The following is a 115,343-nucleotide window of genomic DNA, read 5'->3' on the forward strand; positions in this document are numbered from 1 at the left end:
GAGATCGAGGAAGAGGGCGAGATGAGCAATGGGGTGCTCGTCCTTGAGCACTTCCTCGGCTGCACCACTCAACAGGCCGCCGATGCCGTGAACGACCTGCTCACCTCCCGGCTCCAGCAGTTCGAGAACACCACCCTGCTCGAACTCGCGCCGCTGTTCGTCGAAAAGGGCCTGGACCCGCAGGCGTGCGCCGACGTCATGACGTACGTGAAGGGCTTGCAGGACTGGCAGTCCGGTGGGCACGAATGGCATATGCGCTCCAGCCGCTACATGAACGGCGGTGGCTCCGGCGCGGCCCCCCACAACCCGTTCACGCTCACCGGCCTCGGCACCGGGTCGGCGAACATCACCTCGCTGATCGCCGCTACGGGCCAGCGCGTCCGCTCCTCCTCCCACGTGCCCCACCAGAAGGTCGGCCCGTCCCAGGTGCCCGACTTCGACCTGCCGTTCCCGCTCCAACTCAGCCCACACCTGGACGCATCGCGACGCCACGTCATCGACTGGGCGCATCGCATGGGCATTTTGGAGGCGCAGCCGGGGGTGCCGCGCTCTGGTGTGTGGGACGAGCGCATGCTCGCCGGTTTCGACCTCGCGCTGTGCTCGGCCGGGCTCGATCCGGACGCCACGCCCGAGGAGTTGGACCTGAGCGCGTGCTGGCTGACGTGGGGAACGTACGGGGATGACTACTACCCCGTGGTGTTCGGCCACCCCCGCGACCTGGTCGGCGCCAAGGCGAGCACCGAGCGCCTGGGCGCATTCATGCCGCTGGACGACTCGCCCCCGCCACCCGCGGTGAACGCGATGGAACGCGGCCTGGCCGACCTGTGGGCCCGGACCGCGGGCCCGATGACTCCCGAGGCGCGCCGCACGTTCCGTGCGGCGATCGAGGACATGACGGCGAGTTGGCTGTGGGAGCTGGACAACCAGGCGCTGAACCGCATTCCTGACCCGGTCGATTACGTCGAGATGCGCCGTAAGACCTTCGGTTCGGACCTGACGATGAGCCTGTGCCGGTTGCGACACGGCCAGCAGGTCCCGCCCGCGGTGTACGGCAGTGGCCCGATGCGCTCCTTGGAGAACGCCGCGTCCGATTACGCGACGCTGCTCAACGACGTGTTCTCGTACCAAAAGGAGATCGAGTACGAGGGGGAAGTCCACAACGGCGTCCTGGTCGTACAGAACTTCTTCGACTGCGACTACCCGACCGCCCTTGGCATCATCCACGACCTGATGAACTCCCGGCTCCAGCAGTTCCAACACGTCGCCGCCCATGAACTCCCGGTCCTCTACGACGATTACGAGCTCTCCGACGAGGCTCGCCGGGAGCTGGACAGTTATGTGCGCGAGCTCCAGGACTGGCTGGCCGGAATCCTGAACTGGCATCGCCAGTGCATCCGGTACAAGGAGTCCGACCTGCGCCAGAACTTCGCCCCTAGGGGCGGCCCGCTTCCGCTCGGACCCACGGGCCTGGGCACGTCGGCGGCGCGCGTGCGGTTGCCTGCGGCGTCCTGAGCTGACGCTCGCGGCGTGCTGAACCGGTCTTACGGTGTTGGCTGAGTCCCCGCGGGGTGCTGACCTGGTGTCGGCGCGCCGCGGGGGGCGTCCGCCCGGCTCGGCAGAGGCTTCTCCGGACCCGCGGGGGTGCCCGCCCGGGCTAGCGGGCGAGGAGGTCGCGGAGGGCCTTGGCGATGTCGGCGGGGGCCTCCTCGGCCATGAAGTGGCCGTAGGTGACGGAGATGTGTCGGAGGTCGGGGGCCCAGGCGCGCCACAGGGCCGCGGCGTCGAAGCCGAGCGCGGAGCCCCAGTCCTGTTGGAGCACGGCGACCGGCATCCCAAGTTGCTGACCGGCGTCCCGGTCGGCCTGGTCGTGCTTGACGTCGATGCCGGCGGAGGCGCGGTAGTCGGCCACGATCGAGGGCACGGCGGCCCGGCAGGCGTCCAGGTAGGCGGCGCGTACGTCGCTGGGAATGGCCCGCGGGTCGCTCGTCCAGGCATCGAGGAAGTGGCCGAAGAAGGCGTCCGCGCTCGCGCTGATGAGCTGTTCGGGCAGGCCAGGGGGCTGGGCCATGAGGTACAGATGAAAGCCAACGGCCGCGGAGGTGCCTTGCATCACCTCCCACATGTCCAGGGTCGGCAGCACATCGAGGCAGGCCAGGTGGGTGACGGCCGAGGGGTGGTCGAGGGCGGCGCGAAAGGCGACGAGCGCGCCCCGGTCGTGCCCGGCCAGCGCGAACCGGTCATGCCCGAGCGCCCGGGCCAGGGTCACGATATCGGCGGCCATGGTGCGCTTGGAGTATGCGGTGCCATCGCCTTCGGCGGGCTTGTCACTGGCGCCGTAGCCGCGTAGGTCGGGGCAGATCACGGTGTGGTCGGTGGCGAGGTCGGCCGCCACATGCCGCCACATGAGATGGGTCTGCGGAAAGCCGTGCAACAGCACGACCGGGCTCCCCGTACCCGCGACGGCCGCGTGCAGCGACACGCCATCGGCGACGGGGACGCGCTGATAGTCGAAGTGAGCCAGGGTGGGCGCCATGACGGTGCCCCTTTCCGTAGAAGAGCGGGTACGTCACCAAGCCTGCTGGCCGCGAATGAGCATCGGATGAGCGCGCTATACCGTGGCTGGTGACTGTGCCCGGTAGGGCCGGGCCGGTGTGCCGGTGCCGGTGCCGGTGTCGGGGTTGGGGAAAGGGCGGATGCGGGTGCGGGTGGTGTTCGGTGTGCTGGGGCCGGTAGTGGCCTGGGACGACACCGGGGACCCGATTGCCTTGAGGGGGCCGCGACACCGCGCGGTGCTGGCCCGACTGATCATCGCCCGCCGCCGCGTCGTTCCGGTCATCCGCCTGGTCGAAGACCTATGGGTGGAGCCGCCGCAGGGAGCGGTGAGTGCCGTACGCACCTTCGTGGCCGCCCTGCGGCGTGCGCTGGAGCCAGCGCGCCCCCCGCGTGCGCCGGCCCGGCTGCTGGTCACCGAGGGGCCGGGGTACGCCCTGCGCGCGGAACCGGACACGGTGGACGCCTGGCGCTTCGAACGAGTGGTGGCCGCCGCCGCGGCGCTGCCACCCCAGGATGCGCTCGTACGGCTGGAAGAGGCGCTGGGCTGGTGGCGCGGGCCCGGCTACGCGGACTTCGCCGATGCGGACTGGGCCACGGCTGAGCGTGCAAAGTTGGCCGAATTGCGGCTGCACGCCGTCGAGCGGCAGGCGGAGGCCCGGCTCGCCCTAGGGCTCGCCGCCGCCGCGGTGCCGGACCTGGACGCGCATGTGGCCGAGCACCCCTGGCGCGAGGACGCCTGGCGGCTGCTGGCACTCGCCTTGTACCGAGCCGGTCGCCAGGGCGACGCGCTCGCGGTACTGCGCCGGGCACGCACCTTGCTGGTCGAGCAACTCGGCGTGGACCCGGGCCCGGCGCTGCGTCGCCTGGAGGCGGACATCCTCCACCAGGCGGAACACCTCGATCCGGTGCCGGCCACAGCCCCCGGCAGGGCGAAGCCCGCTCCCACAGCGGGCCCCGAATCGCCCGGCTCCGACGTGCCCAGCCTCGACTGGTCAGGCCCTGAATCGGCCGGTGCCGCGGCCCAGGTGTGGGTGCGGGCCGCAGCCGCGTACGACCGGACCGTGGCCTCCGGCGCCCGGGCCCGGCTGGAATCGACGGTGGGCCTGTTGCGCAGCCTCGCGGTGACCGGGGGCGATGGCCTGCGGCAGGCCCGCGAGCACCGCATGGCGACGGTGACGGCGGCCGAGGAGACCGGCGACCCGGAGCTGACGGCACGCGTGATCGGCGCGTACGACGTACCAGCGATCTGGACCCGCTCGGACGACCCCGAGCAGGCGGCGCAGCTCGTAGCCGCGGCCGAACGCACGCTGTCCGCGCTCCCGCCCGGCGGCCACGAGGCCGCGCGGGCCCGGCTGCTGGCCACCATCGCGCTGGAAGCCCGCGGCACGCTCCCGCGGTCCCTGCCGGTGGGCGCCGCGGACGATGACGCACCGGAACTGAAGGATGGTGCTCGGGGGCCGGAGGCTTGGCACATACGCACGGCACCCGTGGCGCGCGGGCTTCAGGCTGCCCGGCAGGCGGTCGTCATCGCTCGCAGCCTGGACGATCCCGCGCTGCTGGCGTTCGCGCTCAACGGCCTGTTCATGCAGGCGTTCCACCGCGCGGGCCTGGCCCCGCGCCGGGATGAGATCGGCGCCGAGCTCATTGCCCTCTCCGCCCGGCACGGCCTGGTCACCTACGAGGTGCTCGGGCACCTCATCCGCATCCAGGCCCGCAGCGCACTCGCCGACTTCGCAACGGCCGACCAGCACGCGGAAGCCGCCGACCGACTGGCCGAACGCCATGAACTGCCGCTGGTGGGCGTGTTCACGCAGTGGTACCGCGCGCTGCGGCTCGCCGCGACGGGCAAAGGGCCGTACGCCGAAGCTGAGTTGGCTTACCGAAAGGCCGCTGCGCGCCTCGAAGGTGCCGGCATGGCTGGCCTGGAGCACGGGCTGCTGCCGCTCGCGCTGCTATGCCTGCGCCTGTCGCGCAGCTGGCCCGCCCCGACCGACGTAATGACCGAGGTACGCGCTGATGTACGCACCGAGGTACGCACCGACGTACGCGCTGACGTAACCACCGATGTGCGCACCGACTGGGGCCCGTACGAGCCGTGGGCCCGCCCGTTGGTCCTGCTGGCCGAGGGCCGCAGGGACGAGGCGGCGGCGGCGCTGCGCGAGGCCCCGGTGCCACCCCGTGACCTGCTGTTCGAGGCCCTGTGGTGCCTCGTGGGGCGGGCGGCCATCGGTGTCGGTGACCGGGAGCTGATGGAGCGCGCCCGCGCCGAACTGGCCCCCGCGGCGTCGGAACTGGCGGGTGCGGGCAGCGGCCTGCTGACCATCGGCCCGGTCGCCCGGCACCTGGATGAGCTGGACGCGGCGCTGCGGGACGGCCGTTGAGCCTTCCCGGGAGTGGCCGGGCTGCTGGGGTGGCGTGGTGCGCGAGGGGGGCCGCCGTTCGCGCCGTCGTCCACAGGCCCTAGGTCGGGCCTTCACTGCTTACTCACAGGAAGTGCACGACGTGACGTTGTCGTGCAGGGCGCCCCGGGAAGACTTCTGCATCTCACCCTGCCGTTGAAGTTGTGACGTGCATCATATCGACATGTCTACATCGATTATCTACTTGCCACTCTTTGTGCGTATTTGCTGTAGTAGACCGACTGCGCTGCGTATCCCTACGGTCACCGCACTACCGCGATGTTGGTCATCGCGTTCGGCGGGGGAGGGGTGGTCGCGTGCGCATGCGCGCTGTTCGGGGTGTCGTGATCGGCACACTTGGTATCGCGTTATCCGTTGGGCTATTGCCCTCCACGGTGTCGGAGGCGACGGCCCGGCCGGCGGCTGCGCAGGCCGTGGAGGGGGACGCCGAAACTGGTTCCGAAGCGTCATCCACAACTGAGGGCAAGGGCGCGGGCAGCACACAGAGGAAACGTTTCTCCGCCTTATCCAAGAAGGCCGCACCCAAGAGCGCCACATCCAAGTCCGCCGCTTCCGAAACCGCCAGCTCCGAAAGCGCCGCGCTCGACCAGGCGCGGCGTACCGGCGCGAAGGTGGAGGTGACCTCGCTGCGGACCGAGACCAGCGAGGTGTTCGCCACTCCCGAGGGCGACGTGGAAGCGCGGGAGCACGTTCGCCCGGTGCGGGTGCGCTCGGGCGGAGGCTGGCGGCCGGTGGACACCAGGTTGCGCCGATCCCCTGAAGGGGCGGTGGTGCCCGGTGGTACGACGCTGGGTCTTGAGTTCTCCGGCGGCGGCGACGCCCCGTTGGCCCGGTTGCGCCGGGCGGGCCGCGAGTTGGCCCTGAGCTGGCCGAAGCCGCTTCCCGAGCCGCGGCTTGAGGGCGACGCCGCGGTGTACCCGGAGGTGCTGCCGGACGTTGATCTGCGGGTGACGGCAGAGGTGGACGGCTTCGCCCAGTTGCTAGTGGTCAAGTCGGCCGAGGCGGCGGACAACGAGGAGTTGGCCGAACTGCGGATGCGGGTCGCGGCCGATGGCGTGACGGTGAAGGAGACGTCCGAGGGGACCCTCGCGGCAGTGGATCGCGGGTCGGGCAACGCGGTGTTCGAGGCTCCGCAGCCGGTGATGTGGGACTCCAGCGGCACCTCCGCGCCACCGAACCGTGCGCCGAACGGCACGCAGAGCACCCGCGGCACGTATTCCCGTACGGCCCCCAAGACGAGCGCCAGCGCTGAGCAAGCCCAGCCGTCGCCAGGCAGCGCCGGGGGCGGCCGGCCAGCGCCGGTTGGCGTGGAGGTCGCCGCGGGCGGCTCTGAGCTGGTGTTGACGCCGGACGCGGAGTTGCTGACCGGCGAGGACACGGTGTACCCGGTGTACATCGACCCGCAGTGGTACACCCCGCGGGCATCGTCGTGGACGGTGGCCTCGCGGTACTGGGCGGGGACTCCGCAGTGGAAGTTCAACGGTGATGCGGACGCCGGGCTCGGCTACTGCGGTTGGGCGTACTGCAAGCCGGAGGACACCAAGCGGCTCTTCTACCAGATCCCGACCTCGCGGTTCACCGGCCGCAGCATCCTGTCGGCCGAGTTCGTGGTGCGCGAGACGCACGCGGCCTCCTGCGAGGCGCGGGAGGTGCAGTTGTGGCGTACGAAGCCGATCTCCTCGTCCACGACCTGGAACTCCCAGAACGTCGATGGCTTTTGGGCCGACCACCTGCGGAACAAGAGCTTCGCGTACGGCTTTGATGGGTGCGCGGCGGCGGACGCGGAGTTCGAGGTGGCCGGTGTGGTGCGGCAGGCCGCCGAGAAGGGTTGGCCTTCGCTCACCTTCGGCATGCGGGCCTCCAGTGAGAGCGACCGGTATGGCTGGAAGCGGTTCGCCGACGACGCGTACCTGCGGGTCAAGTACAACCGCCGGCCGACCCAGTTGCGTACCGCGCAGCTGACGATCGATCCGGGTGGCACCTGCCGCCCGGCCGATCAGGCGGTGCGCGTACGGTCGCTGCCCACGATGCGGGTGAACGACGTGAGCGACCCGGACGGCGACGCGGTGAAGGTGCAGTTCCAGGCCACCTGGGATGCCGGGGACGGGCAGGGGTGGAAGCCGCGCTGGGCCTCGACCACTACCGCCAAGCGCTCGGGTTCCGACTTCTCGACGAAGTTGCCGTCGAGTCTGCCGAAGAACAAGCGGATCGACTGGCACGCCCGGGTGTGGGATGGCGCCCAGTGGTCGCCGTGGAGCTATGACGGCTCTGCCCCCGGTTGCAATTTCCTACTGGACACCAGTGTGCCGGCCGGCCCGGCGATCTCATCGGGGCAGTACCCCCGCTCGGACGCGGAGGACCCGGAAGACCCATGGCGGGACGGGGTGGGCCGGTATGGAACCTTCACCATCGACGCGCCGGCGTCCGACGTCACGCGCTACTGGTTCGGCGTCAACGAGCAGCCCAGCAGCAAGCACACCCTGAACACCTCGGGCGGCGGTGCGAAGACGATGCGCTTCATGCCAACCCGTCCCGGCGTCAACTTCGTCACCGCCCAAGCCTTTGACGCCGCGGGCAACGGCAGCGAGCCGCGTACCTACTACTTCCGGGTACGCGCCGGGCAGCCGGACCGTATGACCTGGGACCTCGACGAGGACGCGGGCGCCACCGAGGTCAGCGGCTCAGGCGGGGGCTGGCCCGCGGAGCTGGCCGGCGGGGCGCGGGCCGGCGGAGAGGGCGCGGTCGCCGGCGGGCTGCACCTGGACGGCACCGACGACTACGCGGCCACACCATCGCCAGCCCTGCACACCGGCAAGAGCTTCAGCGTGTCGGCGTGGGCCAAGCTGCCAGCCGAGGGCGTGGACGGCGCGCCGGTCGTGGTCGCTCAGGCCGGCTCCCATGCCAGCGGCTACGAGATCTACTACTCCAACGCGTCGGGCGGCTGGGTCTTCCTGCGGCACACCAGCGACAACGCCGAGGGCAACGGCGTGGCCCGCGCGGTCCAACCCTCATGCCCGGCCGGCGACAGCGGTTGCGCCGCGGGCCGCCTGGGCACCTGGACGCATCTGACCGGCGTGTTCGACCACCCGGCCGGGCTGCTGCGGCTGTACGTGAACGGCAAGCAGGTCGGTACGGCGGCCTACCGTGAGCCGTGGGATGCCCGCGGCCCCACCTATCTCGGTGTGGCCTCCCACTACGGACAGCGCGAGGGCCACTTTCCGGGTGCCCTGGATGACGTACAGCTCTTCGACTACCAACTCACCGATACCCAGGTCGGGTCGCTCGCCGACAAGAAGCCGGTGACCACCGGCGGCCGACCGGCCAAGGTCGGCTGGAACCTGGACGAGGACGCATCGGCCACCGCTGTCACCGGCCGTGGCCAGCGGGTCGCGGGAGCCATACGCGGCGGGGCGAAGACCGGCACGCCCGGCGTGGCCGGTACCGCCCTCACCCTGGACGGCGCCGACGACCACGTACGCACCAGCCAACCGATCCTCGACACCCACCAGAGCTTCGCCGTGTCGCTGTGGGCCCGGCTGCCGAAGGACGCGGACAACCGTGCCATGGTCGCCGTCACTCAGGGCGGCGACAAGCTGCGCGGCTACGAGCTGTACCACTCGGCGACGCTCGGGTGGGTCTTCCTGCGCGCAGGGGCCGACGACCCGGCCGCGCCCGTGGTGCGCGCCGCGCAGGGCGCCTGCCCGGCCACTGCCCCCAACTGCCCGGCGGCGGGGCTCGGCGAGTGGGCGCATGTGGTCGCCGTCTACGACTACGACATCGGACAAATGAAGCTGTACGTCAACGGCGTGCTCAAGGCCACCGAGGCGTTCACCACGCCGTGGCTCGCGAATGGTCCGGTCACCATGGGGGCCGCCGATTACCCGGATGGCACCGGCGGGTTCTTCCAGGGGGACGTGGACGAGGTCCGCATGTACGACCGGGTGATCTCGGACGACGAGGTGCGCCAACTCTTCCGGCAGCGCCCGCTGGTCAAGGGCCGCTGGAAGCTGGAGACGGCGACCGGTACCCCGGCCACCTCACCGGACGACTCCACCGCCCGCCGGCCGCTCACGCTGTCGAGCGGCGCCCGGATCGGGACGGGCTGGGTGGACGACAAGGCCCTGCTGCTGGACGGGGTGGACGACCACGCGGCGACCACCGGCTCACCGATCGACTCCGGCGCCAGCTTCACGCTGGCCGGCTGGGCGCAGGCCGCGGCCGTCCCGGACGGTCCGGCCACGGTGCTCAGCACGGAGGGCAGTCGGCGCAGCGCGGTCGCGGTGCGCTGGGTGCCGGGACCGGGGGCGGGTTCGCCAGGGCGCTGGCAGGTGACGCTGCCAGCGAGCGACACCGATGGGGCGGCGGTGACCACGGTGGAGAGCCGGTCGTTCGCGGACGCACGCGACTGGAACCACCTGGCGGTCGTCCACGACGGCTTCGCCGATCAGGTGCAGCTTTACGTCAACGGGCGACTGGAGACGCTGGTCTGCCCGGACAGTGATGGCGACGGCACCGCCGACGAAGCGACCTGCGCCGGCAACGTCTCCTGGTCTGACAACGCCCTCTCGTTCACGGGCAGCAAGGCGCTCCAGATCGGCCGGACCAAGACCGCCGGGTCCTTCGGCGAGCACTGGCCGGGCGCGGTGGACGACGTGTGGGCGTTTCAGGGGGCGCTGAGCGAGGGCCAGGTTGCCGCACTGGCCGAGGGGAAGCGCGGCACTCCGACGGAGATTCCGCGGGACTGAGCGCGCGGGCCGCCGCCGGATGACGGCGCGGCGGCGGCCCGCGGCCCCGTAACGCCGCATAGCGCCCCATGACGCCCCGTAACGCCCCGTAACGCCTCAGAAAAAGGGCTGGCCTCCGCACGCCCTCCTTCAACCACCCCATGACCGAGCCTGCCCGGCGCGCGTGCCGCGGCGGGCCGCACCAACGCGGCACGGCGCGGCCGTGACCGTACCGAAGGAAGCGGGAGAGAGATGAACGACAGATTCTTAGCGACCCGACACAGACGGGCGGCGCGCCGAAAAATCGGCGTGCTCCTTTCGGTGGCGTTACTCGTCGGCCTGGTGCAGGCCACCGGGGAGACCGGGGCCAGTGCGGCCGATGACGGCAGTGGCCGGCCGGACCTGCCGCGCTCGGAGAAGTCCGTGCCCGGCGCCGACTTCGGCAAGGTGAAGCCCCGCCCGGCCAACGCCGGGCCGCGCACGCCCAGCCGCGCACCCCGGGCGGTCTGGCCGAAGGCCGGCAGCGCCACGGTGCGCCTGCCCGCGGCCAACGGGCGGCGCTCGGCGGCCAAGGCCACCCCGCCCGCCCCGACGCGGGCCGGTACTCTGCCGGTCTTTCTCATGCCAACGCCGCGGGCTGCCGAGCCGACGCGCGAGAAGCACGGGCAGCGCAGCACGACGGGCACACCCGGCACCGACGTCACCGTCCGCGTCGAGCCGCAGGCGAAGGCCGAACGGGCCGGTGTCTCCGGTGTGTTGCTGTCCCTGACCGCTCCCCAGGCGGGCGCGTCCGGCATCGAGGTGGACTACGCCGCCTTCGCCGAGGCGTACGGCGGCGGCTACCTCTCTCGCCTCACCCTCGTCCAACTGCCGGCCTGCGCGCTGACCTCGCCCGACGACGCGAAGTGCCGCACCGCGACGCCTGTGGCGTCGGTCAATGACACCGAGAACCGGCGTTTGAAGGCCGCGTCGGTACCGTTGCGTGCCGGTGTGCCGACCGTGCTGGCCGCCATGGCCGGTGATGAGGGTAAGACCGGCGACTACAAGGCGAGCACGCTCTCGCCCTCCGCGTCCTGGCAGACCGACCTCAACACCGGCGACTTCGGTTGGTCTTATCCGATGGAGGCGCCGGACGTCCCGGGCGATCTGGCCCCTGACCTGGGCTTGTCGTACTCCTCGGGTGCGCTGGACGGCCGGACGAGTTCCACCAACAACCAGGCGTCCTGGGTCGGTGACGGCTTCGACCTGTCGCCCGGGTTCATCGAGCGCCGCTACAAGCCCTGCTACGACGACGGGGTCAAGAACGCGGACGGCCGGGAGCCCGGCGACCTGTGCTGGGGGTACGACAACGCGTATCTCACCCTTAACGGCAAGGGCGGCGAACTCGTCCCCACCGGCAAGGACGAATGGAAGCTCCGCAAGGACGACGGGACCCGGATCACCCGCCTCACCAGCGGCGATAGGGCCAACGGGGACAACGACAACGAGTTCTGGCGGCTGACCGACACCGATGGCACCCAGTATTTCTTCGGCTACCACCGACTGCCCGGCTGGGCCAGCGGCAAGGAGACCACCGACTCCACCTGGACGGTCCCGGTCTACGGCGACGACGCGAACGAGCCCTGCCACAAGGCCGCCTTCGCCGACTCGTGGTGCCAACAGGGGTGGCGCTGGAACCTCGACTACGTCGTGGACGTGCACGGCAACGCCATGGCGTACTACTACGACAAGGAGACCAACTCCTACGGTCGCAACCTCAAGGACACCGACGACACCCCGTACACCCGCGGCGGCTACCTGGACCGCATCGAGTACGGGCTGAAGTCCTCCGACCTGTACAAGGACAAGGCCCTGGCCAGGGTGGACTTCGCCCAAGCCGAGCGGTGCCTGCCGCAAACCGGGGTGACCTGCGCGCCGGACACCATCGACGACAAGAAGTTCTACTGGTACGACACCCCCTGGGACCTCAACTGCAAGGCCGGCACCACCTGCGACAAGGGCCGCCTGTCGCCCAGCTTCTTCACCCGTAAACGGCTGGTCGAGGTCAGTGCCGAGATCCTCAAGGGCACCGCGTACGCCAAGGTGGACTCCTGGGCGCTGAACCACCGTTGGGGCGAGGCCGACGTGGACCGGCAGCTCCTGCTCGACAGCGTCCAGCACACCGGGCACGCCGCGGCGACGGCGATCACGCTGCCGAAGACGACGTTCGCGTACACCCAGTTGGAGAACCGGCTCGACAAGACCGGTGACGGCTACGCCCCGTACATCAAGGCCCGCCTGTCCAGCGTCGCCGACGAGTACGGCGGGCAGGTGGACATCGCGTACTCCGCGCCCGACTGCTCCTTCTCCCGCCTGCCGACTCCACAGTCCAACACCGGCCGCTGCTTCCCGCAGTTCATGGGCGGCTCCAACAGCGACGACCCCGAACGGCACTACTTCAACAAGTACGTGGTGACCTCCACCACCGGCACCGACCGCACCGGCGGCGCCCCCGACCAGGTCACCCGGTACGCCTACCTGGGCGACGCGGCCTGGCACTTCGATGACGACGACGGCATGACCAAGGAGAAGTTCCGCACCTGGTCGCAGTGGCGCGGCTACGGGCACGTGCGGGTGAACACGGGCGGCCAGGGCGAGAACGGCATGAAGACGCAGGAGGAGCACTACTTCCTGCGCGGCATGGACGGCGACCGCGAGGCCCCATCCGGCGGCACCAAGGACGTCAACATCACCCTCGGCGCCGGCGAGGGCGCCGCCATCCCCGACCACGCATCGACGGCGGGCTTCGAGTACAAGACCGTCACCTTCTCCGGGCCCGGCGGCAAGGTGCTGGAGAAGGCCGTGGAGCGGCCCTGGCACCACCAGACCGCGCAGCGCGTCCGCGACTGGGGCACGGTCACCTCCGACCTGACCGGCACGGGCCACAGCAAGCAGTGGACCTCGCTGGACGACGGTGCGGGGCAGAAGTGGCGCACCACCGAGGCGACCACCAGCTACGACACGGTCGCTGGCCGGATCACCCGGGTGGACGACGCCGGGGACACCGGCACCAGCAGCGACGACCGCTGTACCCGCACCACCTACGCCGACAACACCGCCGCCAACCTGCTCACCCTGCCCGCTCGCGAGGAGGCCGTGGCCGCCGCGTGCGATGCCACCCCCGACCGCGCCAAGGACGTCATCTCCGACGTACGCACCGCCTACGACGGCGGCGCCTATGGGGCCGCGCCGACCAAGGGCAACACGACCGCGACCGCCACCCTCAAGTCCCACGACGGCACCAAGGCCACCTACCTGGAGAGCGGCCACAGCGTTGACGGCTACGGGCGCGTGCTCACCGAGACCGACCTGACCGCGACCGTCACCGCCACCGGCGACGCGGCCCCGGTGCGCCAGGCGCGCAGCGACGGGCGCACCACTACCACCGCGTACGCCCCCACAACCGGCCACCCCACCAAGATCACCGAGACGACGCCGCCCGCGACACCCGGCGACGCGGCCACCGCCCAGACCACCACCACCGACCTCGACATCGCCACCGGACAGCCCACCGCGATCACCGACACCAACGGCAACGCCACCGAGTACGTCTACGACGCGTTGGGCCGCACCACCAAGGTCTGGCTCGCGGACCGCTCCACAACCAATGCCACCCCGCCCAACTACGAGTTCACCTACACCGTCACCGAGGGCAAGGCCGTCGCCATCGGCACCAAGACGCTGGAGAACGGCGGCCGGCAGCGCACCACGTACCAGATCCTGGACGGTCTGCTGCGCGAGCGGCAGACCCAGGAGCCCGGCCCCGGCGGCGGGCGGGTGCTCGCGGACGTCTTCTACGACGACCGCGGCCTGCCCGCGAAGAAGTTCGCCCCGTACTACGCCGAGGGCAACCCGCGTACCGCCCTGTTCGCCATGAACGACGCCCTGTCGGTGGAGACCCAGACCTGGCACACCCACGACGGGCTCGGCCGGGAGACCGAGGTCCGCCAGATCGCCGGCAACGGCGACGGCGGCAAGGTGCTCAGCGCCACCCGCACCCTGTACGGCGGCGACCGCTCCACCGTCATCCCGCCCGAGGGCGCCAGCGCGGTCACCACCGTGACCGACGCCCGCGACCAGACGATGGAACTGCGCCAGCACCACGCGCGCTCCGCCGACGCGGCGTTCGACACCACCCGCTACACGTACACGCCCGCCGGCAAGCTCGCGAAGGTCACCGACCCGGCCGGAAACGCCTGGGGCTACGGCTACGACCAACTCGGCCAGCAGATCCGCGCCGACGACCCGGACAAGGGCACCACCCACAGTCGCTACGACGACCGCGGCCAGCTCACCTCCACCACCGATGCCCGCGGCACCACCCTGGTCAACGTCCACGACGGCCTGGGCCGCAAGACCGAACTGCGCGAGTCAACGACCACCGGCACGCTGCGTGCGAAGTGGGTGTACGACACCGTCAGCCGCGGCAAGGGCCAACTCGCCGAGTCCACCCGCTACGTGAACGGCCACCCCTACACCTCGAAGGTCACCTTCTACGACCGGCTCTACCGCGCGCTCAAGAGCGAGGTCGTCATCCCGGAGACCGAGGGGGCCCTGGCGGGTACCTACCACACGCAGCAGGCATTCGACATGTCGGGCCTGCCGCGCAGCCTGAGCTTCGGCCCCGCCGGCTCGCAGCCCGGCGTGGGCACCACCTTCTCCTACGAGGACGGGACGCTGCGACCGATCCGGGTCAACGGCGACGGTGCGCGGGCCGACGTCTCGTACACCCTGACGGGCAAGCCGCAGCAGTACGCCTTCGGCCTGACCGATGGCCAGCGCAAGACGTGGACCACGCACAGCTATGAGTGGGGCACCCAGCGGCTGGCCAGCAGCCGCGTGGACCGCGAGGACGTCCCCGGCGTGGACCGCAACACCAGCTACCACTACGACCAGGCCGGCAACGTCACCTCGCTCGCCGACGTCTCCCGCGACGGCACGGACAACCAGTGCTTCGCCTACGACCACCTGCGCCGCCTCACGCAGGCGTGGACCCAGCCCACCGCCACCTGCGCGCAGGCCCCATCGGGCGGCGCGATCGGCGGGCCCGCCCCGTACTGGCAGTCCTACAGCTACGACAAGGTCGGCAACCGCCTCACCGAGACCGAACACGACCTGACCGGCGCCGCCGCCAAGGACACCACCCGCACCTACGCCTACCCGGCCCCCGGCCAGCCCCGCCCGCACACGCTGACCTCGGTCGCCACCAAGGGTCCCACCGGCACCGCGCAGGACACCTACGACTACGACGAGGTCGGCAACACCCGCGCCCGCACCCTCGCCGGCGACACCCAGAACCTCACCTGGGACGCCGAGGGCCACCTGGCCGAGGTCACCGAACCGGTCGGCGACAAGGGCAAGAGCACCACGTCGTACGTCTACGACGCCGACGGCAACCGACTCATCGGCCGCACCGACACCGAAACCACGCTCTACCTCGGGCCAACCGAGGTCACCCTGGCCAAGGGCGCCGACAAGGCCAAGGCCACCCGGTACCTGGACCTCGGCGGCGGCCACCAGGCGGTTGTCCACGACGACCGCAGCGTCACCTACACCCTCGCCGACCACCACGGCACCGGCGAACTGGCCATCACCGCCACCGACCTGGCCCTCACCCAACGCCGAAACCTCCCCTTCGGCGCCCCCCGCGGCACGGACCCGACCACCTGGCCCGGCAGCAAGGGCTTCGTCGGCGGCACCAAGGACACCACCACCGGCCTCACCCACCTGGGCGCCCGCGAGTACGACCCGAAGCTCGGCCGCTTCATCAGCGTCGATCCGGTCATGGACCTGACCGACGCCCAGCAGATGCACGGCTACACGTACGGCAACAACAACCCGCTGCTGCACAGCGACCCGAGCGGCATGTGGTTCGGCGGCTCCTTCAAGAGCGCCTTCAAGTGGGCGATGCAGGCTTACAACTCTGCCAAGCGCTACGTACGCAGTAGTTACGGCTCTGGCGCGGCGGGCGGCCGGGTGAGCGGGCAAGGCAGCTACAGCGGCTTCGCGGGGCGACCGGTGACCAGGTACCGGCCGGCGAGGTACCGGTCCGCCGGCTACCGGAGCAGCCGGGTGGGGGTTCGGACGGGCATCGAGAACGCGTTCGATCTCCCTTGGAGTGACTGGGATGACAAAGCGATAGAAAAGGGCACGGACGTCGTTGAGTTCGGCAAGCAATTGGTCATGGAGGATTTCGAGCAGTTGAAGGACTGCTCGGGCAACATCCTGCAACCGGAATGCCTGGTGCTCGGAATGGGCGCGCTGCCGGTGGGCAAGCTCGGCAGCATAGCGCTCAAAGGTGTGAGCAAGGCAAAGCGCGCCCGCCAGACCAAGAAGGTCCGCGAGGCGAAGGACTGCCACAGCTTCCTGCCCTCCACCATGGTCCTGCTGGCGGACGGCTCCACCCGTCCCATCAAGGACGTGAAGACCGGCGACAAGGTCCTGGTCACCAACCGCGACACGGGTGAAACCGCGCCCCGCGAGGTGGTCGGCACGATCGTCACCGATGACGACAAGGAATTCGTCGATCTGAAGGTGGCGGGGGCCGAGAAGGATTCCCTGATCGCCACGGCCACGCACCCGTTCTGGGTGGAGAACACCGACTCCTGGGTCGATGCGGGTGACATCACCGCGGGCATGCGTTTGCGCACACCGGACGGCAGCACGGTGCAGGTGGCTTCGACCCGCCACTTCAGCCAGCTCCAGCGTACGCATGACCTGACGGTCGCTGGGGTGCATACGTATTATGTGGTGGCTGGTGGGGCGCCGGTGCTCGTTCACAACAGCGACTGTGATGACGCTGGCCGAGGGCTTTGGCGGCTAACCAAGGAAGGCTCGACGAAACTTCTAAAGGGAGGTCCGTTCAAGACCACCTTCCATAAGAGTGCCTCGGACGGTACCTGGTGGACTCCGGATGTGACCGGCCACGGTGAATCGGCGTTCAAGGTCTATCGGGAGACCAGTAAGGGTCTCGAATGGATCTCGGATGCCGATAAATACGGCGACTACATGCCGGACAAGTGGAAGGGCGATACGGGGAAATTCATACCGAACAGCAATTTGCGAGGCGTCAAGAGATGATCAATACTGCCGACGAGTTTGTGCGGCTGCGCAACAGCTCAGATCCACAGGAACGTCGCAGGGCGGCAGTTGAGGGGGCGTCCGCGCAGGTATGGATGGAGGTCGTCGATCGATATCCGGAAGAACGGGTGGCAGTTGTCCAGAACAAGACGGTGCCGTTGGCTGTTCTGGAAATACTGATCGACGACCCTGATACTCGCGTCCGTTTCATGGTGGCCATGAAGCGGAAACTGTCAGCGGACCTCCTCGAGCGCCTCGCTCACGATGTGGACGAATCGATCAGAATGAGGGTCGCGCAGCATAGGAATACGTCGAGGGAGACATTGGAATCCCTTCGGCGCGACCCCTGGAGCGAAGTTCGCGCGGCTGTGGACGACCGACTAGGCGGCACCAGCAGCGATCTCCGTTGAGGTGAGTCGATCGGACCGTAGAGCCCCACGGAAATTTTATTTCGGTGGGGCTCTACAGCCTTTTGACGGCAACGGTAGCGGACGACGGCTGCGGTGGGCGAGACGTCGGGGCGTTGCCGAGGGTGTCGATGGCCTGGCGTTGGAGGCGGAGTCGGACGTGGGTGTAGACGGTGGCGGTGACGCTGATGTGGGCGTGGCAGAGGAGTTCTTTGCTGACGACGAGGTCGCGCCCTGTTCCAGGAGGAGGGTGGCGGTTGAGTGTCGGAGGTCGTGGAACGGATGGTCCGGAGGTCCGCGCCGTGGAGGAGGTGGCGGAAGCTTCGGGGCCACCTCTGTGCGAAGGACGGCGAGCGGGGATGAGGTCATCAGCAGCCCCCCTCAGCCGCGAACTGCCGTTCCAGCTCCTTGTGATGCCAGACGTCGGCCGCGAGGAAGACCGCGCCGGGGCTGTAGCCCGGGCCGAGGTAGTTCCCAGTGGCCGACGACGAGCGTGGTCGTCGGGTCGGACAAGGGCAGGTCGGCGTGGGCGCGGGCCTGTTCGGTGTGCCAGGCGCGGCGGGCGTCGCGCAGCGCGCCCCGGGTGGTGGAGTAGCGGCGGGACTTGGTGGAGAAGTAGCCCCGAAAGCCGAGCATGTGCGCACACTTTCAGAGCTTGAGATCGGCGAACTCCGGCAGGCGGCCCAGCTCCCAGCAGGTGCGGATCATCTGCCGCACGTAACGGGCGACGGCGAGCCGGGGCAGGGGCCGGGCAATGGCCGGTGCCGTCGCAGGCGGTGCGGGGGAGCGGGGTTCCGCGGGGGCAAGAGGGTGGTGCCGCGTCCCTGGCAGGGGCGGCAGAACAGGGCGCGGTCGAGGGTGCCGGAGGCGTCGGCGGATTCGGTGGCGTACTTGGCCACATAGGTGGCCGCGGCCATGAGGATCTGCCGTGCTCGGCGCCACCGTAATGCAGTAGTCAGCTGATCACCGAGGCCGGCGCACGCGGACACCGGGTGCGCGCCCTGTCCCGAACGCCGATAGGGCCGATAGCTGAGCATCCGAACGTGACGCCGATCGCGGTCGATGCGAACGACCCGTACGCCGTACGCGAGGCGCTCGCTAGCTCCGCCGCGCATGGCGCCGCAAACAGTGCTCTAAACAGCACCGCGGAGGGCGCCGCAAACAGCGCCGCAAACGGCACCGCGGACGCCGTCGTGCTGGCCGTGCGGACCACCCCGGTTGATCAGCCGTTTCTGGTCGGCGCCACCCGCACCGTGCTGGACATCGCCGCTCAGCTTGGCCTTCGGGTCCTCGTGGTCGGCGGTGCCGGCGCCTTACCTAGCCCCGATGACGGCGAACTGCTGGTCGCCGACAACCCTGCTTATGTGCCCGGCGATTTGAAGACCGCCGCCGCCGGGATCGCTCAGTTGCGGACCTGCCAGGCGCATGGCGGCGCCGATGGGTCTATCTGAGCCCGCCGGCCCTGCTTGAGCCCGGCGTACGAACCGGCCACTATCGGCGCGGCACGGACACCTTGCTCACCAGCGCCGATGGTCGGTCGTGGATCAGCGCTGAGGATGTGGCCGTCGCCGTGGTCGATGAACTGGAGGCACCCGGCCCCGAGCGCCTCATCACCGTCGTCCACCGCGCCGAACTCCCCGCCGGCATGAGCCGGTGAACGAGCGCCCGCTCTCAGCGAACCCTCAGCTCACGGCCACACCAAGCAATACGCCTGATGCCCCGCCTCATGCAGTCGATGGCTGAAATCTTGCCATTCGTGGAGCAGTTGGTAGACCGTGAACGCGTCGCGAGGGCCGCCGCGGTCGGGGACGGTGGACCAGATGAACGCCGCGGCGCCCACGGATTCCTCGCCTACGCCGCGCAGCGGATCGACGACCGTCATGGGGAGCTTGACCACGGCGTAATCGGGATGGAGGACGACGAGCTCCAGCGGGGGCACCTTGTGTAGGGGTATGCCCTCGATGCCGGTGAGGACCATGGCCGCCATCGTCTCTGGCTTGATCTTGGTGAACATGCCGTGGCCGAGTTCATCGCCGCCGAGCTCCTCGGGGCGCATCGAAATGGGGACGCGGGCCGCTGTCGCGCCGTTCGGCGCGCCGAAGTATTTGTACGTCACCCCCATGCGGCCGCCTCTGTTGTCCCCGTTGGCCTCACTCCGCCGGTGGCGGCCAAGCCGCTGACCCTCCCGGCTCTCCCGGCCCCCGCGGCCTTTTCGGCCCGCAGCATGGGGAACACCAGGGCGCTCGGGACCCCGGTCACCGGTCCCCTCGCCCAGTTCGCCACCGCGATGCATATCTCCACCCGACCACTCGCGGCTACGGCCGCGCAACCCGATCATCGTGACAGAGACCTCCCCCAGGAGGGCGCCGCGAAACGCCCCGCCGCAGGACCCCATGAGCCTCTGACACCATGGCTTGTGTGAGCTATCCGTTCGAAGCCCCAGTTTCGCAGACGCGCGGGGGCTGACGCCCGGTCGAAAGCGAGGAGATTCCCCGCGCTGTCGCCCGCCGGTGGGTCGCGCCGAAACGTCGTGGCCCTTCCCTACGTCTTTGCAGGTCAGGACCCAAGTGCCTTTTCCGTATGAAGCCCCAGTCTCGCAGACGCTCTTCGATCGTGCGGGCGTCGTCACACCCGGTGGCGTGAACTCTCCGGTGCGGGCGTTCCGCGCTGTGGGTGGTACGCCCCGCTTTATGGTGTCCGGTGCCGGTCCGTACCTGACGGATGCGGACGGACGCGAGTATGTCGATCTTGTGTGCTCATGGGGACCGATGATCCTCGGCCACTCTCACCCAGAGGTCATCGCTGCCGTGCAAGCCGCCGTCGCTCGCGGCACCTCCTTCGGTACGCCGGGAGAGGGAGAGGTCGCGCTCGCGGAAGAGATTGTGGCCCGTATCGAACCCGTTGAGCAGGTTCGGCTGGTTTCGTCCGGCACCGAGGCGACGATGTCGGCGATCCGGTTGGCGCGCGGCTTCACCGGGCGCGCCAAGGTGATCAAGTTCGCGGGCTGCTACCACGGGCATGTGGACGCCCTGTTGGCCGCGGCGGGCTCCGGTGTGGCCACCTTCGGACTGCCGGACACCCCTGGCGTGACCGGTGCGCAGGCCAGCGAGACGGTCGTGTTGCCGTACAACGACCTGGAGGCCGTGCGTGCCGCCTTCGCCGCGCACCCGGACGAGATCGCCTGTGTGATCACCGAGGCGTCTCCCGGGAACATGGGCGTGGTTCCGCCGCTGGCCGGGTTCAACGCCGGGCTGAAGGAACTGTGCGCGAGCAACGGTGCGCTGTTCATCTCCGACGAGGTGATGACCGGGTTCCGTGTGTCTAAGGCCGGTTGGTACGGGATCGACGGTGTGCGTCCGGACCTGATGACGTTCGGCAAGGTGATGGGTGGTGGCTTCCCGGCCGCGGCCTTCGGCGGGCGGGCCGATGTGATGGCCCACCTCGCGCCGGCAGGACCCGTCTACCAGGCCGGGACGTTGTCGGGTAACCCGGTCGCCACCGCCGCGGGGCTGGCCCAGCTCAGGCTGCTGGATGACGCCGCGTACGGGACGGTGGACGCGGTATCGCAGGAGGTGCGCGGCCTGGTGGGCCATGCGCTCGACGCGGCGGGCCTTGCCCATCGGATTCAGGTGGCGGGCAACATGTTCTCCGTGTTCTTCACGGACGCCGATGAGGTCGTGGACTACGCGGGTGCCAAGGCGCAGCAGGCGTATCGCTTCACCGCCTTCTTCCACTCGATGCTCGCCCAGGGCGTCTATTTGCCGCCCTCGGCCTTTGAGTCGTGGTTCGTGTCCACGGCGCACGACGAGCGGGCGGTGGAGAAGATCGCCGCTGCGTTGCCGGGGGCGGCGCGGGCCGCCGCGGAAGCCACTGAATGATGGACGGTATGACGAACAGCGACAGAGACCGCGTGGTGGCCGGCGACGGCAGCGGCAGTGCTAGTGGCAGTGGCAGCGAGACCACTGTGGTGCATCTGATGCGGCACGGCGAGGTGCACAACCCCGATGGCGTGCTGTACGGGCGGCTGCCCGGCTATCACCTCTCCGACCTCGGCCGGCAGATGGCCGACCGGGTGGCGGAGCACCTTGCCGGGCGGGACATCACCCACGTCGTGGCCTCCCCGCTGGATCGTGCGCAGGAGACCGCGACGCCGATCGCCAAGGCGCACGGTCTGGAGCTGGCCGCCGACGAGCGGCTGATCGAGGCGGACAACGTCTTCCAGGGCAAGACCTTCGGGGTGGGCGACGGCGCGCTGCGCAAGCCCGCGAACTGGCGGCACCTGACCAACCCGTTTCGGCCCTCGTGGGGCGAGCCGTACATCGAGCAGGTGGTACGGATGATGGCCGCGCTCGGTGCTGCGCGGGACGCGGCTCGCGGGCACGAAGCGGTTTGCGTCAGCCACCAGCTTCCGATCTGGGTGGTGCGCAGCTTCGTGGAGCGGCGGCGGCTATGGCATGACCCGCGCCGGCGCCAATGCACGTTGGCGAGCCTGACCACTTTCACCTACCGCGGCGACAAGATTGTGTCGGTCGGCTATTCCGAGCCGGCCCTCGATCTCGTCCCCGTGCATCTGCGTGTGGGTGCCAAGCCGGTGAAGGGCGGCGCCAAGGGGTTTGGCGCGTAGGCCAGTTCGGCCCTTGTGTCGTGTTTCTCGCTCTCTTGGTATGAAGGTTTTGTGCGGTTGTGGTGTGCGTTTCGGCTGTCTTTTCGTAAGCGTCACCGCGTGTCGTAACGCGTGTCATTTCGTGTTATCCGCCGAGTGATTATCGGTGCCGTTTCCGCCGCTGGCCTGGGCGTCCGCGCGGCTGGGTGAGGTGTGGCGGTACGCGGCGGCCTCGCGGGCCGCGCTGCTGCGGTATCCCGACGGCGTTCCGACGACAACGCGACCCGGTGGTCCTGCCGGGTCGCGTTCGTCATTTTCGCCGCGGTGATGGCTCTGCGTAAGGCCGCGTACGCACAGGGCTGAGAAGTTCGCAAAGCCAACCCCAAAAGTTGATTACATCCTTGAAATCGGAACCTCTCTGGCTTTCGTGCCCTCTCCTCTGTCGTCCCCCTTGTGGGGAATAGCGGCGGGATGCAGAGCAATACGAGATGGGGATGTAATGCGCGACTTCAGTCGGCGGGGAGTGCTCGGCCTCGGTGCGGGCGCTGGAGCGGCGGCGGCGTTGACCGTCGCGGGCTGCTCGTCGGACTCCGGCGATGGCGGCGGCTCCAAGGCACCGAACGGCCAGCAGACCACTCAGGCCAAGGCGCGGCCGATAGGCGACGGCTCGACCGCGGACACCGGCCCACAGCCGGGCCAGCCGGGCAAGCCCGAGCGCCTGGAGCCGGGGCAGCGACCGCCGCAGTTCGTGATCTTCTCGTGGGACGGTGCGGGCGAGGTGGGCAACGGCCTCTTCCCGCGCTTTCGGAAGCTCGCCAAGGATCACGGCGTGTCCATGACCTTCTTCCTGTCCGGCCTGTACTGCCTGCCCGAGTCGAAGAAGAACCTCTACCGGCCGCCGAACAACCCCGTGGGCGCCTCCGACATCGGCTACCTCACCGATGAGCACATAAAGGAGACGCTGAAGAACGTGCGCGAGGCGTGGCTTGAGGGCCACGAGATAGGCACCCACTTCAACGGGCACTTCTGCGCCGGCTCCGGCTCGGTGGGCCAGTGGACGCCGGCCCAGTGGCAGTCCGAGATCGACCAGGCCATGTCGTTCGTCACCAAGTGGCGCACCTACACCGGCTTCACCGACCTGGAGCCGCTGCCCTTCGACTACAGCAAGGAACTCATCGGCGGCCGTACGCCCTGTCTCCTTGGGCAGGACAACCTGCTGCCCACCGCCAAGAAGCTCGGCTGGCGCTACGACGCGAGCTCGCCCGGCGGCCTCCAGGTCTGGCCCACGAAGAAGCAGGGCATCTGGGACTTCCCGCTTCAGCAGGTGCCCTTCCCCGGCCACTCCTTCGAGGTGCTCTCGATGGACTACAACATGCTCGCCAACCAGTCGAAGAACGCCACCCAGGGGCCGAAGGCGAACTACCCGATGTGGCGGCGGGAGGCGACCGGCGCGTACATCAAGGGTTTCCAGCGGGCGTACGAGACCAACCGTGCGCCGCTGTTCATCGGCAACCACTTCGAGAAGTGGAACGGTGGCATCTACATGGACGCCGTCGAAGAAGCGCTCAAGCACATTGCCGACGACAAGCGCAAGGACGTGCGGCTGGTGTCCTTCCGGCAGTTCACGGACTGGATGGACGCGCAGGACCCGCAGGTGCTCGCGAGCCTGCGCAGCCTTGGCGTGGGGCAGAAGTTCGGGCAGTAGGCACGAAGTCCGCTGCCGCGGCCCGCGCCACAAAGCTGCCGCGGCGGGCTGCGGAGGCGGGCGGGTAACGCGCGGCGGGCTGCGGGAAACGCGCGGGAGGGGGGCGGGGAAGATCGGCCAGGGCGCCATGCGAAACTTTTCACATGAGTGCCTGCCGTGACCCTCGACGTCGTGCCGTCCGCCGTCGTGCCTCTGCGCTGGCCGCCGGGGCCGCGGTCGCCGCGCTTGGCCTGACCGCCTGCGGTACGGGCGGCACGTCCGGAGGCTCGGCCGATACGAAGTTCGTGCAGGGTACCGGCGGTGTGAGCACCGTGGCCAAGCAGGGCAGAAAGAGCGCGCCAAGTCTGTCCGGCGAGACGCTGGATGGCAAGCAGCTCTCTGTCGATGACTATCGGGGCAAGATCGTCGTCCTCAATATCTGGGGCTCGTGGTGCTCGCCTTGCCGAGCCGAGACGCCGAACCTCGTTAAGGTCGCGAACAGGACCAAGGAGCAGGGCGTCGAGTTCGTCGGCATCAACACCCGGGACTCCAACGCGCACAACGCGGTGAAGTTCGAGAAGGAATTCGGCGTCCCGTATCCCAGCCTGTACGACCCGATCGGCAAGCTCATGCTGCGATTCCCCAAGGGCAGCCTGAACCCGCAGGCGATCCCCACCACCATCATCCTCGACCGCGACGGCAAGATCGCGGTGCGGGCGCTCACCCCGCTCAGCGAGGAGGCGCTCGACAAGGCGCTCAAACCGTTGCTCGCGGAGAAGTGATCCCAGCGACATGAGCGTTCTCGCCGCTGCCACCGACCCGAACCAGACCATCCTCACCGGCGCCCTGCTGGTGGCGCTGCCGGTTGCCGTCCTCGGTGGTCTGGTCTCCTTCTTCTCGCCGTGCGTGCTGCCCCTGGTGCCCGGCTACATGTCGTACGTGACCGGCGTCACCGGCACCGATCTCGGCGAGGCACGGCGGGGCCGGATGCTCGCCGGCGCCTCGCTCTTCGTACTCGGTTTCACCGCAGTCTTCGTCTCCGGCGGGGCACTGTTCGGCAACTTCGGCTGGGAGCTCCAGCAGCACAAGGAGACCATCTCTCGGGTGCTCGGGATCGTCACCATCGTGCTCGGACTGTCCTTCATGGGCGTACTGAAGGGCTTCGGGCAGCGCGAGTTCCGCTTCCACCAAAAGCCCGCGGTGGGCCTGGCGGGCGCGCCGGTGCTCGGAGTGCTGTTCGGCATCGGCTGGACGCCGTGCCTGGGCCCCACCCTCACGGCCGTCAACGCGTTGGCGTTCAATGAGGCGAGCGCGGGGCGCGGGGCGCTGCTCACCGCCGCGTACTGCCTCGGCCTCGGCATGCCGTTCATAGCGGTGGCCGTCGCCTACCGGCGCGCACTGGGCGCGTTCGGCTGGGTCAAGAGGCACTACGTATGGGTGATGCGGATCGGTGGTGGGATGCTCATCGCGCTCGGCCTGCTGCTCGTCACGGGAGTCTGGGATCGCATGATGGACGACATGCGGGTCTGGACCTCCAGCTTCAACGTTGGGATCTGATCCATGGCCACCACCGACACCGATGCCGACGCCGACGCCGAGAACAAGACGGCTGATACGGCGTCCGATGACCAGCCGAGCGGTACGGGCCAGGCGAGCGCTGAGGACCAGCCGAGCGACACGGACCAGCCGAGCGCTGAGGCCCAGCCCGGCAGCGTCAAGGACCAGCGCAAAGCCAAGGTGGACGCTGAAGCGGCCGAGTTGGGGGCCGCCGGGACGCAGTTGTCCACGGCTCCCGTCGAGGGGCAGGCCGTCCCCGGCTCGTTCGGCGGCATGCGCGCCCCCGGCGTACTGGGCGCGCTGGCCTGGACCGGTCGGGAAGTCTTCGGCTGGCTGCGCTGGTGCTGGCGACAGCTCACGTCGATGCGGGTCGCCCTGCTGCTCCTGCTGCTGCTCTCGCTCGGTGCCATCCCCGGCTCGCTCATTCCGCAAAGCGGCGTTGACCCGGTCAAGGTGGAGGCGTTCAAGGCCCAGCACGAGAGGCTGACCCCGCTCTACGAGAAGCTGGGGATGTTCCACGTCTACAGCTCGGTGTGGTTCTCGGCGATCTACATCCTGCTGTTCGTCTCCCTCATCGGCTGCATCGTGCCCAGGACCTGGCAGTTCGTGGGCCAGCTCCGCAGCCGTCCGCCGGCCGCGCCGCGCCGGTTGACCAGGCTTCCCGCGTACACGACCTGGCGCACCGAGGCGGAGCCCGAGCAGGTGCTCGCGGCGGCCCGGAAGGTGCTGCGGGGGCGCCGGTTCCGTACCCATGTGGCGGGTGATGCGGTCGCCGCCGAGAAGGGTTATCTGCGCGAGGTCGGCAACCTCCTCTTCCACATCGCGCTGATCGTGGTGCTGGTGGCCTTCGCCGTGGGCCAGTTGTGGAAGTCCGAGGGCGGCAAGCTGATCACCGAGGGCGACCAGGACGGGTTCACCAACAGCCTCACCCAGTACGACGACTTCAAGTCCGGCGCCTTCTTCGACAAGGACAACCTGGAGCCCTTCGGCTTCTCGCTGGACAGCTTCGACGCACGCTACGAGCGCTCCGGATCGCAGCGCGGCACCGCCCGCGAGTTCCGTGCCCATGTGAAGTACTGGCAGGGCGCGGACGGCAAGGAGAAGAAGACCTCGATCGAGGTCAACGAGCCGCTGGAGATCGCGGGCAACAAGGTCTACCTGCTCTCCACCGGGTACGCGCCGGTCGTCACGGTCAGGGACGGCAAGGGCGACATCGCGTACAAGGGCGCCGTGCCCTTCCTCCAACAGGACCCCAACCTCACCTCATCGGGCGTGATCAAGGTCCCCGACTACCGTGACAAGAACGGTAAGAAGGAGCAGCTCGGTTTCCAGGGCTTCTTCGTGCCGACCTGGGGTGGAGCCGACGCACACACGATGTTCTCGCAGTTCCCCGCGCCCGATAACCCGGTGCTCTTCCTCACCGCGTACCACGGCAGGCTCGGTATCGACGGCGGTCTTGCGCAGAACGTGTACCAGCTCAAGACCGACAACATGAAGCAGTTCAAGAACCCGGACGGCAAGGCGTTCGCGCAAAAGCTGCTGCCCGGCGAGACGATGACGCTGCCGAACGGTGCCGGTTCGCTGGAGTTCGATGGCATCAAGACCTGGGCCAGTTTCCAGATCTCCCACCAGCCGGGGAACGAACTGGCGTTGAGCGGCGCGGTCGCCGCGCTGATCGGGCTGGCCGGGTCCTTGTTCATTCAGCGCCGCCGGGTGTGGGTACGTGCCGTGCCCGGCAAGGACGGCCAAACGGTCGTCGAGATGGCCGGGCTCGGCCGCAGTGAGTCCGCCAAGCTCCCCGAGGAGCTGGCCGACCTGGCGGTGGCCTTGCAGGCGGACGCACCCGCCGAACCAGAACCGGAACCGGAATCTGAGTCAACAGATCCTGCCGAAGGAGCGCGCGCGTGAATCTCGCTGCCGCAGCCAACGAGAATTTGGCCAATACCAGCAATGTGCTGATCTATTCGGCCATGGCGGTTTACACCCTGGCCTTCATTGCCTACATCGCGGAGTGGGTGTTCGGCAGCCGCAGCAAGGTCAGCCGTACCTCCGCGGCGCTGGCCGGGTCCACGACGGGGGCCCAGCGGGCGTCCACGGTGACCGTGCGGGTCGCGGAAAAGGGCGGCGGCACCGCCGTCCTGGAGCGCCCCAAGGTCGTCACCCGCTCGGTCGCCGGTACCCGTGACGTACCGGACGGTCCCGGGGCTTCGGGCGGCACCGAGAAGGGCGACCTGTACGGGCGGATCGCCGTCTCGCTGACGGTGCTCGCCGCGCTGCTGCACGTCGGCGGCGTGCTCAGCCGCGCGCTGTCGGTCGAGCGGGCCCCCTGGGGCAACATGTACGAGTTCTCCATCACCCTTTCGATGGTGGCGGTCGTCGCGTACGTGGTGCTCCTGGCGTGTGGCAAGAACGTGCGCTGGATCGGCCTGCCGCTGGTCACCACCGCGCTGCTCGACCTGGGGCTCGCGGTCTCGGTCCTTTACACCAGCAGTGATCAGCTCGTGCCCGCGCTCGACTCGTACTGGCTGTGGATTCACGTCAGTTGCGCGATCATCTCCGGCGCCGTGCTCTACCTGGGTGCCGTCGCGACGGCGTTGTTCCTCTTCCGCGACCGCTACGAGACCAAGTTGGAGAACCCGGAGGGCAAGCAGCCGAGTTCGTTCGCCGCCTCGGTCATGGAGCGGCTGCCCTCGGCGGCGACGCTCGACAAGTTCGCGTACCGCATCAACGCGACCGTCTTCCCGCTGTGGACCTTCACCCTCATCGCCGGCGCGATCTGGGCCGAGAAGGCGTGGGGCCGCTACTGGGGCTGGGACCCCAAGGAGGTCTGGACGTTCATCACCTGGGTCGCGTACGCCTGTTACCTGCACGCCCGGGCCACGGCGGGCTGGAAGGGCCGCAAGGCCGCCTACCTGGCGCTCATCGCCTTCGCCTGCTTCCTGTTCAACTACTACGGCGTCAACATCTTCGTGACCGGCAAGCACTCGTACGCGGGGGTCTGAGCCGCCCTGCGGTGACCCTTGGCGGTGTGTGTCCGGCGGCGGCCGGTTCCTGTGGCTCAGGTCACGGGAACCGGCCGCTGTCGCGCGGACAGTCCTTGATGTGGAGACAACACTGCGGACGCGGATACGCCAGGGGGACCCCGCTGCCTTCGCGGGCCTCTTCGACGCCTATGCGCGCTCCGTCTACAACCACGCCTACCGGCTGACCGGCAACTGGTCCACAGCCGAGGACGTGGTGTCGCTGACCTTCTTAGAGGCGTGGCGGTTGCGGGGCACGGTGGATGCCGAGGGCAGCAGCCTGCGGCCGTGGCTGTTGGGCGTCGCGACCAACACGGTGCGCAATACGCGCCGGGCCGCTCGCCGGCACACCGCGGCGATGTCCCGGCTGCCACCTCAGGCCGCTGAGCGTGACTTCGCCGACGAGGTCGCCAGCCGGATCGACGACTCGGAGTTGCTGGCGGACGTCGAGACCGCGCTGGAGGCCCTGCGCCGGCCCGAACGGGAGGTCCTCGCCCTGTGCGTGTGGGCAGGGCTTGATTACGCGTCGGCTGCCGAGGCGCTGGGAGTGCCGGTGGGCACCGTACGGTCCCGGCTGTCCCGGGCGCGTAAGAAGCTGGCCGCCGCGGTGGACTCCGGGCGGGGCGAGCGGCGAGCCAGGCGCGACGGCGGGGCGCGGGGCAGCGCGGTGGGCGCGCAGGGCGCGCAGGGCGCGCAGGGCGCCGGGGGCGCCAGGGGGACTGCTGGCTCGGCGGGGGCCGAGGGTGTCCAGGGTGCCGCGCCCGAGGCGGCGCCGGGCGCGGAGCAGAACATCGCAAAGCGGTGGGAACCCGGCGCCGGCCGCGGACAGATGAGAGGTGGCCGCATTACCGCGGCCAGGCCCATCCAGGAGGGAAACCGATGAATGACCTTCCGTCCGTCCCCGAGAGGGACCTCCCGCGGGGCCGCCACCACCTCCTCAAGGAGCACCTGATGAGCGAAATCCGGCAGCCCACGCAGGAGCGGCCCGTACGCGATGCGTACGCCCCCGACGCGTCCACACCCGGCGCGTCCGCACCAGGGAAGCCCGCCCCCCGCCGCCCCTGGTTGCGCCCGGCGTTCGCGGGCCCGGCCATCGCCGGCGCGCTCGCCGTTGCCGCGCTGGTCACTCTCACCCTGACCGGCGGCGACGAGGACGGCGCCAGGATCGGCCGCGACGGCACGGCCACCTACGCCTTCGCGCCCAACGTGGGAGCCGATGAGCAGGACGGCGCCCCGCAACTCCTGGACCGCATCGCAACCGTCGCCGAGAAGTCGAAGGGCTCGGAGCTCAACGGGCCCATCCGCGATGACCAGTTCGTCTACGTCAACAGCAAGGTGGCCTGGTCCACGGCGGAGGAGGGCAAGCCCCTCACCATCGACAAGCTGCACCGGCGCGAGGCATGGCTCTCGGTGGACGGCACGGGCAAGGGGCTGGCCCGTGAGGAGGGCCGCGAGCCCTACAGCTTCGAGCCCGAAGCGCAACCGGGCGAACTCGGCTATGACCAGAGCGACAGCTACCGGCATCTACAGACCCTGCCCACTGACCCGGACCGGATGTACGAGTGGCTGCGGAAAACGGCGATCGAGGGCGATGCCGAGGACACGGAGCAGGGCATGTTCGTCCTCGTGGGTGACCTCATCAACGAGTCGCTGGTGCCATCGGACGTGAGCGCGGCACTGTTCCGGGCCGCGGGCCGCATTCCCGGGGTGGTCGTGGTGGACGAGGCGGTGGACGCCGCGGGACGTACCGGCGTTGCGGTCGCGCGGGTGGACGACAACAACGACATCCGCGACGAGTGGATCTTCGACCGGACCACGCAGCAGTACCTCGGCGCACGCAGTGTGCTGCTCAAGGGCATGGACGGAGCCGAGGCCGGAACGGTCACCGGCACCTCGGCGATCCTCGATCGCGCGGTGGTGAACAAGGTGGGGCAGCGTCCGTAACAACCTTGCGTGCCCTAGCAGCGTCTCCCTTGTAGGGGTCGAGCGGCGCGCCGCCGCGTCACGACACATGACGGCGGACCGGGGACGGTCGCGGACGGGGGAGGGCTGGCCGCGCTGCCAGGCCATGCCCGCTGAGGGGGGAACTGATGAGCGCGAGGTGTCGTATCGCGCGGGCGCGCTACCGCAGACCCGTGCGAGCGCGGGCGTACGGACAGGCGTACGCGCGGGCGTACGGGGGAGCGTGCGTGCGGGGTCACCGTGACCTGCCAGGGCGCTGCCCTGGTACGGGTGTTCCCTGGTGGGGCCTGCGGTGACAGAAATCCATCAGGGCCAGGGAACTGCACGAGAGGACGACGCGGCCGAACTGACCGGCGCGGCTGAGCCGACCGGCGCGGCGGGGCGCCCGGCCGACCCCGAGCGGGCCGAACCGGCAGCGGAACCGGCCCCCGAACCGGCAACAGAGCCAGCCACCGCGCCATCGGGCACGCCCCCAGCGGGCCAGCCGCCGTCATTGGCGCAGTCGCTGGGGGCGCGGCTGCTGAGCCCGGAGTGGACAGGGCCCGCGGTGGCCATCGCGATGGTCATCACGGTCATCATCGTGATCGTGCGTTCGACGACCGACAGCTCGGGCAGCCAGCGGCCCGCTCGTCTCCAGCACATCGAAGGCCCCGCCGCGAGCAGTACGTTCGCACCGGGGGCGCACGGTGGCGGCGACGAGAAGGGCGGTGCGCCCGAGTTGCTGGCGCACATCGCCACGGCTGCCGAGAAGAAGCCCGACATACGGCCGCGCGACGGGGAGTTCACCTACGTACGCTCCAAGAGAGCGGCGCTGCCGGACTCCACCGACGAGGCCCTGTGCACCGGCATCGAGCCGTTGCGGCAGCGGCAGATCTGGCGCTCGGTGGACGGCTCCCAGGCCGGGCTGCTGCGCAGCGAGCAGTTCCCCGGGGAGCGGATCAGGTTGAACCCGGATGCGCCGAACCCCACTTCCACCGCCTACCGTCACCTCCAGCACCTGCCGAACGACCCGGCCACGCTGCTGCGCACCTTGTACGCGGTGACGTTGGCGGGGCGGCCGAATGACCAGCAGGTTTTCCGGTCGGTTGGCGGCATGTTGACGGAGTCGGTGCTGCCGCCCGCGACGGAGGCGGCGCTGTACCGGGCGGCGGCGCGCATCCCCGGGGTGGTCGTCATCAAGGACGCGGTGGATGCGGTGGGCCGCCATGGGACGGCGGTGGCCAGGTTCGATGACACTTCCGGCGAGCGCGAGGAGTGGATATTCGACCGAAAGACCCGCCATCTTCTGGGCGTACGGGTCGTCACGGTGGACCCGGAGAAGGCGCCCGGCACGGCCCGCGAAAACTGCGCCGGACTGCGGGCGGGCGTCGTGACGAGCACGACGGCGGTGGTGGAGCGCGGCATCGCGGCGCGGGCGGGAGATCGACCGCGCGGGAGCTAGTTCCCCGAGCCTGGGGCCGAGCTCTCGGCTGCCAGGCAAGCGGCATCGAGGCTCAACGGGCGCGTGCGCCGGCGCGCAAGGGCGCGGCGCGCACGTCGCCAGCTGCGACCGCCCGGCCTACCCGCGCTGCGGGCCTTCCGGGCCGTCGTCGTCTCGGCGGTCCGCATCGGGCTTACGGTCACTAGCGCCGGTGCCGGTGCCAGAGCCAGTGCCAGGGGTGCCCGACCCAGGGCCGGAGGTGCCGGAGGGACCGGAGGTGCCGGACCCGGGGCCACTGCCGGTTCCGGGAGAGCCGGGGGTGCCGGGAGTGCCCGAGGTGCCGGTGCCAGGGCTGGAGTCAGGGTCGGACTTGTTGCCCGGGGCCTTCTCGTCCCGCAGCGACTTGAGGAACTCCGGGTTGTCGTCCGGGGCGACCCAGCCGCCGCCGCGGCGCGAACCGAACGTCTTGCCGAAGCCGGCGCCCGGCGCGCCGCCCCGAGCCGTCTTGCGCGGCCGGCCGACCGTGAGCCAGGCGATGGGCCCGATCAGCACCTCGCCGAAGAGCAGCACGATGATGACCCATGCCACCTTCGGCAGCTTGCGTACCTCTTCCTCCGGGGTGTTCAGGCAGTCGATGAACGTATAGATCCACAGCGCCAGAACCAGCAGGAACGGCAAATACCTGAGCATGCTGGGCGGCTCCCTGATTGATGTCGCAGTGCTGTCGCCGCAATGGTGCGGTGATGTCGGTGTGCGCGGGGCGCGCTGGGAGCGGTGCCCCAGTGACGTGTCCAGGGTAGTCCGTGTCGGATACTTGGCCGCATGGCTTATGACGATCTTCGCTCGCTGCTGCGGGCGCTGGAGCGCGATGGTGACCTTCAGCGCATCAAGGCCGAAGTAGACCCGTATCTGGAAGTGGGGGAGATCGTCGATCGGGTGCAGAAGGCCGGCGGCCCGGCCCTGCTCTTCGAGAACGTCAAGGGTTCGGCGATGCCGCTGGCCATGAACGTCTTCGGGACCGACCGCAGGTTGCTCAAGGCGCTCGGGCTCTCCTCGTACGAGGAGATCAGCGAGAAGATCGGCGGGTTGCTCAAGCCGGAGTTGCCGCAGGGCTTCACCGGGGTGCGCGAGGCGTTCGGCAAGCTCGCCGGGATGACCCATGTGCCGCCGAAGAAGGTCAAGGACGCGCCGGTTCACGAGGTCGTGCTGACCGGTGATCAGGTGAACCTCGACCGGCTTCCGGCGCTGTTCACCTGGCCGAAGGACGGCGGTTCGTTCTTCAACCTGGGCCTGACCCACACCAAGGACCCCGAGACCGGCGTGCGCAATCTGGGCCTGTACCGGCTCCAGCGGCACGACCAGCGCACCATCGGAATGCACTGGCAGATCCACAAGGACAGCCACAACCACTACCAGGTCGCCGCCCGCAGGGGCGAGCGGCTGCCGGTGGCGATCGCCTTCGGCACCCCGCCGGCCGTGACGTACGCCTCAACCGCCCCGCTGCCCGCCGACATCGACGAGTATCTGTTCGCCGGGTTTCTGCGGGGCAAGCGGGTCGAGATGGTGGACTGCAAGACGGTTCCGCTCCAGGTGCCGGCGCAGTCCGAGGTGGTTTTGGAGGGCTGGCTCGAACCGGGAACCATGCTTCCGGAGGGCCCGTTCGGCGACCACACCGGCTTCTATACGCCGCAGGAAGACTTCCCCGCACTGACCATCGACTGCATCACGATGCGCAAGCGCCCGCTGCTCCAGTCGATCGTGGTCGGCCCCCCGCCGACCGAGGACGGGCCGCTCGGGCGGGCCACCGAGCGCTTCTTCCTGCCGCTGCTCAAGATCATCATTCCGGATATCGTGGATTACCACCTGCCGGAGTCGGGCGGCTTCCACAACTGCGCGATCGTCTCGATCGACAAGCGCTACCCCAAGCACGCGCAGAAGGTGATGCACGCCGTGTGGGGCGCGCACATGATGTCGCTCACCAAACTCATCATCGTGGTGGACGCGGACTGCGACGTCCACGATCTACACGATGTCTCCTGGCGTGCCCTTGGCAACACCGACTACTCCCGCGACCTGACCGTTGTCGAGGGGCCAGTCGATCACCTCGACCACTCCTCGTACCAGCAGTTCTGGGGCGGTAAGGCGGGCATCGACGCGACGCGGAAGATGCCCGAAGAGGGGTACACGCGAGACGGCGGCTGGCCGGAGATGGTCACATCCGACCCGGAGACCGCCGCGAAGGTGACCCGCCGTTGGAAGGAGTACGGCCTCTGAGGCCGCCGCCATGAGCGCTGATTCGGCAACTTCGGAAATCCTTGGGCCCGAGCCCGCCCAGCCCGGCAGGGTCAAAGCGTTCCTACGGCTTGTGATGATCGAGCACTCGGTCTTCGCGCTGCCGTTCGCGTACATCGCCGCGCTGACCGCGATGTACGAACGCGACGAGAACATCCACTGGAGGCTGCTGCTCCTGGTGACGCTGGCGATGGTGGGGCTGCGGACGTTCGCGATGGCCGCCAACCGCATCATCGACCGCGAGATCGATGCGCGTAACCCGCGCACGGCAGGGCGCGAACTGGTCACCGGGGCGATGTCGGTGCGCTCGGCGTGGACCGGCGCACTGGTGGCACTCGTGGTCTTCCTGGGCGCCGCGGCCCTGCTCAACCCGCTGTGCCTGGTGCTGGCGCCGGTCGCGGTGGTGCCGATGGTGGTCTATCCGTACGGGAAACGATTCACCCACTTCCCGCACGCGATACTGGGCCTCGCGCAGGCGATGGGACCGGTCGGCGCGTGGATCGCGGTGAGCGGCGAGTGGTCATCGGATGCGGTGCTCCTCGGGCTCGCGGTCGGCGTGTGGATCGGCGGCTTCGACCTCATCTTCGGCTGCCAGGACGTGGCGGCCGACCGGGCGCACGGCGTGAAGTCGGTCCCGGCCCGGTTCGGCATCCCAGCGGCGCTGTACGGGGCGCGGGGCTGCCATGTGGTGACGATGGGTTTGCTGGTCTGGTACGCGCTGGCGACCGAAGCGGGCCTGCTGTTCTGGCTGGGCCTTGTGGTCGTGGTGGCGGCGTTCGCTTACGAGCACACGATCGTGCGCCCGCACGATCTGTCCCGGCTCAACCGGGCGTTCTTCACGGTCAACGGCGTGATCGGAATCGTGCTGTTCGTCTGCACGCTGGCGGACCTGTTCACGCGCGGCCTGACGCTGTAACAGTTCGCTGCCCAAGTGGGCGCGGGCGCGGGCTCGCGATGGTGTGCTGGCGCCCCGGCGGGCGCACGGGTTGCCCGGTGCCCGGCTGCTCGGGTAGCGCGCATGATCCGAGTGCGCCGGGCCCTGACGCACGCCCGCCGTGTCCCGCTCCCGCCATGGGGGTGCGGAACGCCCGGTGGCCGGACGGGCACGACGGGGTGCCGGATAGGCTCGGGCCGTGGAAAAACTCCAACCCGCATCCCAGCGCCGCCCCTGGCTCGTAGGGGTCTCCGGCGCCTCCGGCACTCCGTACGCGGCCTCCGTGATCCGTGCGCTGTTGCGCGCGGGCGAGGCCGTTGACCTGGTGATCAGCCGGGCCGCCCGGTTGACGCTGCTCGATGAGACCGGCATCTCCTTCCGCGACGCGCACTGGCGCGCGGACCTTGGGCGGTGGCTGGCGCGCGGTGCGGACGGCAGCGCGGACGCGTTCGACGGCACCGTCCCCGGCGGCGGCTTTGGCGGCTCTAGCGGCTTCAGCAGCGGTGACGCGGCGGTGGCCGACGTGCGTTACTGGGCAGCTGGTGATCTGGCGGCGGGCCCATCGTCCGGCTCGTATCCGACACAGGGCATGATCATCGTCCCGGCGAGCACGGCGTGTGTGGCCGGGGTTGCGCTCGGGCTGTCAAAAGACTTGTTGCAGCGCTCGGCGAGCGTGACGCTCAAGGAGCGCAGGCCGCTGGTGGTCGCGCTGCGGGAGACGCCGCTGACCGGGCCGACGCTCAAGCACCTGGTCACGCTCGATGAGGCGGGCGCAGTGGTGCTGCCCGCCTCACCGGCGTTTTACGCAGGGGCGACGCACATCCAAGAACTGGTGGACTTCGTCGCCGGGCGGGCGCTCGACGCGGCGGGAGTGCCGCACAAGCTGTACCGCCGTTGGGAGGGAGAGCTCGGTGGCGCCAGTGGCTCTCGCCGTGCGGGGTAGTGCCGCGCTGGTCCACCGGGAGTTTCAGGGTGCCGCGGCGGTCGCTGGCCAGGGAGCGGGTCAGCGAGCGGGTGGGGCTGCGCGTCATGCAGCGCTGAGCCGTCACCCCGCCGCGGCGGCGCGTCCTATTGAGGGAGCGGGTCCGGCGGAACGCGAAGACGCCGGTACGCGGTGGCCCACCGCCGTGCGGCGGGCCGAATCAGGCGGATGCGGTGCGGTGGAGGCGCTTAGCGCTTCTTCGCACGACCGCTGCGCGGCTTGGCCGCGGCCTGGTGTTGGCGGGCGGTCTGCTGAGCACGCGAGCGGTTGGCCAGCTCCTGCAGCTCGCGCATGCGGGCGTATGCCATCTCGATCGTGTACAAGGGGTAGCTCACTCCTGAAGAATCGTCGTCGATTGAGGTAATTCAGCTAGCAATTCGCAGGACTTATCGCCCTGCATGCCTTAGATTCTACACCCAAATCGGCTAGATCGCAGAACTTTGAAAGGTGCGTGCCGTCACATGGACGCGGTGGACAGGCAACTCATCCAGGCCCTGCGGGAGAACGGTCGGGCTTCCTACGCGGAGCTGGGCCGGCTCGTAGGTCTCTCCGGCCCCAGCGTTACGGACCGGATCAACCGTCTGGAGACGGCCGGGGTGATCACTGGTTACCGCGCGACCGTGGATTCCGCCTCGCTCGGCCTTGGCGTGACGGCCCTGATCGGCATCCAGCTCTCCGATGCGGTGGACCACGAGGACGTGGCGCAGCGGCTGCGCGATCTGGCAGAGATCGAAGACTGCTGGTTCATCGCGGGCGACGACTCGTACATGCTCAAGGTCCGCGCCGGCGACGTGGACGACCTGGAACGCACCATCCGCCGGCTGTCCGGCACCAAGGGCGTCTCCCGTACGCGGACGACGATCGTGCTCTCCACCAAGTGGGAGAACCGGGTAGGGGAGCTCCCCGAGGACGTTTGAGCGACCGTGCGGCTGGCACGGTCGGGCTTGCGAAGTGGGGACGGCCGAGGCATACGGGGGCTGGGTGGCTGGGGGCAGTAGGGGGCGGTTGGGGTCGGGCGGCCGGGGCGCGCGGGGTGGGGAGTACGCTCGGTGAGGCTTGGTGGACAGAGGTAATGGAGGCGCCGGATGGCTGGGTCGATGGCCTTGTCAGCGAATGACGCGGGGCTCAAGCGGGAGCTGGAACAAAAGATCCGCGCCGGGGAGCGGCTGTCGCGGGAGGACGGGATCGCCCTTTACGCGTCCGACGACCTGGCCTGGCTCGGTGGCCTCGCGCATGAGGTGCGCACGCGCAAGAACGGCGACGTCGTCCACTTCAACGTCAACCGCCACCTCAACATGACCAATGTGTGCACGGCCTCGTGCGCGTACTGCTCCTTCCAGCGCAAGCCGGGGGAGAAGGACGCGTACACCATGCGCATCGAGGAGGCCGTCCGGCTCGCCAAGGCGATGGAGGGTGACAACCTCACCGAGCTGCACATCGTCAACGGCCTGCACCCGACGCTGCCCTGGCGCTACTACCCCCGTTCGCTGCGCGCCCTGAAGGAGGCCCTGCCGCAGGTCTCCCTCAAGTGCTTCACGGCCACCGAGCTCCACCACTTCGAGAAGATCTCCGGTCTTTCCGCGTCCGAGATCCTTGACGAGCTCATCGACGCCGGCCTTGAGTCGCTGACCGGTGGTGGCGCCGAGATCTTCGACTGGGAGGTCCGGCAGCACATCGTGGACCACGACACCCACTGGGAAGACTGGTCGCGCATCCACCGCCTCGCGCACGAGAAGGGCCTCAAGACCCCGTGCACGATGCTGTACGGGCACGTCGAGGAGCCGCGCCACCGGGTGGACCACGTGCTGCGGCTGCGTGAACTCCAAGACGAAACCGGCGGTTTCCAGGTCTTCATCCCGCTGCGCTACCAGCACGACTTCGTGGACATGAAGGACGGCAAGGTCCGCAACCGCCTCCAGGCCCGTACGACGATGGCGACCGGGGCCGAGGCGCTGAAGACCTTCGCGGTCTCCCGGCTGCTGTTCGACAACGTGCCGCACGTCAAGGTCTTCTGGGTGATGCACGGGGTGCACACCGCGCAACTCGCGCTCCAGCACGGCGCTGACGACATGGACGGCTCGGTCGTCGAGTACAAGATCACGCATGACGCGGACAACTTCGGCACCCCCGACAAGCTGACCCGCGAGGACATCCTCGACCTGATCAGGGACGCGGGCTTCCGGCCCGTCGAGCGCAACACGCGCTACGAGATCATCCGCGAGTACGAGGGCCCCAACCCGGACCGCCGCGAGACGCCCCAGGCCATGCGGCTTTAAGACTCGGCTGTACTGCCTGCCTGCCTGCCGTCTGCTGCGGCTCCGCCCGCGGCACCGCCCTTGCGCGGTGCCGCGGGCGGACGCGTCTGAGGCGGGCGCGCTGGGGTACCCGGCACGGGTGACCAGCCGTAGCAGCAGGACACAAGACGAGCAGGCGGCGACGGAGCCTGGCCGCACGAGCGCGGGCAAGGGCGCGGGCAAGCCTGGGAACGGCGGCGCTGAGGGTGACGGCGCCGGGGCGCGGAAAGCGGCTGAGCCGGAGCAGGCGTATGACGCGGGGCCCTTCGTGCCGGCGCGCGCCAAGTTGCCAGGGTTGCGTAAGGCGGCGGCCGACTGCCGGGGTTGCCCGCTGCACGCCCCCGCCACCCAGACCGTCTTCGGCGCCGGGGATGCCGACGCCCGAGTGGTGCTCATCGGTGAGCAGCCGGGCGATCAGGAGGACCGCAAGGGGCACCCGTTCGTCGGGCCTGCCGGGCATGTGCTGACCCGGGCGCTGGACGAGGCCGGGATCGATCCGGATAAGACGTATGTGACCAATGCGGTCAAGCACTTCAAGTTCGAGCACGTTCCCGAGCGCGGCAAGCGCCGTATCCACAAGCCACCGAGCCTGCGCGAGATGGGCGCCTGCAAGCCCTGGCTCGCGGCCGAGCTGGCGTTGATCGAGCCCGAGGTGCTGGTGGCGCTCGGCGCGACGGCGGGCAAGGCGCTGCTCGGCTCCTCGTTCCGGGTCACCAAACAGCGCGGCCTGCTGCTGCCCTGCCCGGCCATCGGCGCGTACGAGACCGCGGGCGACTGTCTGGTCGCCACGATCCACCCCTCGGCGGTGCTGCGTGCGGACGACCGCGAGGCGGCCTTCGCCGGCCTGGTCTCGGATCTACGGGTGGCTGCCGAAGCGCTGAGCTGAACGCGGCGGCGTCCCCTGGGGCCTGGCCTCCCGCTCTTGCGGATGCCTGGCCTCCGATGCGTTGGCTCCCGGCCCGCTGGCCGGGATGCCTCCTGGCCTCCCACCCCCGGCCCTGCCCTCCACTTGCGGCACCGGCCCTGCGCACCGCTCGTTGCCGCGTGGATCACAGTCGTGGAGGGGTGCGCTCCGGATGCGTAATGGTTAGTGTCCCTTCATGACCCTTACTTTTGTGCGTGATCCGCAGCTCACCCCCGCGCTCCAAGAAGAGTTGGTGCGGCTATGGGTCGAGGTGACCAACGCCGGCGGTGCGGTGGGCTTTGTGCCGTCCGTCGAGGACAGCGACGTTCGGCCGCTGGCATGCGAACAGCTCGACGCCGTGCGTGGGGGCGGGGCGCGGCTGCTAGCGGCGTACGCGGACGGTCGGCTGGTCGGCACCGTCTTCATCGCGGCCAACCGGCATCGGCTGATGCTGCACTGGGCCACGCTGGTCACGGTCATGATCGAACCTGCGCTTCAGGGCGGCGGTCGGGGTAAAGCGATGCTGCGTGAAGCCATCGATATGGCGCGCGACCTGGGCTTTCAGTCGCTGCGCCTCGGGGTGCGTGGCGGGACAGGGGTGGACGGCTTCTATGCCACGCTCGGCTTCAAGGAGGTCGGCCGCGTACCCGAGTCGATCAAGGTGGCCGATGACGACTATCGGGACGACATCGCCATGTGGCTGCGGTTGGGCTGATGCCGGTACGCCGGGGCGCCGGTAGGCCGGTACGCCGGGGCGTGGGAACGGGGGACACGCGGGCGTCGGAGGCGCCTTTCGTGGCGTTTTTCCGGCGTGATTCACTAGCAGGGTAGGCGAGCACCATCCGGTAGAAACCGCAGTACCCCCGGGAGAAAGAAGACCAGCCGTGTCTCTCACGCCGAGCGCCACGCTCCGTTACACCGCTATGCGTCTGGGCATCTTCGTCGGTTGCTTCCTGGTCCTGTGGGGCCTGGTCCACTTCGGCGTTGTGCCCTCGGGCCTGGGCGACTCCAATTTGTTGTGGGTATTGCTGCTGTCGATCGTGGTGTCGGCGCCCCTGAGCTTCGTGCTGCTGCGCAAGCAGCGCGACGAGATGTCTGAGCAGCTCGTCGTCAAGGTGGACCGCGCGAAGGACCGGCTGGTCGCGAACCAGACTCAGGAAGACGGGGTGTAAGGCTCCTCACACCCCCGGTCGAAGCCGCGGCCCCGGCCCGTAACGACCCGAATGACTCTTTCCGTACGCCCTCTCCGCGCATTGCCGTCCGCGGAGGGGGCGTTGGCGTTTCCGAAGGGCGTGTCACGGGGATGCAGGGCGTGCGGAGGGGGCGTGATGTGCAGCGCGCGCACCCTCTCGATGAGATGGAGAAGGCGATCCATCTCAAAGAAACGCTTTGAGTTCCCCAAAGTTAAAGTGTTAACGTCATTGGCATGAAGATGGCAGCCGCGCACCGATTCCCCATGAGCGTCCCGCTCGTGGCGCGCCTGCACATCGATCTCTGCCGCTGTCTGTCCGCGGCCTGTCGCCGCCTCTGAACGTGCGCGCAGCGGCCGGAGATCCCGCGTCAGCGGAAAACTCCAGGCGCCGCCCCCGCTCCATCCCCCCTGACCTGGCATCCGTCTGTCCTCGGAGAGTGTCCGTTGTCGTCCCCACGCCTGTCCGTTCCGCGCGTCCTGCGGGTTCCCTTCTGGGCGCAGATCCTCCTCGGCCTCGTCGCTGGTGCGCTGCTGGGTTGGGCCGCCCGTAGCGGTGACGTCCAGTGGCTCATCACCGCCCTGGACAAGATCGGCTCGATCTTCATCCAGTTGCTCAAGCTCGCCGTCGCCCCCCTGGTCTTCTTCGCGATCCTGGTGTCGATCACCAATCTCCGGAAGGTCAACAACGCGGCCCGGCTCGCCACCCGCACCCTGCTGTGGTTCATGGCCACCTCGCTGATAGCCGTGGCCATCGGCCTGGTCATCGGCCTGGTCACCAACCCCGGCTCCGGCACCGGACTCACCTCCGCGGATGGCGCCAAGCCCGAGTACAAGGGCTCTTGGCTCGACTTCCTGACCGGCATCGTGCCGGAGAACGTGATCACGCCGTTCACCGAGCTGAACGTCCTACAAATCGTCTTCATGGCGGCCGTCGCCGGCGTCGCCGCCCTGAAACTCGGCGAGAAGGCCGAGCCGATCCTCACCCTCAGCCAAGCCATCTTGGAACTGCTGCAAAAGGCCCTGTGGTGGGTCATCAAGCTGGCGCCGCTTGGCACCCTTGGCCTGATCGGCACCGCCATCGTGGAGTACGGCTGGGACCTGATCGGCAAGTACGCGACCTTCACCGCCGACATCTACGTCGGCTGCGCCCTGGTCCTGTTCGGCGTCTACCCGCTGCTGCTCGCTACGGTCGCCAAGCTCAACCCGGTGCACTTCTTCCGCGGTGCCTGGCCCGCGATCCAGCTCGCCTTCGTCTCCCGCTCGTCGGTGGGCACCATGCCGCTGACGCAGAAGGTCACCGAGCGGCTTGGGGTGCCCAAGGAGTACGCGTCCTTCGCGGTGCCGTTCGGCTCCACGACCAAGATGGACGGCTGCGCCTCGATCTACCCGGCCATCGCGGCGATCTTCATCGCCGAGATCTTCAACGTCCAACTCGACATCGGCGACTACCTGCTGATCGCGTTCGTATCGGTGATCGGCTCGGCCGCGACGGCGGGCCTGACCGGTGCGACCGTCATGCTCACGCTGACGCTGTCCACGCTGGGCCTGCCGCTTGAGGGCGTCGGCCTGCTGATGGCCATTGACCCGATCGTGGACATGATGCGCACCGCCACCAACGTGGCGGGCCAGGCGTTGGTCCCGGTCTTGGTCTCGGCCCGCGAGAAGATCCTCGACCACCGGATGTACGAGACGGCCTCCTCCTCGCCGTTGGACGAGGACGCGCAGAGCTCGAAGAACCTCGAAAAGTCCGAAAGCGCGCTGCCAACGCCGGCGTAGCGCGCACGAAGGCCCCGTGCTCGCCCGAAGGCTCCGTCCGCGGGCGCATGGATGTAGCTCGACACGCACCGCACGGTGCGGGTGCCCCGGTCGCCGGCTGCGACCGGGGCACCGCCATGCGTGCCCGGCTGTGCTGGGAGCGGCCCAGCACAGCCGGGCAGGGCGGTTCGCGGGGCAGGGCGCCCTGGCGGGACGGCAGGGGAGGGTGGTGCGCGGGGCGATGGCACTCCGGCGGGTCCGCCTGCGCTGCCGATCACTTCTCGCCAGCGATGATGAACAGGGATGATGCCCACATGGGGAACGTAGCCTTACTTGTCAGTAAGTTTTGTTTTCGGAGGGGCGTTACGCATGGGTGGCGGTAAAAGCAAGCGGATGCCGCGTGCGGTGCGGGAGCAGCAGATGCTCGACGCCGCCGTGCAGACGTTCGCGCGACGGGGTTACCGAGCCGCCTCCATGGACGACATAGCCGAACTGGCCGGGGTGTCCAAGCCGCTGGTCTATCTGTATCTGAACTCCAAGGAAGAGCTGTTCACCGCCTGCATTCGGCGTGAGGCGCAGGCGCTGGTGGCGGCGGTGCGGGCAGCCGTTGAACGGGACGTGCCGGCCGACCGGCAACTGTGGAGCGGGCTGCGCGGCCTCTTCGCGTACACGGCCGCGAACCCGGACGGTTGGGCGGTGCTGCATAGCCAGGCGCGTACGCAGGGCGAACCCTTCGTGCGTGAGGTGGCGGTCATGCGGGCGGAGTTGGTCAGCTTCGTTGAACAGCTCATTGGCGCGGCGGCCAAAGAGGCCGACTGCGACCCGGAGTTCGCCGACCGCGAGGTAGCGGGCCTCGCCTACGCGCTGGTGGGCGCCGCCGAATCGATGGCCGACTGGGCAGGCTCGCCGGGCGGCCCCTCGGCGAAGGAGGCGGCGGCGACGCTGATGAACTTCGCATGGGCGGGCCTGGGCAACCTCATGCGCGATCAGAGATGGACGCCGAGCACCTGACGGCGGGCCGCCCGGCCGCATGCTCCTACGGGTGCTGGACCTCTCCCTCCAGGTGCAGGCGGGCCGTATCCTGCCCGTCGCGCAGGTCAAAGCGGGTGTCGTCGCAGCCGAACCGCACCGAACCCGGCAGCAGCACCGGTTGCCGAAAGGTCGCCCGTACGCACACCTGCGGCCGGGTCGGATCGACCACCTCCGCCAGGCAGCGGGCGAACGTCCACATGCCGTGAGCGATGGCGCGCGGAAAGCCGAGTGGTCTGGCGGTAAGGCGGGTCAGGTGGATGGGGTTGTAGTCGCCGGATACGGCGGCGTGCCGTCGGCCCAGGTCGGCAGGGAGCTGCCACTCGGCCCGCACCGGCAGCGCGCCGTCACCCGCCCCCGTGGCGGCCACGCCAGGGAGGAACGCCCCGGCGACGTTCATGCCGGAAAGGGGCGCCCCGGTGACCATGCTGTGCAGGGGTGCGTCGGCGCCCATGCCGGCGAGCGACGCGGCGCGCGCATCGCGAACATCTTGCGCAGTGCGCACAGGGTGCGCGGGGTAAGCGGACTGTGCGCTGCCCAGTGCGCCGGACCGCCCAGGGGCGCCGGGCGCCGCCCAATCCCTGCCGGCGGGCGCTTCGCGGGGCGTGCGATGCCGGGCCAGATACGTACTGCGGTCCCGCCACAGCGTCGTCCCGTGCCGCCTGAACTCCGTGACGATGGTGACCTCCGTACCTCTGCGGTGCGGAACGAGGCCCTCCGCGTACACCCGCACCTCATGGTTGTCGGCCAGCCGCGGCGGCTCGTACTGGGTGATCTCGATCGCGGTGTGCACCAGCCCGAGCAGCGGCAACGGAAAGGCGCGCGCGCTCATGAGCTGGGCCGCGAGCGGAAAGCCGAGGATGTGTGGGTACGTCAACGGCAGGGCGCTCGCCGCGCGTTCAAGATCGGCCGCCGGGCGTTCGGGATCGGCCGCCGCGCGCTTGGGATCGGGCCGCGTGAAGCCACACAGGTGCGCGTACGACGCCACTCGACCCGGGTCGGCCCGTAGCGACGGCAGGACCAGCGTGGTTCCGGGCAGCCGGGAGCGGTTGCCCGGACGCTTGCCGAGACCCGCCAGAGCCCCCTTGGCCAAGAGGGGCATCAGGCGCGGCGGATGGGGCAGCCGCTTGGTGCTCATCACGCCCCCAACAGGCTGAGACGCAGCGGCATGGGTCGAAGCGGCATGGGCCGAAGCAACCCCAGCCGGTAGGTGAGGAAACGGCCGGGCACCGAGCCAGTGGAATGAAGGCAGCGATCGGGCATTGGCCAACTCCTCTATCTCGCGTACTTTACTTGCAAGTAAGGTTACTGCCGGGTCAGGATCTGGTCGAGGATGAACGCCCGACAGCCTGAGCGAATCGCCCTGCACCCGGCGGCCCACCCCTCGCCGGACGCACGGTGAACCCGAACGTCCGCCAGCACACCGGCCACCACGCCCCGGCCGTTGGTCACACCTCCGACCAGTCACCACATTCCGGCCGGTCGATACGCCGTAACCCAGTGCTCCATTGCGCCGCCTCAGCTCTCACCGCACCCCATCCACCTCGCTCATGCACCGCACCACCTCCCAGGAGTCATTCAGAACGACCAGGAGCCGTACGTGTCCCAGCAGCAACCCGCGCGGTCCGGGCGATCCGCACGCTCGGCGCTCCCCAGCCCGCGTAGCAACCCACCCAGCACGCCCAGCACATCCGACCCCGACGCCTACCCCACCTCCGACGCCCGCCCCACCCCCAACTCCCGCCCCAGCCCCAGCCCCAGCCCCAGCCCTCATACCCGCCCCGGCCCTTCCCCGTCCGCGGGGTCGCCCGTGCTGGTCGAGCCGGTGAAGACCGTCGTGGCCGGGGTGGTGCGGGAAGCGGCCGTGCCGGCATTCGTACCCGAGGTCACCCACGGCTCGCTCGGGGACATCCCGTTCGACAACGCGGCCCAGGCGCCGACCGAGACCGTGCTCAGCCGCAAGCAGCCGGACGGGAGTTGGCGGGATGTGACCACGACCGAGTTCGCGTCCGCTGTCCTCGCCACCGCCAAGGGGCTCATCGCGCACGGCCTGCGCCCCGGCGACCGGTTGGCCATCATGTCGCGTACGACCTACGAGTGGACGCTGCTCGACTTCGCCGCCTGGGCCGCAGGGCTGGTCACCGTTCCCCTGTACCCGACCTCGTCCGCGCTGCAAGCCCGCTGGATTCTGCATGACTCGGGCGCCACCGCGTGTGCCGTGGAAGGCGTCGAGCAGGCGCGGTTGATCAGCGGGGAGCGCTCCCAACTCCCGGGTCTGGCCCATCTGTGGCAGCTTGACGCGGGTGCCATCGGCCAGCTCAGCGCCAGCGGGAGGGACGTACCCGATGAGGCGGTGGCCAGACGCAGAAGCGAGCGCGGGCCCACCGACATCGCCACCCTCATCTACACCTCGGGCACCACCGGCCGCCCCAAGGGCTGCGTCCTCACCCATGCGAACTTCTTCGCCGAGGTGGACAACGGCATCGAACTGCTGCACCCGGTCTTCCGCGCGGCCAGCACGGAACCCGCCGCAACGCTGCTGTTCCTGCCGCTGGCCCATGTCTTCGGGCGGATGATCGCGGTCGGCTGTATGCGCGCCCGGGTACGCCTCGGCCATGCGCCAAGCATCCAGACCGAGGACCTGCTCGCCGACCTCGCAAGCTTTCAACCGACGTTCCTGCTGGCCATCCCCTACGTCATGGAGAAGGTCTACAACACCGGGCGGGCCACGGCCGAGACGATGGGCCGTGCCACATCCTTCGACCGCGCGGCGCGCATCGCGCAGCGGTACGGGGAGGCCGTCGAGGCAGCCGAACACGGCACGGGGCCAGGGCCTGGCCTCGGGCTCAAGGCCGCCCGTGCGCTGTATGACGTGCTGGTCTACCGCCGCATCCGGGCCGCGCTCGGCGGCAAGGTGCGCTACGTCATCTGCGGCGGCTCCCCGCTCGGGCACCGGCTCGCCGCGTTCTACGCCGGCGCGGGCGTGGCGGTCTTCGAGGGGTACGGCCTGACCGAGACCACCGCCGCCGCCACCGTCACGCCCCCGCTGGGGCCCCGGCTCGGCACGGTGGGTTGGCCGTTGCCGGGTGGTGCGGTCCGGATAGCCGATGACGGGGAGGTGCTGCTGCGCGGCGGTCAGGTCTTCGCCGGCTACTGGGACGGCGAGCGCGGCACGATCACCCCCGCCCGGACGGCCGACGCCTGGTTTGCGACCGGCGATATCGGCGCCTTGGACGCGGCTGGCTACCTCACCATCACCGGCCGCAAGAAGGAGTTGATCGTCACTTCCGGTGGCAAGAACGTCGCCCCGGCCCCGTTGGAGGACCGGTTGCGGGCCCACCCGTTGGTCGGCCAGTGCATGGTCATCGGCGACAACCGCTCGTACATCACCGCCCTGATCACCCTGGAACCGGACGGCCTCGCCCACTGGCGCCGGATGCACAAGAAGCAGGATGTGCCGCGGCAGGAGCTCTGCCGGGACGCCGCGCTGCTTGCGGAGCTCGGACGCGCCGTGGAGGACACCAACAAGTTGGTGTCCAGGCCCGAGTCCATTCGCCGCTTCAGGGTGCTGCCGGTGGACTTCACGGAGGAGTCCGGGCACCTGACGCCATCGCTGAAATTGCGCCGGGCCGCGGTCGCCAAGGACTTCGCGGCGGACATCGAGGAGTTGTACACGAAGGAATGAAACCCGGGCCGCCTGAAGCCCGCCCCACAGCACCCCGGGGCAAGGATGCGCGGGAACTCGGTAAGCGTCCGGTGAACCCATCCCGCGCAGCACACGAGGGCATCCGGGGCCGTCGGAGAGAAAGCCGACATAAACCTGACAACAAGCCGCAGCAAGCCGCGATAAGCCACCCGGAAGCGGCAGACCCAGGGGCAGGACAGAGCAACGTGACGGAAGTCCGTCAAGGGTTTGGCGCAGGAAAGGCAGGAGCCCCGCTTCCCCGCCGAAACGGGGAGCAGGGCTCCTTGGGTACTACATCAGGAACGAATAGGTGCTGACCGCGATGGCCGAACCCCGCGTAGATCCGCGCGGATCAGACAGGGGTGACGTTCTCCGCCTGCGGGCCCTTCGGACCCTGCGTGACGTCGAAGTTCACCTGCTGGTTCTCCTCCAGGGAGCGAAAACCAGAGGCGTTAATCGCGGAGTAGTGGACGAAGACATCCGGGCCGCCGCCGTCCTGGGCGATGAAGCCGAAGCCCTTTTCAGCGTTGAACCACTTCACGGTTCCGGTAGCCATAAGCCCTCCTTGGGCCAAAGGGTTGCCCTGCTCCAGAACCTGCAAGAAGTCTGAAAACTACAAAAGCCCGCGGCGTCACATGCTCCGCAGGCTCTGTACTGCAAGGGAAACCAAACTGCAACTTGCGGCGAGCCTAGCACGGCAGATGCCGAGGGGAAAGAGCGAAAGATCACGGGGACGGGCGGTTTCCGATCACGGCGGAAGGGAAAAGCGCGCACGTCAGATGGGGTCGGGCGGCCGAGGTAAGCAAAGGCGCCGCGCTGCTACGCCCCCCGGCTCAGCCGCCGCGTTACCCCGGGGCTAGCCTCCGGATGTGGACAATTCAACCCCTGTCGCCGCTACCGCCACCGGTCACGGCCGGAGCCGGCCGCGGGTCGGCCACATCCAGTTCCTCAACTGCGTGCCCCTCTATTGGGGGCTCGCCCGCACCGGTAGCCTCCTCGATCTTGAGCTCACCAAGGACACCCCCGAAAAGCTCAGTGAGCAGTTGATCCGCGGGGAACTGGACATCGCTCCGGTCACCCTGGTGGAGTTCCTGCGCAACGCGGACGACCTGGTGGCCTTCCCCGACCTCGCGGTCGGCTGCGACGGCCCGGTCATGTCCTGTGTGATCGTCTCGCAAGTGCCCCTTGATCAGCTGCACGGCGCACGCGTCGCCCTCGGCTCCACGTCGCGTACCTCCGTACGGCTGGCGCAGTTGCTGCTCTCCGAACGCTTCGGCGTGCAGCCCGACTACTACACCTGCCCGCCCGACCTGGGCGGGATGATGCAGGACGCACAGGCGGCGGTGCTGATCGGCGACGCCGCGCTGCGGGCCAATTTGCATTACGCGCCCAAGCTCGGCCTCACGGTGTACGACCTGGGCCAGATGTGGAAGGACTGGACGGGACTGCCGTTCGTCTTCGCGGTCTGGGCCGCGCGGCGCGATTACCTGGCGCGCGAGCCGGAGTTGGTGCGCCAGGCGCACCAGGCGTTCTTGGCCTCGCGGGACGTCTCCCTGGAGGAGGTCGCCAAGGTCGCCGAGCAGGCGGCACGTTGGGAGGTGTTCGACGCGGCCATGCTGGAACGCTACTTCACCACCCTGGACTTCCGCCTCGGCCCCGACCAGCTCGCCGGAATCGCCGAGTTCGCCCGCCGCACGGGCCCGACGACGGGCTATCCCGCCGACGTACGGGTGGACCTGCTGCACAGCACCGCGGGATAGCCCCAGCCTCCGCCGCCCGGGGCTGTGCTTACCGTTTCGCCGTTCCGCCCATCCGCCGTGTTGCCGTGTCGGCCCCCTAGTTGACGTACGTCCGCGGGGTCGTCGGTACCCTGCCCGCGCTGCGTGCCGCGCACCTAAGCTGGGTGGCGCAGTGGAGGGGGAGGCAACACGATGTACCCGCTGGAACCGGACGATCCCCGTGGCATCGGCGCGTACCGGCTGCTGCGGCGCCTTGGCGCGGGCGGGATGGGCCGGGTGTACCTGGGCCGCAGCGTGGGCGGACGTACCGTCGCCGTGAAGGTCGTCCATCCGCACTTCGCGATGGATGCCCAGTTCCGGGCCCGCTTTCGGCGCGAGGTGGAGGCGGCCAGACGGGTGGGCGGTGCCTGGACGGCGCCCGTACTCGACGCCGACCCGGACGCGTCCGTGCCCTGGGTGGCCACCGGCTATGTCGCGGGCCCCTCGCTGACCCAGGCCGTCGAAGAGATGGGCGCGCTGCCCGAGGAATGCGTACGCACGCTCGGCGCGAGCCTGGCCGAGGCGTTGGTTGCCGTGCACGGGCTCGGCCTGGTGCACCGCGACGTCAAGCCGTCGAACGTACTCCTCGCCCTGGACGGCCCCCGCCTGATCGACTTCGGCATCACCCGCGCCATCGACGGCACGGCCTCCCTCACCTCCACCGGCGTCTCCATCGGCTCGCCCGGCTATATGTCGCCCGAGCAGATCCTTGGCAAGGGCGCCACCGAGGCCGCCGATATCTTCTCGCTGGGCGCGGTCCTGGCGTACGCGGCCACCGGGCGCAGCCCCTTCCCCGGCGACTCCTCCGCCGCGCTGCTGTATCGCGTGGTTCACGAGGAGCCGGAGTTCGGGGCGCAACTCGTCGGCGAGCTGCGGGAGGTGGTCGCCTCCTGTCTGGTCAAGGACCCCGCCGGTCGCCCCACTCCGGCCGAGCTCGCCCGCCGGCTGGCCCCGGATGGTGGCGCGGCCGGGCTGGTGCGCACCGGGTGGTTGCCCGCCCCACTGCTGGAGGGTGCCAGCCGCCGCGCCATGGAACTGCTCGATCTGGAGGGGGAGCCGCCGGTTCCGTACGGCCCTGGGTCGGCGGGATCGGGGCCGGCGAGTCCCGAGGCAGCCTGGCCGGTCGCGGGAGGCGGAGCCGATGTAGGCGGCGTCTCAGCGGCGGTCGGCACGGAGGCCGCGGGCCCCCAGACGGTGGGCGTGGACACGGGCGTACCGGTGGGGGCGTCCGGCGCGGACGGCACTCGCAGCGGCGGCGGGGCCAGTACGGCAGGCGAGGCTAGCGGGACCGGTGGGGCTGGCGGGACCGGTGGGGCTGGCAGTGCTGGCAGTGCTGGTGGCACCAGCGGGGCCGAGGCCGCGGGGGGCTCGGCCGGCCAGGCGTACGGGGCGTTTGGGCCGCCCGACCCCTCGTACGGTGGTGCCGCGCACGGCGGAAACACGCACGGCGGGGACGCGCACGACGGTGCCGCGCACGGTACGGCCGGGCGCCCGGGCGGCGCGAGCATGGTCGCCCCGCCTTCACCGCGCCAGTCCCCGGACGGCGCGAGCCAGAGCCTCGCCATGGGATCGGGTACGGACACGGCAGCCGATGGGGCTCGGCCCCGCCCGGCTGTGGGGCAGGCCGCGATGGCGAGCGTGAGCACGGCCACCGGGTTGCGCTCGGCAGGGGACGGGCAGCGCGAGCAGCGCCGGATGGCGCTCACGGCCGCGTTCGGACGGCGGAATCGGCCGAAGTGGGTGAGTTGCTCGTTGGTGCTCTCGGTCGCGGGCGCGCTCGCGGCGGCGACGACGGTGGCGTTCGTCTTCCAACTGCTGCCGGGCAGCGGTGGCGGGGACGACACCAACGCGGGTGACAGCAAGCCGAGCCAAGCACCCTCGCCCGGCTCCTCTTCTTCATCGGATGAGACCAGCAGCCCGAAGGAAACCGACAGCCCGGCAGCCGCCAGGGACAACGTGCCGAAGGAGTTGATCGGCACCTGGACGGGCCCCATCTACGCCAAGGGGAAGTACAACGGCGAGCACACCGCCACCGTCAGGCAGGGCCGCAAGGGCTCCATCGTCGTCAAGGCCGTGAACGACGTCTTCGGCCAGAAGTGCTTCGCCGAGGGCAGGCTGATCTCGGTGACGGAAGGGAACACCCGGCTGACGATCACCGAGCTCACCGACGAGTCGCAGGGCAGCGCCTCGTTCCTGTGCACGGGGGTCACCGCCGAGGCCACGTACACGCTGGACGAGGGCAAGCTCGTCTACAAGTCCAAGGACGAGGCGGGTGGCCGGCCCACGGCTCGGATGAACAAGAAGCCCTAGCCGGTAGGCACCCAACCCCGTAGCCGGTACGCACCCCGCCCCGCCCCGCACCCCGGCACGGCCCCGCTTTCACGCCGCCTTGCCGGCCGCAGACGGACGCGTCGGACCCCTGGCGTACGCTGGATCAGTCCGTACGTAACCCTCCGGAAGGGACGCCCCGGTGGCGGAGAACGCCGATTTGCAGCCCGTCCTCGACCGCGCCGCAGGTGGCGGTCGGATCACCCCGGAGGAGGCGCTCGACCTCTACCGGTCCGCGCCTCTGCACGCGCTCGGCGCAGCCGCCGACGCCGCGCGCCGCCGGCGCTACGCGGGAACCGAGCACATCGCGACGTACATCATCGAGCGGAACATCAACTACACCAACCTCTGTGTGACGGCCTGCAAGTTCTGCGCGTTCTACGCGGCGCCCAAGGACACTGAAAAGGGCTGGACCCGCGACCTGGACGACATTTTGCGGCGCTGTGCCGAGACGGTCGCACTCGGCGGCACGCAGATCATGTTCCAGGGCGGCCACCACCCGGACTTCGGCGTCGAGTATTACGAGGAGAACTTCGCGGCGATCAAGAAGGCGTACCCGCAGCTGGTGATCCACTCGCTGGGCGCTTCGGAGATCGACCACATGGCCCGGATCTCCGGTGTCTCCGCCGATGAGGCCATTCGCCGCATCCACGCCGCGGGGCTCGACTCGTTCGCCGGCGCGGGCGCCGAGCTGCTGCCGGCCAGGCCGCGCAAGGCCATCGCGCCGCTCAAGGAGTCGGGCGAACGCTGGCTGGAGATCATGGAGATCGCCCACAACCTCGGTGTCGAGTCCACCTCCACCATGCTGATGGGCACCGGCGAGACCAACGCCGAGCGGATCGAGCACCTGCGTATGATCCGTGACGTCCAGGACCGCACCGGCGGCTTCCGCGCCTTCATCCCGTACACGTACCAGCCCGAGAACAACCACCTGAAGGGCCAGACGCAGGCCACGCTCTTCGAGTACCTGCGGATGATCGCCATCGCGCGGCTCTTCCTCGACAACGTGGCGCACATCCAGGGCTCGTGGCTGACCACAGGCAAGGAGGTCGGCCAGCTCTCGCTGCACTACGGGGCGGACGACCTGGGCTCGATCATGCTGGAGGAGAACGTGGTCTCCTCGGCCGGGGCCAAGCACCGCTCCAACCGGATGGAGATCATTGATCTGATCCGCAAGGCGGACCGGGTGCCGGCCCAGCGCGCCACCACCTACGAGCACTTGGTGGTGCACGACGACCCGGCCAATGACCCGGTGGACGACAAGGTCTTCTCACACCTGTCCTCGACCGCGATCGAGGGCGGCACGGCACATCCCGAGCTCAAACTCATCGAAGCCCGCTGATCCGGGGCCGGGTGGGGCCGGGGCGGCTGGAGGCCGAAGCGTGCTGACGATTCATGGGGCCGAGCTGCTGCTGACGGGCCCGGGGGCGGAGCCCGTTGTGGACGGGGCGGTCGTGGTGGACGGCGCGCGCATAGCGTCGGTCGGCCCGTACGAGGAGATGGCGGCCGAGCACCCGGGGGCGCGCGTACGGCGCTGGCCCGGGTTGCTCACGCCGGGGTTGCTCAACGCGCACGCGCCGGCGCTCTTGGAGGCCGCGTACCACCCCGACCCGCGCGAGGAGGAGCAACTCGGCAGCGAGCCGCTCGCCGACCCGGCGGCGCTGGCCGGTCTTGAGCTGGCCGACGCACGGTGGGGCGAGTCCGCGCGCCGGGGCACCCAGCGGATGCTGCGGCACGGGACGACGGCGGTGGCGGGCCCGTTCGAGCGGCCTTCGGTCCGTACGGCGGTGGCCCGGGCGGGCCTCGTGGTGATCGCGGGGCCTCGCGCGACGGTTCCTGCCCCCGCCGAACGGGTCTCGCTCGATCCGATCGCCGCGCTGCCGGCAGGCACCTCGCCCGAGACGGCCTTCACCGGCCCGCTGGCGCCCGGAGCCCGGGCGGACTTCGCGGTGTTCGCGGTCCCGCTGATGGCGGACTTGGCGAAACAGGGCGCGGTGAGCTGCGTTGCCACGGTGCTGGACGGACGGCTGGTCTTCCGCCGCCGCTGAGGCATGTGCCTCCGTGGGGCCCCGCCTCCCTAGGGTCTTTGCCCCCGGCGAGGTGTGGGCCCTTCGCCGGGGGCTTGCGCCTCGGTTACGGCTCGCGCCGCCCGGGTGACCCGCGGAGGAGGCCCGGGGCGGCCGGGTGAACAATGGGAAGCGTGACCCGAGCATCCCTGGACAAGCAGCCGCACGAAGTCGCCGCGATGTTCGACGACGTGGCGGCCAACTACGACCTGACGAACGACGTGCTGTCGCTCGGGCAGTCCCGACTGTGGCGCAGGGCGGTCGCGCGCGCCGTGGACGCGCGCCCGGGGGAGCGGGTGCTCGACCTGGCCGCGGGTACGGGAACGTCATCGCTGCCGTTCACGGCCGCCGGTGCGTACGTGGTGCCCTGTGACTTCTCGCTGGGCATGCTGCGGGCGGGCAAGAAGCGGAACCCGTTCCTCCCGCTGACGGCAGGCGACGCCACGCGGCTGCCGTTCGCGGACGACGTCTTCGACACGGTGACGATCTCCTTCGGGCTGCGCAACATCCAGGACACCGAGGGCGCGCTGCGCGAGATGCTCCGAGTGACCAAGCCCGGGGGGAAGGTCGTCATCTGCGAGTTCAGCCAGCCGACGTGGGCGCCGTTCCGCACCGTTTACACGGAGTACCTGATGCGCGCCCTGCCGCCGGTCGCCACGGCGGTGAGCAGCAGCCCGGACGCGTACGTCTATCTCGCCGAGTCCATCCGCGCCTGGCCCGACCAACCCGGCCTCGCCGCCGCCCTTCAGCGCGCGGGCTGGACTCGGGTCGCCTGGCGCAACCTCACCGGCGGCGTGGTGGCCCTGCACCGGGGCACAAAGCCGCGCAACGTGGAGTAAGTGGGGCCGGTAGGGGCGGCAGCCACGGAGCGGCGGCGGCGGGGTGGCGCGGGGTTACCTCGCCGGAGGGCGCGAAGGGGCGCACAGGAGTGCGGAGGGGCGCGTCGGGCGCAGGCGGGGCTGGTCATGGGGGGTCGGCCTTGCCTCGATGGGGGACGCGAAGCCCGCTCGCCGCTAGAGTGTGCGGCCACCCCCCGCCGTACCTCGCCTCGCCGAACCCACGGAGTCTCCCGTGCCGTCGAAGTCCTGTTCTACCTGCGGTGTCTCGGCACCCACCGACGCGCGTTTCTGCATGGGGTGTGGGTGCGACCTCCATATGGCGATCCCAGCGCCGGACATACCCGCCGACGAGGCAGGGGGGTACGCATCCGCGGAGGCGCCAACGCAGCCTGTACCCGCCGACGCGGCAACGAAGCAACTAGCCGACGCGGCAACGAAGCAGCTAACGGCCGACGCGGTCGCGAAACACATACCCGCCGACGAGGCAGGTGACGACGCGTCCGCCGAGGACTCAGCGGACGGAACCCCGCCCGAACCTGACGGACCATCAGTTCTCCTGCCGCACACGGCACCTGACGTCGTATCCGATGCCGTGCCATCGGAGGCGCGGACGGATGCCCATACGACCCGGATCGACGCGCGGCCCGCCGACTCGAACGCGACGGTCACCTCTCCAGTCACCCGCTCCACGACACCCCCGCCTTCCTCCCCCTCCTCTCGCATGCGGGGCCCGGTGCCGCCGCCCCCTCCGCCCGGCACACCGCTGCGCAGCGCATACGGCAGACCGCCCGCGGCCCCAGCCGCCTCTGCCTTACCCGACTCCACCCCCGCCGCGTACGCCCCGCAGCCGCAGCCCGCGCCGCACTCCGCCGCGTACGCCGCGTCGCCCCAGCCAGGGCCGCAGACCGTGCCGCAGCCAGGGCAGCAGGCAGGACCGTACGCCGACCCCTACCCCGCGGCAGGAGGCCCCGAGGTGTCTGGAATGTCCGGTGAGCCCAGGGAGCCCGGGACGCCGCGCAACCGGCGGCGGGTGCTGGTCTGGATGGCGGTCGGGCTGGCGGCATACGTGATCGGTGGTAGCGCCACGGCCGGGGTGCTGGCGCTGCGGGACGACGACGAGGGCGCCGACCGCAAGACCGTCGCGGCGCAGAGCGAGTCCCCGAGCGGTGACGACCGCGACGCGACGCCGGAACGTGGCTCGACATCCACCGCGTCATCGCCACCCCCCTCCCGATCGCCATCAGCTTCGCCGGATGGGGATGAAGGTGGCAGCTCGACGTCCCCCACAGCTCCCGCCCTTCCCTCGGGGTACCCCACCGAGCCCCCCGACCTGAATCCCGGCCCGACCAGCGCCCCACTCGATGACCCGGATGCCGGCAACCCGCCGGACGGCTACCGCACGGCGCAGGACCCGCAAGGCTTTTCGCTCGCCGTGCCCGAGGGCTGGGAACGGGAAGTGGAAGGCGGGCAGATCGACTACCGCGGGCCGGACGCCGCAGGCGACAGCGCGTATCTGCGCATCGGCATCGTGCCCGGCACCACTCAGTCGGCGATCGATCACTTCCGCGAGCTTGAGGAGATCACGTCCTCGCGTACGCAGGACTACGCGCAGGTGGAGCTCGCGGCCAACACCTTCCAGGGACGGGCCGGCGCCCGCTGGGAGTTCACCTGGGTGGAGAAGAAGTCAGGCCGTGCGATGCACGCCATCGACCAGGCATATGTCACGGACGACGGCACGGAGTACGCGCTGTACTACCAGGGCCCAGCCGAGTCGTTCGCGACGGACCGGGCGGCGTTCGATACGGCACTGGAGACCTGGTCGCAGGGCGGTTGAGCGGGCCGACCGCGAACCGTGAATTGTGCACCCGCACAGCGCACACCCACGTACCGCGAGCCACACACCGCGAACGGCTGCCCGCGCGGCCAAGCTGGAGGTCACAGGCCAGAGATCAAAGGTCACAGGCCAGAGGCCAGAGATCACAGGCCACAGCCCACAGGCCAGAGATCAGAGATCAGAGATCAGAGATCAGAGATCAGAGATCAAAGGTCGAGTCGGAAGCACGCCGCACGCGTCTTGGAGACTGGCGAGACGAACGTCTCGCTCTCCTTCATGCCCACCCGCCGGGTGACCGCTATGGAGCGCTCATTGCGCTCGGCCACCATCGCCACGACGTGCCGGATGCCCACTGCCCGGACCCGCTCCAGTGTGGTTTCGGCGGCGAGCGTCGCGTACCCCTGGCCCCAGAACGCGCGGCCGAGCCGCCAGCCGATCTCGATCTCACCCCTTGGACCCCACTCGTGCGGCCAGGGCTGCGCGCCGGTGAAGCCGATGACCTCGCCGGTGCCGTTCAGCAGGGTGTAGAGGCAGATGCCGAGGTGCTCGTGGTGGGCCCGTTGGCGGGCCGTGAACTCTTCGTAATGGGCGAGGTCATGTGAGGTGCCGCCGTGAAACTCCATGACGTCTGGGTCGTCGAAGAGCCGGTGCCAGGCAACGGCGTCCTCGGCTGTCGGCACGCGCAACTGGACAGTAGAGCCGGTAATCGGCATCAGGGGCGCCCCTCTCACGGGTTCGAGTACGACACATAGACTGCACTTGTCCAGTGCCCGGCGCGACCGGCACGCAGATACCGAGTCTTCGGGAGAACCTCCGTGAGCGAGAACGCCCCCGCCGAGACCGTCCCTTCTCAGACCGGCGCCACCGAGACCGACGGCCCAGGGAACGACGAGCCAGGGACCGGAGCCGCTGAGGCCACCGTGACCAGCGCAATCGGATCGGGCGCCACCGAGACCACCACCGGAACTGACGCCGCTGGCTCTGATGCCGCCACCGGGTCTGACGCCGAGACCGAGGCGGTCATCGGGGCCGACGCCTCCGCGGTCGCCGGCACCCCCGCGGTCGCCGGCACCTTCGCCGACTCGGCCTCGCCGTCCGCCGTCGCCGTGGGACGCGGTGCTGACGCGCTCTCCGAGCGGACCGCCGATGTGATCGTGGTCGGGGCCGGTCCGGCCGGTTCGACCACCGCGTACTACCTCGCCAAGGCCGGGCTCGACGTCCTGCTCCTGGAGAAGACGGCGTTCCCGCGCGAGAAGGTGTGCGGCGACGGCCTCACCCCGCGCGCCACCAAGCAACTCGTCGCCATGGGCATCGATATCAGCGAGGAAGCCGGCTGGTTGCGTAACCAGGGCCTGCGCATCATCAGCGGCGGCACCCGACTCCAGCTCGACTGGCCCGAGTTGGCCTCGTACCCCGATTACGGACTGGTCCGCAAGCGGGACGACTTCGACGAGCAGTTGGCGGTGCAGGCGCAGAAGGCGGGGGCGCGACTGTACGAGCGCTGCAACGTCGGTGCGCCGATCATCGACCCGCGGACGAACCGCATCACGGGCGTGAACGCCAAGTTGGGCGAGGACAAGACCCCGGTCACCTTCCACGCCCCGCTCGTCGTCGCGGCGGACGGGAACTCCTCGCGGCTGTCCCTGGCCATGGGCCTGCACCGCGCCGAGAACCGCCCGATGGGCGTGGCCGTACGCACCTACTTCGACAGCCCCCGCACCCAGGACGACTACCTGGAGTCGTGGCTGGAACTGTGGGACCGGCGCGGCGACAAGCCCAACCTGCTGCCGGGTTACGGCTGGGTCTTCGGCATGGGCGACGGCACCTGCAACGTCGGCCTAGGCGTACTCAACACCTCCAAGACTTACAAGGACATGGACTGGCGCGAGGTCCTCAAGGCGTGGTGCGCCTCGATGCCCGAGGAGTGGCAGTTCACCCCCGAGCACATGACGGGCCCCATCCGCGGCGCCGCGCTGCCGATGGCCTTCAACCGGCAGCCGCACTACACGCGCGGGCTGCTGCTCGTCGGTGACTCCGGCGGCATGGTCAACCCGTTCAACGGTGAGGGCATCGCGTACGCCATGGAGTCGGCGCAGATCGCGTCCGATGTCATCGTCCAGGCGAAGGCCCGCCCGACCTTCGCCCAGCGCGAGGCCGCGCTTGAGCGCTACCCGCGCGTCCTGAAGGACACCTACGGCGGCTACTACACGCTCGGCCGCGCCTTCGTGAAGCTCATCGGCAATCCGAAGATCATGAAGATCGCCACCGAGCGCGGCCTGACGCACCCGCTGCTGATGCGCTTCGTACTGAAGATGCTGGCCAACCTCACCGACCCCACGGGCGGCGACGCCATGGACCGCATCATCAACGGCCTGACCAAGGTGACACCGCGGGCGTAGCCCCTGGCGGCACCGGTAGGGGTGCGGTGTCCCTGGCTGTTCGGTTAGGGGTGCGGCGCCGTCCTTTGCGGGGCGGCGCCGCGCCTTTGCGGTTACGGGCGGGCGGCCCGGCGTACGGCGGTCGCACTCTCACACGTTGACGATCTTCACCTTCGGTGAGCCGGGCAGCTCCTCGGCCGCCTTGCACAACGCCGGGATGTGCGACGTGTCGGAGGTGACGAGCAGCACCGGGGGCGTGCAGAGCGCGGCGGTGGCCACCACGAGTGCGTCCACGAGGCACTCGTGCCCATCAAGGCCGGAGACGTTCAACAGCTTCGCAGCGGCGTCTATCACGGCGTCGCTGACAGGTTTCACGTCGAACCGAGACAGCAGGAACTGGAGCCGTTTTTCGGCGTCCCCGCTTCGGCGTACTTCCAGGGGTGTCAAGGCGGAGAGCGCCACTCGTCGGCCGTTCTGCTGAGCGACCTCGATGCGCGCCCGCATCCCCTCGTCACCATCGACGTGCAGCGAGAGCCCTTGGGCGTCCAGGACGAGCGTGCCCTCGCTCTTGGCCTTGGTCTTGAGGCGCTTGCTCACCATTCCTGTTCCGCCTGTCGCCGCGCTTCGGCGGAGACAGGTCCGAACGCCTTGCGGTCAGTGGCCACGACCTCACGGAGCTTCTGCGCGGCGAGCCATTCCTCCAGGGCCTCAGCCACAACGGAGGAGAAGCCGTTCTTGCCGGTGCGCTCCTCGACTTCCTTGATCAGCGACTGAGCCAGTGACACGGATCTCTTACCGGCACGCTCGGCGGCTGGGTTGGCTGCGTGGCTGCTCATTCCTAAAACGTAACACCGCTGGTAGGAAAAATCTCGTACGGAGCATGGTGGGCTCGGTGGAACCAAGGTGCCGCCGCGGGCGTAACCCCCTGGCAGCACCGGTAGGGGTGCGGTGTCCCTGGCTGTTCGGTTAGGGGTGCGGCGCCGTCCTTTGCGGGGCGGCGCCGCGCCTTTGCGGTTACGGGCGGGCGGCCCGTGTCCGTCGCGGCAGCACGGCCGCGGGCTCGGTCTCGGGCGTGGCCTCGGTCTCTGTCTTGGGCGCGGCCTCGGACACGGTCACGGACGCCGTCTCGGTCACGGACGCCGTCTCGTGAGGCGCGCTGTAGAACTGCCGGGCCCAGCGTCGGTAATTCGTGATCGGCCCGTCTCCCTTCGCGAGCCGGGGGCGCTCCACATAGGTCTTGTGCGACCAGATGGGGAAGTCCTTGCAGAAGTCGTACGAGCCCACCCAGGCCAGCGGCCGGGCGACCAGCGCGGCGAACGTCGTCGCGGCCCGACCCTGGCCGAGCCGGTCGAACCGCATGGAGCCGGACACGTAAATCTCCACGTGCGTGGGGTCAACGGGGGTGACGGTGAGCACCGAGCGGATGTGGCAGCCGATCTTCGGCACCGAGATGTCCGCGTAGGCGATGCCAAGGCCCTGCACGCGCACGGTCAGCTCCGGTGCAGCGGCGGACACCCACGCCGCCTGGTTGCCGGCAGGCCGAATCCGGAACCCGCTGTGCATGGCGGCCCCCTCGAACCAGGGCTCGATCAGCACCTCGCCGACCGTCCCGTGAATCGGTGTGAAGTGGCCGTAGTCGATGATGTTCTCGATGACGTCCTGCGGGTGTTCGCGCATCGAGTGCCACATGCCGTACGGGACCGGGTACCCCTCTTCCTCGGGCCACGGCTCGATCTCCCAGGTGGGCGGCTTCCCCTCGGCGTGCTGCCACACATAGAGCAGGTCGTCCACCTCCCGGCAGTGCAGCGCACCAAGGCGCGCCTTGGGCGGCGGGGTGTCGTAGCCGGTCTTGACGCAGGCGCCCTCCGGGTTGAATTGGAAGTGGTGGAAGGGGCAGACGATGTTCTCGCCGCGTACCGTCCCGCCGTGGCCGAGATGGGCCCCCAGATGCGGGCAGTACGGGCGTACGGCACGGAGCTTCCCGCTGGCGGTGCGGTACAGCACCACGTCCTCACCCATCAGCCGCCGGGTCACCACCGCGCCGGGCCGCAACTCCTGACTGGTCGCCAGAGCGAACCAGCCGTCCGGATACGGCAACCGAGGCGCCTGCTCCGTCTGCGTCGGCCCCAGCCTCTTCTGCCGCCGATCAGCGAGGCGCGTGCTCCAAACCTGCATGGTGTGGCCTTCCCGTAGACACCGGCGCCCTGGCCCCCGGCCGGTAGCGAACCTTTGTGCCTGCGAGCGTTCCGGAGCGCGGCGCGATGAAGCGGGCTTTCGCCGGAAAATCACTGGAAGTCGTGAAAGAGACGAGGCCAGATGTCACCGCTGCAACGCCTACTGATTGCGGAGTCCGGCGAGTCAGTTCCTTCTGCGGCGCTTTCGCGCCCGACGGTTCAGGCTATGAGTAAGCGGAGGCCGAGTTCTGCCGCATCGAGGGCGACGAGGTCGCGGTTGCGCTCGGCCCATCGGCCCGAGGACAGGTCGTCGCGGAGTCCGTTGACGGCCCGTTGTTCGGCCTGCGGTCCGACTCTGGTCCATACCGATACCGCGCGGCGCACATCTTCCTCCAGGTACGCCTCGGGCCGGCGCCAGTGTGCTTCGAAGAAGCCGTCAGCGCAGTCCCACGGGATGAGCACCGGCTCCGCGTGGCCCCCGATCGCGCGCGTCAGATCGGCCAGTGAAGGCCAGTCGGTGAGAAGGCCAGCGAATTCGGGCAGGTAGTCGCGCGTGAGCCAAAACCGCTGAAGCCACCCGGTCGTACTGGCGTCGTAGGTGAACACCACCACACGGCGGGCCACGCGCCGCATCTCGCGTAGGCCCGCGATCGGGTCCTGCCAGTGATGCACGGTGCTGAAGGCCATCGCGGCGTCAAAGGACTGATCCTCGAACGGCAGGCTCTCCGCGCTGGCGGCCACGCACGGCGCCGCGCCCACGGGACGCTGCGCCCGCATCACCGCCGATGGTTCCACCGCGGTCACGTCGCGATCCGGGGGCTCGTAGGAGCCGGTGCCGGCCCCGACGTTCAGTACCGTCCGTGCATCCCCGAGCGCAGCCCAGACCCTTGCGGCGATCCGCGGCTCGGTGCGCCGCGTCGCTGGGTAAGCGGACCCAATGGCGTCGTACAACTGCGCGCCAAGCACTCTTAGTCGCTCCTCTGACGTCGTCTCGATCCCCATTGCCCGTGCCTTCAATTCCGTGTCGATGGCCGTCACCATGGCGGCAGCGCGGTCGCGTTGTTCCAGCAGTAGGCCGCGCAGCCGGTGCAGGTGCGCGACCGCGTCGGTGGCCGGGTCGTCCACCAGATCCGCGATGTCGCGCAATGCGAAGCCCAGCCGCCGGTAGGCGAGCACCTCCCGCAGTCGCTCCACGTCGCTCGCCGAGTAGGCCCTGTAACCGGCCGCGGTGCGCGCGGACGGCTGCACGAGGCCGATCTCGTCGTAATGGTGCAGCGTGCGAACGCTCACGCCTGCCAGCTCGGCCACGCGCCCCACGGTCAGGTGTTCTTCCACACCACTGACCATGCGGCATGACGCGGCGTGAGGGTCAAGTGCTGCGCTCCAGGTACCGTCCGCGCCGGCAGCCCATTCGACCCGTCGCCCACCGGGCCCTCACTGGGGCAGTGGCGGGACCAGTGTTTCCCAGCGCGGGCGACAGCCCCTATCGCCGCTCCAGATGATCTGTTCCGTTGCGGTGACCGTCATGCCGAAGTTGTACAGGCCCGGGGCACCGCGCGCGGACCACTGCCTCCACGCGGCGCCCACCTCATCGGCCAGGCGCCGGGGCCCACCCTGGTAGCCGAGCACAGGGCCGGCGTCCGGCGTCACGAGCGTGGCCCACGAAGAGTGGCCATCGTGCAGCCACGCGGTGACACGCGCGTCGGCCTCCGTGGCGATCCGTACGTCCGGCAGCAGGACGCACAGGGCGAAGAGCAGGCTCGTGTGGGTGTGCAGGGCCCGTACATCGATCTCGACCGGCCCCTGCACCCGCAGCGGATGAGCGTCGCGAATGTCATCCCGGGTTCGTTCTGGCCCGGTGCCCCGACTGGGCATGAACGTGGCCAACCCCTGCATCCAGCCGCTGGCGGAAGCGCCGTCGTCCGCAACGGTGAGCGCGACGTGTCCCAGCCGCCCCCACGGCGTGACGATCCGCCCGCCAGGGCGGGTCTGCGCCACCCAGGCCCACGGAACGCGGTCCACCGCATAGGTCGCGATGGCCCGGTCGTACGGCGCGTCAGCGGGCCAGCCCAACGCGCCATCTCCGCAGTGGATATGGGCCTCGACACCCGCCGCCCGTACCTGTCGGCGGGCCCGATCCACCAGGTGGGCGTCCACCTCGACACTCGTCACCCTGCCGGGACCAACGCGCGCGGCGAGCAACGCCGCATTCCACCCGGCCCCCGTACCGAGCTCCAGCACCCGATGCCCCGGCTCGACCATCAGACAGTCGAGCATGTCGGCCACGACCGAGACACAGGAGAGGGACGAGGTCGGCAGGCCATCAGTGACCTGCGTAATGGTGGAGGCGTAGGGCCCGGCGTACACCAACCGCGCCCAGCGATCCGCGTCCGCAGACCGGTCCACTGGTACGTAGCCGTCGCCGTCCCAGTGCCACAACCGGTCCGGCGCGAACCGGTGCCGCGCCAAGGACCCCCACATGGCCCGCCGCACCCAGGGCGCATTGGCGGGCCAACCGCACCGGGCGTCCATCGCCTGCGTCAGGTCCCGCAACCGCTCGTCAAGTACGGTCATCGGCTACGTCCGTCACGTGCTACGTGCCACTGCGTGGCGCCTGGTCGGGGGGCTTGCCGCGAGGTGGTCCAACGTCCCTGTGGCGACGGTGCGGAGCAGCGCGGCGAGGCTGTCGCGGGTCGGGGCGAGGATGGTCGCGGGGTCGTCACTCTCGCGGAGGGCAATGCGGGGGCCTTGGGGGGAGAGTTCTACGCACTCCTGGCCACCATCGCCTCCGGAGAAGGACGACTTGTGCCAGGGGGTGCCGTGGGGTGCGGTGGGGGCGTTTTCCCGGTGGGCGTGCTCGACGGCGAGTGTGCTTCCGCCGATGGTGGCTAGTTCGATGCAGTCCTGGTTGTTGTCTGGCCCGGAAAAGGACGACTTCCGCCAGTGGTTGACGTGAGGCACCGTGACGATGCCGTTAGGGTCCGCGGCGAGTTCGATGCAAGCCTGGTTGTTATCCGGGCCCGAGAACGACGACTTACGCCAGCAGAGTTGTGCATCGGTCATGGGGGATTCCTTCCCTCGCGATGGTGGTGTGCTCGCACCGGCGAATGTACGCCGCAGCCACCTCCCGGGCGCGGGTCCGTGCACGCGAAATCCGTGCTGCAATTGGGAAGTTGGCCTGTTTTACGGTGCAGGAGCGGCAGGAACCATACGGGCCGTGCCGACCACTCGATCCGCAGTTCACCCGCGGTCACGGCGAACGTGACCGGCTCACCTCGGTCCAGCCAGTGCAGGGCCTCCCATTGCCCTGTATCGAGCCAGCCGTACGCCCGTTGGGCCTCCTTGGGGTCGAGGGTGCCGACAACGGTGCGTAAGGCGACCCGTATCCAGACGATGGCTTGCATGGTGCGAGTTGCGTCGAGGCACTGAGCGAGCGCGTACTGGCTGTTGTCGGTGGCGCGCCGAGTGACGCACTCACATCGGTAACCGAGCTCTAGCAGGTCTCTTTGCTGTGGGACGCCTGGCATGGTCAGCCCTCCGTGCGCTGATGCGGCTAGCCCCAAGAGGCGTGCGGACATGACGAATCGGTCCGCTTCTCAACGGGGATTCCGTGCGACTGGGTGGCCACCCAGGGCGACGGTAGCGTTACGGAGGGACACAAGGCAACTATGTCCCGTGGCAGAGTTGCTGGCGCCGAAATGACAAAGGCCCCCCGCCTGTCGAGGCGAGGGGCTCAGCCGCTGGTCAGCGGGCAGTTACCCTGCGAAGTTGTCCAACGCTCCAGCCTGAACGTGCCTGACGAGCGCGCCAAACTTGCTCCGACTCGTCGCCATGACTATCTCCGGGGCGTCACTCTCGCGAATGGCGAGGCGGTCGCCCAGCTTGGCGATCTCCACGCAATCGTGGCCTCCGGCACCGGAGAAAGAGGATTTCTGCCACTTCAGTTCCATGTTCGGCATTCTCACAATTCTCGTGCGATGTGGTGGATCAGTTGCCTTGACTCGTCCGCGTCGAGTGATGCGTTCGCCGCCTTGTCGAGCAGCGTACGGAACTTTTTTAGCTCGACGTTGATACCCAGGAAGTGCCCGCCGAGTGCGTTGTCGATCCGTACGGTGTCCAGTTGGGCGACCGGGCCTCCGGCGTACAGCACCGGCTGCGTTGCTTCGATGAAATCCTCGCACGTGAACGGGAGGACGCGAACCGTCGTATTGGGCCACTCGGATACGTCGAGCAGGTACGCCAACTGTGCCTTCGCCACCTCGCGTCCGCCGAAGCGCATCCGGAGGGCGGCCTCGTGGATGACCGCTTCGAGTGGTGGTGGGGCGTCCCGTTCCAGGACGGCGCGGCGGCGCATTCTGTGCTCCACGCGGACGTCCACCTCGGCCGGTGGCAGAGCGGGAACGTGCCCGCTGTAAATCGCGCGGGCGTAGCCCTCTGTCTGCAAGATGCCCGGCATGGTGACCGACTGCATCGTACGCAGCGACGTTGCATGGTGCTCAAGCTCGGCGACGTCCAGGGAGCCTGGCGCGAGGACGCCGCGGTACTCGTCCCACCAGAACTGCCCCCGGTGTTCGTGGGTGATGGCGCACAAGGCGTCGATCAGCGCGGCGTCATCGCACGAGTAATACGTGGCCAGGCGCCTGATGCGCTCCTCGGAGACGCCGATTCGTCCCGCTTCCATGTGGCTGATCTTGGCTTGGTCCGTGGACAGCAGGCCGGCGGCCTCGCGCGCTGTCTTGCCCGCCGCCTCGCGCAACTTCCGTAGCTCGGCACCCAATCGCGCCTGACGTGCGGTCGGGTTGTCCCTCGCTGGCATGGCACCTTCTCCGGTTCTGGTCGAAGTCTCCCGCGTAACCGTGCCACGACTGACCCCGTCATCACCACCGAATCGGGGGACTTGCCACGGGGCATGTATGCCAATACCGTCAGTGAGCGTCGCGCTACACACTGCCAAAGCGGCCCGAGCGCAGTCGCCCGTATGCCCGTTGGGGCATCGCGGGAGACGGGCGGGCCGTGGACGGCGTGGGCTGGCGCGGACACTACGGACCGCGTTGGGAGAACGGCATGAGCACCGTAGAAACCGTAGAACTCGCCACACCCCCCACTCACCAGTCGTTTCGGATCAGTACGCCGAACATCCCCATGGCGCCAAAGATCGCCCGGGAGCAGGTCGCCCTGTTACTGCGCCTGACCGACCACACCGAACTCGTAGACGTTGCAATGCTGTTGGTCAGCGAGATCGTCACGAACGTGCACCTCCACACGGCTACGCCGATCGTGGACCTTGACGTCACCGTGTGGTGCGAGCGCGTACAGGTGGCCGTATGGGACGACGCGCCGCGCCGCTGCCCGTACGTACCGCGCCCCGCCCCCGACACTCCCGTCCCCAACACCGCCACGCTCGACGCGGTCGCGCTCGAAGCGGCCGTACGGACCGACGAACGTCCAGGCGACCCCCTAGCGGGAGACGCGGAACACGGCCGGGGGCTCGCGCTGGTGGAAGAGTTGGCTTCGGCGTGGGGTATCACGTGGCCACACCAGCCGCGGCGACCGGCCAAGTGCGTATGGTTCGCGCTCGACGACCGCACCGGCGCGCTCGACGACTCGGCGCTCAGCGGTGGTACTTGTACAGGTCCTCGGACGTGAGGCCGTGCATGTTGTGCATGCTGATCGAGTTGTAGCTGGTGCGTACGCCGTGCAGTTGGCGCAACCGCTCCTGCTCGATCAGCAACCCTTCCGCCGCCTCGGTGCGCCGCTTACCTCGCTGCCGCAGCCTCCAGTACAACGCCACCACCGCGCCGACCATCCCGCCGACGAACAACATCACCGTGACCACGCGAACCCCCGGGAAGAGCATCTGACACACGCAGCAGACACACGCCCCTTTCACGGTAAGGGCTGGGGCTGTGATCGGCCCCCGCTCAACACCGCGGACTGTCGGCCGGATTGGCTGGACCGGCGTCGAACGTATTGACGCAGTGTCGTACGGTGCTTGCCGTATGCAGTCACAGGGGGCGGCGCGGCGGGCGGCGCCGTGGCAGGGGGCGACCACATGGGACTGGCCGACGAGTGCGCGGCAATGCGAGCGGGGGACGGCGACCCGGCCGCGTTGCTCGGGGAGTTCCGGCGCGCGGTGGTGCTGGTACCGGTGCTGCGCGGCGGATGGATGTCGTCCGCATACGGCGGCATCCGCTGGATCTACGCATTTACCGACGAGAGCGCGCTGGCCCGTTTCCTGCTGTCGCAGGAGGCACCCCCCAACGAGGATCAGGAGTACGGGGCAGTGCTCGGCGCGCGGCTGCTGGACGCGGTGATCCCGGGACTCGGCGACGGGCAGCCGTGCGGCGTCGCGCTGGATGTCGCGGACCCGGACCACTCGACGTTCTTTCCACCGGTGCGCGGCATCGTGCCGGACCACGTGGCGGTGGACCGTACGGCGGACGACACGCAGCGCCAGCAGGGCACCTACCACCCGCAGGACGTATCGCCCACCGCACGCACACCACCCGCAGACCTTTGAATAACGGCAGTACCAACGAGAACCACGAACGGGATCAGGGCCAGGAACGGGCAGGGGGAGGCTCCGTGAGCAGTGCCGGTGACGAGAACGTGTGTATGGCGGGCGACGAGAACCTGAAGCTCACCGAGGAATCACTCCAATCGATCACGCTCGGCATCCGGGCGGCACTCGACGAGTTGAAGGACATCGGCACGGCGACGGAGGCACTCAACGGTGCGGGCCTGTCGGATCTCTCCCTGAGCGGCATGGAGGCCGGACACGGCGGCCTCGCAGGGGACTTCGAGGCGTTTTGCGAGCTGTGGGACTGGGGTGTACGGGGCCTCATGCAGGACGCGGACCAACTCGCCCAGCGGGCCGGGCTGGCGGCAGGGATGACCTGGGAAGAGGACCGGTACGTCGAGGGCACATTCAAGGTTGCGGCGAACGCGGTGATCGGCAACCCGCATGCGACCGAGGAAGAGGTGGAGCAACAGAGCTGGGGCGAGGTGCTCGGAGCTCAGGGGAGGGGTTCGGGCGCCGACGAGCGGTGGCAGCAACTGGGGGCTGACCAACCAGACGGCTCGTAGCGACGGGACTTCGGATGACGGACTAGCGGGTTACGGGGGAGGGGCACATGGGGTTGGGCGACTTCATACCCGACGAGATCGAGGACGCTGTCGAGGAGGGCACCGAGGTCGTCGGCAAGGGTGTGGAAAACGTCGGCAACAAGGCCGCTGACGGGATGGACGCGGTCGGCATGGACGACATGGCCGACTACACCCGCCGAACCTCCAGGGAAGCGGCGGATGACCTAGGCGCCGACGTCGCCGAAATGCGGCTCGGGGAGACCAATAACCCGAAGAAGCTGATCTACGGCAGTACGGACAAGCTGGCGACCACCGTCTCCCACCTACGCGACTTTCAGGCGGCGTTCGAGCGCATTGGCAACGGTCTCAAGGGGCTTCAGTCGTCGGGTTGGCAGGGCGAGGCAGCCGGAGCCTTCCGGCTGAAGATGACTCCGGAGCCGAAGAAGTGGTTCACCGCTGCCGACGCGTTCGAGATGGCCGCGGAGGCCATGGACCGCTTCAGCGACACGGTCGCCTGGGCGCAGGGGCAGGCGCGCGAAGCGCTGGTCGCGTACCGGCAGGCGGAGCAGGACAGCAAGGACGCGGTGGTCGCGTACAACGCGAAGGTGCGGGCGTACAACTCCGACATCCTCGCGTTCGGCCTCTCGGGTGTGGGCGCTGACGGCTCGGACACGGTGCCGCAGCCGCCCGGCGACTTCACCGACCCGGGCCACGCGGGCCGGGAGGCGGCCCAGGAGCAGCTTTCGGAGGCGCGCAAGCAGCGCGACCGCGCGGCGGAGATGGCCCGTACGGCGGTGCGTACGGCACATGCCGCAGCGCCCGAAAAGCCCGGGTACGGGGACCAGGTCCGCAGTGGCATGAACGGGGTGAACCTGGCCGTGAATCACACGGTCAGCGGCGTCATCAGGGGCGGCTCCAACGTCATTGCCTTCGGCCGCAGCCTGAACCCCATGGACCCGTACAACCAAGCGCACCCCGACGAGTTCGCCACCGGCCTCAACAACACCGCCAAAGGCCTCCTGGAGACCGCCAAGGACCCCTTGGGTGCGGCCGACCGCGCGATGCAAAGCTTCAAGAAGGACCCATACGAAGGCGTCGGCAGGCTCTTCGCGGAAGTGGCGGGCCCCAAGGGCGCGGGCCTTGCGAAGACGGGCACGAGCGGTGCCAGACGGGGCGCGGGCGCCGCCCGGCACGGGAGGCACAGGTCACCGGCCCGGCGCGACATGGACCGGGACGGCCCGGGCGGCCACCGGCAGGACGACAACCAGCGCACCACCGGCAACACCGACCCCGTCGATCTGGCCACGGGCAAAATGTTTCTGCCGCAGACCGATGTGAGCCTGCCGGGTGCGCTCCCGCTGGTGTTCACGCGGCGAGTCGAGTCCGGGTACACGGCGGGCAGGTGGTTCGGCCCGTCCTGGTCGAGTACGGCCGACCAACGGCTGGAGATCGATGCGGAGGGCGTCGTTCTGGTCAGCGAAGACGGCCTGCTCCTCGCATACCCGCATCCGGCCCCCGGCGTTCCGACCCTGCCGCAGGCCGGCCCGCGCTGGCCGTTGGAGCGCACGCCCGAGGGCGACTACACCGTCATGGACCCCGAACGCGGCCACCTGCGCCACTACACGGGCCCGGCGTCCGGCGACGCCGATGGAACGGCCCTGCTGGACCGCATCACCGACCGCAACGGAAACACCCTCACCTTCGCGTACGACACCGATGGCGTCCCGACCGACATCGCACACAGCGCGGGCTACCACCTGCGAATCACCACCGAGAACGACCGGATCACCGCCCTGCATCTGGTGGGAGGGGCGGAGGACGGGGGCGACGCGTTACTCCTGCGCTACGGATACACCCAAGGCGACCTCACCGAGGTCACCAACTCATCCGGTTTGCCCCTGCGGTTCGACTACGACGACGAGCACCGGGTCATCGCCTGGACCGACACCAACGACCGTCGCTACGACTACGTTTACGACAACCAGCACCGCTGCATCGCCGAAGGTGGCGAGGCGGGGCACATCGCCATCCGTATCGACTACGACGGCCGTGACGAGGCGACCGGCCATCGCGTCACGACCGTCACCACACGGTCCGGCCACCGCACCCGCTACCTGGTCAACGACGCACTACAGGTCGTGGCCGAAACTGACCCGCTGGGCCACACCGTCCGCCACGAACTGGACCGCCACGACCGTCCGCTCAGCCATACGGACGCCCTCGACCGGACGACCCGCTTCCGCTACGACACGGCGGGTCACCTCGCTGCCGTGGTCCGCCTCGACGGCCGTACGGTGACCATCGACCACAACGAGCTCGGTTTACCGGTGGCGATCACCGGCGCGGACGGCACCACCTGGACGTACGCCTACGACGCCCGCGGCAACCGCACGGCCGCCACCGACCCGGCCGGCCACACCACCCACTTCACGTACGACGAACTCGGCCACCTCACCTCGGTGACCGACGCGCTCGGCGCCACCACCCGGGTGCGGTGCGACGCGGCGGGCCTCCCGATAGAGATCACCGACCCGTTAGGCGCGACCACCCGCTACACCCGAGACCGCTTCGGCAGGCCCGTCACCATCACCGACCCACTGGGTGCTCCGACCCACCTGACCTGGACCGTCGAGGGGCACCTCACTCATCGCGTGGACCCCAACGGGGCGGCGGAGAACTGGACGTACGACGGCGAGGGCAACCGCGTCAGCCACACGGACGCCGGCGGCGGCAACACGACGTACGAATACACCCACTTCGACCTGCTGGCCGCCACAACCGGCCCGGACGGCGTACGCCACACCTTCGAGCACGACGACCACCTCCGCCTCACCCAGGTCACCAACCCCCAGGGACTGACCTGGTCTTACGTCTACGACCCGGCAGGCCGACTGACCTCGGAAACCGACTTCGACGGCCGCAACACCCGCTACGAGCACGACCCGACCGGCGCCCTCACCGCCCGCATCAACCCGCTCGGCCAGACGATCCGCTTGGAACGCGACGCCCTGGGCCGCGTCGTACGCAAGGACGCGGGTGAGGGCCGAGTCACGACGTACGAACACGACGCGGCCGGCCGTCTCCTCGCGGCCATCGGCCCCGACGCGCAGGTGCGCTACCAACGGGACCGGCTGGGCCGCGTCAAGACGGAGATGGCCGGCGACCACGTCCTGTCGCACACCTACGACGCCCTCGGCCGCCGCACCCGCCGCATCACCCCGAGCGGCGCGCGCTCGACCTTCGCGTACGACGCGGCGGGCAACCGCACTCAGCTCACGGCGTCGGGCCGGGCAATGGACTTCGCGTACGACCCGGCAGGTCGCGAACTAGCCCGCCACACCGGCGCACTCACCCTCTCCCACCTCTGGGACCCAGCAGGCCGCCTTACGGACCAGCTCCTGACGCCGACGCCGGGCGGGATACCTGGCACCGCAACCGCAGAGGCGGGGCCCGGCCCGACCGGGGGAACGACGCGCCACCGCCGCTACACCTATCGCCCAGACGGCCACCTCACCTCCGTCACCGACTCGACCACGGGCACCCAGCACTTCGACCTCACCGCGACGGGCCGGGTGACGGCTGTACGGGCGGCCGACTGGTCGGAGACCTACGCGTACGACGCGGCCGGCAACCAGACCCGCGCCCAGTGGCCCGACGACCACGCGACCCCCGAGGCGCGCGGCGACCGCGCGTACACCGGTACGCGCATCACCCGCGCGGGCCGCATCCGCTACGAACACGACGCGGCCGGCCGCCTCATCCTGCGCCAACACACCCGCCTCTCCCGCAAACCGGACACCTGGCGTTACGAGTGGGACGCCGAGGACCGCCTCACCGCAGTCACCACCCCGGACGGCACCCGCTGGCGCTACACCTACGACCCCTTGGGCCGCCGCATCGCCAAGGAACGCCTGGCTCCGGATGGCGAGACGGCCGTGGAACGGGTGAACTTCACCTACGACGGCGGCACCCTCATCGAACAGACCACCACCGCCCCGGACCTACCGAACCCCGTGACCCTCACCTGGGACCACGACGGCCTGACCCCGATATCCCAAACCGAGCGCATCACCGACGCCACAACTCAACACGAAATAGACGCCCGCTTCTTCGCCATCGTCACCGACCTGGTCGGCGCCCCCACGGAACTGATAGCCGAGTCAGGCGAAACCGCCTGGCAATCCCGCACCACCCTCTGGGGCACCACCACCTGGCCCCGCACCAGCCCCGCCTACACCCCCCTCCGCTTCCCCGGCCAATACTTCGACCCGGAAACGGCCCTCCACTACAACATCTACCGCTACTACGACCCGGGGGCGGGCCGGTATCTGTCACCGGACCCCTTGGGGTTGGAGGCGGCGCCTAATCCGGTTGCTTATGTGGACAATCCGGTTACTTGGTGCGATCCGTTGGGGTTGGGGCCAGACGGATGTCCGAAGGGAGAAATTGGAAACCCGTTCAAAGGTCGGAATGCCGCAGAGCGAGCAGCTTTTGATTCTGCCGGAGTGCCGTATGGAACAAAGCCCGATGCCGAGTGGACTGTGATGGGTGACAAACATCTTAAGCACATGCCGGGGCATGTTTACTCACCTGAGCCAACACACTGGGGTAACTTCCGCCAGTACGAGACTGAGCATGGCTCTCGGGTCATAGTGGAGCATACGGACGATCCTGCTGGTCTACATTTCCACGCTGGAGGACCCAAAGGTCTCACCGCAGAGGAACGTCAACGGAATCTAGTGAACTTCGGTTGGGACAGTTCCCGGGAAGGGTACGCGACTATGGAGCGTTATAGGGCGATCCCTAAACCGGGCGGCGATCACCACTTCTTCTACGAGACTGCAAAGGGATAAATTATGTCGAGCGTGGGAATGCGGTTACGTTCTGGCGGCCTTGAGGTGCTGGGGCCTGCCATTGGGGCCACGCCCCCGTCGGTTCACGAAGCCTTTTCGGCCATGGTGAACATCGAAACAGTGCCTATTGCGAGGGTACTTCGGAGGGCCGAGCGTGCGTATGACGAAGTGAACAAGTTGTGGCTGGCCCGGTCGCGGGAGTGTGGCATCTTCGCCACCGATGGATCGTTCCTCGCGGCAGGCAGCATGAAACTCGGATGGTTTCGAGTGTGCCTTACTCCCCAAACGGATCTTTCGCTGATGGCGGATGAGCAGGGGGACATTGAGTTTTTGGCACGTGCCTCTGACGGCCGAGAGGTCTGCGGCGTAACGACCGAGGGTTCGGAATTCTGGATCGTTGTCATCAGCATGACCCGGCGTTGACGGGGTTGCAACGTGCTGGATAAGAGCGTCCACCACGAGCTGATATGGCGCATGCGGCAAAACAAGTAGACGGCAACCCGTCAGACTGCGAACTGAGCGAGGCTATGCTTGCCGATGCTTCATTGGTCAATGCCCTCTTTGAGCGAGCCTCTGCTGAGTGGGCGGTTTTTGATAGGGCCTGCCTGCGCAACGCTTGCATGAATGGAGCTCTGATGGGGCGTGCAAGTTTCGTGGACGCTGATCTGCGCGGTGCTTCAATGTGGAAGGTGAACCTCGCTGGCGCTAATCTGAGAAACCCGGACTTGACCGAAGCAGATATCGAAGAGGCTAACCTCGTCGACGCGAAGATCGAAGGAGCGATGTGGGACGGTGCGCGCTTCACTAATGTACGCCGTGGCGAGTTCGCGCAGCCGCCCGAATAGGAGGTTCGCGAAACGCGGTGGAGTGTGGCTACCAGAAAGGTGCCGAAGTGCAGGAAGTAGCGAGCTGGGAACGTCCGTTTCAGGTGTGGCAGTATTCGGTCAGTCACGCGACGCTGCTCTTGCGGAGCGTAGATCCTCAATACGACACTCGTATCGATGTCCGGTTTCCCGCAGTTTCTCTGATGCACCTGCAACCGGATTACGACAGTTTGACTATTCACAAGATTACCGAAGAAGAAGGCATAGCCTTGCTGGGTGAGTCTGCCGTGGGCCGTGCCACGCATGGAACTCTGTACCTGTTGAATCAGGGTCTTGGCTACGTCCGCTCCGCGCCTTGCCGCTGGCACGAGGACCGAGGTGACCACAAGACGCCGTCTGCGTTCGGGCCTCTGCGTGGTACGGACTAAGCAGGATGGTCCGGCTGCTCCAGGGACACTAAGGAGGTTACGGAAAATGCACCTCGCAGAGGTTCGCCGCACACGTGCGCCGGTCCGCACGGTGAATCGCCTCGTGCGGCATGCGTGGAGCCGTCTTGCTTCACGTAACAGAATCGCAGCCGCCAGACGCTACCCGAACGACCTCGCACCGCAACCACCATCCTGACGTAGCAGCTACCCACCCGGCCAGTCAGGCCAGCGTATCCGCATCGATACGGGAGAGAACGATGTCAGTCTGAGTCTCAATTGCATCGGTGATACGGGTGGGCTTAGCCGGCCTCCGTATCAACTCGGGGAAGAATTCAGGGACATAGGGGTTCACGAGCTTATAAGGGTGCAGCCCGTACTCAGTGAACGGGGCCAGTAGTCGGTCCGCCGAGTTCCCCGTTGCGGCCAAACGTTCAGGGCTGATCTCCACCACGATCTCGCACTCGGGGCGGAGTTGGTCGAGCATGGGCGCAAGGCTTGCGAGCACCACGCCTTCAGCCCCTTCGACGTCGATTTTGATGATCCGGGCACGCCGCAGTTCGGTGGCTGTGACGACCTGCGCCAAGGGCAGGCCCGGCACCACGAACTTGGCTTCATGCCGGTTCGGCTGGACCATAGTCGTGGCCCCCAGATTGCCGGTGTGGGGTACGTACAGCGTGACTTCGCCGGGTTCACTTGTCACCGCCGCTCGCACCACTCGGATGTTCTCTACGTGGTTGAGAGCAAGGTTGGCGAGCAGTTCTTTATGGATGTCGGGCATGGGTTCGATGGCCACCACGGCCCCCTGCCGTCCGACAAACCGAGAGGCGAGCAGCGCGTAGTAGCCGACGTTCGAGCCGACGTCGATGAAGCCGTCCCCGGGTCGTAGGCGCGAGGCAATGAACGCACTGACGCACGGTTCCCAGCTCCCGGTGCTGTAGATCGACCTCGTGATGAAGTCTTTCGTCGTGCTTACCCTCATGTGGACGCCGTGCCGTGTCCGCACTATCCGCGAACGCCGTGGATTCTGCTGTAGACCGACCTCCAGCCACTCCCGCAGCAACGCGCGCTTCGGCCGCATGCCCGGGCCGTATCGCACGTACCAGCGCGCAGCGATCAGCGCGGCAGTCCACGGCGGCGGCAGCAGGCGTGTCTCGGATGGGGGAGTACGCGTCGGCGCGGCAGCCATGCCAGCGGCCTCGCGGCCCTCATCTTCCTGTGACAACGGAATCCGTCCCTATGGCGTTTAGTTCAACTGGCGGGAGTCATGTGGCGTGCCTGAGATACGCCACATGACTGCCAGAGCCCCTGGAGGCGTCTCCGGTAACGCGAAAGGGCCGTCGCTCACCCCGGAGGGGAGCGACGGCCCTGCGTGCGTCAGAGCGCCGCTCAAGGCGTGCGCAGAGCGCAGCTCAAAGTGTGCGCAGAGCGCAGCTCAAACCTCAGAGAACCCGAACCGCGCCAGTCGGCATGTCGTAGCTCATGTCCCGCTGCACGACACCCGTGCCGGAGTTCTGCGCGCCGATGAACTGGCCGCCGCCGATGTAGACCGCGACGTGGTAGGCGCTGCCCGAACTGCCCCAGTACAGGATGTCGCCGGGCTGCAAGTTGCTCAGGGAGACCTGGGTGCCGAAGGCGGACTGGTCCTGCGAGACGCGCGGCAGGGTGACGCCAACCTGGCGGAAGGCGACGCTCGTCAGGCCGGAGCAGTCGTACGAGGACGGGCCCATGGCGCCGGGGATGTACGCCTTGCCGACCTGGGCCTTGAGGAAGCTGATCAGCTGGGCGGTGTTGCCGCTGCCGGAGGAGACGGGGGGCGTCTCGGTCTGGGGCGCCGTGGTGGTGCCGGTCGGCGCGGAGTTGGAGCTGCTGTTGTTGTTCGTGCTGGTGGTGCTGAGCGTGGTGCGCTCGGAGGTGCGGGATACGCGCTGCTGCTCGCGGGCCTTCTCTGCGGCGGCGGCCTGCTTGGCGGCGGCGCGCTCGGCGCGCTCCTTGGTCTCCTTAGCCTTGCGTTCGGCTTCGGTCTTGGCCTTCTTCGCCTCGACCTTTGCCTTGCCGGCGGCCTGCTCCTGCTGGTCTTGGAGCTGGTAGCCGAGGGCTGCCTGCTGCGTGGCGTCCGCGGACTGGGCCGCGGTGGTCGCCAAGTCGAGGGAGAACGTCGGCAGTTCCTGCGTCGTCTCCGTCGATGGCGGCTGGCCGCCGGCCGTGGCCGGGATGGCGCTGCCGGCCACCGCGAGGGTGAGGATGCCACCAGTCACCCCTGCGCGAAGCGCTCGCGTGGATGCGGCGCTGCGGGGCTTCCGGTGGCTGGGTATGTGAGCGGTCTGGGACATAAGTACAACGGCTATCAGGATGCACTGGTTGCCCACAACAAACGTGTCGCTCGCCACACTTGGCGTGAACACGCTTACTTTTCAGGCAAGTTGATCTTGAAAGGACCCAGTGGCGCCCTGTCCGTTTTTCTCGATCATGGGGCTACGCATGGCTTTTGGGGGCGAAAAGGCGTACTGGGGGCACCTATCACTAGGGAGGGGCCTGAGCCAAGGGTTGCCGCGAAATCGAGATCTCGGACGAGTGAGTATGTGGCGCACGTCACAGTCCGACTCCTCGTGAATGGATGCGCGAACCGACGATCGCCGCTTGCGGATTGCGCGGCTCCATCGGCGTCCGTGGAGGTTCGAACGCATAGCAGAAGAAACCGTCCAGGGCTAATTTGCGTGCATGGGCCATCTCTTGGTAGGCGGGCACGCCCTCGACCAGCGGTAACACCTAGAGTTGTCACCTTTGGTGATCACTCGGACGCTTCCCGTAAGAAGATCACCGATCATCCGTCTTCATGATCGTTCGTCAGGTGGTGGAGATCACAAACTCGGTGCTGTACCCCGTGTCGCAGATCACAAGGTGCCGGGCATAGGATGCAGGCGAATCGGGCTTGTGAACTGCCTCACATGTTCGCGATCTTTAGTGGGCAGTGCGCAGGCCCGCCGTAGCCCTCCCCCGCCGGGGGAGCCCAGCAGTCATCGCGACTGAGAGGAGCGAAGAGCGGTGAACGCTTATGCGCCCATCCTCGTACTAGGAGCCCTCGGGGCAGGCTTTGCGATCTTCTCCGTGGTGGCGGCCACGTTCATCGGCCCCAAGCGCTACAACCGGGCGAAGCTCGAAGCCTACGAGTGCGGCATTGAGCCGACCCCGCAGCCGGCCGGTGGCGGGCGGTTCCCGATCAAGTACTACCTGACGGCGATGCTCTTCATCGTCTTCGACATCGAGATCGTCTTCCTTTATCCCTGGGCCGTCACCTTCGACGCGCTCGGTTTGTTCGGGCTCGTGGAGATGCTCCTCTTCGTGCTCACCGTCTTCGTCGCCTACGCCTATGTCTGGCGCCGCGGCGGCCTGGAATGGGACTAACGGAAGCGGGAGGAGCACATCGTCATGGGTATCGAAGAGAAGTTGCCGAGCGGGTTCCTGCTCACCACCGTTGAGAATGCCGCGGGCTGGGTGCGTAAGTCCTCGATGTTCCCGGCCACCTTCGGGCTCGCCTGCTGCGCCATCGAGATGATGACCACCGGCGCCGGCCGCTATGACCTCGCCCGCTTCGGCATGGAGGTCTTCCGCGGCTCGCCCCGGCAGGCCGACCTGATGATCGTCGCCGGACGGGTCAGCCAGAAGATGGCGCCGGTGCTGCGGCAGGTCTATGACCAGATGCCGAACCCCAAGTGGGTCATCTCCATGGGCGTGTGCGCCTCGTCCGGGGGGATGTTCAACAACTACGCCATCGTGCAGGGCGTTGACCACATCGTGCCGGTCGATATCTATCTGCCCGGCTGCCCGCCCCGGCCCGAGATGCTGCTCGACGCCATCCTCAAGCTGCACGAGAAGATCCAAGGCGGCAAGCTCGGCGTGAACCGCGAGGAAGCCGCCCGCGAGGCGGAGGACGCGGCGCTGAACGCGCTCCCGCTGATCGAGATGAAGGGGCTGCTGCGGTGAGCGACGCGAACCAGCCGTCCGGCGTCAACCCCGACCAGGACGTGAACGCCAACAACCTCCCCGGTCAGCGCGGCGACGCCGGCGAGGTCATCGGCACCCGGCGCGGGATGTTCGGAGCCCAAAACGGCGGCGACACCACCGGGTACGGCGGCCTGGTGCGTACCGTGCGACTGCCGGGCGCCACCAACCGCCCGTACGGCGGGCCTGACGGCGAAGCTGGCTACGGCGCGTACGACGAGATCGCCGACGAGCTTGAGGGCGCCCTCGAAGAGCAGGGGCTGCTGCCGGAGAACGCCATCGAGAAGACGGTCGTGGACCGCGCCGAGCTGACGTTCCACATCGCCCGCGAGCACCTGCCGCGCGTCGCCCGCACCCTGCGCGACGACCCGGCGCTGCGGTTTGAGTTGTGTACGGGCGTGAGCGCGGTTCACTTCCTTGGCGACAAGGGCCGTGAGCTGCACGCCGTCTACCACCTGCGCTCGATCACCCACAACCGGCTGATCCGGCTTGAGGTGAGCGCGCCCGACAATGACCCCCACGTGCCATCGATCGTGGATATCTACCCGACCAACGACTGGCACGAGCGCGAGGTCTACGACTTCTTCGGCCTCATCTTCGACGGCCATCCCGCACTCACGCGGATCATGATGCCTGACGACTGGCAGGGCTTCCCGCAGCGTAAGGACTACCCGCTCGGTGGCATCCCCGTCGAGTACAAGGGTGCCCAGATCCCGGCTCCCGACCAGCGGAGGTCGTACAGCTAATGAGCACCTCGCACGCCCACCCGACGACGGGCGCCCCCAACGGTTCCGCCGAGCCGCCGCCCTCGCCGCCCCGAGAGACCACCGAGGGCACCGTCTATACGGTCACCGGCGGTGACTGGGACGAGGTCGTCGCCGCAGCGGCTCGTACCGACGATGAGCGGATCATCGTCAACATGGGCCCGCAGCACCCCTCTACCCACGGCGTGCTGCGGCTGATCCTGGAGATCGACGGCGAGACGGTCACCGAGGCCCGCTGCGGCATCGGCTATCTGCACACCGGCATCGAGAAGAACCTCGAATACCGCACGTGGACGCAGGGCACCACGTTCGTGACGCGCATGGACTACCTGACCTCGTTCTACAACGAGGCCGCGTACTGCCTCGCGGTGGAGAAACTGCTCGGCATCGAGGACCAGATCCCCGACCGCGCATCGGTGATCCGGGTGCTCCTGATGGAGCTCAACCGGCTCTCCTCGCACCTGGTGTGCATCGCCACCGGTGGCATGGAACTGGGCGCCACCACGGTCATGGTCTACGGCTTCCGGGACCGCGAGATGATCCTCGACGCGTACGAGTTGATCACCGGGCTGCGCATGAACCACGCGTTCATCCGCCCCGGCGGCCTCGCCCAGGACCTGCCGCCCGGCGCCGTGGAGCAACTGCGCGACCTGCTGAAGAAGCTGCGCAAGAACCTCCCGGAGTACGACAAGCTCGCCACCGGCAACCCCATCTACAAGGCCCGGTTGCAGGGCATCGGCCACCTTGACCTGGCCGGATGCATGGCGCTTGGCGTCACAGGGCCCCCGCTGCGCTCGACCGGACTGCCACACGACCTGCGCAAGGCGCAGCCGTACTGCGGGTACGAGAACTACGAGTTCGACGTCCCCACCGTGGACACCTGCGACGCCTACGGCCGGTTCCTCCTGCGCGTGGAGGAGATGCACCAGTCGCTGCGGATCGTCGAGCAGTGCCTGGACCGCCTGGCGCCCGGACCGGTGATGGTCGCCGACAAGAAGATCGCCTGGCCCGCGCAGCTCGCGCTCGGCCCGGACGGCCTCGGCAACTCGCTCGACCACATCAAGAAGATCATGGGCACCTCGATGGAGGCCCTGATCCACCACTTCAAGCTGGTCACCGAGGGCTTCCGCGTTCCGCCGGGACAGGCGTACGTGGCCGTCGAGTCACCCAAGGGCGAACTGGGTGTGCACGCCGTCAGCGACGGCGGCACCCGCCCCTACCGGGTCCACTTCAGGGACCCCTCCTTCACCAACCTCCAGGCCATGGCGGCGATGTGCGAGGGCGGCCAGGTCGCTGACGTCATCGTCGCAGTGGCATCCCTCGACCCCGTGATGGGAGGCGTTGACCGGTGAGTGGTGCGCATGACGTACGGCTGGGCATGCCCCAGCTTCCGGCCCCCGACTATCCGGCCGAGGTGCGAGCCCGGCTGGAGTCCGACGCCAAGGAGGTGATCGCCCGCTATCCCGACAGCCGCTCGGCGCTGCTGCCGCTGCTGCACCTGGTGCAGTCGGAGGAGGGGCATGTGACCCGCACCGGCGTCCGGTTCTGTGCCGAAATACTGGAGTTGACCACCGCCGAGGTGACCGCGGTGTCCACCTTCTACTCCATGTACCGGCGCAAGCCCAGCGGTGACTACCAAGTGGGCGTGTGCACCAACACGCTGTGCGCGGTCATGGGCGGCGACGCGATCTTTGAGGCGCTCCAAGAACACCTGGGCGTCGGCAACAACGAGACCACCGACGACGGCAAGGTCAGCCTTGAACACATCGAGTGCAACGCGGCCTGCGACTTTGCGCCCGTCGTGATGGTCAACTGGGAATTCTTCGACGGGCAGACCGTCGAGTCGGCCAAGGCGCTCGTGGATGACCTGCGCGCCGGGCGGACCGTAGAGCCTACGCGGGGCGCGCCGCTGTGCACGTACAAGGAGACGGCCCGGATACTGGCAGGCTTCCCCGACCAGCGGCCCGGCGCCGTCGCGGCGAGCGGCGGTGCGGGACCGGCCTCGCTGGTCGGCCTCAAGCTCGCCAAGGGCGAATTGGCCCCGGGCAGGATCGTCTCGCCGCGCGGCGAGAGCGAGCCCGCGGACGCGGTGCCGCCCAGGCCAGGCGAGCAGGCGCCCGAGACGCACCCCAGCTCGCACGACGCCCCGCGGCCCACGGCCGCCTCCGATCCGAGCCACCCGAGTGGGCCCGTCACCGAGGAGGGGGAGTGATGACCGTGTCCGCTGAGGAAGCTGGCGGCACCACCCGGCCGGACGCGGGGGGAGGCGCCAGTCCGGAGAAGCTACTCACACCCGTACTCTCCGAATTCTGGGACCAGCCCGAGTCATGGACGCTGGAGACCTACCGGCGTTACGAGGGGTACGAGGGCCTGCGCAAGGCGCTGGCCATGCCACCGGACGACGTGATCGCCTACGTCAAGGCAAGCGGCCTACGCGGCCGAGGTGGCGCGGGATTCCCGACCGGGATGAAGTGGCAGTTCATTCCGCAGGGCGACGGCAAGCCGCACTACCTCGTCGTCAACGCCGACGAGTCAGAGCCCGGCACCTGCAAGGACATCCCCCTCCTCTTCGCCAATCCGCACTCGCTCATCGAAGGCATGATCATCGCCTGTCATGCCATTCGCTCCCAGCACGCCTTCATCTACCTCCGCGGCGAGGCAGTCCCCGTGCTGCGGCGGCTGCACGAAGCCGTACGCGAGGCATACGAAGCGGGCTACCTCGGCCGGAACATCCTCGGCAGCGGACTCGACCTCGAAATCACCGTGCACGCCGGCGCAGGCGCGTACATCTGTGGTGAAGAAACCGCGCTCCTTGACTCGCTGGAAGGACGCCGCGGCCAACCCCGGCTGCGACCGCCCTTCCCGGCCGTCGCGGGTCTGTACGCGTGCCCCACTGTGGTGAATAACGTCGAGTCCATCGCCTCTGTTCCCGCCATCTTGAACAAGGGCAAGGACTGGTTCAGGTCGATGGGCAGCGAGAAGTCGCCCGGCTTCACGCTGTATTCGCTCTCGGGTCACGTCGTCAGCCCCGGTCAGTACGAGGCGCCGCTGGGCATCACGCTGCGCCAACTCCTGGACATGAGCGGCGGCATCCGTCCGGGCCACCGGCTCAAGTTCTGGACGCCCGGCGGTTCATCGACCCCCTTGCTCACCGAGGAACACCTCGATGTCCCCCTGGACTACGAGGGCGTCGGCGCGGCCGGATCGATGCTCGGCACCAAGGCGCTCCAGTGCTTCGACGAGACCACCTGTGTGGTGCGGGCCGTCACCCGATGGACCGAGTTCTACGCCCACGAGTCCTGCGGCAAGTGCACCCCCTGCCGCGAAGGCACGTACTGGCTGGTCCAGTTGCTTCGCGACATCGAGGCAGGCAAGGGCCGCGCGGAGGACCTCGACAAGCTCAACGACATCGCCGACAACATCAACGGCAAGTCCTTCTGCGCCCTCGGTGACGGCGCCGCAAGCCCCATCTTCTCCTCGCTGAAGTTCTTCCGCGAGGAGTACGAGCAGCACCTGGGCGGCCGAGGCTGCCCCTTCGACCCGGCCAAGTCCACGGTCTGGGCCGACGACCACACCAACGCCCAACTGGAGGTGAACGCGTGACCGTCACGACCACGGGAGCCAGCAGTGGTTCCGCCACGGGCCCTTCCTCCGGCGGCGATGCGGCGGTGCCGCCGGAGGACCTGGTCTCCCTCACCATCGACGGCATCCAGATCAGCGTGCCCAAGGGCACCTTGGTCATTCGGGCCGCCGAACTGCTCGGCATCGAGATTCCGCGCTTTTGTGACCACCCGCTACTCGACCCCGCGGGCGCCTGTCGGCAGTGCATCGTGGAGGTGGAGGGCCAGCGCAAGCCGATGGCCTCCTGCACCATCACCTGCACCGACGGCATGGTCGTCAAGTCGCAGCTCACCTCGCCGGTCGCCGAAAAGGCGCAGCGCGGCGTGATGGAGCTGCTGCTGATCAACCACCCGCTGGACTGCCCCGTCTGCGACAAGGGCGGCGAGTGCCCGCTCCAGAACCAGGCCATGTCCACCGGTGCCGCCGAGAGCCGGTTCGAGGGGCAGAAACGCACCTTCGAAAAGCCGGTTCCGATCTCCACACAGGTGCTCTTGGACCGGGAGCGCTGCGTGCTGTGCGCACGCTGCACCCGGTTCTCCAACGAGATCGCCGGCGACCCGATGATCGAGCTTTTGGAGCGGGGCGCCCTCCAGCAGGTGGGCACCGGCGAGGGCGACCCCTTCGAGTCGTACTTCTCCGGCAACACCATCCAGATCTGCCCGGTGGGCGCGCTGACCTCGGCGGCGTATCGGTTCCGCTCCCGCCCCTTCGACCTGGTTTCATCGCCGAGCGTGTGCGAGCACTGTGCGGGCGGTTGCGCGACGCGCACCGACCACCGGCGCGGGAAGGTCATGCGGCGGCTGGCCGCCAACGACCCCGAGGTCAACGAGGAGTGGATCTGCGACAAGGGGAGGTTCGCCTTCCGGTACGCGCAGCGCCCCGACCGGCTGACCACCCCGCTGGTGCGCAACGCCGACAGCGGTGAGCTCGTACCGGCGAGCTGGCCGGAGGCGCTGGCCGCCGCGGCCAACGGCCTCGTGGGGGCCAGGGGCCGCACCGGGGTACTCACCGGCGGCCGGCTGACCGTCGAGGACGCGTACGCGTACGCCAAGTTCGCGCGCGTGGCCCTCGACACCAACGACATCGACTTCCGCGCCCGGGCACACAGCAGCGAAGAGGCCGACTTCCTCACCTCCTACGTCGCAGGTCGCGGGCGTGACCTCGACGGCCGGGGCCTGACGAACACCAGCCTGGAGGCGGCGCCCGCCGTGCTCCTCGCCGGGTTCGAGGCAGAGGAGGAGGCGCCCGGCGTCTTCCTACGGCTGCGCAAGGCACACCGCAAGCACGGACAGCGCACCTTCGCGCTCGCCTCGCACGCCACCCGCGGCCTCACCAAGGCCGGCGGCACGCTGCTGCCCGCGGCGCCTGGCACCGAGACCGAGTGGCTCGACGCGCTGGCGGGCGGGGTCGGCCTTGACGAGCTCGGCCAGCGCGCGGCCGACGCGCTGCGCGCCGAGGGTGCGGCGATCATCGTCGGGGAGCGGCTTGCGACCGTCCCCGGCGCGCTGACCGCCGCCGTACGCCTCGCCTCGGCCACCGGCGCCAGCCTGACCTGGATTCCGCGCCGGGCCGGTGAGCGCGGCGCCATCGAGGCGGGCGCGCTGCCCGGCTTGCTGCCCGGCGGGCGCCCCGCCACCAGCCCGAGCGCCCGCGATGAGGTCGCCGAGCTGTGGCGGGTACGCAGCATTCCGCACGGCTATGGGCGCGACACGGGCCAGATCATCGAGGCCGCGGTGGACGGCGAACTCGGCGCACTGGTCGTCGGCGGCGTCGAGGTGGGCGACCTGCCTGACCCGGCGCGCGCCCTCCAGGCGCTGGACGCGGTCGGCTTCCTCGTCAGCCTCGAGCAGCGGCCGTCCGAGGTCACCGACCGGGCCGATGTGGTGCTGCCGGTCTCGGCCGTGGTCGAGAAGTCCGGCACCTTCCTCAACTGGGAGGGCCGGGCTCGGCTGTTCGACGCCGCGGTCAAGCCCGATCAGATGTCCCGCCGCCACGTCCAGCCGGACGGGCGGGTGCTGCACCTGCTGGCCGACGCGCTGGACGCGCCGATTGCCCTGCCCGATGTCCGCGCCGCACGTCGAGAGCTCGACCGGCTCGGCGGCTGGGAGGCGGCGCCGATCAACGGGCTGCCCGCTCCGGCCCTGCAAGGCGGCGTGCAACCGCCGCGCCCCGAAGCGGGGCAGGCGGTGCTCGCAGGCCACCGGTTGCTGCTCGACCAGGGCCGGATGCAGGAGGGCGACGAGGCGCTGACCGGCACCCGGCACCCAGCTGCGGCCCGCCTGTCGGCCGCCACTGCCGCCGAGGTGGGAGTGGGCGACGGGCAGTTGCTGCTGATCAGCGGGCCGGCCGGCACCGTAACGCTGCCACTGCTGGTCACCTCGATGCCCGACCGGGTGGTGTGGCTGCCGCTCAACTCGGTTGGCGGTGGCGCCCAGCGGGATCTAGGCGTATCCACCGGCGAGTTGGTCCGCATCGCTGCTTCCGCTGATTCCCCCGGTACCGCTGATTCCCCCGGTACCGCCGGGGCTCCCGGTTTCGCTGCGGTCGGTCCGGAGCCCGTCACGGAGGTGGAGGGATGAACGGCATGACCACTGGCGCGCACGCCGGTCTGCACAACCTCGCGGCAGAAGACCTGTCCATGTTCGGGCACGACCCGTGGTGGCTGGTGCTCATCAAGGCGGTCTTTTGCGTCGCGTTCTTGATGGTGACCGTGCTGATCTGCATCGTCATGGAACGCAAGGTCATCGCCTGGATGCAGCTTCGCATCGGCCCCAACCGCAATGGTCCCTGGGGCATGTTGCAGTCCCTCGCGGACGGCGTGAAGCTGATGCTCAAGGAAGACTTGATCGTCAAGCGGGCGGACAAGGCGGTGTATGTACTGGCGCCGATCATCGCCGCGGTCCCCGCGTTCATGGCCGTCGCCGTCATCCCGTTCGGCCCGGCCGGCAACGAGATCTCCATCTTCGGTCACCGCACCACGATGCAGCTCACCGACCTACCGATCGCCGTCCTCTACATCCTGGCCACCGCGTCGGTCGGCATCTACGGCATCGTGCTCGCGGGCTGGTCGTCCGGCTCGACGTACCCGCTGCTCGGCGGGCTCCGCTCGTGCGCCCAGATGATCAGCTACGAGATCGCGATGGGCCTGTCGTTCGCCGCGGTCTTCCTGCACTCCGGATCGATGTCCACCTCGGCCATCGTCGAGGCACAGCACGACCGTTGGTACGCGATTTTGCTGCCGGTCTCCTTCCTCATCTACCTGATCGCCATGATCGGCGAAACCAACCGCGCCCCGTTCGACATGCCCGAGTCCGAGGGCGACCTGGTCGGTGGCTTCAACACCGAGTATTCGTCGATCAAGTTCGCGATGTTCATGCTCGCCGAGTACATCAACATGGTCACCGTCTCGGCCGTCGCGGTCACCCTCTTCCTCGGCGGTTGGCGGGCTCCCTACCCGATCAGCACCGTATGGGAGGGCGCCAACCACGGTTGGTGGCCGATGCTCTGGTTCGTCGGCAAGCTCCTGGTGCTGCTGTTCGGCTTCGTCTGGCTGCGCGCCACGCTGCCCCGCGTGCGCTACGACCAGTTCATGAAGCTGGGCTGGAAGGTCCTCATCCCGGTTTCCATGGTCTGGCTGATGCTGGTCGCCACGGTGCGGGCGCTGCGCAACGAGGGCTACGAGTTGCAGGACATCGTGCTCTACGTCGGCGGCGCCGTCCTCTCGCTGTTGCCCCTCTCGTTCCTCTGGGACATGTACCGCGACCACCAGGACAAGCGCGCCGCGGCTGCGGCCGAGGTGGAACCAGAACCGGCCTTCGACCCGATGGCGGGCGGTTTCCCCGTACCGCCACTGCCAGGACAGGCCCTGCCGCCCGTGCCACGACGCCGACCGCGCCATGAGCGCGAGCTCATTGTCAGTGGCGGGGGAGACACTGTCAGTGACGGAAAGGAGGCGGGCGATGTCTGACGTCCATAGCGCGATCTTCCGGGGGGCGACCCCGTACCCCTGGTGTGTGAGGAGGCCGGCTGTGTCTGACGTCCAGGCGGCAGTCTTCCGGGGGACGACCCCCGTACCGGCGCATGAGGAGGCCGACCGTGTCTGACTTCCAAAATCCGGTCGCCGGGTTTGGCGTGACCTTCAAGGCCATGTTCAAGAAGCGGCTGACCGAGCAGTATCCCGAGCAGAAAAAGCCCACGGCGCCCCGCTTCCACGGCCGTCACCAGCTCAACCGCCACCCGGACGGGTTGGAGAAGTGCATCGGGTGCGAACTGTGCGCCTGGGCCTGCCCGGCGGACGCCATCTATGTGGAGGGCGCGGACAACACCGAGGAAGAGCGCTACTCCCCGGGCGAGCGGTATGGCCGCGTCTACCAGATCAACTACCTGCGCTGCATCCTGTGCGGCCTGTGCGTCGAGGCGTGCCCGACCAGGGCGCTGACCATGACCAACGAGTACGAACTGGCCAACACCTCCCGCGAATCGCTCATCTACACCAAGGAAGAGCTGCTCGCGGGGCTCCAGGAGGGCATGGTCGATTCGCCGCACTCGATCTTCCCCGGCACGGGCGAACAGGACTACTACCGTGGCCTGGTCACCGAGGCCGCGCCCGGGACCGAGCGGCAGGTAGCCGTCAGCAAGGGTGAGCGGCCCGGCGGCGATGAGCCGGTGAGCGCCCCGGAGGCCGCGGCGGCTGCACAGAGCAAGGAGCCTTGGCGAAACAGGGCGACCGGGCAGAGCAAGGGGGCCACGGCGTGACCACACTGGCCGCGGCGGCCTCCACCACCTCTACCGGAGAGGCCGTCCAGTTCTGGGTGCTCGGCACCGTCGCCGTGATCGGTGCGCTGTCCACCATCTTGATGAAGAAGGCGGTCCACTCCGCTCTCTCGCTCGCCGGGACCATGATCATCCTGGCCGTTTTCTACCTCGCCAACGGCGCGTACTTCCTGGGCGTCGTGCAGATCGTCGTCTACACCGGCGCGATCATGATGCTTTTCCTCTTCGTCGTCATGCTGGTCGGCGTCACCGCGGCCGATTCACTCAAGGACACGATCAAGGGCCAGCGATGGCTGGCCGCTGGCTGCGGTCTCGGCTTCGGCATCCTGCTGATCGCGGGCATCGGCAACGCCTCGCTGAAAACCTCGCAAGGGCTGGGCACAGCCAATGCGGGGGGAAACGTCGAGGGCCTGGCGGAGCTGATCTTCACCAAGTACGTCTTCGCCTTCGAAATCACCGGCGCACTGCTGATCACCGCCGCGGTCGGTGCGATGGTGCTCACTCACCGAGAGCGCATCGAGCGCCCTGCGACCCAACGGCAATTGGCGGAGCGTCGCGTTCGCGCTGGACGGCAACTCCCGCCGCTGCCCGCGCCCGGTGTCTACGCCCGCCACAACGCGGTGAACATCCCCGGGCTGCTGCCCGATGGCACCCCATCCGAGCACACCGTCAACGCGACGCTGCGCGGCCGGGGCCAGATCAAGGACGTCTCCAGGGAGGCGCTGGCCGAACTCGCCGCGCTTGAGCAGCGCTCGGAGGAGTGGCTGGAGCGTGACGGCGACGCTGAGGGCGGTCCGAGCAAGGAGCGCACACCACCCGCCCGCAATGGATCGGCCGCCGGGAACGTGGGCGGGACCCGCGCTGAGGAGGAGGTCACATGAACCCGGTCAACTACCTCTACTTGGCCGCCCTGTTGTTCACCATCGGCGCGACGGGAGTGCTGCTCCGGCGGAACGCCATCGTCGTGTTCATGTGCATCGAGTTGATGCTGAACGCCTGCAACCTGGCGTTCGTCACCTTTTCCCGGATGCACGGCAATCTCGACGGGCAGATCATGGCCTTCTTCACGATGGTCGTCGCCGCGGCCGAAGTCGTGATCGGCCTCGCGATCATCGTGTCGATCTTCCGCTCCCGCCACTCGGCCTCGGTTGACGACGCCAGCCTGATGAAGCTGTAAGGGGTAGCGACAGTGGAGAACCTCATCGGATGGCTCGTCGCGGCACCGCTGCTCGGCGCGGCCGTGCTGCTGTGCGGCGGCAAGCGACTCGACCGGCTCGGGCACTGGCTGGGCACGCTGCTCGCAGCGGCCTCGTTTGTGATCGGTGCGGTGCTCTTCCTCGACATGCTGGGCGAGGACGAGCACCACCGGGCCATGCACCAACACCTCTTCAGCTGGATTCCGGTAGGCGGCTTCCAAGCGGATGTCGCCTTCCAGCTTGACCAGTTGTCGATGACCTTCGTACTGCTGATCACGGGTGTGGGCACACTGATCCACATTTACTCGATCGGCTATATGGAGCACGACGAGCGGCGGCGGCGCTTCTTCGGCTATCTCAATCTCTTCCTCGCGGCGATGCTGCTGCTGGTGATCGCCGACAACTACCTGCTGCTCTACGTCGGGTGGGAGGGGGTCGGCCTCGCCTCGTACCTGCTGATCGGCTTTTGGCAACACAAGCCCAGCGCGGCGACGGCGGCCAAGAAGGCGTTCTTGGTCAACCGGGTCGGTGACGTCGGCCTGTCCATCGCGATCATGCTGATGTTCACCACGTTCGGCACCTTCACCTTCGGGCCCGTCCTGGAGGCGACCGGAGAGACCAGCGAGGGCAAGCTGACCGCGATCGGGCTGATGCTGCTGCTCGCCGCGTGCGGCAAGTCGGCGCAGGTGCCGCTTCAGTCGTGGCTCGGCGATGCGATGGAGGGCCCGACTCCGGTCTCGGCACTGATCCACGCCGCGACCATGGTCACCGCGGGCGTCTACCTCATCACCCGCTCCGGTGCGATCTTCAACGCCGCTCCCGATGCGCAGACCGCCGTGGTCACGGTGGGCGCGGTCACGCTGATCTTCGGTGCGATCATCGGTTGCGCGAAGGACGACATCAAGAAGGCGCTGGCCGGCTCGACGATGTCGCAGATCGGCTACATGATCTTGGCTGCCGGGCTCGGCCCGATCGGCTACGTCTTCGCGATCATGCACCTGGTCACGCACGGCTTCTTCAAGGCAGGCCTCTTCCTCGGCGCGGGTTCCGTGATGCACGGAATGAACGACGAGGTGGACATGCGCAAGTACGGCGGCCTGCGGAAGTACATGCCGATCACCTTCATCACCTTCGGCCTCGGCTATCTCGCGATCATCGGCTTCCCCGGTCTGTCCGGCTTCTTCTCCAAGGACAAGATCATTGAGGCGGCGTTCGCCAAGGGCGGTACCGAGGGCTGGATTTTGGGCCTCACGACCCTGCTTGGCGCGGCCATCACCGCGTACTACATGACCCGCGTGATGCTGCTGACCTTCTTCGGCGAGGAGCGCTGGCGAAACGCTGCGACCCGTTCGCCGAACGCGCCCAGTGCGGAGCCCGCCGCCGAGACCCGCGGCGAGCACGCCGAGCCCCACCCGCACGAGTCGCCCAAGTCCATGACGATCCCCATGATCGTGTTGGCCTTCGGATCGGTCTTCGCGGGCGGCCTGTTCAGCGTCGGCGACCGGTTCGTGCACTGGCTGGAGCCGGTCACAGGTCACGATCACGGAGACTCACCGCTCAGCGCCACCACCGTCACGCTGTCCACGGTCGCGGTGCTCATCGTCGGCGTCTCGCTGGCCTGGGCACAGTACGGGCGCAAGCCGGTTCCGGTGGTCGCCCCCCGCGGCTCGCTGCTCACCCGGGCCGCCCGCCGCGACCTGCTCCAGGACGACTTCAACCACGTTGTCCTGGTGCGCGGCGGCGAGCACCTGACCCGCAGCCTGGTCTACGTCGATCACAAGCTCGTGGACGGTGTCGTCAACGGCACCGCGGCCTCGGTCGGCGGACTGTCCGGGCGGCTGCGGCGGCTGCAAAACGGTTACGCCCGAAGTTACGCAGTCTCGATGTTCGGCGGTACGGCGGTCCTGATCGCCGCGACCTTGCTGATGAGGGCGGTCTGACATGTCATTTCCCCTGTTGACGGCCATGGCCGTCGTGCCGGCAGTCGGCGCGCTGGTCACCGCCGCCATCCCGGCCGCCCAGCGCACCACCGCGAAATGGGTCGCGCTGCTGTTCTCGCTGGTCACCTTGGTGCTGGCGGCGGTGACGCTGGTCCGGTTCGACCCGGACAGCGAGGACGCGTACCAACTCACCGAGTCGCACGCCTGGATCGCGGACTTCGGGGTGCGCTATGAACTGGGCGTGGACGGCATCGCGGTGGTGCTGGTCGCCCTGACCGCGCTGCTCATCCCCTTCGTCATCCTCGCCGGCTGGAACGATGCCGACCCGCCCGCCTCGTCCGTACACGACAAGCACGACAAGCACGTCAAGCACGAGGCGGCCGATGAGGTCGTGACCCAGGGCCGGTGGCGGCCCACTCAGGGCTTCTTCGCGCTGATCCTGATGGTCGAGGCGATGGTGATCCTCTCCTTCGAGGCCACCGACGTCTTCCTCTTCTATGTCTTCTTCGAAGCCATGCTGATCCCGATGTACTTCCTCATCGGCGGCTTCGGGGACCGGGCGGGCCAGCTCTCCGAGGAGGAGACCGCAACCCAACGCAGCTACGCGGCGGTCAAGTTCCTCCTGTACAACCTGGCGGGCGGGCTGATCATGCTGGCCGCCGTGGTCGGTTTGTACGCGGTGACCGCCGACGACCTGGGCACCGGCACCTTCTCGCTGCAACAGATCGCGGAGGCGCGGGCCAGCGGCCAGCTCGACATCTCGACCAACACCGAACGACTGCTGTTCCTCGGCTTCTTCTTCGCCTTCGCGGTGAAGGCGCCCCTGTGGCCGCTGCACACCTGGTTGCCGAACGCCATGGGCGAATCCACCACGCCGGTCGCCGTGTTGATCACCGCCGTGGTCGATAAGGTCGGCACCTTCGCGATGCTCCGCTTCTGCCTCCAACTCTTCCCCGAGGCCAGCAAGTGGGCAACGCCGGTGATCCTGGTGCTCGCCGTGATCAGCATCATCTACGGGGCGCTGCTCGCGGTCGGCCAGCGGGATATCAAGCGACTGGTGGCCTACGCGTCGATCTCCCACTTCGGCTTCATCATTCTGGGCATCTTCGCGATGACCAGCCAGGGCCAGAACGGCGCCACGCTGTACATGGTCAACCACGGGATCTCCACGGCCGCGCTGATGCTGGTCGCCGGATTCCTGATCAGCAGGCGCGGCTCGCGGCTCATCGCCGACTACGGCGGGGTGCAGAAGGTGGCCCCGGTACTCGCTGGCACCTTCCTGATCGGCGGCCTGGCCACCCTCTCGCTGCCGGGCCTGGCCCCGTTCATCAGTGAATTCCTGGTCCTGGTCGGCACCTTCAGCCGATACCCGGCGATCGGCATCATCGCCACCGTCGGCATCGTGCTCGCCGCGCTGTACGTCCTGGTGCTCTACCAGCGCACGATGACGGGCCCGGTGAAGGCCGGCATCGAGGGCATGCCCGACCTCAAGGCGCGCGAACTGACCGTCGTGGTACCGCTGATCGCGCTCCTGGTCTTCCTCGGCGTCTACCCGAAGCCGGTCACCGACATGATCGACCCGGCCGTGGGCCGCACGCTGTCCGTGGTCGATAAGCAGGACCCCAAGCCCGATGTGCCAGCGCAAGATGTGGAGGCCGCGAAGTGAGCGCCGTGGCAGATCCCGTAACGGTCCACAGTCTGTGGACCATGGCGGCAGAGTCGCCGGACAAGTTCAAGGCGCCCGACATTGAGTACGGCCAGCTTTCGCCCACGCTGATCGTCCTCGGCGCCGCGATCATCGGCGTACTCATCGAGGCGCTGTTGCCCCGCAAGGCACGTTACGGCGCGCAGTTGTTCACCAGCGTCATCGGTGTCGCAGCCGCGTTCGCCGCCGTCATCGGCCTGGCCGTTGGTGACTACGGCACCAGCAAGGCTCGCGTCGCCGCGGAGGGCGCCATTGCGGTGGACGGGCCCGCGCTCTTCCTCCAGGGCACCATCCTGCTGGTCTCACTGGTGGCGGTCTTCACCTTCGCCGAACGCCGGCTAGACCCTGTGGCGCACGGCAACCACGTGGACTCGTTCGCCGCACAGGCCGCCGCGGTGCCCGGCGGTGAAGGAGAGAAGGAGGCCATCAAGGCCGGGTTCACCACCACCGAGGTTTTCCCGCTCCTGCTGTTCGCGGTCGGCGGCATGTTGGTCTTCACCTCGGCGAACGACCTGTTGACGCTGTTCATCGCCCTTGAGGTGTTCTCGCTGCCGCTGTACGTGCTGTGCGCGCTCGCCAGGCGTCAGCGGTTGATGTCACAGGAGGCGGCGGTCAAGTACTTCCTCCTGGGGGCTTTCTCTTCGGCGTTCTTGCTGTTCGGCATCGCTCTGCTGTACGGGTACGCCGGCTCGGTCACCTACGGCCGGATCGCCGACGTGGTGGATGGCGAGGTCGCCGAGATCACCCCGGCGCTGGCACAGACCATGGGCAACGATGCGCTGCTGCTGATCGGCGGCGCCATGGTGCTGATGGGGCTGCTGTTCAAGGTCGGCGCGGTGCCGTTCCATATGTGGACCCCGGACGTCTACCAGGGCGCGCCCACTCCGGTCACCGGCTTCATGGCGGCGGCCACCAAGGTCGCGGCGTTCGGTGCGCTACTGCGGCTGCTGTACGTGGTGCTGCCGGGCCTGCGGTGGGACTGGCGGCCGGTGATGTACGGTGTCGCGATTGTCACGATGCTGGGTGGTGCCATCGTCGCGGTCACCCAGACCGATGTGAAGCGCCTCCTCGCGTACTCCTCCATCGCCCACGGCGGCTTCATCCTCGCCGGTGTCATCGCCACCAACAAGCAAGGCGTCTCCGCAGTCCTCTTCTACCTGGGCGCGTACTCCTTTGTGACGCTGGGCGCGTTCTCGGTGGTCACACTGGTCCGGGACGCGGGGGGCGAGGCCACTCACCTCTCCAAGTGGGCCGGGCTTGGTCGGCGTTCGCCCCTGGTGGGCGCGGTGTTCGCCATCTTCCTGCTGGCCTTCGCCGGTATTCCGCTCACCTCGGGTTTCGCGGGCAAGTTCGCCGTGTTCAAGGCGGCGGCGGAGGGTGGCGCGGGGGCACTGGTGGTGGTCGGCGTGGTGTCATCGGCCGTCGCCGCGTTCTTCTACATTCGCGTCATCGTCCTGATGTTCTTCAGCGAGCCCCGAGCGGACGGTCCCACGGTCGCCGTGCCGAGCATCCTGACCTCGTCGGCGATCGCGATCGGCGTCGCGGTGACGCTGGTGCTCGGCATCGCGCCGCAGTATTTCTTGGAACTAGCGGGAGATGCGGGCGTCTTCGTCCGCTAGCCGGCACGCCAGGCATCACCTACGGGGCAGCCTGCGCGCCGCCCCTCGCAGCGGGCCCGGTCCTCTCCCTCGGGAGGGCGGCCGGGCCGCTCGCGTGGGGCAGTTGGCCGGATACAGCAGCCGGACACCGAGCAGCCGGATACAGCAGGTGGCCATCACGGAGGGGCGCCGGTGGACGACGACGGGCCCCCAGCGGTGGCTGGGAGCCCGGTGATTGGCGAGAGGGGCGGTCAGCCGCCGAGGCCGCCGGTGTCCTTGAGGTCGCCTAGGTCACCGCCCAGGTCGGGGAGGCCGCTGGGGATCGGAATGCCCACGTCACCGGGCTTGGTCTGGACGAAGACGTCGTCCTCGGACAGCGCGTCCCAGTCCACCGTCAGGCTGCCGTCCGCGTTCGTGGTGACCTTGCCCATGGTGCGGTCGGTGTTGCCGTCGGGGCACTTCAGCATCAGCATGTTCTGCTGGTACGTACCGGTGCAGGCGTGCGGGCCCGCCAGAACGGCGGCCTTGCCCTGAACCGCGAGGGCCATCCGCTGGCCGCCGGTGCCCGTGGTCACATAGGTGCCCGCCACCTTCGCGCCATCGCCCCCGGCGGGGGCGTCGCTCGGCTGCTGCTCGGCGCCCGTGGGCGGCTGCTTCGCCTTGTCGCTGTCCTTGTCGCCGGAGCTGTCACTGCTACACCCCGTGACGAGCAGGGCGGCGAGGACCGACGCACCAGCGATCGTGGCTGCCTTGCGCACGCGCTTCTCCATCTGTTCCGGCCGACCCGACCCCGGGACGGCCGCTCTTTTGGTCAGGAGCCTGACAACGTAGCAGCCAGGGGCGCCCCGCACGCGGCGAGGGCGCCCCGGACGCTCGGCTCAGGACGGCCCGCCCCGGGCGGGGTGCCTCCCCTGGGACGCATGGGGCGTACGCGCCGTACGAGACGCTACTTTCCGGTGATCCGGCCCGTGACCTCGCCGAGGCCCACGCGTACGCCATCGGGGCCGGGGGCCCAGGCGGTCAGGGTGACCTCATCGCCGTCCTCCAGGAACGTCCGCTTTCCGGTGGGCAGTTCGATGAGGTCGCGGCCCGCCCAGGTCAATTCCAGGAGGCAGCCGCGCTCTTCGGCGCTGGGGCCACTGACGGTGCCGGAGGCGAACAGGTCGCCGGTTCGTAGCGAGGCGCCGTTGATGGTCATGTGCGCGAGCTGCTGCGCCGCCGTCCAGTACATGGCAGAAAAGGGCGGTCGAGAGATGACGTGCCCATTCAGAGCGACCTCGATGTGAATGTCGAGACCGCCCGGCTCGGCAGCGTCCGAGTCGTCCAGGTAAGGCAGTAGCGGAACGTCCCGCTCCGGCGGTGGCGTCTGGGCGTGGGTGAGCGCGTCGAGCGGCGTGATCCACGCGGAGACCGAGGTGGCGAAGGACTTGCCGAGGAACGGGCCCAGCGGCACGTACTCCCATGCCTGGATATCGCGCGCCGACCAGTCATTGAGCAGGCAGGCGCCGAAGACATGATCGGCGAAGGCGGTCAGCGGCACCGGCTGGCCGAGCTCGGACGGCGTGCCGACGACGAAGCCCACCTCGGCCTCGATGTCCAGCCGTTGTGAAGGTCCGAAGACGGGGGCCGCGTCGGTGGGCGCCTTGCGCTGCCCTGTGGGTCGGATCACCGGGGTACCGCTGACCACGATGGTGCCCGCTCGCCCGTGGTAACCGATGGGCAGGTGCTTCCAGTTGGGCGTGAGCGCATCCGCATTGGGCCGGAAGATCTGGCCAACGGTGGTTGCGTGGTGCTCGCTGGCGTAGAAGTCAACGTAGTCGGCCACCTCGAACGGGAGGTGCAGCGCAACATCGGCGAGCGGCGTGAGAAGCGGTTCGACGGTGCCGCGCAGCGCCGGGTCGGTGAACGCGCCGATCAGTTCCGCGCGGACGGCCTTCCACACCGGACGACCCGCTGCGAGCAGCGGGTTGAGAGTGGGCCCGGAGAGCACGGCGGCATGGGCGGACCCGGTGGCCTCGGCCAGCGCGTGCACATCCAGGACGTAGGCGCCGTACCGGACGCCGATCCGCCGCCGCTGCGGCTCGGCGGCGGTGGTGAAGACGCCGTACGGCAGGTTGTGCGGACCGAAGGGGTCACCCTCGGCCAGGTCGAGCGGGCTGTGCTGGGGCATGGAGTGCTGCCTCGCCTTCTCCTCGTCTGCAAGCTGGCAGGCCACAGACTACGTCGTAGGTACGCAGGTTGAGGGGGCGTGCCAGGCGGCTGTGAAGCGGCGGCAAGGCCCGGATACTGCTGAGCGAGAACGCTTCGCCGCGAGGTGTCGTCCGCCGCTGAGTCGTGCCCGGTGGGGGCGTATCGACGTGGCGGACCCGGTACCGGCTCGGGACCCTCTACCCGTGTCCTGTGCTGTGTGTGCCCTCTCGTAGGCATCCCCTTCGTAGGCATCCCCTTCGTAGGCATCCCCTTCGTAGGTGTCCCCCTTGTACGTGCCGGCTTGTATGTGCCGGCACGCGTCCCCGCTGTCGGCAGCCGTTTGTAGGTGGCTGCTTGTAGGTGTCCGCCGAGCGGGTAGGCGAGGTTGATGGGTGCTGACCGCTGGTCGGCCCTCGCGTCCGGTGGCGCCCGGAGGTTGTGCGTTCCCCAAGCCGTGGCACGCACAGCGACGGGCCGGCGGCTCGCGCGGTGGGTCCGCCGACGGTGGGCGCGTAACTCCCAGGCCACCGGGCCTTGGCGGGGATGAAGGCGCATGGACCAGGGCATATGTCTGCCTGCGCGGCGGCTGAGGCGGGCCCTGACCACGGAGTAGCGAACGGCCGGGGGCGCGGTCCGGCCGGGAAGGCGCTCACGGTGATCGATACCCGACCGGATACGCTGCCTTGTGGTGGAGACAGCGACACATCGACATTCCACGTGATCGTAGGCAGACAGGAGTACCTCTCGTGACCGTCGTCGGGCCCCTTGGGCTGACCGTGCGGGACCAGACTCTGGAAGCCGACACCCAAGCCGGGTTGGCGGCCGTCGAGGAGGGTCTGCTGGAGGCCACCAAAAGCGACGTACCGTTCATTACCGAGGCCGCCCAGCACCTGGTGCGCGCCGGCGGCAAGCGGTTCAGGCCGCTCCTTGTGATGCTGGCCGCGCAGTTCGGGGACCCGCACGCTCCCGGTATCGTCCCGTCGGCCGTGGTCGTCGAGCTGACTCACCTGGCGACGCTGTACCACGACGATGTCATGGACGAGGCAGATGTACGGCGCGGTGTGGCCAGCGCCAACACCCGCTGGGACAACTCGGTGGCCGTACTGACCGGCGACTTTCTCTTCGCGCGCGCCTCGCACATCCTGGCCGACCTGGGCCCCGAGGCGGTCCGTATCCAAGCCGAGGCGTTCGAACGCCTGGTGACCGGCCAGATCCTGGAGACCGCCGGCCCGCGTGACGGCCGGGACCCGATCGACCACTACCTGGATGTCCTCGCGGGCAAGACCGGCTCGTTGGTTGCCGTCTCGGGGCGGTTCGGCGCGATGATGTCGGGCGCCGACGAGAGCGTCATCAGCGTGCTCACCCAGTACGGGGAACGCCTCGGCATGGCGTTTCAGCTCGCCGACGACGTCCTCGACATCGCGAGTGACTCGCACGAATCGGGCAAGACGCCCGGCACGGATCTGCGCGAAGGCATCGCCACCCTGCCGGTGCTACGGCTGCGGGCGCAGGCTCAGGCGACCGGCTCGGCCGCCGACCTGGAGCTGTGCGCGCTGCTCGACGGCGACCTGTCGGATGACGAGCGGCACGGTGAGGCGCTGCGTAGGCTGCGTGCCCACCCCGCCCTTGAGCAGGCACGGCACGACACCCTCCGGTACGCGGCAGAGGCCCGATCCATGCTGGCCCCCCTGCCCAGGGGCGCGGCACGCTCCGCGCTGGAGGGCCTGTGCGACGCGGTGGTCCACCGCGCGGGCTGAGTGAGCCCCCGCGGTACGCACACTGATCGACCTGGTCCAGGGCAGGGGCATGCGGATCGATTTGGTCTAGGGGCATGCGGGTGGGGCCGGTGGACTGGGTGAGTGAGGCGGCCCGGGTGGCCCGGATTCCCGTTCGGACCCTGGTCTTGCCCCGATAACCCTGACCTTCCGGGGGAGAAGCGTCATCCCGCAGAGGTACGAGGAGTTGCTCCTGCGGGGGGACGCGTGGCGGCGGCGGTTTTGATGAGATGTAGAGAAGCCACCCCATGGCGGATCGGGTGACAATGAACCCGAGGGTGGACGAGTGCGACGTTGATTGACCGCCGGCCGACGACGGAGGTAGCACACATGGCACGTACCCGATCGACAGAGGCCACCGACGACTGGGACCAGGAGCGTCCCGCGCGACGGTACAAAGCCGCGCGGTACGCCGTTCCGGTCGCTGTGGCAGGGGTAGCGGCGGCGACGATCGGGCTGGTCCCGGCGCTTGCCAGTTCCGGTGACCCCGATCTGCCGCAGATCTCGGCGGAAGAACTGATAACCAAGATCGCTGAGTCGGACACCCAGCAGCTTTCGGGTTCCGTGAAGATCAGCACTGACCTAGGTATTCCCGGCCTCTCGGCCGGTTCGTCGCTGGGCGGGATGGGCGGCGGCCAGCACGGCGGCGACGACGAGGGCGACTCGTCCTCGGCGGCGCCGCAGGCCAAGCTCGCCGAGCTGGCAGCGGGTTCGCACACGCTGCGCGTCGCGGTGGACGGCCCCGAGAAGCAGCGGGTGTCGATCATCGAGGATGCCGCCGAGTACAGCATGATCCGCAACGCCAACCAGGTGTGGGCGTACGACAGCGGCAGCAACTCGGTCTACCACGCGACCGCTCCCAAGGAGGCCCACGCCCAAGGCAAGGGCGACCACGCAAAGCAGCTACCGAAGGACCTACGCGACGCCACTCCGCAGGAGCTGGCCAAGAAGGTCCTGGCCGGAGCGGACGAGACCACGTCCGTCACGGTGGACGGCACGGCGAAGGTCGCCGGACGCGATGCGTACCAGCTCAAGCTCACACCCAAGGGCGACACCACGATCGGGTCCATCCGGATCGCTGTGGACGCCGACAACGGCACTCCGCTGAAGTTCACACTGGCCCCGAAGAGCGGCGGCAAGGCCGTCGTCGATGTGGGCTTCACCAAGGTCAACTTCGACAAGCCGAAGGCGAGCACCTTCAACTTCACGCCGCCGAAGGGCGCCAAGGTGACCGAGGCGCAGGATCTCGACCGCAAGGCCGGAAAGTCCGCGCAGCGCGAGGAACTGAGTGCCGACGCCCTGTCCGGCCTCAACGTGATCGGCGAGGGCTGGAACTCGGTGGCCAAGCTGAAGGTGCCCAGCGGCCTGCCCACCGAGCACGGTGGCAACAGCGAGGAGTCCGCCGCTGCCGACCAGTTCCTCAACAAGCTCGGTGACAAGGTCAAGGGCGACTTCGGCTCCGGCACGGTCTTCAGCACCCGCCTGGTCAACGCCCTGCTGACGGACGACGGCACCGTCTACGTCGGCGCGGTCGGCAAGGACACGCTGATCGACGCCGCCAACAAGGGCAAGTAGCCGTCTCGGACCAGTCACGCCGCCTGCGCGTGCGCGGGCGGCGGCGTGCCGCACGCGTGGTGGAGTGAGTGGACACCGTGCTCGTCACCACCGTGCCCGAGCACGCGGTGACCGGCTCCTGGCCGTCCGGTGGTGTGTACGCCCCAGGGGCGCGCACCACCGGACGGCCTTGCCACACCCCCCGGGGCCCGTACGCAACCGGGGCCGGGATCGAGGCCGCAGTCGGGTCCGGGCCTGCGCAGACCCGGGTAAGAGCGGGAACGGGACGGGGTAGGCCCGGGGCATGAGCCGCGTAAGCGAATCGTAGGAAAGGAACGAGTGAGGACCCGGATGACGAAGGGAGAGCCTGTGGACGAGCCGTCCGCCGGATCGACGCTCGCGGTGGAAACGCGCGGGCTCACCAAGCGGTACCGGGGTGGGCAGCTCGCCGTAGACGGACTGGACCTGCTCGTACCGCGCGGTAGCGTCTTCGGCTTCCTCGGGCCCAACGGCTCGGGGAAGACGACCACCATCCGGATGCTGATGGGGCTGATCGAACCGACATCGGGCGCCGCCCGGCTGCTCGGCGCGGCCATGCCGGCGGCCTCCCGACAGGTGCTGCCCAAGGTGGGCGCGCTGATCGAGGGCCCTGCGCTATACGGGTTTCTGTCCGGCCGGGACAACCTCGTCCGCTACGACGCCGCCGACCCGACCGCCGACCCCCGCACTCGGGCCGCCCGGGTCGGGACGGCTCTGGACCGGGTGGGCCTGACGGCCGCCTCGGCCAAGAAGGCGCGCGCGTACTCACTGGGGATGAAACAGCGCCTCGGCCTGGCCGCCGCGCTGCTCCAGCCGCGCGAGCTGCTCATCCTGGACGAGCCGACCAACGGGCTCGACCCGCAGGGCATGCGCGAGATCCGCACACTGGTCCGCGAACTGGCCGACGACGGCATCACCGTCTTCCTCTCCTCCCATCTCCTCGACGAGATCGAACAGGTCTGTACCCATGCGGCCGTGATGGCCCAAGGCCGCCTCATCACCCAGGGCACGGTCGCCGACCTGGCGGCCGGAACGCGTGGGCGGCTGGCCGTCACCACGCCTGACACGGCGGACGCGGTCCGCATCCTCAAGGAGTACGGCGTGACGGACCTTGTCGTCGCGGGGGACCGGATCACCGGCGAGGCGCCGACCTCTCACCTCCCGGACGCTGAACCACTCGATCTGGCTGAGATAAACGCGGCCCTCGTCCAAACCGGGGTACGCGTACGAGGCTTCGGCACCGAGCGCGCCTCGCTGGAGGACGCTTTCGTCGCACTGACAGGGGAGGGCTTCGATGTCGTGGGCTGAGCGAGCCGAACTATCCCCAACGGAACCGCGCGGTGACGACGCGGACGGTACGCCGAGCACGAACGGCGCCAGCCCGCCCGCCTCGGCTGACGGCCCTGCGCCCCATCCCGAGCCGCCACGGGAGCCCGCCCCAGGACGAGAGCCGTCCCAACAGCCCGCCCCGGGCCCGGAGGCCGAGACACAGGCGCCTGGCCACGAGGTGGCGCCCCAGGCAGGGACGCGACAGAAGCCGGGACCCTCTCTTGACGGTGGCCCGGCGCCTGACGCTGGCCCGGCTCCGGGTGCCGGCCCGGCTCCGGCGGCCGACCGGACTTCAGCGGCTGACGCTTCCCCGGGTGCCGACCCGGCTCCGAGTGCCGGACGAACCTCGAATACCGCACAGGGCTCGGGCACCACGCAGGACACAGGCGTCATGCAGGACGCGGGGGCCACGCACGGCTCAGGCGCCGCCCGGCTTGCCGCGGCTTCCACACCGCCCCCGGAGGACTCACACGCACCCCCTGCGCCTTCTGTGACAGCGGACCGTGCGTCGATGGCCGAACCGTCGTCCAGGACGGAACCACCACTCAGGGCTCAACCGTCGCCCGCGGCCCAACCGGGCCGAGAGGTGTCTCGGCGGGTGGCGCAGCAGGGCGATGGGGAGCGAAACGGGCGCTTCATCGTTCCCCGAGGTGGTGGCGCCGCCGTGCTCCCGCGCCGCCCGAGCCCTTTGTGGTCGCTGGCGTTGTTCCGGAGCGAATTGGGTACCACCTTCCGCCGCTGGCGCACTGTCGCCCTGCTCGCCGTGTTGGCCGCGGTGCCGATCCTGGTGGGCATCGCTGTGAAGATCGAGACCAGCGACGGCGGCACCATCGGTGATGGCGGGGGGAGCGACGGTGAGGGTCCGGCCTTCCTCACTCAGATCACCAACAACGGCATTTTCCTGGTCTTCGCCTCCCTTGCCGCGACGCTGCCCATTTTCCTCCCGATGGCGATCGGTGTGATAGCCGGTGACTCCATCGCCGGCGAGGCAAGCGCGGGCACGCTGCGATACCTCTTGGTGGCTCCCGCCGGGCGCACCCGGCTGCTGCTAGCCAAGTACGCCACGACGCTGGTCTTCTGCCTGGTGGCCACGTTGTCGGTGGCTTTGGTGGCCCTGGGGGTGGGGGCGTTGCTCTTCCCTCTGGGCGACGTCACTCTGATCTCCGGTACCAGAATCTCCTTCGCCGAAGGAATGCTGCGGGCTGCCGCCATCGCGGGAGTGGTCGCCCTTTCGCTCGTCGGCGTGGCCGCGCTCGGCCTGTTCATTTCGACGCTCACCAACAGCGGGATCGCGGCGATGGCTGCGACGGTCGGGCTACTCATCACGGTGCAGATTGTGGACTCCATTCCGCAGTTGCACGTGGTCCACCCGTATCTCTTCTCGCACTACTGGCTGAGCTTCGCGGACCTGCTGCGCGACCCGATCTACTGGGACGAGATCGTCAAAAATCTCGGTCTTCAGGGCCTGTACCTGGGCGTCTTCGGCTCGGCTGCCTGGGCGCGGTTCACCGGGCGGGACATTACGGCGTGAGCGGTGAGCAAAGGGCTGAGCGTTGAGGGCCGGGAGTGGTAACCGCAGAGCCGAGCGCCAGGAGCAGCGAGCGGAGGAGACAGTTGTGCCTGGCTGCAACCTCCAGGCTCCGACGGTCCGCCCTCCGACCCTCTGCCTCCGACGGTCCGCCCTCTGACCGTCGCGCCTCCCGCCCTGGCGACTCGGCCGGCCTGCCCCTCCGCACACCTCTCCCGTGGCGGTCACGTCGCAGTCACGCGGGCGGTGGCGCCAGTGGTCCGGTGCCGCGTCCGTGCTGCGGGACGTGCGGAGGGGGCCGCCCCGTGGGGGTGGTCCCGCCGCGCCGACTAGCTGGGTGCTCCCAGCGTCCATATCGCGTGGGCTATGGCGTCGCTGTTGCGGTCGAGCGCGGTGTCATTGAGATTGGAAATGGTGTCGCACGCGCGGTGGTAGCAGCGGTCGAATGCCTGGCCCGCAGTGCCGCCCCACTTCTGTGCCTGAGCGGCTGTCTTGGTGCGGCCGGCCCCGGTGAATAGTCCACCGACCGTTATTCCGACGTTCTTGAATGAGGCGTGATCGGAGCGGCCATCTCCCTCGGTCTCGATCTCGGTGGAAATGCCCTTGGCCGCGAACCAGTTCTTGAACACCGCCTCCACGCGCCGATCATCGTCGTACACGAAGTAGCCGGGGTTGGGGGAGCCCACCATGTCGAAGTTGAGGTAGGCGTCGATCTTTGACCGCTCCGTGCTGGGCAATTTGCTCACATAGTGCCGCGAGCCGAGAATGCCCAACTCTTCGGCGCCCCACCAGGCGAAGCGTAGATGCTGCTGTGGCTTGAGTCCTTCACGCGAGACGGCCAGCGCGGTCTCCAGGATGGCGGCGGAGCCGGAGCCATTGTCGTTGATGCCGGGTCCCGCGTTCACGGAGTCCAGATGGGCGCCCGCCATCAACACGTTCTGTGGATCGCCACCGGGCCAGTCGGCGGTGAGGTTGTACCCAGTGGCGCCGTTGGCGGTGAACTGCTGGATGGCCGTGGTGTATCCGGCGGCGTCCAGTTTGGCCTTGATGTAGTCGATGGACGCCCGGTAGCCGGGGCGGCCGTGGGCTCGGTTACCACCGTTGTTGGAGGCGATCGTCTGGAGCTGGTTCAGATGGCTCTTGACGTTGGCGAGTGAGATGTCGGGTGCCGCAAACGCGGACGTGGTGGGCCTGTCCATGGCCCTGGTGTCGTTGAACGCGGATGCGGATGCGGGGGCGGCGGGGGACGCCGTGGCGGCGGGCGAGGTGACGACGAGCCCGGTGATGGCTCCGGCCGCTACAGCGGCCGTGACGGCCCGCCGTGCCCAAGACCTACGGGGTGGGGCGGAGGTACGTCGCGTGGGGTGCGATGACATACGAGGCTCCAGGTTTCCGGATTCCGAACGAACAGGACGGAAGGAACAGTTCGCCGGGTGACGCTCGTGCGGTGAGGTCGATAGAGCGCCACGCTGAGGCGAGTGGGGAGCAGTGTTTTGACGCGTGCATGATGCTCTGGTGCTTGCTCTGCTGCGGTCAAGGCGGAAACCGGACACCCCGCGCCGTATATCGCTCGCATGTAGTGGTGGGAGGGTTCCTCCCGCCCCCGAAGGGCCGCACGTTGTGCCGCTTCGCGGCCCCCACCGCGCCCTCGCCCTCCACGCCCCGCCTCAGCACGCCGCCTCAGCACGCGGTGCCCCTGCCACGTTGTCTGCCGCCCCGCGACCCCGTCACGCTGGCCCTCCACCGTCCCGCCCCCGTCACCTTGTCACTTCGGCCGCACGCGCCTCGCGCCCCCGCCGCCCCGTCGCTCGGCCGCCCCGCCGTTCCGTGGTGGTGGAGCGCGCCCGATCTGTGGTGCCACCTGTTCGGTGCCTTGCCTTGCCTTGCTCGTGCTCCTCGACCCCGGGACTGACCCTGGGCCGGGCCGTTTCCTGGGGACCTCGCCTCGTCCACGAGGCCCCCTCGTCTGTGGGCTTGTGGGCTGCGCCTCCACGCGAGGGGCCCCGCCACCGAGAATCGGCTGCTGCTGCCGCTGCTGCTGCCGCCAGCCGCTGCTGCTGTCGGCCGAAGAGGCCGGTGAGGCGGGCGTTCTGTCGCGGGCAGACGACGGATCAGGCTGGCTTGCGGGCGCAGAACGCCATGCCGCCCGCGGCATCGTCATCGGGCTCTATTGCCACCCGTACGTCACCGGCGCCGTGCGCGGTGAGTGTGAGGCGCGACGCTCCCCCCTCGCTCTCTGTGCAGCGCACCCTGCGGGACTCTTGGGAGCCGCCGGCTGTCGCGGTGACGTTGACCGTGCCGGCGCCCAGGCACACCGTGTCCACGATCAGGCGTTGGCCGGGCGTGATCGCATGGCTCACACTGGCGCCGGTGCGCTCCGACGCCCGACCGCTGCCGTCCAGGACCCGCACCTCACCAGCCTGGGGGGCAGGGAGGCGCTGAGCGGCCTTGTTCGCTAGCGATAACTCGTATTCTTCTCCGTTGCTGGCATGGCCCGCATCGCCGCTTGAGCTCACGTTGGCCGCCCCCGCGATGAGGAGCGCGGCTGTCAAACCAGCCAGTGCGGCTGTCTTCATCCGTGATGTGATGACGCTCTTCATCGCCCCACCCCCGCTCGAATGCCGTCGTGACGATCATTCCGCCTCGGGGAGATTCAAATCCTGATTTGAGGGAGCCCAGAGGTTGTACTGCGGGTGGCATCCAAGGAGTTGGCGGGCTGCCCCGTGCGTGGTCAAGCAATCCTCAGTAAGCTCAGAGGAAGGGTGAGTTGAGGAATAACCGCGGTCAGTGCAGGCAAAACTCGTTGCCTTCGGGGTCCGTCATGATGTGCCACTCGGAGCCTGCGCTAACCACCCGGCGCTGCGCACTTGCCCCAAGCTTTTCCAGCCGTGCTATTTCGTTCTCCCGCTCTCCCGGTGTGGGGTGGAGATCGAGATGGAGCCGGTTTTTTGTGGTTTTCGGCTCGGAGACGCGCTGGAAGAGGAGGCGGCGGCCGAGTCCCGTATCGCTGCCCGGGTCATGCGGGTCTTCGGGGTGTCGGACGGCGGCCAGGTCGCGCCAGGCGCGGTGGCCCTGGAAGTCCAGGATCTCTTGCTCGCCAACGGCACCCGCCGTCAGGAGGTGCTCGATCAGGGCGCTGTGGTCTTCGAGTTGATAGTGCAGGGCCGCCGCCCAGAACGCGGCCTGGCGGTGCGGGTCTTCGGCGTCGATGACGATCTTCCATGCGATGGGCGTTGTCTGCATGTCTGTCTCCCCGTTGGCTGCCCGCGGGTTTCTCACGGGCCTTGTCGTGTTGGTCTTCTCTGCCCTGCTGCCCTGCTGCCCTGCTGTCGTGCGCCTCTGCGCCTTTATGTCTCCGCGGTGTTGTGCGTCTGCGGCCCTAGCGGCCTCTACGTATCACTGCGTCAGCACGAGTCGCTTCATGGGAGCACCTTCTCCCTCGCGTCTGGTGTCCTTTGCGTCCTCCGTGCTCTCCGTGCTCTCCGCGCTCTCCGCGCGCCCACCGCGTCTTCCGTATCCGTCTGCTCCTCCGCGACCTTTCGCCTCCTTCCCGCCGACCCCTGACACCATTTATAGTGGTTACATGACCGAGACGGCAATGGGCTTGATCCTCCATTCACCCGAAGGGGTGCCCTACCGCTTCGACCCCGGGGCGCTGTGTCTGGAGCTCGTACCCACCGGCGGGCCGGGCCTGTTCGCGCGGTATGAGGTGCTGCACCAACCAGCTGACCTCGCTGTTTGGGCCGCGCGCTCGCGGCTCAGGCCCGTACCCGAGATCGATGTGACCCCCGACGAAGTGAGGGAGGCCAAGCGGCTACGGAACGCGGTGCTGGGGTTGGCCGCCGACCAGGCTCACGGCCGGCAGCTCGACGCCGCCGATCTCGCCGTCGTCAACGAGGCGGCGGCCCAGCCGCCGCTCGTTCTTCGGCTGGCTGGGCTGTCGGACCGGCGTTGGGTATGGCCTGCGACCGGGACGCAGTTGCTGTCCACCGTCGCCCGCGATGCGATCGAGCTGTTTTCCGGGCCGCATGCGGACCGCATCCGTGAGTGCGCATCGGACGACTGCGCCCTGCTCTTTGTGGATACCTCGCGTCCCGGCCGCCGCCGTTGGTGCTCCATGCAGCGGTGCGGAAACCGCCACAAGGTCCGGGCCCTGCGCGCCCGGCAGGCGCTGTTCGATGACCGCGCCGTTCGGCCGCCGACGCTCGATGACCACCCGTTGCCCGATGACCATCCGTTGCCCGACGATCGCCCCTAGCCCGAGGCGCTGCCCGACGCCCCTCGCGCCCCGGTGTTTCGGGAGGCCCCCAACGGCACCTCAGCGGGTCGGGCCGCCTAGGGCCGGGGTTCCGACACCGCCACCACAGCCACCGGTGTCGGGGCCGGCCGCCGCAGGTGACCCCGCGTCCCCGGGAGCCTCGGCCGGCTCCGCCAGCGCCTCCCCAACCGACTCCATCGCCGGGTCCTGCGCGGCAGCGCTCGCCACCACTGCCACCTCGTCGGCGTGTGCCGCGGCGACCGCCTCGCCTGCGCGGGCCGCCGCGACCTCATCCGCGCGGGCCGCCGCTGCGCGCAAGTCGATCCGGGACCGGTGCGCGGTCCGTAGGGCGTCCCAGGTCAACAGGGCCAGCGCAAGCCAGACCAGGGCGAAGCCCGCCCACCGCTCAGCCGGCATCTCCTCGTGGAAGACCACGAGTCCAAGCACGAACTGAGACGTCGGCGCGATGTACTGCATCATCCCGATCGTGGACAGCGGCAGCCGTACCGCCGACGCGCCAAAGCAGATCAGTGGCAGTGCGGTGATGAAGCCGCAGCCCACGAGTAGCAGTGCGTGTCCCACGCCCTCGGTGGTGAACGTGCTGTCGCCGCGCGCCCCCAGGAAGATCAGAAAGCCGAGCGCAGGCAGGAATTGCATCCCCGTCTCGGCCGCCAGCGATTCGAGGCCGTCCAGGCCGATGCGCTTCTTGACCAGGCTGTACGTGCCGAAGGAGAAGGCGAGCGTGAGGGCGATCCACGGCAGCTTGCCGTAACCCACGGCGAGCACGGCCACGGCGACCACTCCGACGCCGACCGCCGTCCACTGAGTCGGACGCAGCCGTTCATGCAGCAGCAGTACGCCAAAGGCGATGCTGACCAGCGGGTTGATGAAGTACCCGAGGGCAGCCTCGACAACGTGGCCCGAGTTGACGCCCCAGATGTAGACGCCCCAGTTGATGGAGATCACGGTGGCGGCGATGCCGATCAGCCCGAGGCGTTTGGGCTGGCGCAGCAGCGGCCGTATCCACGACCAGCGGCGCAACACCAACAGGATGACGACCACGGCGGCCAGCGACCACACCATCCGGTGAGCCAAGATCTCGACGGCACCGGTCGGTTCGAGCAGCGGCCAGTACAGGGGGAAAAGGCCCCACATGCCATATGCGGCGAAGCCGTACACGAGGCCCTTACGCGTCTCTTTTGCCGACGTCAACGCTTCCTCCCCGAGCTACCCGATGTGCTGACAACGGTCAGAACGTAGCGTCGGGAGGGGCCACCTGTCAGCCCCGTTCTGCCATACGGTCATGACACGCGGACGGTGTGCCGGACACTGCTTACTGCCTCGGCAACCCATCCGTGCCCCGCACCCCCCGCTGACCTGGGAGAAGGGCGGGAAGGCGGCGTCGGCTCCCCGTAAGCGACGGGAGCGCGGCATACGGGCAGGGGGATGGGCGTGATCAGCGCAACGTCAGCGCCGCCGCGATGGACTGCCCGATAGGCGTCGTCGGGCGCCCGATGAGGCGCGCGAGATCGCCGCTCGTGCCGGCCAGCAAGCCACGCTCGATCGCGGTATCCACGTCGCTCAGGAGCGCGGCGAACGGCTCCGGCAACCCCGCGCCCTTCAGGATCTCCTGGCGCTGGGCGGCCGATACGGACGAGTGCGCGACCGGCTTGCCGGACTGGGCCGCGACCTCGGCCGCGTACTCATCAAAGCTCCAGGCCACGTCGCCGCTGAGCTCGTAGGCGGCGCCCTCGTGGCCGCTACCGGTCAGCACGGCGACGGCCGCTGCCGCATAGTCGGCGCGCGCCGCCGATGCGACCCGCCCCTGGCCCGCATTGCTCACTACGGTGCCATGCTCAAGCACCGGGGCTAGCTGCTCGGTGTAGTTCTCGTTGTACCAACCGTTGCGAAGCAATACGTACGGCAGTCCCGCATCGAGGATCGCCTGCTCGGTCAGCTTGTGCTCGGCGGCGAGCTGGAAGTCGGCGGCCGGACCGCCCAGGATGCCGGTATAGGCGAGCAGCGCAACGCCCGCCGCCGCGGCTGCGTCGATCACCGCCTGGTGTTGCGGCCCCCGCTGCCCGACCTCGCTGCCGGAGATCAGCAGTACGCGTTCGCCGCTACGAAAGGCTCCAGCGAGAGTCTGCGGTTGGCTGTAGTCGGCGATGCGCACCTCGACGCCGCGAGCGGCGAGGTCGGCGGCCTTGGCCCGGTCGCGGACGACCGCGGCGATCTGGCCGGCGGGCAGGTCACCCGCAGCGACCCTCCTCAGCAGCCCATCGATGACGTGACGGCCCAACTGGCCGGTGGCTCCGGTGACGACGATCATCTGTGCTCTCTCCTCTTCGTGCGGTATGCACACCACCGTACGCAGGGCGCTAACTATCCGAAAGTACCCACCTTGGAGTAAGGTACTAGCGTGCAAGGAAGGGAGGCTGACGTGCGAGACCGTGAACAAGCCATTGCTGATGACGTCGTCGGACGCACGGTGGACGACTTTGCTGAGCACGGTGCCGAGAGTGATCGACTTGGCGCGCTTGGCGTGCCGAAGACTCCGGATGTGCAGGCTGCGGCGTGCCCTTCGCGGTTGGTGCTTGAGCACGTCACCAGCCGCTGGGGCGTCTTGGCGCTGGCGGCTCTGCTGGAGCGGACGCACCGGTTCAGTGAACTGCGCCGCAGGGTCGGCGGCGTCAGCGAGAAAATGCTCGCCCAGACCCTACAGACGCTGGAGCGGGACGGCTTTGTCCACCGCGAGGCGTATCCGGTGATTCCGCCGCGCGTGGAGTATTCACTGACCGCGCTGGGCGAGGAGGCCGCTCACCAGGTATGGGCGCTGGCCCGCTGGTCGGAGCGCCGGGTCCCGGAGGTGCTGGCCGCGCGCGACCAGTACGACACACGGCGCCAAGGCACAGCGCGAGCCGATACGAACTCAGCGAGTGCTAGTTCAGTTGGTGTGGCGTCAGGTGGTAGGGCGTCAGTTGGTATCAATTTGGCTGGTACGAGTTCGGCTGGTACCAGTTCAGTTGCTACGAGTTCGGCGGATACGAGTCCGGTGGGCTAAGGAACTGTTTGTACGTGATCAGGGCGACGCCTGAGCAAACGCGGCGGCCCGGACCTGGTGTGAGCACAGGTCCGGGCCGCCGCGTTGATGACGACATGCGCCGTCGGCTGAAGCCGAGCCGAGAATCCTTGGCTGTGCCGGCAATCAGCCGGTGACGGTCCAGGTGTCGTTGCCGTGGAGGAGGGTGGTGAGGTCGCCTTTGCCTTGTTGTTCGATGGCGAGGTCGAGTTGGTTGTTCATTTGGGTGTCGTAGACGGCTCGTTCGACGTTGCGTAGGACGCCGATGGGGGTGTGGTGGAGGGTGTCGGCGTCCGCGAGTCGGGTGAGGGCGAAGGCGGTGGTGGGGGAGGTGGCGTGGGCGTTGTGGATCAGGACGTCGTTGGTGCCCTCTTGCGTGACGTCGATGACGCGCAGGTCTCCGCTGGTGTGGTCGCGTACGACGCCTTTGGCGCCGAGGCCGTCTTCGGTGGGGGGCCCAAAGCGGATGGGGCGACCGTGTTCGAGGCGGATGACGGCTTCTTGGGCTTGTGTTTTGTCCTTGAGGACTTCGAAGGCGCCGTCGTTGAAGATGTTGCAGTTTTGGTAGATCTCCACGAGTGCGGTTCCTGGGTGGGCCGCGGCTTGTCGGAGAACTTCGGTGAGGTGTTGGCGGTCGGAGTCCACTGTGCGGGCGACGAAGGTGGCTTCGGCGCCTAGGGCCAGGGAGAGGGGGTTGAAGGGGGCGTCGAGTGATCCCATGGGGGTGGATTTGGTGATTTTCCCGACCTCGGAGGTGGGGGAGTATTGGCCTTTGGTGAGGCCGTAGATGCGGTTGTTGAACAACAAGATTTTGAGGTTCACATTGCGGCGTAGGGCGTGGATGAGGTGGTTGCCGCCGATGGAGAGGGCGTCCCCATCTCCGGTGACGACCCATACGGAGAGGTCGGGGCGTGAGGATGCTAGGCCGGTGGCGATGGCGGGGGCGCGGCCGTGGATGGAGTGCATCCCGTAGGTGTTCATGTAGTACGGGAAGCGGCTGGAGCAGCCGATGCCGGAGACGAAGACGATGTTTTCGCGGGCTAGTCCCAGTTCGGGCATGAAGCCTTGTACTGCGGCCAAGACGGCGTAGTCCCCGCATCCGGGGCACCAGCGCACTTCTTGGTCGGACTTGAAGTCCTTCATTGTTTGCTTGTTGTCCGCGCGTGGCACCAATGCCAAGGACGGCAACCGGTCCTTTACGCCCGAGTCCGAATGAGCCCCGGCTGCTGCGCTGGTGGGGGGTGGGGTGGTGTTAGGCATTGATGGCCTCCTTGAGGGCTGTGGCCAACTCCTCGGCTTTGAAGGGCATGCCGTTGATCTGGGTGTGCGAGTGGGCGTTGATGGCGTATTTGGCGCGAACGAGGGTGGCGAGTTGTCCCAGGTTCATTTCTGGGATGATGACGCGTTGGTAAGACTTGAGTACGCGTTCAGTGTTGGCAGGGAAAGGATTGAGGTGCCGTAGGTGTGCGTGGGCCACGGCGATGCCTTGGGTACGCAGTCGGCGCATTGCGGCAGCGATAGGCCCGTAGGTGGAGCCCCACCCTAGGACGAGTGTGGTTGCCGCTTCGCTGGGGTCATCGATGGCGAGGTCTTCTACGGTGATGCCGTCAATTTTGGCTTGGCGGGTGCGGACCATGAATTCGTGGTTGGCGGGGTCGTAGGAGATGTTTCCACTCCCGTTTTGTTTTTCGATTCCGCCAATTCGGTGTTCGAGGCCGGGTGTTCCGGGGATGGCCCAGGGGCGGGCGAGAGTGTGGGGGTCGCGTTTGTAGGGCCAAAACACCTGGGTGCCGTCAGGGAGTTCGTGGTTGGTGCCGGTGGCGAATTGGACTCGCAGGTCGGGCAGGTTCGCCACGTCGGGGATGTGCCAGGGTTCGGAGCCGTTGGCGAGGTAGCCGTCGGACAGGAGGAAGACGGGGGTGCGGTAGGTCAAGGCGATACGGGCTGCTTCGATGGCGGCGTTGAAGCAGTCGGCGGGGGTTTGGGGGGCGATGATGGGTACGGGTGCTTCCCCGTTGCGTCCGTACATGGCTTGGAGCAGGTCGGCCTGCTCGGTTTTGGTGGGAAGTCCGGTGGAAGGCCCGCCGCGTTGAATGTCCACGACGAGGAGGGGCAGTTCCAGGGAGACGGCGAGGCCAATGGTTTCTGATTTGAGTGCGACGCCGGGGCCGGAGGTGGTGGTGACGCCCAGTTGGCCGCCGAATGCTGCTCCGAGTGCGGCACCGATGCCGGCGATTTCGTCTTCGGCTTGGAAGGTGCGGATGTTGAAGTTCTTGTGTCGGGCGAGTTCGTGGAGGATGTCGGAGGCGGGGGTGATGGGGTAGGAGCCGAGGTAGAGGGGAAGGTCTGCTTGGGTGGCGGCGGCGATGAGTCCGTAGGTGAGGGCGAGGTTGCCGGTGATGTTGCGGTAGGTGCCGGGGGTGAAGGCCTTAGTGGCGGGGGCTACTTGGTAGGAGACGGCAAAGTCTTCGGTGGTTTCGCCGTAGTTCCAGCCGGCGCGGAAGGCCGTGACGTTTGCTTCAGCGAGTTGTGGTTTTTTGGCGAATTTTTTCCTGAGGAATGCTTCGGTGCCTTCGGTGGGCCGGTGGTACATCCAGGACAGGAGGCCGAGGGCGAACATGTTCTTGCTGCGTTCGGCTTCTTTGCGGGTGAGGCCGAAGGGTTTGAGTGCTTCGACGGTGAGGGTGGTGAGGGGGACGCTGTGGATGTGGTAGGCGGTGAGTGAGCCGTCTTCCAGTGGGTTGGTGGCGTATCCGACTTTGGCCATGGGGCGTTTGGTGAATTCGTCGTTGTTGACGATGATCACCGCTCCGGGTGGGACGTCCGCGATGTTGGCTTTCAAGGCTGCGGGGTTCATCGCGACCAGTACATCGGGTGCGTCGCCGGGGGTGAGGATGTCGTGGTCGGCGAAGTGCAGCTGGAATGATGACACCCCCGGCAGCGTTCCGGCAGGCGCCCGAATCTCCGCGGGGAAGTTCGGTAGCGTTGAAAGGTCGTTACCAAACGACGCTGTCTCCGAAGTGAACCGATCACCCGTCAACTGCATACCATCACCCGAGTCACCCGCAAAACGGATAATGACTCGGTCTAGCTGACGGATCTCTTTTTCTTCACCGGGCCTCTGCTGGCCCTCCACAAGCGCTGACTCGTCCTGATTGTCGGCGGGTGAATTGGCCTGCTCGGCATTTTCGGCCTGCTCGGCCGTGCTATTGACCTGGCTGGTCACTGCTTCGGACCTCCTTCGAGGCGGCGGCTCGCGACGGGCTGGTTGGCGCCGGGAGACACCCCCCGGACCCCGGGCGGTGTCATGGGATCGTCCCTCATCCATCGTACGTGGGTAAGGGTCGCCTTCCCGGGCCGGATCACATGATGGACGGTGTCTCACGCCACGTTTATGCCGCGCTTTGCCATGGTTTGCTCGCCCCTCTGCGCTCTTTCCCGCGACCGGACCGGCCCTCACCCGCGTGCCGTTTCCCACCGGACTTTTGTTGTACGACTCGCTCGTGCGGCTGACGCGCATTTCATGCGCTACCCGGCCGGGTAGCGGGTATCAGGAGTTGAGATAGGTGAGCACGGCTAGCACACGCCGGTGGTCTCCCACACTGGGTGAGAGGCCCAGCTTCAGAAAGATATTGCTGACGTGTTTCTCCACGGCACCATCGCTGACGACAAGTTGGCTGGCGATGGCTGAATTCGTCCGGCCCTCGGCCATAAGACCTAGGACCTCTCGCTCGCGCGGCGTCAGTCCAACCAACACGTCTTGTTTGCGGCTGCGGCCCAGCAACTGGGCGACTACTTCGGGGTCAAGGGCGGTGCCACCTTCGGCGACCCGTACCACCGCGTCCACGAAATCGCGGACATCGGCCACTCGATCCTTCAGGAGATAACCAACCCCCCGGCTGCTACCGGCCAGCAACTCCGTGGCGTACTGCTCCTCGACATACTGCGACAGCACCAAAACCCCCAGCTCGGGGTGATCGCGCCGCAGCCGTACGGCCGCTCGTACGCCCTCGTCAGTGTGCGTCGGCGGCATCCGTACATCCGCCACCACCACATCAGGCAGCGCGCCTTCGGCGGCCAGCGCCGCCACCGACTTCAGCAGCGCCTCCGCATCCCCCACCCCCGCGACGACCTCATGGCCGCGGTCGGTCAGTAGCCGGGTCAGGCCCTCCCGAAGCAGCACCGAATCCTCGGCAATGACCACCCGCACCCTGTCCTCCACAATGTTTCGGCCCCCCGGCATCGACACTTCCACCACAGCATCTCAGCAATCGATCCCGGAGCGGCGGGCTCCGGGATCGATTGCTGAGATGTAGGGGGGCGTTTTCCCGCCTGGAGGCCAGGGGCGACAGACGACCAGGGGTGCGGGTGAGGCTACGCCGGGCGATGGAGGGGGCGTCAAGGGGTGGCTTCTCGCGCCGCTACGGGGGCATCGGGAGTTTGACCGCTGGGGGAGTGGTCAAGGGGTACGTCAGCCCCGCCAGGGCAGTTCCGCCGTGATCGTCGTCGGGCCGCCGACCGGCGAGTTCACGACCAGCAGGCCGTCCACCGCGTTCAGCCGCTCGGCCAACCCCGCGAGCCCGGAGCCCTCCGACGCGTCGGCGCCGCCCTTGCCATTGTCGGTGACCTGGAGCATCAGCCGATTGTCGGCGCGCCAAACATCGACGCCGCCGGCGCGCGCCTGGCTGTGCTTGCTCATGTTTTGCAGGAGTTCGGAGACGGTGAAGTAGGCGATGCCCTCGATCGCGGCAGCGGGCCGCTGGGCGAGGTCCACGAACACCCTCACCGGCACGATGCAGCGCGCGGCGAGAGCGGACAGTGCGGAGTCGAGGCCGCGGTCGGTGAGGATGGCGGGGTGGATGCCGCGGGCGAGGTCGCGTAGTTCTTGGAGGGCGATTTTCACTTCGCCGTGTGCCTCGTCCACCATTTTGGCGGCGGCTTCCGGGTCCTCGATGAGCTTTTCCTTGGCGAGACCGAGGTCCATGGCGAGGGCGACGAGGCGGGCCTGTGCGCCGTCGTGCAGGTCGCGTTCGATGCGGCGCAGGTCGGCGGCGGCGGTGTCAACGACCACCCCGCGGTCCGTCTCCAACTCCGTGACGCGGCTCGCGAGCTGCGACGGGCCGAGCAGCCCCGAGACCATCAACCGATCCACGTACGTCATGCTCCGGATCACCCACGGGCCTGCCAGTACGAACATGGCGCCCAGCCCACTGGCGACCGCTATCTCGAAGGGCGCGTCCAGGTAGAAGCCGCCGTTCGAGGTGTCCCAGAGCTCCATGCCGGGCTGGTCGGCGTAGCGCGGGAAGACCCACTTCCACAGCGGGTAGGTCAGCAGGCCCCAGCCGTACGTGGTGAAAACTATGGCCATAACGAAGGTGAAGATCGCCCACGGCAGCAGGAGCACCGCGTACAGGAGTTGCCGCCAGGAGTCGCCGTTCTTCAGCATCGCCCCCATCCAGGCGAGGGGGCCGCTCTTGTCCGCCTTGGGGCGCACGGGGGCGGGCGCGGCAACGTCGTAGCGCAGTAGCACGCGCGCCCGCGCACGCTCCATGGCGCCGAACCCCCGCACACCAGCGAGCGTCAGGGCCAGGACCGGCACCCCGAGGAAGGTGATGAGCAGTCCGACGCCGAGCGAGAACATCGTGATCGCGCAACTGAAGGAGACGACGGCGATCGGCAGGTTCAGGAGGACGTAACCAAACTCGCGCCACGTACGCCCCTCGAACGGGGCGCGCAGCCCCGCGGGCAGCCGATGGCTGCGCGGCTCGGCACTGTGCGGATGTGGTCCGTATGCGGTAGCCATCTCTTCGTCCGTCCTCCGGGTCCTTCGTTCGCACCGCCACCATGTGGCGCGCCGGGCACTTCGCCCCTCCAGCTACCTCAAGGTTGGCCGACCCGGCCCCTCCCGGCCATGGAGGCGGTCGGCGTCTTGGGGAGGGGGTTTTCCCTACCCCACTCTGGTGGTTTCCCATCACCGGCCGGCGCCCCTGGTGCGTACGACGGGCAGTGGGCGTGCCTGCGGACCGTACGTACGGTTGAGCGCTCGGGCGGTGGGGTTGCGCTTCCGCGCTGCGGTGCGGTGCAGGCTGTCGTGCCGCTGTGCCGCTGTGCCGCTGTGCCGCTGTGCTGTCGTGCTGCTGTGTGGCTGTGGTGCCTGTGCCCGCTGCCGTGTCAGGGCCTTGCGGTGCCGGGCATGGCGATTGTGTGGGTGGGTGGGAGCTGCGGGATCACTGTTCGCGGTCGCGCCAGGGGAGTTCGGCGGTGATCGTCGTCGGGCCGCCGGGGGGCGAGTCGATGACGAACAGGCCGTCCACGGAGCCGAGCCGTTCGGACAGCCCCGCCAGGCCGCCGCCGCTGGTGTCGGCGCCGCCCACGCCGTTGTCCCCCACCTGGATCAGCAGCCGGTGCTCCGTACGCCACAGCTCGACTGTCGCCGCGCGCGCCCGGCTGTGCTTGCTGACGTTTTGTAGGAGCTCGGAGACGGTGAAGTAGGCGATGCCCTCGATCGCAGCCGCCGGACGTTCGGTGAAGTCCACGGAGACCGTGACCGGGACGGTGCAGCGGCTAGCGATCGAGGAAAGCGCGGGGTCGAGGCCGCGGTCGGTGAGGATGGCGGGGTGGATGCCGCGGGCGAGGTCGCGTAGTTCTTGGAGGGCGATTTTCACTTCGCCGTGTGCCTCGTCCACCATTTTGGCGGCGGCCTCCGGGTCCTCGATGAGCTTCTCCTTGGCCAGGCCCAGACCCATGGCGAGGGCGACGAGGCGGGCCTGTGCGCCGTCGTGCAGGTCGCGTTCGATGCGGCGCAGGTCGGCGGCGGCGGTGTCAACGACCACCCCGCGATCCGATTCGAGTTCGGCGATCCGACGCTCCA

Annotated in this window: 91 protein-coding genes and 3 pseudogenes (2 of these 94 cut by a window edge); 61 read left to right on the top strand and 33 right to left on the bottom strand. The window is 68.6% G+C overall.

Features of this window, described 5'->3' with window-relative positions:
* On the top strand, positions 1-1,512 hold the 3' portion of the coding sequence (locus tag FHS42_RS24315) for a family 2 encapsulin nanocompartment cargo protein terpene cyclase (RefSeq protein WP_184575447.1). It extends 708 nt beyond the left edge of the window; 1,512 of the gene's 2,220 nt are visible here — the last part of the coding sequence; the start codon falls outside the window, past its left edge; it ends in the stop codon at positions 1,510-1,512.
* A gap of 142 nt (positions 1,513-1,654) precedes the next feature.
* On the opposite strand, the gene FHS42_RS24320 is transcribed toward FHS42_RS24315, so the two are convergent.
* Positions 1,655-2,533, bottom strand: a complete 879-nt coding sequence (locus tag FHS42_RS24320; protein WP_184575449.1) for an alpha/beta fold hydrolase — start codon at positions 2,531-2,533, stop codon at positions 1,655-1,657.
* A 166-nt stretch (positions 2,534-2,699) separates the two neighbouring features.
* On the opposite strand from FHS42_RS24320, the gene FHS42_RS24325 reads away from it, so the two are divergent.
* The 4 genes from FHS42_RS24325 (at position 2,700) to FHS42_RS24340 (ending at position 17,226) form a co-directional block, all read left to right on the top strand.
* The gene (locus FHS42_RS24325) at positions 2,700-4,934 is read left to right on the top strand and encodes an AfsR/SARP family transcriptional regulator (RefSeq protein WP_184575715.1); all 2,235 of its coding nucleotides are present in this window, start codon (positions 2,700-2,702) and stop codon (positions 4,932-4,934) included.
* Positions 4,935-5,275: 341 nt separating this feature from the next.
* Positions 5,276-9,718 (top strand): LamG-like jellyroll fold domain-containing protein, encoded by a 4,443-nt coding sequence (locus FHS42_RS24330; RefSeq protein ID WP_184575451.1) that lies wholly within the window; start codon positions 5,276-5,278, stop codon positions 9,716-9,718.
* A gap of 231 nt (positions 9,719-9,949) precedes the next feature.
* On the top strand, positions 9,950-16,816 hold the full coding sequence (locus FHS42_RS24335) for a polymorphic toxin-type HINT domain-containing protein (RefSeq protein WP_184575452.1): 6,867 nt from the start codon (positions 9,950-9,952) through the stop codon (positions 16,814-16,816).
* A complete protein-coding gene (locus FHS42_RS24340) occupies positions 16,813-17,226 on the top strand; it encodes a HEAT repeat domain-containing protein (RefSeq protein WP_184575454.1) in 414 nt (137 codons plus the stop codon). Before FHS42_RS24335 ends, FHS42_RS24340 begins: the two co-directional genes overlap by 4 nt.
* A 52-nt stretch (positions 17,227-17,278) precedes the next feature.
* Here the strand turns inward: FHS42_RS24340 and FHS42_RS37425 are convergent.
* Positions 17,279-17,549: pseudogene (locus tag FHS42_RS37425) on the bottom strand (tyrosine-type recombinase/integrase); the annotation flags it as partial.
* A 55-nt stretch (positions 17,550-17,604) separates the two neighbouring features.
* On the bottom strand, positions 17,605-17,859 hold the full coding sequence (locus tag FHS42_RS24345; protein WP_246495353.1) for a replication initiator: 255 nt from the start codon (positions 17,857-17,859) through the stop codon (positions 17,605-17,607).
* Between the two features lie 310 nt (positions 17,860-18,169).
* On the opposite strand from FHS42_RS24345, the pseudogene FHS42_RS24350 reads away from it, so the two are divergent.
* Positions 18,170-18,880 (top strand): annotated as a pseudogene (locus FHS42_RS24350) (NAD(P)-dependent oxidoreductase).
* Positions 18,881-18,910: 30 nt separating this feature from the next.
* On the opposite strand, the gene FHS42_RS24355 reads toward FHS42_RS24350, so the two are convergent.
* Entirely contained in the window at positions 18,911-19,516 is a 606-nt protein-coding gene (locus FHS42_RS24355) for a hypothetical protein (RefSeq protein ID WP_246495355.1), read from the bottom strand.
* Between the two features lie 274 nt (positions 19,517-19,790).
* Here FHS42_RS24355 and hemL point away from each other — a divergent pair, with 274 nt between their 5' ends.
* From hemL to FHS42_RS24405, 10 genes are all read left to right on the top strand, one after another.
* Positions 19,791-21,101, top strand: coding sequence for a glutamate-1-semialdehyde 2,1-aminomutase (gene hemL, locus FHS42_RS24360; protein WP_184575458.1), 1,311 nt, complete (start codon positions 19,791-19,793; stop codon positions 21,099-21,101).
* A gap of 98 nt (positions 21,102-21,199) precedes the next feature.
* Positions 21,200-21,847, top strand: coding sequence for a histidine phosphatase family protein (locus tag FHS42_RS24365; RefSeq protein WP_246495369.1), 648 nt, complete (start codon positions 21,200-21,202; stop codon positions 21,845-21,847).
* A 478-nt stretch (positions 21,848-22,325) separates the two neighbouring features.
* Positions 22,326-23,531 carry a polysaccharide deacetylase family protein gene (locus FHS42_RS24370; protein WP_184575462.1) on the top strand — a complete coding sequence of 402 codons (1,206 nt, stop codon included), beginning with the start codon at positions 22,326-22,328 and terminating at the stop codon, positions 23,529-23,531.
* 143 nt (positions 23,532-23,674) lie between these two features.
* A complete protein-coding gene (locus tag FHS42_RS24375) occupies positions 23,675-24,292 on the top strand; it encodes a TlpA family protein disulfide reductase (protein WP_184575464.1) in 618 nt (205 codons plus the stop codon).
* A gap of 10 nt (positions 24,293-24,302) precedes the next feature.
* Positions 24,303-25,067 (top strand): cytochrome c biogenesis CcdA family protein, encoded by a 765-nt coding sequence (locus tag FHS42_RS24380; RefSeq protein WP_184575466.1) that lies wholly within the window; start codon positions 24,303-24,305, stop codon positions 25,065-25,067.
* A gap of 3 nt (positions 25,068-25,070) precedes the next feature.
* On the top strand, positions 25,071-26,975 hold the full coding sequence (resB, locus tag FHS42_RS24385; RefSeq protein ID WP_184575468.1) for a cytochrome c biogenesis protein ResB: 1,905 nt from the start codon (positions 25,071-25,073) through the stop codon (positions 26,973-26,975).
* Entirely contained in the window at positions 26,972-28,069 is a 1,098-nt protein-coding gene (gene ccsB, locus FHS42_RS24390; RefSeq protein ID WP_184575470.1) for a c-type cytochrome biogenesis protein CcsB, read from the top strand. The genes resB and ccsB overlap by 4 nt, the downstream gene beginning before the upstream one ends.
* A 100-nt stretch (positions 28,070-28,169) precedes the next feature.
* Positions 28,170-28,970, top strand: coding sequence for an RNA polymerase sigma factor (locus tag FHS42_RS24395; protein WP_184575472.1), 801 nt, complete (start codon positions 28,170-28,172; stop codon positions 28,968-28,970).
* Positions 28,967-30,031, top strand: coding sequence for a CU044_5270 family protein (locus FHS42_RS24400; RefSeq protein ID WP_184575474.1), 1,065 nt, complete (start codon positions 28,967-28,969; stop codon positions 30,029-30,031). Before FHS42_RS24395 ends, FHS42_RS24400 begins: the two co-directional genes overlap by 4 nt.
* A 310-nt stretch (positions 30,032-30,341) precedes the next feature.
* Entirely contained in the window at positions 30,342-31,490 is a 1,149-nt protein-coding gene (locus tag FHS42_RS24405) for a CU044_5270 family protein (RefSeq protein WP_184575476.1), read from the top strand.
* 117 nt (positions 31,491-31,607) lie between these two features.
* Here FHS42_RS24405 and FHS42_RS24410 read toward each other — a convergent pair whose 3' ends face one another.
* Positions 31,608-32,159: a PLD nuclease N-terminal domain-containing protein gene (locus FHS42_RS24410; RefSeq protein ID WP_184575478.1), complete on the bottom strand. Its 552-nt coding sequence runs from the start codon at positions 32,157-32,159 to the stop codon at positions 31,608-31,610.
* A gap of 132 nt (positions 32,160-32,291) precedes the next feature.
* Between FHS42_RS24410 and FHS42_RS24415 the strand changes: the two genes are divergently transcribed.
* The 3 genes from FHS42_RS24415 to FHS42_RS24425 all read left to right on the top strand — a co-directional run bounded on the left by FHS42_RS24415 (position 32,292) and on the right by FHS42_RS24425 (position 35,638).
* Positions 32,292-33,743, top strand: coding sequence for a menaquinone biosynthesis decarboxylase (locus FHS42_RS24415; protein WP_184575480.1), 1,452 nt, complete (start codon positions 32,292-32,294; stop codon positions 33,741-33,743).
* A gap of 10 nt (positions 33,744-33,753) precedes the next feature.
* Positions 33,754-34,677, top strand: a complete 924-nt coding sequence (gene mqnP / locus FHS42_RS24420) for a menaquinone biosynthesis prenyltransferase MqnP (protein ID WP_184575482.1) — start codon at positions 33,754-33,756, stop codon at positions 34,675-34,677.
* Positions 34,678-34,894: 217 nt separating this feature from the next.
* Entirely contained in the window at positions 34,895-35,638 is a 744-nt protein-coding gene (locus tag FHS42_RS24425; RefSeq protein WP_184575484.1) for a UbiX family flavin prenyltransferase, read from the top strand.
* A 227-nt stretch (positions 35,639-35,865) separates the two neighbouring features.
* Here FHS42_RS24425 and FHS42_RS24430 read toward each other — a convergent pair whose 3' ends face one another.
* Positions 35,866-36,012 (bottom strand): hypothetical protein, encoded by a 147-nt coding sequence (locus tag FHS42_RS24430; RefSeq protein WP_184575486.1) that lies wholly within the window; start codon positions 36,010-36,012, stop codon positions 35,866-35,868.
* Positions 36,013-36,138: 126 nt separating this feature from the next.
* On the opposite strand from FHS42_RS24430, the gene FHS42_RS24435 reads away from it, so the two are divergent.
* The 7 genes from FHS42_RS24435 (at position 36,139) to FHS42_RS24465 (ending at position 42,833) form a co-directional block, all read left to right on the top strand.
* Positions 36,139-36,594: an Lrp/AsnC family transcriptional regulator gene (locus FHS42_RS24435; RefSeq protein WP_184575488.1), complete on the top strand. Its 456-nt coding sequence runs from the start codon at positions 36,139-36,141 to the stop codon at positions 36,592-36,594.
* Between the two features lie 180 nt (positions 36,595-36,774).
* Complete coding sequence (gene mqnE, locus FHS42_RS24440) at positions 36,775-37,953, top strand: aminofutalosine synthase MqnE (RefSeq protein WP_184575717.1); 1,179 nt, start codon at positions 36,775-36,777, stop codon at positions 37,951-37,953.
* A gap of 286 nt (positions 37,954-38,239) precedes the next feature.
* A complete protein-coding gene (locus tag FHS42_RS24445; RefSeq protein ID WP_312867026.1) occupies positions 38,240-38,857 on the top strand; it encodes a UdgX family uracil-DNA binding protein in 618 nt (205 codons plus the stop codon).
* Between the two features lie 214 nt (positions 38,858-39,071).
* Positions 39,072-39,590 (top strand): GNAT family N-acetyltransferase, encoded by a 519-nt coding sequence (locus FHS42_RS24450; protein WP_184575491.1) that lies wholly within the window; start codon positions 39,072-39,074, stop codon positions 39,588-39,590.
* 169 nt (positions 39,591-39,759) lie between these two features.
* Positions 39,760-40,047, top strand: a complete 288-nt coding sequence (locus FHS42_RS24455) for a DUF4229 domain-containing protein (protein ID WP_312867018.1) — start codon at positions 39,760-39,762, stop codon at positions 40,045-40,047.
* Positions 40,048-40,511: 464 nt separating this feature from the next.
* Positions 40,512-41,843 (top strand): dicarboxylate/amino acid:cation symporter, encoded by a 1,332-nt coding sequence (locus tag FHS42_RS24460; protein WP_246495359.1) that lies wholly within the window; start codon positions 40,512-40,514, stop codon positions 41,841-41,843.
* Positions 41,844-42,191: 348 nt separating this feature from the next.
* Positions 42,192-42,833 carry a TetR/AcrR family transcriptional regulator gene (locus tag FHS42_RS24465; RefSeq protein ID WP_184575493.1) on the top strand — a complete coding sequence of 214 codons (642 nt, stop codon included), beginning with the start codon at positions 42,192-42,194 and terminating at the stop codon, positions 42,831-42,833.
* A 25-nt stretch (positions 42,834-42,858) separates the two neighbouring features.
* Here FHS42_RS24465 and FHS42_RS24470 read toward each other — a convergent pair whose 3' ends face one another.
* Positions 42,859-43,989 (bottom strand): MaoC family dehydratase, encoded by a 1,131-nt coding sequence (locus tag FHS42_RS24470; protein ID WP_184575495.1) that lies wholly within the window; start codon positions 43,987-43,989, stop codon positions 42,859-42,861.
* A gap of 672 nt (positions 43,990-44,661) precedes the next feature.
* Between FHS42_RS24470 and FHS42_RS24475 the strand changes: the two genes are divergently transcribed.
* Complete coding sequence (locus FHS42_RS24475) at positions 44,662-46,536, top strand: AMP-dependent synthetase/ligase (RefSeq protein WP_312867027.1); 1,875 nt, start codon at positions 44,662-44,664, stop codon at positions 46,534-46,536.
* Positions 46,537-46,888: 352 nt separating this feature from the next.
* On the opposite strand, the gene FHS42_RS24480 is transcribed toward FHS42_RS24475, so the two are convergent.
* On the bottom strand, positions 46,889-47,092 hold the full coding sequence (locus tag FHS42_RS24480) for a cold-shock protein (RefSeq protein ID WP_003984261.1): 204 nt from the start codon (positions 47,090-47,092) through the stop codon (positions 46,889-46,891).
* 313 nt (positions 47,093-47,405) lie between these two features.
* Between FHS42_RS24480 and FHS42_RS24485 the strand changes: the two genes are divergently transcribed.
* The 6 genes from FHS42_RS24485 (at position 47,406) to FHS42_RS24510 (ending at position 55,381) form a co-directional block, all read left to right on the top strand.
* On the top strand, positions 47,406-48,296 hold the full coding sequence (locus tag FHS42_RS24485; RefSeq protein WP_184575499.1) for a menaquinone biosynthetic enzyme MqnA/MqnD family protein: 891 nt from the start codon (positions 47,406-47,408) through the stop codon (positions 48,294-48,296).
* 171 nt (positions 48,297-48,467) lie between these two features.
* The gene (locus FHS42_RS24490) at positions 48,468-50,624 is read left to right on the top strand and encodes a serine/threonine-protein kinase (protein WP_184575502.1); all 2,157 of its coding nucleotides are present in this window, start codon (positions 48,468-48,470) and stop codon (positions 50,622-50,624) included.
* A 160-nt stretch (positions 50,625-50,784) separates the two neighbouring features.
* Complete coding sequence (mqnC, locus tag FHS42_RS24495; protein WP_184575505.1) at positions 50,785-51,984, top strand: cyclic dehypoxanthinyl futalosine synthase; 1,200 nt, start codon at positions 50,785-50,787, stop codon at positions 51,982-51,984.
* A gap of 40 nt (positions 51,985-52,024) precedes the next feature.
* Complete coding sequence (locus FHS42_RS24500) at positions 52,025-52,690, top strand: imidazolonepropionase-like domain-containing protein (RefSeq protein WP_184575507.1); 666 nt, start codon at positions 52,025-52,027, stop codon at positions 52,688-52,690.
* A 152-nt stretch (positions 52,691-52,842) separates the two neighbouring features.
* Positions 52,843-53,547, top strand: a complete 705-nt coding sequence (locus FHS42_RS24505; RefSeq protein ID WP_184575509.1) for a demethylmenaquinone methyltransferase — start codon at positions 52,843-52,845, stop codon at positions 53,545-53,547.
* A gap of 316 nt (positions 53,548-53,863) precedes the next feature.
* A complete protein-coding gene (locus FHS42_RS24510) occupies positions 53,864-55,381 on the top strand; it encodes a serine/threonine kinase C-terminal domain-containing protein (protein WP_184575511.1) in 1,518 nt (505 codons plus the stop codon).
* 206 nt (positions 55,382-55,587) lie between these two features.
* Here FHS42_RS24510 and FHS42_RS24515 read toward each other — a convergent pair whose 3' ends face one another.
* Positions 55,588-56,094: a GNAT family N-acetyltransferase gene (locus FHS42_RS24515; RefSeq protein WP_184575513.1), complete on the bottom strand. Its 507-nt coding sequence runs from the start codon at positions 56,092-56,094 to the stop codon at positions 55,588-55,590.
* Positions 56,095-56,487: 393 nt separating this feature from the next.
* Here FHS42_RS24515 and FHS42_RS24520 point away from each other — a divergent pair, with 393 nt between their 5' ends.
* Positions 56,488-57,780: a geranylgeranyl reductase family protein gene (locus tag FHS42_RS24520; RefSeq protein WP_184575723.1), complete on the top strand. Its 1,293-nt coding sequence runs from the start codon at positions 56,488-56,490 to the stop codon at positions 57,778-57,780.
* Between the two features lie 129 nt (positions 57,781-57,909).
* On the opposite strand, the gene FHS42_RS24525 is transcribed toward FHS42_RS24520, so the two are convergent.
* From FHS42_RS24525 to FHS42_RS24565, 9 genes are all read right to left on the bottom strand, one after another.
* Positions 57,910-58,359, bottom strand: a complete 450-nt coding sequence (locus FHS42_RS24525; protein ID WP_184575515.1) for a PIN domain-containing protein — start codon at positions 58,357-58,359, stop codon at positions 57,910-57,912.
* Positions 58,353-58,595, bottom strand: coding sequence for a hypothetical protein (locus FHS42_RS24530; RefSeq protein ID WP_184575517.1), 243 nt, complete (start codon positions 58,593-58,595; stop codon positions 58,353-58,355). Before FHS42_RS24530 ends, FHS42_RS24525 begins: the two co-directional genes overlap by 7 nt.
* 178 nt (positions 58,596-58,773) lie before the next feature.
* A complete protein-coding gene (locus FHS42_RS24535; protein ID WP_184575519.1) occupies positions 58,774-59,934 on the bottom strand; it encodes a Rieske 2Fe-2S domain-containing protein in 1,161 nt (386 codons plus the stop codon).
* Between the two features lie 218 nt (positions 59,935-60,152).
* Positions 60,153-61,280 (bottom strand): MerR family transcriptional regulator, encoded by a 1,128-nt coding sequence (locus tag FHS42_RS24540; RefSeq protein WP_221476831.1) that lies wholly within the window; start codon positions 61,278-61,280, stop codon positions 60,153-60,155.
* Positions 61,281-61,367: 87 nt separating this feature from the next.
* Entirely contained in the window at positions 61,368-62,507 is a 1,140-nt protein-coding gene (locus FHS42_RS24545) for a methyltransferase domain-containing protein (RefSeq protein ID WP_184575523.1), read from the bottom strand.
* 12 nt (positions 62,508-62,519) lie between these two features.
* Positions 62,520-62,996, bottom strand: coding sequence for a DUF397 domain-containing protein (locus tag FHS42_RS24550; protein WP_184575525.1), 477 nt, complete (start codon positions 62,994-62,996; stop codon positions 62,520-62,522).
* A complete protein-coding gene (locus tag FHS42_RS24555; protein WP_184575527.1) occupies positions 62,993-63,511 on the bottom strand; it encodes a hypothetical protein in 519 nt (172 codons plus the stop codon). The genes FHS42_RS24550 and FHS42_RS24555 overlap by 4 nt, the downstream gene beginning before the upstream one ends.
* A 177-nt stretch (positions 63,512-63,688) precedes the next feature.
* Positions 63,689-63,892 (bottom strand): DUF397 domain-containing protein, encoded by a 204-nt coding sequence (locus FHS42_RS24560; protein WP_184575530.1) that lies wholly within the window; start codon positions 63,890-63,892, stop codon positions 63,689-63,691.
* Positions 63,893-63,894: 2 nt separating this feature from the next.
* Positions 63,895-64,749 (bottom strand): helix-turn-helix domain-containing protein, encoded by an 855-nt coding sequence (locus tag FHS42_RS24565; RefSeq protein WP_184575532.1) that lies wholly within the window; start codon positions 64,747-64,749, stop codon positions 63,895-63,897.
* A gap of 248 nt (positions 64,750-64,997) precedes the next feature.
* On the opposite strand from FHS42_RS24565, the gene FHS42_RS24570 reads away from it, so the two are divergent.
* Positions 64,998-65,579: an ATP-binding protein gene (locus FHS42_RS24570; protein WP_184575534.1), complete on the top strand. Its 582-nt coding sequence runs from the start codon at positions 64,998-65,000 to the stop codon at positions 65,577-65,579.
* Here the strand turns inward: FHS42_RS24570 and FHS42_RS24575 are convergent.
* Positions 65,545-65,790 (bottom strand): hypothetical protein, encoded by a 246-nt coding sequence (locus tag FHS42_RS24575; protein WP_184575536.1) that lies wholly within the window; start codon positions 65,788-65,790, stop codon positions 65,545-65,547. The genes FHS42_RS24570 and FHS42_RS24575 overlap by 35 nt on opposite strands.
* Positions 65,791-65,985: 195 nt before the next feature.
* Between FHS42_RS24575 and FHS42_RS24580 the strand changes: the two genes are divergently transcribed.
* From FHS42_RS24580 to FHS42_RS24605, 6 genes are all read left to right on the top strand, one after another.
* Positions 65,986-66,453, top strand: a complete 468-nt coding sequence (locus FHS42_RS24580) for a hypothetical protein (protein ID WP_184575538.1) — start codon at positions 65,986-65,988, stop codon at positions 66,451-66,453.
* A 65-nt stretch (positions 66,454-66,518) separates the two neighbouring features.
* Complete coding sequence (locus FHS42_RS24585) at positions 66,519-67,019, top strand: hypothetical protein (RefSeq protein ID WP_184575540.1); 501 nt, start codon at positions 66,519-66,521, stop codon at positions 67,017-67,019.
* A gap of 47 nt (positions 67,020-67,066) precedes the next feature.
* On the top strand, positions 67,067-71,872 hold the full coding sequence (locus tag FHS42_RS24590; RefSeq protein ID WP_184575542.1) for a putative T7SS-secreted protein: 4,806 nt from the start codon (positions 67,067-67,069) through the stop codon (positions 71,870-71,872).
* Positions 71,873-71,974: 102 nt separating this feature from the next.
* Complete coding sequence (locus FHS42_RS24595) at positions 71,975-72,295, top strand: hypothetical protein (RefSeq protein ID WP_184575544.1); 321 nt, start codon at positions 71,975-71,977, stop codon at positions 72,293-72,295.
* Positions 72,296-72,339: 44 nt separating this feature from the next.
* Positions 72,340-72,717, top strand: a complete 378-nt coding sequence (locus FHS42_RS24600) for a pentapeptide repeat-containing protein (RefSeq protein WP_184575545.1) — start codon at positions 72,340-72,342, stop codon at positions 72,715-72,717.
* A gap of 47 nt (positions 72,718-72,764) precedes the next feature.
* Positions 72,765-73,124: a hypothetical protein gene (locus FHS42_RS24605; RefSeq protein ID WP_184575547.1), complete on the top strand. Its 360-nt coding sequence runs from the start codon at positions 72,765-72,767 to the stop codon at positions 73,122-73,124.
* A 220-nt stretch (positions 73,125-73,344) separates the two neighbouring features.
* On the opposite strand, the gene FHS42_RS24610 is transcribed toward FHS42_RS24605, so the two are convergent.
* On the bottom strand, positions 73,345-74,346 hold the full coding sequence (locus FHS42_RS24610; protein ID WP_184575549.1) for an FkbM family methyltransferase: 1,002 nt from the start codon (positions 74,344-74,346) through the stop codon (positions 73,345-73,347).
* A gap of 217 nt (positions 74,347-74,563) precedes the next feature.
* The gene (locus tag FHS42_RS24615) at positions 74,564-75,454 is read right to left on the bottom strand and encodes a C40 family peptidase (RefSeq protein ID WP_184575551.1); all 891 of its coding nucleotides are present in this window, start codon (positions 75,452-75,454) and stop codon (positions 74,564-74,566) included.
* Between the two features lie 712 nt (positions 75,455-76,166).
* On the opposite strand from FHS42_RS24615, the gene FHS42_RS24620 reads away from it, so the two are divergent.
* The 14 genes from FHS42_RS24620 to nuoN all read left to right on the top strand — a co-directional run bounded on the left by FHS42_RS24620 (position 76,167) and on the right by nuoN (position 92,741).
* A complete protein-coding gene (locus FHS42_RS24620; RefSeq protein ID WP_184575553.1) occupies positions 76,167-76,526 on the top strand; it encodes an NADH-quinone oxidoreductase subunit A in 360 nt (119 codons plus the stop codon).
* A 24-nt stretch (positions 76,527-76,550) separates the two neighbouring features.
* Positions 76,551-77,105 carry a NuoB/complex I 20 kDa subunit family protein gene (locus FHS42_RS24625; RefSeq protein ID WP_184575555.1) on the top strand — a complete coding sequence of 185 codons (555 nt, stop codon included), beginning with the start codon at positions 76,551-76,553 and terminating at the stop codon, positions 77,103-77,105.
* The gene (locus tag FHS42_RS24630; RefSeq protein WP_184575557.1) at positions 77,102-77,869 is read left to right on the top strand and encodes an NADH-quinone oxidoreductase subunit C; all 768 of its coding nucleotides are present in this window, start codon (positions 77,102-77,104) and stop codon (positions 77,867-77,869) included. The genes FHS42_RS24625 and FHS42_RS24630 overlap by 4 nt, the downstream gene beginning before the upstream one ends.
* Positions 77,869-79,239 carry an NADH-quinone oxidoreductase subunit D gene (locus FHS42_RS24635; RefSeq protein WP_184575559.1) on the top strand — a complete coding sequence of 457 codons (1,371 nt, stop codon included), beginning with the start codon at positions 77,869-77,871 and terminating at the stop codon, positions 79,237-79,239. The genes FHS42_RS24630 and FHS42_RS24635 overlap by 1 nt, the downstream gene beginning before the upstream one ends.
* A 26-nt stretch (positions 79,240-79,265) precedes the next feature.
* Positions 79,266-80,099, top strand: coding sequence for an NADH-quinone oxidoreductase subunit NuoE (gene nuoE, locus FHS42_RS24640; protein WP_184575725.1), 834 nt, complete (start codon positions 79,266-79,268; stop codon positions 80,097-80,099).
* Complete coding sequence (nuoF, locus tag FHS42_RS24645; RefSeq protein ID WP_184575561.1) at positions 80,099-81,490, top strand: NADH-quinone oxidoreductase subunit NuoF; 1,392 nt, start codon at positions 80,099-80,101, stop codon at positions 81,488-81,490. Before nuoE ends, nuoF begins: the two co-directional genes overlap by 1 nt.
* Positions 81,487-84,087 carry an NADH-quinone oxidoreductase subunit G gene (locus FHS42_RS24650; protein WP_184575563.1) on the top strand — a complete coding sequence of 867 codons (2,601 nt, stop codon included), beginning with the start codon at positions 81,487-81,489 and terminating at the stop codon, positions 84,085-84,087. Before nuoF ends, FHS42_RS24650 begins: the two co-directional genes overlap by 4 nt.
* A gap of 5 nt (positions 84,088-84,092) precedes the next feature.
* Entirely contained in the window at positions 84,093-85,475 is a 1,383-nt protein-coding gene (nuoH, locus tag FHS42_RS24655; RefSeq protein WP_184575565.1) for an NADH-quinone oxidoreductase subunit NuoH, read from the top strand.
* A 113-nt stretch (positions 85,476-85,588) separates the two neighbouring features.
* Positions 85,589-86,263: an NADH-quinone oxidoreductase subunit NuoI gene (gene nuoI, locus FHS42_RS24660; RefSeq protein WP_184575567.1), complete on the top strand. Its 675-nt coding sequence runs from the start codon at positions 85,589-85,591 to the stop codon at positions 86,261-86,263.
* The gene (locus tag FHS42_RS24665) at positions 86,260-87,162 is read left to right on the top strand and encodes an NADH-quinone oxidoreductase subunit J (protein ID WP_184575569.1); all 903 of its coding nucleotides are present in this window, start codon (positions 86,260-86,262) and stop codon (positions 87,160-87,162) included. Before nuoI ends, FHS42_RS24665 begins: the two co-directional genes overlap by 4 nt.
* Complete coding sequence (gene nuoK, locus FHS42_RS24670; protein WP_184575571.1) at positions 87,159-87,458, top strand: NADH-quinone oxidoreductase subunit NuoK; 300 nt, start codon at positions 87,159-87,161, stop codon at positions 87,456-87,458. The genes FHS42_RS24665 and nuoK overlap by 4 nt, the downstream gene beginning before the upstream one ends.
* A gap of 12 nt (positions 87,459-87,470) precedes the next feature.
* Positions 87,471-89,417 carry an NADH-quinone oxidoreductase subunit L gene (gene nuoL, locus FHS42_RS24675; protein WP_184575573.1) on the top strand — a complete coding sequence of 649 codons (1,947 nt, stop codon included), beginning with the start codon at positions 87,471-87,473 and terminating at the stop codon, positions 89,415-89,417.
* Between the two features lies 1 nt (position 89,418).
* Positions 89,419-91,083, top strand: a complete 1,665-nt coding sequence (locus FHS42_RS24680; RefSeq protein ID WP_184575575.1) for an NADH-quinone oxidoreductase subunit M — start codon at positions 89,419-89,421, stop codon at positions 91,081-91,083.
* A gap of 41 nt (positions 91,084-91,124) precedes the next feature.
* The gene (gene nuoN, locus FHS42_RS24685) at positions 91,125-92,741 is read left to right on the top strand and encodes an NADH-quinone oxidoreductase subunit NuoN (RefSeq protein ID WP_184575577.1); all 1,617 of its coding nucleotides are present in this window, start codon (positions 91,125-91,127) and stop codon (positions 92,739-92,741) included.
* A gap of 230 nt (positions 92,742-92,971) precedes the next feature.
* Here the strand turns inward: nuoN and FHS42_RS24690 are convergent, their stop codons facing one another.
* Together FHS42_RS24690 and fahA are read right to left on the bottom strand one after the other, a co-directional pair.
* A complete protein-coding gene (locus FHS42_RS24690; RefSeq protein ID WP_312867020.1) occupies positions 92,972-93,478 on the bottom strand; it encodes a hypothetical protein in 507 nt (168 codons plus the stop codon).
* A gap of 188 nt (positions 93,479-93,666) precedes the next feature.
* On the bottom strand, positions 93,667-94,890 hold the full coding sequence (gene fahA / locus FHS42_RS24695; protein WP_184575581.1) for a fumarylacetoacetase: 1,224 nt from the start codon (positions 94,888-94,890) through the stop codon (positions 93,667-93,669).
* A gap of 766 nt (positions 94,891-95,656) precedes the next feature.
* Here fahA and FHS42_RS24700 point away from each other — a divergent pair.
* From FHS42_RS24700 to FHS42_RS24715, 4 genes are all read left to right on the top strand, one after another.
* Positions 95,657-96,667, top strand: a complete 1,011-nt coding sequence (locus FHS42_RS24700) for a polyprenyl synthetase family protein (RefSeq protein WP_184575583.1) — start codon at positions 95,657-95,659, stop codon at positions 96,665-96,667.
* Between the two features lie 348 nt (positions 96,668-97,015).
* Positions 97,016-98,260 (top strand): LolA family protein, encoded by a 1,245-nt coding sequence (locus tag FHS42_RS24705; protein ID WP_184575585.1) that lies wholly within the window; start codon positions 97,016-97,018, stop codon positions 98,258-98,260.
* A gap of 330 nt (positions 98,261-98,590) precedes the next feature.
* Entirely contained in the window at positions 98,591-99,586 is a 996-nt protein-coding gene (locus FHS42_RS24710; protein ID WP_184575587.1) for an ABC transporter ATP-binding protein, read from the top strand.
* 532 nt (positions 99,587-100,118) lie between these two features.
* The gene (locus tag FHS42_RS24715; RefSeq protein WP_184575589.1) at positions 100,119-101,138 is read left to right on the top strand and encodes a DUF2705 family protein; all 1,020 of its coding nucleotides are present in this window, start codon (positions 100,119-100,121) and stop codon (positions 101,136-101,138) included.
* Between the two features lie 326 nt (positions 101,139-101,464).
* On the opposite strand, the gene FHS42_RS24720 is transcribed toward FHS42_RS24715, so the two are convergent.
* From FHS42_RS24720 to FHS42_RS24730, 3 genes are all read right to left on the bottom strand, one after another.
* Complete coding sequence (locus FHS42_RS24720; RefSeq protein ID WP_184575591.1) at positions 101,465-102,511, bottom strand: M28 family metallopeptidase; 1,047 nt, start codon at positions 102,509-102,511, stop codon at positions 101,465-101,467.
* A 735-nt stretch (positions 102,512-103,246) separates the two neighbouring features.
* Positions 103,247-103,735, bottom strand: coding sequence for a hypothetical protein (locus FHS42_RS24725; RefSeq protein ID WP_184575593.1), 489 nt, complete (start codon positions 103,733-103,735; stop codon positions 103,247-103,249).
* A gap of 184 nt (positions 103,736-103,919) precedes the next feature.
* Positions 103,920-104,378: a VOC family protein gene (locus FHS42_RS24730; RefSeq protein WP_184575594.1), complete on the bottom strand. Its 459-nt coding sequence runs from the start codon at positions 104,376-104,378 to the stop codon at positions 103,920-103,922.
* A 340-nt stretch (positions 104,379-104,718) separates the two neighbouring features.
* Here FHS42_RS24730 and FHS42_RS24735 point away from each other — a divergent pair, with 340 nt between their 5' ends.
* Positions 104,719-105,393 (top strand): CGNR zinc finger domain-containing protein, encoded by a 675-nt coding sequence (locus FHS42_RS24735; protein ID WP_184575596.1) that lies wholly within the window; start codon positions 104,719-104,721, stop codon positions 105,391-105,393.
* A 60-nt stretch (positions 105,394-105,453) separates the two neighbouring features.
* Here the strand turns inward: FHS42_RS24735 and rarD are convergent, their stop codons facing one another.
* Both rarD and FHS42_RS24745 read right to left on the bottom strand, forming a co-directional pair.
* Positions 105,454-106,548, bottom strand: a complete 1,095-nt coding sequence (rarD, locus tag FHS42_RS24740) for an EamA family transporter RarD (protein WP_184575727.1) — start codon at positions 106,546-106,548, stop codon at positions 105,454-105,456.
* A gap of 301 nt (positions 106,549-106,849) precedes the next feature.
* Positions 106,850-107,722 (bottom strand): NAD(P)H-binding protein, encoded by an 873-nt coding sequence (locus FHS42_RS24745; RefSeq protein WP_184575598.1) that lies wholly within the window; start codon positions 107,720-107,722, stop codon positions 106,850-106,852.
* A gap of 213 nt (positions 107,723-107,935) precedes the next feature.
* On the opposite strand from FHS42_RS24745, the pseudogene FHS42_RS38710 reads away from it, so the two are divergent.
* Positions 107,936-108,298 (top strand): annotated as a pseudogene (locus FHS42_RS38710) (winged helix-turn-helix transcriptional regulator); the annotation flags it as partial.
* Positions 108,299-108,598: 300 nt separating this feature from the next.
* Here FHS42_RS38710 and FHS42_RS24755 read toward each other — a convergent pair.
* From FHS42_RS24755 to FHS42_RS24775, 5 genes are all read right to left on the bottom strand, one after another.
* The gene (locus FHS42_RS24755) at positions 108,599-109,615 is read right to left on the bottom strand and encodes a 2-oxoacid:ferredoxin oxidoreductase subunit beta (protein WP_246495379.1); all 1,017 of its coding nucleotides are present in this window, start codon (positions 109,613-109,615) and stop codon (positions 108,599-108,601) included.
* Positions 109,616-109,724: 109 nt separating this feature from the next.
* On the bottom strand, positions 109,725-111,698 hold the full coding sequence (locus tag FHS42_RS24760) for a 2-oxoacid:acceptor oxidoreductase subunit alpha (RefSeq protein WP_184575602.1): 1,974 nt from the start codon (positions 111,696-111,698) through the stop codon (positions 109,725-109,727).
* A gap of 324 nt (positions 111,699-112,022) precedes the next feature.
* Entirely contained in the window at positions 112,023-112,682 is a 660-nt protein-coding gene (locus FHS42_RS24765; RefSeq protein WP_312867021.1) for a response regulator AbrC3, read from the bottom strand.
* Between the two features lie 261 nt (positions 112,683-112,943).
* Positions 112,944-114,275, bottom strand: a complete 1,332-nt coding sequence (locus FHS42_RS24770; protein ID WP_184575606.1) for a sensor histidine kinase — start codon at positions 114,273-114,275, stop codon at positions 112,944-112,946.
* 424 nt (positions 114,276-114,699) lie between these two features.
* Positions 114,700-115,343, bottom strand: the end of a protein-coding gene (locus FHS42_RS24775; protein WP_184575608.1) for a sensor histidine kinase. It continues 736 nt past the right edge of the window; only the last 644 of its 1,380 coding nucleotides appear in the window; its start codon lies beyond the right edge, outside the window; it ends in the stop codon at positions 114,700-114,702.

This window comes from Streptomyces zagrosensis (assembly GCF_014203645.1).
In the GTDB taxonomy this organism is placed as follows: Bacteria; Actinomycetota; Actinomycetes; order Streptomycetales; family Streptomycetaceae; genus Streptomyces; species Streptomyces zagrosensis.

Excerpts from the sequence above, each read along its gene's own strand:
- FHS42_RS24320 (WP_184575449.1), bottom strand. The coding sequence starts at position 2,533 with ATGGCGCCCACCCTGGCTCACTTCGACTATCAGCGCGTCCCCGTCGCC.
- FHS42_RS24330 (WP_184575451.1), top strand. The coding sequence starts at position 5,276 with ATGCGCGCTGTTCGGGGTGTCGTGATCGGCACACTTGGTATCGCGTTA.
- FHS42_RS24335 (WP_184575452.1), top strand. The coding sequence starts at position 9,950 with ATGAACGACAGATTCTTAGCGACCCGACACAGACGGGCGGCGCGCCGA.
- FHS42_RS24340 (WP_184575454.1), top strand. The coding sequence starts at position 16,813 with ATGATCAATACTGCCGACGAGTTTGTGCGGCTGCGCAACAGCTCAGAT.
- FHS42_RS24345 (WP_246495353.1), bottom strand. The coding sequence starts at position 17,859 with ATGCTCGGCTTTCGGGGCTACTTCTCCACCAAGTCCCGCCGCTACTCC.
- FHS42_RS24355 (WP_246495355.1), bottom strand. The coding sequence starts at position 19,516 with ATGCATCGCGGTGGCGAACTGGGCGAGGGGACCGGTGACCGGGGTCCC.
- FHS42_RS24365 (WP_246495369.1), top strand. The coding sequence starts at position 21,200 with ATGCGGCACGGCGAGGTGCACAACCCCGATGGCGTGCTGTACGGGCGG.
- FHS42_RS24370 (WP_184575462.1), top strand. The coding sequence starts at position 22,326 with ATGCGCGACTTCAGTCGGCGGGGAGTGCTCGGCCTCGGTGCGGGCGCT.
- FHS42_RS24375 (WP_184575464.1), top strand. The coding sequence starts at position 23,675 with ATGAGTGCCTGCCGTGACCCTCGACGTCGTGCCGTCCGCCGTCGTGCC.
- FHS42_RS24380 (WP_184575466.1), top strand. The coding sequence starts at position 24,303 with ATGAGCGTTCTCGCCGCTGCCACCGACCCGAACCAGACCATCCTCACC.
- resB (WP_184575468.1), top strand. The coding sequence starts at position 25,071 with ATGGCCACCACCGACACCGATGCCGACGCCGACGCCGAGAACAAGACG.
- FHS42_RS24400 (WP_184575474.1), top strand. The coding sequence starts at position 28,967 with ATGAATGACCTTCCGTCCGTCCCCGAGAGGGACCTCCCGCGGGGCCGC.
- FHS42_RS24410 (WP_184575478.1), bottom strand. The coding sequence starts at position 32,159 with ATGCTCAGGTATTTGCCGTTCCTGCTGGTTCTGGCGCTGTGGATCTAT.
- FHS42_RS24415 (WP_184575480.1), top strand. The coding sequence starts at position 32,292 with ATGGCTTATGACGATCTTCGCTCGCTGCTGCGGGCGCTGGAGCGCGAT.
- mqnP (WP_184575482.1), top strand. The coding sequence starts at position 33,754 with ATGAGCGCTGATTCGGCAACTTCGGAAATCCTTGGGCCCGAGCCCGCC.
- FHS42_RS24435 (WP_184575488.1), top strand. The coding sequence starts at position 36,139 with ATGGACGCGGTGGACAGGCAACTCATCCAGGCCCTGCGGGAGAACGGT.
- mqnE (WP_184575717.1), top strand. The coding sequence starts at position 36,775 with ATGGCCTTGTCAGCGAATGACGCGGGGCTCAAGCGGGAGCTGGAACAA.
- FHS42_RS24450 (WP_184575491.1), top strand. The coding sequence starts at position 39,072 with ATGACCCTTACTTTTGTGCGTGATCCGCAGCTCACCCCCGCGCTCCAA.
- FHS42_RS24465 (WP_184575493.1), top strand. The coding sequence starts at position 42,192 with ATGGGTGGCGGTAAAAGCAAGCGGATGCCGCGTGCGGTGCGGGAGCAG.
- FHS42_RS24470 (WP_184575495.1), bottom strand. The coding sequence starts at position 43,989 with ATGAGCACCAAGCGGCTGCCCCATCCGCCGCGCCTGATGCCCCTCTTG.
- FHS42_RS24480 (WP_003984261.1), bottom strand. The coding sequence starts at position 47,092 with ATGGCTACCGGAACCGTGAAGTGGTTCAACGCTGAAAAGGGCTTCGGC.
- FHS42_RS24490 (WP_184575502.1), top strand. The coding sequence starts at position 48,468 with ATGTACCCGCTGGAACCGGACGATCCCCGTGGCATCGGCGCGTACCGG.
- FHS42_RS24510 (WP_184575511.1), top strand. The coding sequence starts at position 53,864 with ATGGCGATCCCAGCGCCGGACATACCCGCCGACGAGGCAGGGGGGTAC.
- FHS42_RS24515 (WP_184575513.1), bottom strand. The coding sequence starts at position 56,094 with ATGCCGATTACCGGCTCTACTGTCCAGTTGCGCGTGCCGACAGCCGAG.
- FHS42_RS24525 (WP_184575515.1), bottom strand. The coding sequence starts at position 58,359 with ATGGTGAGCAAGCGCCTCAAGACCAAGGCCAAGAGCGAGGGCACGCTC.
- FHS42_RS24530 (WP_184575517.1), bottom strand. The coding sequence starts at position 58,595 with ATGAGCAGCCACGCAGCCAACCCAGCCGCCGAGCGTGCCGGTAAGAGA.
- FHS42_RS24535 (WP_184575519.1), bottom strand. The coding sequence starts at position 59,934 with ATGCAGGTTTGGAGCACGCGCCTCGCTGATCGGCGGCAGAAGAGGCTG.
- FHS42_RS24540 (WP_221476831.1), bottom strand. The coding sequence starts at position 61,280 with ATGGTCAGTGGTGTGGAAGAACACCTGACCGTGGGGCGCGTGGCCGAG.
- FHS42_RS24545 (WP_184575523.1), bottom strand. The coding sequence starts at position 62,507 with ATGACCGTACTTGACGAGCGGTTGCGGGACCTGACGCAGGCGATGGAC.
- FHS42_RS24550 (WP_184575525.1), bottom strand. The coding sequence starts at position 62,996 with ATGACCGATGCACAACTCTGCTGGCGTAAGTCGTCGTTCTCGGGCCCG.
- FHS42_RS24555 (WP_184575527.1), bottom strand. The coding sequence starts at position 63,511 with ATGTCCGCACGCCTCTTGGGGCTAGCCGCATCAGCGCACGGAGGGCTG.
- FHS42_RS24560 (WP_184575530.1), bottom strand. The coding sequence starts at position 63,892 with ATGCCGAACATGGAACTGAAGTGGCAGAAATCCTCTTTCTCCGGTGCC.
- FHS42_RS24565 (WP_184575532.1), bottom strand. The coding sequence starts at position 64,749 with ATGCCAGCGAGGGACAACCCGACCGCACGTCAGGCGCGATTGGGTGCC.
- FHS42_RS24570 (WP_184575534.1), top strand. The coding sequence starts at position 64,998 with ATGAGCACCGTAGAAACCGTAGAACTCGCCACACCCCCCACTCACCAG.
- FHS42_RS24575 (WP_184575536.1), bottom strand. The coding sequence starts at position 65,790 with ATGCTCTTCCCGGGGGTTCGCGTGGTCACGGTGATGTTGTTCGTCGGC.
- FHS42_RS24580 (WP_184575538.1), top strand. The coding sequence starts at position 65,986 with ATGGGACTGGCCGACGAGTGCGCGGCAATGCGAGCGGGGGACGGCGAC.
- FHS42_RS24590 (WP_184575542.1), top strand. The coding sequence starts at position 67,067 with ATGGGGTTGGGCGACTTCATACCCGACGAGATCGAGGACGCTGTCGAG.
- FHS42_RS24595 (WP_184575544.1), top strand. The coding sequence starts at position 71,975 with ATGGTGAACATCGAAACAGTGCCTATTGCGAGGGTACTTCGGAGGGCC.
- FHS42_RS24600 (WP_184575545.1), top strand. The coding sequence starts at position 72,340 with ATGGCGCATGCGGCAAAACAAGTAGACGGCAACCCGTCAGACTGCGAA.
- FHS42_RS24615 (WP_184575551.1), bottom strand. The coding sequence starts at position 75,454 with ATGTCCCAGACCGCTCACATACCCAGCCACCGGAAGCCCCGCAGCGCC.
- FHS42_RS24625 (WP_184575555.1), top strand. The coding sequence starts at position 76,551 with ATGGGTATCGAAGAGAAGTTGCCGAGCGGGTTCCTGCTCACCACCGTT.
- FHS42_RS24635 (WP_184575559.1), top strand. The coding sequence starts at position 77,869 with ATGAGCACCTCGCACGCCCACCCGACGACGGGCGCCCCCAACGGTTCC.
- nuoE (WP_184575725.1), top strand. The coding sequence starts at position 79,266 with ATGCCCCAGCTTCCGGCCCCCGACTATCCGGCCGAGGTGCGAGCCCGG.
- nuoF (WP_184575561.1), top strand. The coding sequence starts at position 80,099 with ATGACCGTGTCCGCTGAGGAAGCTGGCGGCACCACCCGGCCGGACGCG.
- nuoH (WP_184575565.1), top strand. The coding sequence starts at position 84,093 with ATGACCACTGGCGCGCACGCCGGTCTGCACAACCTCGCGGCAGAAGAC.
- nuoI (WP_184575567.1), top strand. The coding sequence starts at position 85,589 with ATGAGGAGGCCGACCGTGTCTGACTTCCAAAATCCGGTCGCCGGGTTT.
- nuoK (WP_184575571.1), top strand. The coding sequence starts at position 87,159 with ATGAACCCGGTCAACTACCTCTACTTGGCCGCCCTGTTGTTCACCATC.
- FHS42_RS24680 (WP_184575575.1), top strand. The coding sequence starts at position 89,419 with ATGTCATTTCCCCTGTTGACGGCCATGGCCGTCGTGCCGGCAGTCGGC.
- nuoN (WP_184575577.1), top strand. The coding sequence starts at position 91,125 with ATGGCGGCAGAGTCGCCGGACAAGTTCAAGGCGCCCGACATTGAGTAC.
- fahA (WP_184575581.1), bottom strand. The coding sequence starts at position 94,890 with ATGCCCCAGCACAGCCCGCTCGACCTGGCCGAGGGTGACCCCTTCGGT.
- FHS42_RS24705 (WP_184575585.1), top strand. The coding sequence starts at position 97,016 with ATGGCACGTACCCGATCGACAGAGGCCACCGACGACTGGGACCAGGAG.
- FHS42_RS24710 (WP_184575587.1), top strand. The coding sequence starts at position 98,591 with ATGACGAAGGGAGAGCCTGTGGACGAGCCGTCCGCCGGATCGACGCTC.
- FHS42_RS24715 (WP_184575589.1), top strand. The coding sequence starts at position 100,119 with ATGGCCGAACCGTCGTCCAGGACGGAACCACCACTCAGGGCTCAACCG.
- FHS42_RS24720 (WP_184575591.1), bottom strand. The coding sequence starts at position 102,511 with ATGTCATCGCACCCCACGCGACGTACCTCCGCCCCACCCCGTAGGTCT.
- FHS42_RS24725 (WP_184575593.1), bottom strand. The coding sequence starts at position 103,735 with ATGAAGAGCGTCATCACATCACGGATGAAGACAGCCGCACTGGCTGGT.
- FHS42_RS24730 (WP_184575594.1), bottom strand. The coding sequence starts at position 104,378 with ATGCAGACAACGCCCATCGCATGGAAGATCGTCATCGACGCCGAAGAC.
- FHS42_RS24735 (WP_184575596.1), top strand. The coding sequence starts at position 104,719 with ATGACCGAGACGGCAATGGGCTTGATCCTCCATTCACCCGAAGGGGTG.
- rarD (WP_184575727.1), bottom strand. The coding sequence starts at position 106,548 with ATGTGGGGCCTTTTCCCCCTGTACTGGCCGCTGCTCGAACCGACCGGT.
- FHS42_RS24745 (WP_184575598.1), bottom strand. The coding sequence starts at position 107,722 with ATGATCGTCGTCACCGGAGCCACCGGCCAGTTGGGCCGTCACGTCATC.
- FHS42_RS24755 (WP_246495379.1), bottom strand. The coding sequence starts at position 109,615 with ATGAAGGACTTCAAGTCCGACCAAGAAGTGCGCTGGTGCCCCGGATGC.
- FHS42_RS24770 (WP_184575606.1), bottom strand. The coding sequence starts at position 114,275 with ATGGCTACCGCATACGGACCACATCCGCACAGTGCCGAGCCGCGCAGC.